The sequence below is a fragment of the Lactonifactor longoviformis DSM 17459 genome, assembly GCF_900129135.1.
GTDB lineage: Bacteria > Bacillota > Clostridia > Lachnospirales > Lachnospiraceae > Lactonifactor > Lactonifactor longoviformis.
The window spans coordinates 30776-125344 of the sequence record NZ_FQVI01000012.1; the positions used below are offsets into that span (position 1 = coordinate 30776).

Here is a 94569-nt window from a genome sequence, read left to right on the forward strand (position 1 = left end):
TCTGCAAGAACAAAGAAATTCATATCACTTCTTGCTAAATAACTATTAATATATTATACTAGATTTTATAAAAATGCAAGTATTTCAAAGTACACATTAAAATACTTGATTTTTTTCGTTTATTTGTTATAATAAACCTAGCTAATTTAGCAATATTTGTCGCATTTTGCAGAGTACAGAGAAGTGTACATATATAATCTTATATGTACTCTTTTTTTATTTTCTGCTTTTTTCGCCTGTTTATAGTTGAAGCTGCTTAACTTTCTTAAAGAAATAGCTTCTGCTTATGTCTAATTCTTCCAATGCCTCTTCGCAGGTTATTTCTTTTTTTCTCCATTTTTTTACAATATCGGCAAATCCTTCTGGTATTGGCTTTTCGGCTCTTCCGAACCGTACGCCCCGCCGCTTGGCCTCCGCGATGCCCTCGGCCTGGCGCTGCCGGATGTTTTCCCGCTCTGTCTGGGCCACATATGACAGGATCTGGAGGACCAGGTCTGCGATAAACACCCCGGTTAGATCATTTCCTCTTGTCCGGGTGTCCAGAAGGGGCATATCCAGCACCAATACATTGGCCCTCTTTTCTTTTGTGAGAATCCGCCACTGCTCCAGGATTTCATCGTAATTTCTTCCCAGACGGTCGATGCTTTTTACCAGCAGCAGATCTCCCGGCTTTATGCGGCGCATGAGCCTTCTGTAAGCCGGCCGGTTAAAGTCTTTGCCGCTTTGTTTGTCAATAAAGAGCTGATTCGGCGGGATGTGGTACTCCTTCAGGGACGCCAGCTGCCGCGCCTCGTTCTGATCCTTTGATGATACCCTGATATAGCCAAATACTGTTTCTGACATAAAAAACCTCCTTATTACCATGCAATTTATTCCTTATTATATTTCTTTCATAAATTCCTGAAAAATATGCGGATAAACAGGGAAGGCCATATAAGATTCTTTCGCAAATAGTTTACCATGTACAGATAACAATTTTTTTGTATTTATCAAAATATTTTTGCTAATTCTATTTGGAACTCTCTCTCCAGTATGGTATAATACCCCTAAGCAATGATTTATTTATAAGAAAGGAAGGGATGTATATGACCATCGGAACGAGTATCCCCCGTGTGGACGCCTATGAAAAAGTCACCGGCAGAGCACAGTTTACGGACGATATGATTTTGGATAAATGTCTGGTCGCCAAAGTGTACCACGCTTCTATTGCAAATGGCCGTGTAGTATCCATTGACACCAGCAAAGCGGAGGCCCTCGAAGGGGTAGTGAAGGTAGTTACCTTCCGGGATGTGCCTGACACGAAGTTCCCCACCCCAGGACATCCCTGGTCCGTGGAGCCGGCCCATCAGGATGTGGCTGACCGGAGTCTTCTCACAGACCGGGTCCGCTATTACGGGGACGATATTGCAGCCGTTATTGCGGAGGATGAGGTAGCTGCTTCCAGGGCCTTAAAGCTCATTGAAGTTGAATATGAAGAGTATCCTCCTGTCACGGACCCCCTCACTGCCATGAAAGGCACCACGCCTCCGGTGCACGAGGAAAAGCCGGATAATATTCTGGCACAGAGCAATTATGAGCTGGGAAAGGTGGACGAGGCGCTGGAAGCTTCTGATGTCATTGTACGCGGAACCTACGACACTCCCATCATACAGCACTGCCATATAGAGAATCCTGTTTCCTACGCATATATGGACAAGGGACGGATCGTGGTAGTGACCTCCACCCAGATTCCTCATATTGTAAAGCGGGTCATCGGCCAGGCTCTGGGGATTCCCTGGGGGAAGGTGCGGGTGATCAAGCCTTACATTGGCGGGGGCTTTGGAAATAAGCAGGATGTGCTCTACGAACCCCTGAATGCCTTTCTCACCACCCAGGTGGGGGGACGGACCGTAAAGCTGGAGCTTACCCGTGAGGAAACCTTCTGCAACACCAGAACCCGCCATTCCATCCACTATGACCTTGTTATGGGGGTTCGTAAGGACGGCCGGATTCTGGCCAAGGATATGACCGCCGTCTCCAACCAGGGGGCGTATGCCTCCCACGGCCATGCCATTGTAGCAAACGGAGCTACCGCCTGGAGGCATATGTATGAGGTAGAGAATGTGCGCGCTTCTGCCTATACGGTGTACACCAACTGCCCGGTGGGCGGCGCTATGCGCGCGTATGGAATTCCCCAGTTTGCCTTTGCAGGGGAATGCTTTATGGACGATGCAGCTTACAAGCTGCAGATGGACCCCCTGGAATTCCGTAAAATGAATGTGTACAAAGGGTTCTTTGCCGATCCCTTCCTCACCCCCATTGCAGCTAATACGAATCACGTAGTGGACTGTATGGAGAAAGGCGCAAACTATATTCACTGGAAAGAAAAGAGAGCGGCCTATGCCCGCCAGACCGGCCCTATCCGCCGGGGCGTGGGGATGGCAATCTTCAGCTATAAAACCGGCGTATGGCCGATTTCCCTGGAAATCTCCGGCGCCCGGCTGGTGCTGAACCAGGACGGCAGCGTGCAGCTGATGGTGGGCGCCACAGAGATCGGCCAGGGCGCGGATACTGTATTTACCCAGATGGCAGCGGAGACCCTGGGCCTTGACCCTGCCGATGTACATATCCAGACCAATCAGGATACGGACGTGACGCCCTTTGACACAGGGGCCTACGCTTCCCGCCAGTCCTATGTCACCGGGAATGCGGTAAAGCAGTGCGCCCTTCAGCTGAAGGAAAAGATTCTGGCCTATGCCAGAACACTCCTTAACGATACTGACAGGGAACTGACGCTGGACCGGAAGATGATTTATATGGATGGGGAAGAGGCTATTTCTCTGGAGGAAGTGGCTATGGAGAGCTATTACAGTCTTACGAACTCTTCCGCTATCACCGCAGAGGTATCTCTGCAGACAAAAGACAACGCCCTCTCCTTCGGCGCCTGCTTTGTGGAGGTGGAGGTGGATATGAAGCTGGGTAAGGTGAAGGTTCTGGATATTATCCAGGTTCACGACAGCGGCACGCTTTTAAATCCCCAGCTGGCCACGATGCAGGTCCACGGCGGAATATCCATGGGGCTGGGCTACGGACTGTCGGAGCAGATGCTCATAGATCCCAAGACCGGCCGGGTGTTAAACGGCACCCTTCTGGACTACAAGCTTCAGACGGCTCTGGACGCACCGGATCTGGCCGTGGAATTTGTAGAGGAGCCGGATCCCACCGGACCTTACGGGAATAAAGCCCTGGGCGAGCCTCCGGCTATTCCCACAGCTCCAGCCATCCGCAATGCGGTGCTCCACGCCACAGGGGTTGCTGTCAACGCGAATCCTCTGACACCCCAGAAACTCATTGATGCCTTTGACCAGGCAGGATTACTATAGAAGGAGGGAAAGGCCATGTATGATATTACAGGCTATTATGAAGCAAATACCATCGATGAAGCCGCTGCCCTTCTGGCAGAACACCCCGGCGCCAGGATTATCTGCGGGGGAAGTGATGTGCTGATCAAAACCAGGGAGGGAAAGATGGCCGGCTGTGAGCTGGTATCCATACGGAAGATACCCGAGCTGTACGGTGTGGTTCTCACAGAGGACAAAGATATCCGCATCGGCGCGGCCACTACCTTCAGCCATATTACCGGGGATCCTGTGATACAGAAATATATTCCCGTATTGGGGGAAGCTGTGGACCAGGTAGGCGGTCCCCAGGTGCGCAACATCGGAACCATCGGAGGGAATCTCTGCAACGGAGCGGTGAGCGCGGACAGCGCTCCCACGGCCTGTTCCCTTGAGGTGCTTCTGGAGATTGCCAGTCCCAGGGGGATGCGGACCGCTTCCATTCAGGACTTTTACTTAGGTCCCGGCCGTGTGGATCTGAAGCAGGATGAGATTCTGACCCATATTGTGGTTCCCAGATCCCATTACGAGGGTTACAGCGGATACTATATTAAGTATTCCATGCGAAATGCCATGGATATTGCCACCTTAAGCTGCTCTGTCCTCTGCAGGGTAGAGCCTATGACCCGGGTGCTGGAGGATGTGAAGATTACCTTCGGTGTGGCCGCACCGGTTCCCCTCCGGTGCAGAGCGGCTGAGGAAAAGCTGAAAGGGCGCGTTGTGGGAGAAGACCTGTATCAGCTGGCAGAAGACGCAGTGCGTGAGGAAATCAATCCCAGGGATTCCTGGAGGGCTTCGAAGAAGTTCCGCCTTCAGATCGGCGGGGAGATTGCCCGCCGGGCTCTGGAAAAAGCAGTCAAGAGACAGGAGGGCTAGATCATGGATAAACAGATGCAGCTGGTACGATGTACCGTGAACGGAAAAGAAATCGCTGAGTATGTAGATGTGAGGGAATCTCTGCTGGATATGCTGAGAAACCGGCTGGGGCTTACTTCTGTGAAGAAGGGCTGTGAAGTGGGGGAATGCGGCGCCTGTACCGTTATCATCGACGGGGAAACCATTGATTCCTGTATTTACCTGGCAGTGTGGGCCGACGGCAAAAACATACGAACCCTGGAGGGGCTTGTGGGACCGGACGGAGAGCTCACCCGAATCCAGGAGGCGTTTATCGAGGAAGGGGCTATCCAGTGCGGTTTCTGCACCCCGGGCTTTGTGATGTCTGCCACAGTTCTCCTGGAACGCGGGGAGAAGCTGACTCGGGAAGCCATCAAAAAGCACATGGCAGGAAATCTCTGCCGGTGCACTGGATACCAGAATATTGTGAATGCAGTGGAGAAGGTGATGGAGGAGAATCTGGACGGAACCTGCCCGTAAGTGTTCAAAATAAGGAGGAATCCCGCCGCATACAACGGCCGGATTCCTCCTTTTGTGATTCTCCCTGTTGATTTGGGGTACTTTACGGAATAAATAGTCAGTCCAATTTCATGTATAAAAGCGGATAAGGGTTTCCCTGCTCGTCATTCTCCGTTCTTTTATAGACCTGAAAGCCCATGTGTTCATAAAACCCTTTCGCCAGCGGATTTTGCTCATTTACGGCTAATTCATTGATGGAATAAGTTTTTATTCCGTATTGAACCAACCTTTTCCCAAATCCTTTTCCTCTTGCTTCACTGGAAATAAACAGCATTTCAAGTTTTTGTCCATCAATCCCCATAAAAGCAATAGGATATTCCGCTTCCAGAACAATCAAATGAGGAATCTCGTTCAATGCTTGCGGAACATAGTCTTTAATTTTCTCTATTTCGCGGTCTGATAAAAACAGATGTGTTGCCCGAACAGACCTTTCCCATATTTCTAAGAGCTGTTGTATCAGTAATGGGGTTCGTTCTGTGATTTCAATTATCTTCATATTGTCCTCCTGCAATGCCATGGTATAAGGTAAAACTCCCTCTTCCTCTTTTTTTAGTCTCATACAGCGCCGCATCGGCTTTCTGGTAAAGCGTGTCAAAATGAATACCGTCCCTGGGTGAGAAGGCAACGCCGATACTGGCGGACATATGCCACCGGTTGTTCCCGTCCACATAATCCCGGTCCAGCAGCACGTTCAGTTCCCGGGCTTTTTTTGCTGCCCACGCAACGTCCGAAACCGGAAGAAAAGCAGCAAATTCGTCCCCGCCGATGCGTCCAAGCAAATCCCCCCGGCGGAAGTTTTCCCGCAGAATGCCGGTAAAACTGCAGATCACCTTGTCCCCAAATGCGTGGCCGAAAAAGTCATTGGCATCCTTGAAATGATCGATGTCAAATATAAAGAAAGCCGACAGGCGCTCCGGAGCTTCCTCCAGCCTTTTCTCTACCAGTTTCTGGGTTGCGGCTTTGTTGAGAAGTCCTGTCATCTCATCCGTTCGCGCCAGCTCCAGCATACGCTGCTCCTGCTTTTTCTCGGCGTCGATGTTTTGACGGTAGACCAGCATATGAAGTGATCCGTCGCTCTCTGAAAGGATCAGCCGGGCAGTGATGCGCATCCAGTAATAGTTCACACTGTCATTGGAAATCATAAAGTCATAGCTTAAAGATTCTCTGCCCTGCCTGAAGCCTTCCAGTACATTTTGCGGGGAAAAGGTCTTCAGATAGCCCTGACGAAACTCCGGCATAATCTGTTTTTCTGCGATGATGGACAGCGCTTTGTCGTAGGGTGTTCCGGCAGGCGCACCCAGACTCTCGAAATACCGTTCCGTAACCTGATTGGCCGGGCGGTTGTGGGTGACATCCAGCTCATAAATATCTTCAAACAGCTGATTTGTGGCTTTTTCAAACATACTTTTCCGTTCCTGCTCACAGGCACGTTCCAGGACCACTATTTTTCTGTTGAAGCTTTGTATCACGCGGGTAATAATAAATAAAATTACAGCGATAATAACAATAATGACGACTACAGCAATGGTCATCTGCCGGTTCAGCGTACGTATCAGTTCACTGGTATCCCGTTCAACCACCAGATGCCAGCCGATTTCAGGCAGATAACGGGATACTATATAGTCCCGTTTCCGGCCCGCAGGGTTCAGATCCCAGAAGCTGATCGCTGAGTCATCATCCTTCCAGTTCAGAATATCTTCCTTTGCATCTTGCCGGCCAGACGTATCAAAAAGGTTGACAGGATCATACCCGGTGTGCTCTACGGAAAGTTCGATTACGCCCTCCTCGTCGATAAAGTAAGGGGTAAGCCTGAAGTTGTCCTGATATTTCTTCAAAATGCTCTGCAGCTGATCGATACGGACTCCCACGCCCACTACGCCTAAAAGCTTGCCGGCACCATCCTTGATTTTGCAGTTGACAAACAGCGTAATTGCATTTTCCGCGTTGGCCACCTCATCGTTATCCACATTCATGGCGTACTCTGCGTCTGAGGGCAGCAGTACGTCGTAATACCACTTATTTTCCGGGTCGTCCGGTTCCAATACCCGATCCAGACCGTTAAAATTATAATAGCGGGCAGTGGCTGCTGATACCAGGAATACAGAGTCATATCCGTATTTTTTTTGATAGGCCTGCAGATATTCCTGCAGCACCTCTATATAATCCGGATCCTCCAGACGCCCGGACTCCTGGAGAAGAATATCTTTCAGCAGACTGTCATTGGCCATAGTCTGAGAGACGTTCACAGGCTTGGATAAAATGTTGTTCATCTGGTGATAGATGCCCTCTGAGGTCAGCTTGGAAACCTGCTCAATGCTTTTCAGGGAAGCGCTGTAGTTTAATCGGTAGCTGAACACAGCGGTCAGTAGAAATCCTGCCGCTATGACCAGGCAGACCATCAGATTCGTTTTCAGTAAAATACGGTTTTTCATGATAGATCAAACCCTCTTTCTCTGTATCAGGGTGCAAAAGGGGACGTGTTCTTTCTGGAAAGAACACGTCCCCTTTTGCACCCTGCCCTGTCCCTTTTTGCTCTCTCACTATCATATCATTAATGAATATATTTATACAATAGCTTTTTGGGAAATGGAGCATGCCCGTTATTTACCGGGATATACGTACTGCCCATGTTTCTTTGATTTTTCTCCATACTGGATGGAAAACCTGGGACACCGGTGCAGGCACCCCAGACACATGACACACTTCTCCCTGGTCCACACAGGGGTTCCTTCTTTCAGGGTAATGGCATCTGCCGGACATTTCTTTTCGCACAGGCCGCAGCCGATGCAGCTGTCCTCCACCCGGAAGTTGGCTGTCCTGCGCTTTGTATCGTAAGTCTTATAGTAGATCTTGGATGCAAAATCTGGAATTCTGTGACGCATATAGTTCCCCGCGGCCCGCCGGCTGATCTTATCTGCCGCCTGCCGTATCTCTTCTTCTGCTTTTTCGTTGATTCTTCTCACCTTTTCAGGATCTGACAAATCAAAGACAGGCGTCCAGGAATCCGGCATTTTTACTGAATAGTATGCAGCAAAGGAATGGCCTTTTGCTTCCAGGTATTCATTTGCCCGCTTTCCCGACTGGCCTGTGGTGGTTCCGTAGGTGGTCACAAAGTAGAAATACGTATTGTCCCCCGCCTCCACCTTCCATTTTTCCAGGAATTCCATTACGATGACTGGCAGCCCCCAGCAATATGTGGGGGATATGATGCCAACCCGTTCTTCCCCGGATACCTGAAAGGCAAATTGGTTCTCTTTCACACATTCTATGATATCTTTCAGCGTTTCACCCGTTTTCGTTCCAATGACTTCTGCCGCATGCTTTGAATTACCAGTTGCCGAAAAATAAAAGATCAATTCTCACTCCTCCTTTTACCGGGGACACTGGTAGCGCACTTTATGCACGCTCTTTGTCCCATATTCAATGGCTTCTGCCGGACATTTACAGATGCAGGCCATGCAGTGAGTACAGGAATTCCCCCACACAGGTTTTTTATCTTTCAGGGAGATATTGTTGAGAGGGCACTCTCTGACACACCGGCCGCAGCCTGTGCAGGTATCCTCTGCCCTGAATTTTTTTGCCTTCACGATCAGAGGATAAAATGCATCATTTACAAGGGAACTGTCTATTCTGTCCTTTACTGTGATCGTCTTCCGGGGAAACAGCGCTCCTTTTCGGATGATATCTGCTGCCGCCAGGATGGAGGGCTCAGCCCGTTCTATGATGCGCTTTGCTTCCTCTTCTTTTGGGGCTTCATAGAGGGCAATATAGTTTTCCGGCATAACGATCTCCGCAGCTCCCAGATACCTCCATTTTTTCTGTTCACAAAGCCGGCGCAGATATTTGCCGGCATTTCCGATGCTGCCCCCGCAGCTCATAACGAAATAGGCACTAGGATTCCCGGTAAATGGGGTCCTGCGGATCCACTCCTCGGCCACCCTGGGGATTCTCCATGCATATGTGGGCACTACAAACACCAGGCTGTTCTCAGAGTGAATTTCGGAGATATCTTTCTTCCGGATGCGTTCGTTCATGGAGAGAATGCTGTCTCCTGTGATCCCGGCAATCTTTTTGGCAATGTATGCGCTGTTTCCTGTTCCTGAAAAATATAGTATCATATGGTACACGCCTCCTCTTATTCTTCCCCGCTTCTGTCGGGCACTGATTTCATAATTGCCCTAATATGGGCACACAGCTCCATGATCTTTCCGATTTCATTGTCACAGGGATCCAGATAGTAATAGATGCAGGTCCCTTCTTTTCTGGATTTTACCACGCCGGCATCTTTTAGTATCTGCATATGGTGGGAAACTGCCGGCCTGGACAGATTGGTCTTCTCCGCAATATCAATCACTCTGCTGCCGCTGCAGTCGCATTCCAGCATAATGCACAGCAGGTGCTGTCTGTTGCTGTCTCCCAAAGCTGTCAGAAGCTTTTGGCAGCTGATAAATTCCTGCTGCAGTGTCTTTATGTCGTCTGTCTTATGTTCCATATTCGGCCCCTTTCTGTTTAAGTGTTTAAACAGTCGTATTATAACACACTTTTTTTCTGTTGGATCATCGGTAAAGAATTTCGAGACGGAAGGGAAGCGCAGGGGCCGGTCTGTGCTATTCTTTCAGCTTTCCGTCCCGGACGGTAATAATTCTGCTGCTGCTTTTGGCTGCTTCCGGGGAATGGGTGACCATGATAATCGTCTGTCCCCTCTCCCGGTTAATCTCTTCCAGCAGGGACATGATCTCTGCCCCGGTCCGGCTATCCAGGTTTCCGGTGGGTTCGTCCGCAAAGAGGATCTCCGGTCTGCTCATTAGCGCCCGGGCGATGGCCACCCGCTGCTGCTGTCCTCCGGACAGTTCTCTGGGAGTGTGCTTCCGCCTCTGGGTAAGCCCCACAAGCTCCAGCATCTGGGCAAGCCGGCCGCTGTAATCCTGGGCCCGCTTCCCGTCCAGAAGCAGAGGCAGCATAATATTCTCCTCCGCGTTCAGGTTGGGAATCAGGTTGTAGAACTGGAATACAAATCCTATTTTCTGCCGGCGCATCCTGCTCATAGTTTCATCGGACAGGCCTGAGAGATCCGTGCCGTTTATGCTGACATTCCCCTCTGTCGGTCTGTCCAGCCCTCCCAGGATATAGAGGAGCGTACTCTTTCCGGAACCGGATTCCCCCATAATGGAGACAAATTCTCCCCGGCAGACCTTCAGGGTGATGCCGTCCAGCACTCTGACCCCCTCCCCGCCCACGGTGTATTCTTTTACAATATTTCTGCACGCAACGGCTGTCTTTTCTTCAGATACTCTCATCTTCTATTCCTCCTGACTGCTTATTCAAATGTAATTTCTTCCACGATTTTCATTTTTTTATTTTTAATCAGGGGCACCAGGCACCCTGCCATGTTAACTGCAATTCCCATCGCTCCGGCCGTCAGAAAAACAGACGCCTCAAGCCTTGGCTGCATGGCAATCTTTGGCCCTGCCACAAGAAAAATGGTCTGTATTTCCATATAGGAGACTGCCACTGCGGCAGCGGCTCCCAGAAGTCCGGCTGAGAAGCCTTCGATTAGTGTCATTTTTGTGTACTGGCGGCGGCTCTGGCCCACGGATCTATACATGGCTGCCGTGCGACGGTTCTGGATATAGTGAATCAGCAGGTTGTTGATTACCCCTGCGGCCGCCAGCAGCAGTATGAAATACGTCATGCTGTGCATAGGCTGAAGAAATGCCTCCACCGTAGACAGCGCGTCCTGGTTGAATTCTTCTGTCGTCCGGCTCCAGTTGGGGGTTTCTCCGAAGAGATCCCGGATCTGTACCATAATCCCATCCGGATCCCGGGCGGTATAGGCCAGCAGTCCATACCTCTCTTTGCCGAAATCAGATACGGCACAGGAGGCAGGCAGGATTGCCTCCACATCTGTGGCCCGGGACTTGAAGCTGCCGGCGACCGTATACGGATACGAAGCGCCTCCGTTGGACAGGGTAAGTGTATCCCCCAAAGACAGGTTCCTTTGCTTCAGCCACTCTTCGCTCAGGATCACTGCCCGTTTTTCCCGGAAGGCTGCTGCTGCCTCTGTCTCCATTCCTTTCTCTGTATAAGCCAGCCCGAACATGGAGCTGTAGACTTCCAGATTGTCTGTGGCCTCTGCCCGGGACAGAGGCGTCTGATCTGCTGTAATTTCATTGTTGTATACATAGACAGGAACCACACTGCGGATTCCCTCCATCTGTTCCACCTTCTGCACAAATTCCCGATCCATGGAACCGTCTGCAAATCCCTCCAGTTCCGCGTCCCGGAATACATCCGTGATATAGGCTGTCACAAAGTCTCCCACCACCTGGATGGCTATCACTGCGGATATACTGATAAACAGCAGTGTAATGTTCTGGGCAATACTTTTATTTCCCCTGATATTCCGGGCTGCAAGCCTGCCCTCGTTCCCAAACAGTAGGCCGTACAGGCGTTCCAGCCCCATGGCGCAGAGATCTGCAAAAAGAGAAATCACCAGGATGGCTGCTGCAATCAGTCCCAGAAGAGAAAAAACTCCCGCGGCATAGCCCATGGTACCCGAGACCAGCCGGGGCAGGGCGGCAGATACAAGAAACAGGGCTGTGCCGATTCCCACGGTAAGGCGGACGGGACGGGTCTTCTCTTCTGTTTTCCCCAGCACTACCTCTTTTACGGGCAGACGGCCGGCCCGGGATGCAGGGATCCAGGCGCTCAGGAGAGAGACTGTGACTGCCGCAGACAGGGACAGGAAAATGCCCAAAGGCGGGCAGACGGCGGGAATCTCAATGCCTCCTGAGAGGGAACTGCCCATCCCCCGGAGGATCAGCCTCAGCACAAGGATGCCGGCCGGTATCCCCAGCAGTCCCCCGATGCCGCCGTACAGAAGGCTCTCCAGCAGCAGTATGCCTGTCACTGTCCTCCTGGTCGCGCCGATGCTCCGGAAGGTTCCGATGACGGGCAGACGTTCCAGAGTGATCACCTTGTAGCTGCTGTAAATGATAAAAACACTCATGGTCATAGCAAAAAAGCTGATGAGAAAAAAGGGCATGGATTTCTGCCTGGCGCCGGCTTCGATTTGTGCTTCATCTGCCGCCTCGGACACCTCACAGATATCCTCCGGGAGGGCCTCTTTCAGATCTGCGATCAACGCTTCCCGGGTTACCCCTTCTGCGGGCTTTACAAGAATCTCGCTGTACCCTGTTGTCTTTCCCAGGATCCTGGCCAGATCCGGCAGGGATAAAAGTGCGGTAGCCCCTCTCGTCTGCCGCAGAAAAAGGGTATCATAGGCGGCAATTTCTGCCACCGTAAAGTGCTCAGGGTTCCCATTTACCCTTAGGGTAACGGTATCCCCTCTCTGAATCCTGTACTTTGAGGCAAAACGGTCCGGGAGAACAATCTGCCCGGGGGAGAGGTCTGACAGCTCTCCCCCGTCAGCCAGGCGGGGTTTGTTGATATTGTCCAGCTGATTCAGGTCTGCAGCGACAAGATCCACGGACTCGTAATACCCGTCCTCGTGATACAGGGAACTGCCTTTTAGAATTCCCGCTGTTGCCCCCACAGTGGGCAGATCCGGGATCAGAGTGCTGTCTGCACACTCTCCTTCCTCTGCGGGACGAACCACAGCGGCTGCATTCCCATAGATTCCCCGGGCCATTTTTCTCTGTGCACTTTCATAGGATGCACTGATGGAACACGAGACAAAGAGCAGGGCGGATGACAAAATGACGGATAACAGCATGACAGCTGTTCTCGTTCTGCGCTCTTTCACATTCGTTAGCATGTATTTCACAATAATTTTCAAATGAACACCTCCTGTGCGCTGCTCCTGCTTTTTTGTTTCTCCCGGAAGGATCGGATCAAAAAAGGCCGGCAGCTATCATATGATAATGATAAACTGTCAGCCTTAAACTGAGCTTCAGATAACCTTAATTAACCTTAAGAAAAGGGAAGACGGATGAGAAAGGTGGTTCCTGTACCCGGAATGCCGAACGCCTCAATGGTTCCCCTGTGAAGTTCCGCAATCTCTTTTGCGATGGCCAGACCCAGACCTGTGCCTTCTGGGCTTTGATCTCTATCCCTGCCCCGGACGTACCGGTCAAACACTCTGGCGGCCTCCTCGTCTGTCATTCCCCTGCCATTGTCAGACACTGCAATCTCAAGGCTATCCTCCCCGGCAGATACCTTGAGGGTCAGTTCCGTTTCCGGATCCCCGTGTACGAAAGCATTTACCATGAGGTTCAAAACGGCCCGTTCCAGAAGCTTTTGGTCAAAGGAAACGGGCAGTTCTTCTTCTGTGCTCACAAAATGAATCGTCCGGTCCTGGTATTTGGGATCGTTGAGCAGGCAGATGACCAGTTCTCTCAGAAACCGCACCAGGTTCTGTTCCCTAAAATCCATGGGCAGGATCCCGCTTTCCAGCTGATAGATGACTTTCAGGTCATCCATCAGGCTTTCCATACGGTCCACATTTTGAAGCATTACTTTTGCATAGCGCCTGCAGTCTTTCCCTGCCTTTTCTCCTTCCTCTGCTAACATCTCTGCATAGCCCCGAATGGGGGACAGAGGGGTTTTCAAATCGTGGGTGATGCCGGCGATCCATGCCCTCTGCCTGTCCGCGGTCTCCTCCCGGAGGCGGTCGCTTTCCAGAAGCTCCCCGTACATGGCATTCAGGCTCTCATACAGATCCCGGTATGTCCCCCGCTTCTGAACGGGATGGTAGCGGCGATCTGAGATATCACGGATGCATCCGGCCAGATGCCTCATGGAGCCGGCAGTCTTAAGCCCGTACAGAAGGCCGGCCACGAGGACTGCGGCGAAGAGTATTCCCGCGGAGGCCAGAATCATGACTTTTCCCCCGGAGAATCTGTCTTTATTTACATACATGGTGATTTTTTCTACTTTTAAGGGAAAATGCAGGAGGTACATGCAGGTTTTCTCCCCGCTTCCCGCGGTTCCCACATAGACAGCTGTGTCAGACTGTTCCAGAGCTCCGGCTCTGTCAATCTGCAGAAGCTCTGCCTGGGTGTAAGCTTCCTGTGCCTTTGCGGGCTTTCGGAAGCTTGCTGACTCCTTTCCCCCGGCATCCAGGATCTGCAGCCCAATCTGATTCTTTTGGAGCAGCTCCAGGCCGGATGACGTCACACGGAACCCCTCCCCTTCGGGGATGACCTGTTCCTTAAATGCTTCCCCAAAGGCGGCCGGCCAGTCACTTCTTACAGCCCCTCCCCCTGGTTTCTGCAGGGTAATCAGGGAGCAGGAGAGACCGATTGCCGCCGCAGCTGTCACCAGCAGGGCGGCAAGGAATATCAGATAGATATGGAACGTGGTGCGGTAGCCGGATTTTCTCATTTACTCAGTCCTTTTCTTTAATTTGTAGCCAAGGCCTTTGACTGTGACAAGCTGCCGGGGATCGGAGGGGGTATCTTCCAGCTTTTCCCGCAAATGACGGATGTGAACCATAATTGTATTATCGCAGATGCTGCTGTATTCTCCCCAGACCTGCTCGTAGAGGCGCTCTTTGCTGATAATACGATCCGCATTCTCCATCAGACACAGGAGAAGAAGATATTCCCGTCCGGTCAGGTTCATCTCTTCCCCGTTTTTATAGGCGCGGCAGCTCTCCCTGTCAAGGGTAAGAGGGCCGGCTTTTAAAAGGGCAGACCCCTGGACGGCTGTCTGGTACTGCTGGCGGCGCAGCTGTGCTTTGATCCGAAAGACCAGTTCTCTGGGACTGAAGGGCTTGGTAATATAATCATCTCCCCCGGCGGAAAGTCCCAAAATCTTGTCTATATCTTCATTTCTGGAGGAGAGAAACAGAATGGAGCAGATAGAAAATTCCCGTATTTTTCTGCATAATTCGATGCCGTCGGTGTCCGGAAGCATCACGTCCAGCACTGCGGCATCCGGGCGGAATTCCCGGCAGAGACGCAGGGCTTCCTCCCCGGTATACGCTTTTTGTATCTCCCAAAAGCCGTCCTTTCGAAGTACTTCTTCTATCAGGTCCAGCACATCCTTTTCGTCATCTATTAAAAGGATCCTGCTGTCATTCATGTCCATCACCCTTCCTTTTTCCCCATTTTCCCTGTTATTCATCCATGCTGCCGGATCGGAAGCCTTCCAGATCCAGGGTCACGTAAGAAAATCCCAGCTGTTTGATATGTTCTGCCGTCTCCCGGGCTTCCCCCATAAACCGCAGGAAATCTTCCCTGTCAATCTCTATTCTGGCTATGGTCCCGTGGACACGGATGCGCACATTGGCATAGCCTTTGTTCCGGAGATATGCCTCTCCCTTCTCAATCTGCCGCAGGACGCCTGCCTCGATTCTGGCGCCGTAGGGCAGGCGGGTAGCCAGGCAGGGGGTAGAAGGGCGCCTCGCCACAGAGATTCCCATCTCTTCCGCCCACTGACGGATCTCTTCCTTTGTGAGACCAGCCTGGGCCAGGGGGCTTTGGATGCCCAGCTCCCGGATGGCCTGAAGGCCGGGACGGTACGAAGACAGGTCATCGTGGTTGGTTCCTTCCAGTACGCAGGAGATACCGTTTTCCCGGGCGTAATCCAGGAGGTGCCCAAACAGTGCCTTTTTGCACAGGTAACACCTGTTTTTGGGATTATCCAGAATCTCCGGGTTGTCCAGTTCGTTGACTTCTATGATGTGGTGGATGGCGCCTGTCTCTTCTGCCACACGTTTGGCAATCTCCACGTCGCATCGCGGGTGCAGAACGGTGTCAAAGGTGACTGCGTGAACTTTTGTCCCGTACTTTGCCGCACATTCCGCAGCCAGGCAGAGAAGCAGGCTGCTGTCTATGCCCCCGGAAAACGCAATGCAGATATCTTCTTTTGCATAAGTGTCTGCAAGCTCTGTGAGCCGTTGTCTCTTCTCTTTCATCCTTCTGTCCTTTCCCCTGGTTCTGCCGCCTTTTGTATCTCATGATAGGCTGCCTGTAAGGAAATCCCTGCTTTTTTGCTGATTTCTTTTACGCTGGAGTATTCCGGATAATAGTAGCGCTCACCGTGATGGCTGCATACCTTTACTTTTGCGGTTCCCCATGGGGTGTCTGCGTCCGCGAACTCTCTCTCTAGTACTCTGCGGCTTTCCTGATACCGGCGCAGTCCGATGCTGGTGGTTTCCTTGAAAATGAGGTTTTCCAGGGATTCTCTCTGGTCCTCCCGGCAGATTACCTGCAGCATATAGGCGGGGCGGTTCTTTTTCATTCCTACGGGAAAGCAGCCCGCATCCAGAGCGCCTGCGTCCATCAGCTGTTCTATGGTATAGCCCAGCTGTTCCCCGGTACAGTCATCCACATTGGTCTCCAGCACCCAGACACTCTCCTTGGGTGGGTCTTCTTTCCTGCCTTCTTTTGCTCCTTTTTGACCGGAGAACTCTTTGGTTTCCAGAATCATAGCCCGTAATATATTAGCCTGGGCAAACTCCTTTTTTCCCGCCCCCATACCGATTTTTTTCACCACAAACCGCTCCGGCAGTGCAGTCTCCGTGCGCAGAGCCGCCGCAATGGCAGCACCGGTGGGGGTGATCATCTCACCTTCATTCTCGGTTATCTTTACCGGCAGCCCGTATCTTGCCATCATTTCCAGAACCGCGGGAGCCGGGACCGGAATTCGTCCGTGCTGGCACCAGATGGTTCCCGTACCTTCATGGAGCACAGAGACCGCCACCCGGGAGATTCCCAGATCGTGAAGGCACACTGCGGCAGCCACAATATCGACAATAGAGTCGACAGCCCCCACCTCATGGAAGTGAACCTCCTCCAAAGGCATACGGTGAACCTTGGCTTCCGCCTCTGCTACCACATGGAAAATCTTTTTGGCCGTCTCAAGAACCGGTTCTTCCAGACTGCTTTCCCGGAGCATCCTGCTGATATCGCCGTAGGTACGGTGCTCATGGGCATGGTGATCTTCATGAGTATGTTCGTGGGTGTGCATATGGGATTCTCCGTGGATGTGTTCCCCGTGATGGTGATGACCGTGGGGATGTTCCCCATGGGATGGTTCATCCCGGAGAATCACGTCAAAATCACAGGCGTCAATGCCGCACTTTTTTGTTCTTCCCACTCTGAGATCGTATCCTGTTACCGGAAGCTTTGCCAATTCCCGCCGGAGGACCTCCTCACTGGCCCCCAGATCCAGGAGTGCGCCTACCGTCATATCACCGCTGATGCCGGAATAGCATTCCAGGTATAGTAACTTGTCAAATTTGCTCATAGAATATTCTCTCCTTTGTATGTTGGGGACAGGGCAGGTGCAAAAAGGGGACGTGTTCTTTCTGGAAAGAACACGTCCCCTTTTTGCACCTGCCCTGTCCCTTTTTATTCTTGTACTATCTTATCATTAATGATACAATTTATACAATAGCATTTGCGAAATATCGCAATCTAATATATTAGGAGGTTTTTATGGAAATGTCAAAAGTGTATTATACCAATCTCCGGACTCGTATCGGGGATAACCTTCTTCAGAAACTGGAGCGGCTGATTAAGACAGCGGGAATCGGGGATATTGATTTCGAAGACAAGTATACCGCGATCAAGATGCACTTCGGAGAGCCGGGAAATCTGGCCTTCCTCCGCCCGAATTATGCGAAGACGGTGGCTGATGTTATCAAAGAGCTTGGCGGAAAGCCCTTTCTTACGGACTGCAACACCCTCTACATAGGCGGGCGCAAGAACGCACTGGATCATATTTCCAGCGCATATCTGAATGGATTTTCTCCTTTTTCTACAGGATGTCATGTGATAATCGCTGACGGTCTGAAGGGGACAGACGATGTCCTGGTTCCTGTGGAAGGCGGGGAATATGTAAAAGAGGCCAAGATTGGACGGGCCATTATGGATGCGGACGTATTTATTTCCCTGACACACTTTAAGGGACACGAGGCCACTGGATTCGGGGGCGCCCTTAAGAATATGGGAATGGGCTGCGGCTCCCGGGCCGGCAAGATGGAAATGCACAGTGCAGGCAAACCCCATGTGGCTCAGGAACTCTGTGTTGGCTGTAAGATGTGTACCAAAATGTGTGCCCATGACGCCATCACAGTAGCAGAAAAAAAGGCATCCATCGATCACAACAAATGTGTGGGCTGCGGCCGCTGTATCGGTGCCTGTCCAAAAGATGCGGTAAAGGCGGCAACGGACGAGTCCTACGATATTCTCAACCGGAAAATCGCGGAGTACACGAAGGCTGCCATTAACGGACGCCCGAACTTTCACATCAGCCTTGTGATGAACGTTTCTCCTTACTGTGATTGTCACGGCGAAAACGATGCGGCCATCGTGCCGGATGTAGGAATGTTTGCTTCCTTTGATCCGGTGGCTCTGGATGTAGCCTGTGCCGATGCCGTAAACGCACAGCCGGTGCTGGCAAATACATATCTGGCAGAGTGTGACCATGAAGGGCATGATCACTTCGGCACCATTTTCCCGGAGACAGACTGGAAAGCCGCCATTGACCATGCGGTGAAGCTGGGTATTGGACAGAAGGAATATGAGTTAGTGGAAGTAAAATAAGGGTATATATTGGGAGGGGAGAAGAGCTGTTAGCGTGCTCTTCTCCCCTCCTTTCAGGTCTGCTGGCTCACCGCATCTGTTCCCTCATCATTTGGAGCATCTTGTCCATTGTACGCAGGGAAGATTTTGTCAGTTTAATTCCACAGTATCGGCAGGTTTCCTTTAACGCCGCAGCTATCCATGGATTTCTGTACCTTACAGCCTTTGCCCGTCCGTTCTGATCTGTGAATGCGCAGAAAAACTGCAGTGCTTTTTCCGCCAGATCCTCTTCAGGTTTTATCAGCTCCATATGAATTATATAATCTGAAATCTCATCCATAATCACAAGCAGCAGAGTATTCACCGGTCTGTCATATGCTTCGTCACGTATAGCGGCATTCATATATACAAAATCCATAGAAAGCTCACAGTTGATTTTGGGCTTTTTTCTGAGCCGTGCTTTCTGAATCTCATCTGAAAGCTTATATTCCGGATATTTCCGCTTTGTTATTGGACGGGGAACCGCAAATGTATTCCATTCTTCCCTCTCCTTGTTATAGCGTCTGTACATTATCTCTCCGTTGTCCCAGTTAATATGTATCCGATCCTCCCTCACTGCACGGACCGACATGAACAAATTTTCAAACGTCTCCACCAAAACCTTTACTTCTCTTTCATCCGGGAGGTACGGCGAATACCGTTTTTTGAAAGACTCAAAGTAAATCCAGTTACCTCTGCCTCTGAATTTCAGTCCCAGGTTTTTAATAATCTCCTTCTGTTCCCTGGACACTTCCTCGCGGTCCCCAAAGTAACAAGTAAGACAGTTCTGATCACTCATAGCATATTCCGGGGAGAATCCATCTTTGTCAGAAGTTGCCAGCATATCAAAATCCTCTAACCCTCTAAATCCTTCATAGACACTGATTCCGCAGCAGACACCCCCTCTGCCCATAATACTGCAGAAAACAGGTTCCTCCCCCTCCGCAAGCTCAATCGCAACTATATCTGAGTCCCAAAAATAATTCCATGGTTCCAGGGCTCTCAGATTCTGGGTAACATCATATAACTGCTGCCATAGATCAAGGGATGCTTCTTTTCTCATAATAAACTCTCCTGCTTCTTTAAAATTTGTCTTTTTTCCATTGTAATCGTTATTCACAGGAATAGCAACAAGTATTAAAAGGGACAGGGCAGGGGGCAAAGTGGGACGTGTACTTTCTAGAAAGTACACGTCCCACTTTGCCCCCTGCCCTGTCCCTTTTTCACTATCTGCTGATCTCTATTGTCACTCTCCCGCCCTGATCTCTGTTCGCCAGCACCATCTCTCCTCCATGTGCCCTGGCTATCTGCTGGACGATTTTCAGCCCCAGCCCATGGCTGTTCCCTACCTCCATCTGCTGATCTCCCTGGCGGCGCAATATTTCTTCCGGGAACCCCGGCCCGTTGTCTGTGATCACAATCTGGCACTGTTGCTCCATGTCTTTTAACTGCACCTCTACCCTGCACACTCCGTTCTTTCCATTGTGCCGGATACTGTTCTGAATCACATTTCCCACGGCCCGCTCTAATAGCTTTCTGTCTCCCTGCACCTTTAGATTCTGGGCTTCCTCAGGGATCTCCACGAGGATCTCCAGCTCCCTGTCCTTGCTCTGGTTCATAAAATCTGCGGCAATTTTCCGCAAAAGCTCTGCCATACGTATGTTCTCCACTGACAGAGGCTGCATTTCGTACTCCAGTTTAGAGGCCAGATTCAGATCGTTCACCAGCTGCCTGATCTTCAGGCTCTGGGCGCGGATCACCCCGGCCTGCCGGTGCTCCTCTTCTGTCAGATGGGGGCTTTCCTCCAGCTGGCTGGCATACCCCAGAACCAGAGACAGGGGTGTGCGGATGTCATGAGATACCCCGGCAATCCATGTGGTTCTGGCCGTGTCTTTTTTCTCCAGGACAGCATGCTGTCTGGCAAGCTCCCGGGAGGTTCTGTTGATTCTGGCTGCCAGTTCCTCTAGCGGCCCTGTCTCCTCCAGATTTGTGGGTTCTTTTTCTTCCATTCGTTCTATCCCCTCAGCCAGAGGACGCAGGGACCGGAACAAACGGTATCCCAGCAGCACGGCCAGCCCCAAAGCCAGAATGATATTTGCCAGAAACAGCCCCAGGACCCCCTGCGGAAAATAGGCGATCACCCGTTCCGGAAGCTCAAGCCTGGTTTTCCAGGTACTTCCCTTCGCCTCCCCGTAGACAGCAATCCCGTCCGGATGGACATATGTTTTTACCGGATAGTCCTTAAGATACCATTTAGAAAATACTGCCACATCCTGAATAGAATATTTCTTCCTCAGTTCCTCCGGCAGCTCCCAGCTCCACACTATATTTCCCGCCTCGTCCAGCAGCATTGCCCAGACAAACTCTTTTTCAACGGTTGCCATAGATTCCTCCGGCATATAATACCCGTTCCCTTTTTTAGCAAGGCTGTCCGTAATCTCTCCCATTTTGTAATAGGAGTGTGTAATTCCACGCTCCCCGTACCGCAGCATATATCCCAGAAAAAAAGTAATATTTAACAGTACCAGCAGCAATGCAATCCCGGCTGCCATTACCCCGTAGCGCATCTGAATCTTTATTAGACTTTTCATACCAGTTTATACCCCAATCCCCGCACTGTAAGAAGATGTGCCGGCGCGGAGGGATTCTCCTCCACTTTTTCCCGCAGCCTTCTCATATGCACCATCAGTGTATTCTCAAACCCATAGCTGTCCTCCCCCCAGGCCGCCTGGCAGAGGCTGTCTATAGTAACAATATTTCCTCTATTCTCATAGAGCTTCTTTAGAAGCGCATACTCCTTGGCAGTCAGAGTCAGACTGACATCCCCAAAATCCACGGTGCCTTTATTCAAATCAACGCTGCGTTCCCCCACCGGGAATACCGGAAGCCTTCCCTCCCGTTCCATCACCGGAAAATAAACCCTTTTCAGAACAGCCCCCAGTCTCAGCAAAAGTTCCCTGGGCAAAAACGGTTTAGTAATATAATCATCCGCCCCCAGTCCTAGCCCCAGCAGACGATTCTCATCCTCGTCCCTGGCCGATAAAAAAAGCACCGGCACCTGGGACTCCATACGGAAATCACGCATCACCTGAAACCCGTCTCCATCCGGCAGCATCACATCCAGAATGACCCCGTCCGGCTTCACCTGCCAGAAGGCCTCCCTGGCCTCCCGGCAGCAGCCGGCCTTATATATTTTATAATATCCTTCCTGCCGGAGAATCTTTTCTGTCATCTCCAGAATCCCCCGCTCGTCATCCACAATCAAAATCTTGCACTCATAAATCGATTCCATATACTACCCTCACAGCATTTGCATTATTTTTTCTACATTATACCCCAGAACAGCAGAAAAAACTGCCCGTCCGGCAAAATGTAAGGTAAATGTAAGGCAGTCTTCAGCTTCCCGTAAGCGGGATCTGGTATTCTTTGATTCAGAGATATAAGAAAGGAGTCTGCAATATGCCATATATGATTAAAACCAACGGACTGTGTAAAAAATACGGAACGGTTATGACTGTAAAGGACCTGGATCTGGCAGTGCCGGAGGGCTCTGTCTACGGCTTTCTGGGCCCCAACGGTGCAGGCAAATCCACCACACTAAAGCTGATTCTGGGACTTGCCATCCCCACCCGCGGCACCATCACAGTCTTCGGAAAAGAAGTCAATTCCCGCAGCCGTCTGTCCATACTGAAAAATATAGGAAGTCTGATCGAATCCCCCAGCTACTACGGGCACCTCACAGGGGAGGAGAATCTGCGCCTGATACAGACCATCCGTCAGGTGCCGGACGCTAATGTAAAGGAGGTGCTCCAAACGGTACGCCTGACACAGCAAAAGGACAAAAAAGTGAGCCATTACTCCCTGGGCATGAAGCAGCGCCTGGGACTGGCAAGCGCCCTTCTGTCCCATCCCCGGCTTCTGATTCTGGATGAACCCACCAATGGCCTGGACCCTGCGGGTATCCAGGAGATGCGGGAGCTCATCCTCTCCCTTCCCTCCCGTTACCAGATGACAGTAGTAGTATCCAGCCATCTGCTCACGGAGATTGACCAATTGGCCAGTACGGTAGGCATCATTCATAAGGGGGAACTCGTATTTCAAAACAGCCTGGAAAGTCTTCATGCCAGAAGCAGCCGCCGTCTCCTGCTGGGCACACTGGACAACAGCCGCGCCGCTAATATCCTGCGGACCAACGGGATTGCCTTTCAGGAGTCAGAAGACAGGATCGCCCTTCCCTATGCAGAAGACGAAGAGGTAGCTTCCTATGTGCAGCTTTTAACTGCGGAACACGTGGGGATCTACCGCATCGAAGAAGACTGCAAAAGTCTGGAGGATATCTTCCTGGAATTAACCGGAAAGGCGGTGAGTCTCTGATGAACACATTCACACTGGAAGCCCGCAAATGCCGCCGCAGGAAGATCTGGGTGATGCCGCTTCTCATTCTGGGATTCCAGCTATTGTGGACCTTATGGACTACAGGCCGGATGGACGGGAAGGATTTGAGAGACGGCTGGGCCTTTGTCATCATCGGCACGCAGATGCTGAACTGTCTGACCATGCCTGTTCTGGCCGCTGTAACCGCTTCCAGAGTCTGGGACATGGAGCATAAAGGCCAGACTCTGAAGCTTCTAAAAACCCTGACTCCCTCTTCTGGAATCTTTCACGGCAAGCTTCTGTACGGCTATCTGTGGATGTTTCTCTGCGGATTTCTCCAGACTCTGGTGATTGCTGCCGCAGGAAAATTCCAGGGTTTTTACGGACCTGTGCCCGGCAGACAGCTGGCCTACGCCTTATTGGTTTGTTCCGGGGTGAATCTGATTATTTATCTCATTTACCAGATTCTCTCTATGATGTATGCCAACCAGCTAATCTCCCTGACCGCAGGACTTTTGGGCGCATTTATCGGGTTTTTAAGCAACCTTTTTCCGAAAAGTCTGGGACTTTTGATTCCCTGGGGCTATTATTCCCGTCTTTCCTCTGTGGCTGTCTCTTATGATTTGGAGGCAGTAACTGCTCACTATGCTTTTATCCCTATCCCCTGGAAGGATTGGATCCCGGCAGTCATTCTCCTTGTGATTCTTTATCCCGCAGGGCGCATTCTGCTGAGAAAGAAGGAGGTCTGACATGAACCGAATCTTAAAAACCGAACGCTGCAAATTAAAACGCTCCTGCATCTGGCTGGCAGTCCTTGGCATTCCGCTGATCCCGGCTTTTCTGGGGAGTGCCAATTATGCCGGGAACACCGGTATACTTACCAATCAGTGGTATAGTCTTTGGACCCAGGTCACTTTATTTTACTGCTACTTTTTCTTTCCGGCACTTATTGGGCTCTACTGCGCCTACCTCTTCCGTCTGGAGCATCTGAACCACAACTGGAATCTGCTGATGACGCTTCCGGTGAGAAGATCTTCCCTCTTTCTGGGGAAATGGATCACTGCAGGAGGCCTGATTTTCATCACACAGATGTTCCTGGTGCTGCTCTATTTTATAGCAGGAAACTTCCTGGGCCTCACAGTGCCTTTTCCCTGGAGAAAAGTTCTTCTGTGGGCGCTTCTGGGTATTCTGTCCGGAATGGCAATCGCCTCCTTCCAGCTGCTCTGTTCTCTGATTTTCAGAAGCTTTGCGGTCCCGGTAGCCATTGCTTTTGCCGGGGGACTTGCAGGAATGGGTCTGTATCTAAAAGGGTTTGGCCTTTTGTCCCCCTTTTCCCTTATGGCCCTGGGAATGAATGCCAACAATCCAAAGGGTGACCTGCCTTATCCCGCCCCTGTTCTCATTGCCGCATGTCTGGGATTCTCTGCTCTCTTCTGTTTCCTGGGAATCCTCTGGATGAGAATTCGGGATGTAAAGTCAGAATAGAGTGACTAGGCCGACTATTTTTTTTGGTACTTTGTCCGATTTACTTTCCCGTTCTTCTGTGTTACTCTTTCTATAGGGGGAAATTCAGAAAGGAGAAGATACATGGAAGATCAAACTATCTTACAGGAAATGCTGCAGATCCTGAAATCCTTAGAACGGCGTATGGGTTCCTTGGAAAACAGTATAGATTCCTTGGTAAAGCGCATGGATTCCTTGGAAAACCGTATGGATTCCTTGGAAAACCGTATGGGTTCCATGGAAAAGCGCATGGATTCCTTGGAAAACCGTATGGATTCCTTGGAAAACCGTATGGATTCCTTGGAAAACCGTATGGATTCCTTGGAAAGGCGCTTAGATTCCGTAGAGCATTCACTGGAAACTGTGCAGAAGGATATCCGTTCTATGAAACAGGACATCGAAACACTGGATACCAGGCAGCGGGCTATGAGCTCTACACTGGAAACCGTGACAAACCGCAATATTTCCATTATAGCTGAGAATCACATAGAGCTGAACAAAAAACTTTACCAAATTCTGGAGACAGAAAATGATGTGGTGCTTTACAAAATCACAACCAACCGCCATACCGATCTCCTGGACAACCTGGAACAGAGGGTAGCTGCTCTGGAAAGTGCTAAAGAGGAACGTTATCCTGCTTAACAGGCCAAAAGACAGATGGACATAGGGTTTTTAATAGAAAAAGAGAAGGCAAAGTAACCGTCCGTTGCTTTGCCTTCTCTTTTTCATTCTCATCTCATGAATCACATGTTACAGATTCGCACGGATAAGCTTCGGCCGGTAGCCTTCCTTTTCCAGTGCGGTTACAATCTGCTTTTTATGCTCTGTTCCAAATGCCTCCAGGGTAATCTTCAGCTCCACTGCCGCGCTTCTGTTCGTGCTTACAAACTGGTTGTGATCCAGCTTGATGACATTTCCCCGCTCTCCGGCAATGACACTTGCCACCCGGACCAGTTCCCCGGGCTTATCCGGAAGAAGAACAGATACGGTAAAGATACGGTCTCTCTGGATCAAACCGTGCTGTACCACAGACGACATGGTAATCACGTCCATATTGCCCCCGCTTAAGATAGATACTATCTTTTTCTTTTTCACAGGAAGATGCTTTAAAGCTGCTACGGTCAGCAGGCCTGAATTTTCAACGATCATTTTGTGGTTTTCCACCATGTCCAGGAAGGCAACGATGAGCTCATCGTCCTCTACGGTAATGATATCGTCCAGATTCTGCTGGATATAGGGGAAAATCACCTCTCCCGGGGTTTTTACCGCGGTGCCGTCTGCGATGGTATTCACATTGGGAAGAGTTACCACTTCCCCTTTTTCCAGAGATGCCTGCATACAGTTAGCTCCTGCAGGCTCCACGCCGATCACCTTTATATTTGGATTCAGAAGCTTTGCCAGAGTGGACACTCCAGTTGCCAGGCCCCCTCCCCCGATGGGCACCAGTATATAGTCTACCAGCGGAAGCTCCTTTACAATTTCCATGGCAATGGTTCCCTGTCCGGTGGCAACCGCCGGATCGTCAAAGGGATGAATAAAGGTATACCCATGTTCCTCTGCCAGCTCATACGCTTTGGCACAGGCCTCATCATACACATCTCCGGAAAGCACAACCTCGGCCCCGTAGCTTTTGGTGCGCTCCACTTTAATGAGAGGCGTGGTGGTGGGCATAACAATGACTGCCTTGGCGCCAAAGGCCTTGGCGGCATAAGCTACCCCCTGGGCGTGATTCCCCGCGGACGCGGTGATCAATCCCTTTTCTCTCTCCTCCTCAGACAGGGTGCTGATTTTGTAATAGGCTCCCCTGAGCTTGTAGGCCCCTGTAAGCTGCATATTCTCCGGCTTCAGGTATACCTTGTTTCCTGTCTGTCTGCTGAAGTAATCGCTGTAGACTAATTTTGTCTCCTGGGTTACCTGTTTTACAACTTCCGATGCTTCTTCGAACCTGTCTAATGTTAACATATCCTTATCCTTCTTCCTGTTTAATATCAAATAATGCATTTACAAATTCATCTGCATTAAATTTCTGCAGATCGTCGATGCTCTCTCCCACACCTATATACTTCACCGGGATATCAAGCTCAGCCTGAATTGCCACAGCAATTCCGCCCTTTGCGGTGCCGTCCAGCTTAGTAAGAATAATTCCTGTAATATCCGCCACTTCCTTAAACTGTCTGGCCTGCACCAGGGCGTTCTGCCCTGTGGTTCCGTCTAACACAACCAGCGTCTCCAGATGGGCGTCCGCATACTCTCTTTCGATGATACGGTAAATCTTTTTCAGCTCAGCCATAAGATTTTTCTTGTTATGGAGTCTTCCTGCCGTATCACACAGAAGAACATCTGCATTTCTTGCCTTTGCAGCCGCAATTGCATCATAGACAACAGCTGCCGGGTCCGCCCCGTTCTGGCCGGTGATAATCTCAACCCCCGCACGGTTCGCCCACTGGCTCAGCTGCTCCGTAGCCGCCGCACGGAAGGTATCTGCGGCTGCCAGGATTACTTTTTTTCCCTGATCCTTCAGCTTCCCGGCCAACTTTCCCACAGAAGTGGTTTTCCCCACCCCGTTGACGCCGATCACCAGTACGACAGACTTCTGGTTTTCGAATTCGTAGGCAGTCTCCCCCACATCCATCTGCGCTTTAATGCTGTCTATCAGGAGCTGTTTGCACTCTGAGGGCTCCTTGATCTTTTTCTCTGCCACCTGTTCCTTCAGGTTCTGTATAATCGCATTCGTGGTATTAATTCCAATATCGCCCATAACCAGTATCTCTTCGATCTCCTCATAGAAATCATCATCAATGCTGGAAAAACCACTGAAAATGGAGTCTATGCCGGATACAATATTGTCTCTGGTCTTGGATAAGCCTTCCACCAGTCTGCGAAAAAAGCCGCGCTTTTCCTTTTCCTCTGACATTCTTTCTCCTCCTACTTGTCTAAATCATTTTCTATTAAGTTGACAGACACCAGCGTGGAGATTCCTTTCTCCTGCATGGTGATACCATAGAGACGGTCCGCAGCCGTCATAGTACCTCTTCTATGTGTTATAATAATAAATTGTGTATTCTTTGTCAACTTATGTAAATATTGTGCATATCTCGTTACGTTGGAATCATCCAGAGCAGCCTCGATCTCGTCGAGAAGGCAGAAGGGAGAAGGCTTTAGATTCTGGATGGCAAAAAGCAGTGCAATAGCGGTGAGGGCCTTTTCCCCTCCGGATAGCTGCATCATATTCTGAAGCTTCTTTCCGGGCGGCTGAGAGATAATCCGTATCCCTGCTTCCAGTACATCGCCTTCCTCCTCTTCCATCAGTTCCAGGGTTCCCTTGCCGCCCCCGAACAGTTCTTTGAATGCTTTGTCGAATTCCACCTGTATCCGGGCGAATTTCTCGGTAAATTGTTTCCGCATTCCGCTGTCCAGCTCCTCAATAATTCCCAGAAGTGTTTCCTCTGCCTTTACCAGGTCTTCATGCTGGGCAGCGAGGAAGGTATGGCGCTCCAGAAGATTTTTATAGTCTTCAATGGCGTTTACATTCACATCTCCCAGCCTGCGGATCTCCTCCTTAATTCCGGCGATGTTCTTCTTGATTGCCCCCCGCTCTCCCAGCTCTTCGGGCCGGTTCTCCAAGGCCTGTCCCAGCGTAATTTCATACTCTTCCCACATGTAGTTGATCTGATTTTCCTGGAACTCTTCCAGCTTTTCCTTCTGGCCGTTCAGGCGGAAGCACTCCTTGTCCAGAAGATTCATGCGGCCTGAGAGCTCATCCCGTTTCTGAAAGAAAGACTTGTGGGAACGATTCATCTCTTCCTTTTTGGCCAGATATTCCTTCATCTGCCGCTCATCGTCTTCTTCTGTCTGCCGGGCTGCCTCTATGGTTTTCTGAATCTCAGAGATATCTCTCTCCTTTTTGGCAATATCCTTGGATCCCTCCTCCAGATTCACATCCATATCCGCCAGCTGCTGCTCCAGATTGTCTATTTCCTCTGTGATACGGTTCAGATTCTGCACCAGGAAGCCCTTTTTCGAGGACAAATTGGCAGCTTCCAGGTGAATCTTCTCCAGCTCCCTGGAAAGAAGGGCTTCTGCCTCCCGTTTTTCCTCCAGAAGCTTCTGGGTTTCCTCAATGATCCGGTTCTGTTCCGCCTCTCTCAGATCAAATGCATCGATCTCTCCCTGAATGGAACCGCTGCTGTCCGCAATCTCAGACATCTGCGTCTCGATCTCTTTGGCCTCCTGGCCCAGTCTGGTATATCGTTCCCGGATCCCCGCATACCGTTCCTCTGCGGAGGTCATGTTCATCCGGGCAGTATTTTCTGCCAGATACAGTTCCTGAAGCTTCTCCCCCAGGCTGCCCAGATGATCCCGGAGGGTATTTCTGCTGTTTCTGTAATCCTCCAGTGCTTTCTGCATCTGAACCATATCGGCCTTTAATGCCTTTACGCCGGCCTCCAGTTCTTCAATCTCTCTTCTTCTCCCCAAAAGGTTGCTGCTGTTCTTAAACGCGCCTCCGGTGAGGGATCCGCCCGGACTCAGGAGATCTCCTTCCACAGTTACCATCCGGATGGAATAATGATACTTTTTGGAGATGGCGATTCCGTGGTCCATATGGTCAACCACCAGTGTCCGCCCCAGAAGATGATGGATCATCCCCTGGTATTCCGGCTCTGCCCGCACAAGTTCGCTGGCCACGCCGATCACTCCCGGCTCCTTTCGGGCCTCCTGGTTCACCATAGCCTTTTTATTCTGAGCCATACTGGTCAGCGGAAGAAAGGTTGCCCTTCCGTACCGGTTCTTTTTCAGGAAGGAAATCATTGTCTTGGCCGTATTTTCATTGTCCGCTACAATATTCTGAATGCTTCCTCCCAGGGCAGTTTCTATGGCAGTTTCGTATCTCTTGTCTACCTTAATGAGATCCGCCACCACGCCTTTGATCCCAGGCTGATTCTTTTTCTGCTCCATCACCCTGCGGATACTGTTGCCGTAGCCGTCATACCGTTCTGTAAGATTTCTCAGGGATTCCAGTCTGGAAGCCTCTCTGTGATAGGCGGTCTGTCCGATCTCCATCTCCTTGCTGCCCTTGGCGATCAGAGCCTGGAGCTTCTGAATCTCTGCTTCCGTATTTTGGCTTTCCTTTGTATACTTCTGTATCTCTTTTCCCAGGCGGGCAAGTTCTTCCTCCTGTTCCTTCTGAATCTGTTCCTGCTCGTTTTCCTGACTCTTTAAGATTAGGATCTGCTTATTCAGCTCTGCCCTGCGGATAGAAATCTGTTCCCGCATAGCCTCAAAGCGCTGCAGTTTTCCCTTTATGGAAGATTTCTGATTCAGCAGTTCAATAATCTCACTTTTTGCCTCCTCTATCTTCTCCAGAAGCTCTGTGATATCACCGGTCAGGCTGTCGTATGCCTTCTGCTTCTCTGTCTGTCCGGCGCTTACCGCTGCGTTCTCTTGTTTCAGCTCTGCCTTCTGCCCTTCAAGCGCGGTGATATCTTCTTTTTTCTTTTCAATCTCACTTTTGATCTCCAGGGCGCGGTTCCGGAAATGCTCGTCATTCATCCTGGCCGTATTGATCTGCTCCCGGAGAACATTAATCTCTCCTTCCAGCTGCTGCTTCCTAAGGGCTTTCTGTCCGGCCTCTTCCCTGGCCTTCTCAATCCTGAGATCCAGCTGCTCCAGCTCAGCCTCTGCCTTCTCGTACTCAGCTTTTGTGGCAGCAAACGCCTCCTGGGTCTCTACAAGGTCGTCCCTGGCAATTTTGTATTTCTCTTCTATCTCCTGCAGCTGGCTCTTACTGTGCTCCATCTCCAGAAGAAACATATTAATATCCAGCTGTTTCAGCTCTTCTTTTTTCTTCAGGTAGATCCTGGCTGTCTCTGACTGCCGCTCCAGCGGCCCCAGCTGCCTGGACAGCTCAGATAAAATATCATTGACACGGGTCAGATTCTGCTGCTCCTCCTCCAGCTTTTTCAGAGCAGTAGCCTTACGTCTCTTGAACTTGACGATTCCGGCGGCCTCATCGAAGAGTTCCCTGCGCTCCTCGGGTTTTCCGCTTAAGATTTTATCAATCTGTCCCTGGCCGATGATGGAATAGCCTTCCTTTCCGATACCGGTATCGTAAAAAAGCTCATTCACATCTTTCAGCCTGCAGGATGTCCCGTTTAAAAGGTATTCGCTCTCACCGGATCGGTACAGACGCCTGGCCACCGTCACCTCCTCATAGTCGATGGGAAGCTGATGGTCAGAGTTGTCCAGGGTAATGGCCACATAGGCAAAGCCCAGAGGCTTCCTGGTCTCTGTTCCGGAAAAGATAACGTCCTGCATGTTCCCTCCGCGAAGCTGCTTGGCGCTCTGCTCCCCCAGAACCCAGCGCACCGCATCGGCCACATTGCTCTTTCCGCTGCCGTTGGGACCCACAATACCGGTGATGCCGTTGTGGAATTCAAAGGTTATTTTGTTGGCAAAGGACTTGAATCCCTGCACATCGATACTTTTAAGATACATACTTCACCTGCCTATTTTTTTAGTAAGCGGATGGCATTATAGGCAGCCTGTTGTTCTGCGGCCTTTTTCGTCCTTCCCTGTCCGTGCCCGATGACTCTTCCTTCCAGCTGCGCCTCCACGGTGAAGGTCTTATTGTGATCCGGGCCTTCTTCCTTTGTCAGTACATATACTACTTCTGATGTGTATTCCCCCTGGACAATTTCCTGCAGGGTAGTCTTGCTATCATAAAAGAGCTGTTTGTGCTCCACGTCATTCAGCACGTGGGTCAGAATAAACTCTTTTGCATTAGCAAAACCACCATCCAAATAGATAGCTCCAATGACAGCCTCCACAGCGTCTGAGATAATGGAGTCCCGCGTTCTTCCTCCTGTGGCATCTTCACCCTTTCCCAATCTGAGGTACCTGCCCAAAGTCAGCTCCCGGCCGCAAAAAGCAAGGGTGGGCTCACATACCAGACTTGCGCGCTTTTTCGTCAGTTCCCCCTCCGGCTGGTCCGGGTAATTCAGATATAAAAATTCGCTGGTAACCACCTCCAGCACCGCATCGCCCAAAAATTCCAGGCGTTCATTGTTATAAAGCTTATCCATTCTGTGTTCATTGGTAAAGGAGCTGTGTATCAGCGCCTGGTTCAGAAGCTCCATGTCCTGAAATGTGTATCCGATGATACGCTCCAGCTCCAGCAGTCCGTCGTAACGTCCCATAAATTCTCTCCTTTTTTCTGTTCTTCAGATATCCTTTATCAGAAAAGCTGCTGCACCAAGATAGTGCAACAGCCCTGTTCCTCTAAGCATTATCCGATTGCTTTTTTAATCTGCTCAACGGCATCGCCCACTGAGACAATCTGCTCAGCCTCCTCCGTTGGGATTTCAATATCGAATTCCTCTTCAATCCCCATAATAATCTGGAAAATGTCAAGGGAATCTGCCCCTAAATCATCTACAAATGTAGTTTCCGGTGTAATCTCCTCCGTATCAACATTTAATACCTCTGCAATAATCTTTTGTAACTTTTCCAATTCCATGTCATGTAATCCTCCCTTAATTTTCTTCTACATTACCAGAAATATGGTCTTTGATTTTGCCGTTGATCTCCTGGTTTTTAAATTGAATACATTGGATAATAGAATTCTTGAATTCTGCCGCTTTGGAACTCCCGTGGCACTTTACCACCAGTCCTTTCAGACCCAGAAGCGGCGCGCCGCCGTACTGGCTGGCATCAAAGCTTTTCAGCACCTTTTTCAGAGAAGGCTTCACCAGAAGTGCCCCCAGCTTGCCTCTGACGCTGGATACCATCGCCCCTTTTATCTTGGATATAAGGGTATTGCCCACGCCTTCGTATAATTTCAGTATAACATTTCCCACAAATGCCTCGCAGACAATAACATCGGCATCCCCGTTGGGAATGTCCCTGGCCTCAATATTCCCCACAAAATTAATATCGCTGCACGCTTTCAGCAGGGGAAAGGTTTCCTTCACCAGAGCGTTGCCCTTCTCCTCCTCCGCACCGATATTGACTATCGCTACCCGGGGATTCCTGATGCCTACGACATGTTCCATATAGATGGACCCCATACGGGCAAACTGCACCAGATGGGACGGCCGCGCGTCTACGTTGGCCCCGCAGTCGATCAGAAGAGAGACACCGTCTCTGGTGGGAATCAGCGGTGCTAAAGGGGGGCGTTCCACGCCTTTGATTCTCCCTACCAGAACCTGCCCGCCGACCAGCACAGCTCCTGTGCTTCCCGCGGACACAAAGGCATCGGCCTCCTGGTTTTTGACCATCTTCATCCCCACTACAATGGAAGAATCTTTCTTCCCTCTGATGGCTGTTACCGGAGGTTCCCCGGTCTCAATCACCTCTGCTGCCGGTATAATAGTTACTCTTTCCTTTGGGTAGGTGCAGCCCGCCAGTTCTTTCTCAATCAGCGGTGCCTGTCCTACCAGGAGTACCTGCAGATTCTCTTTTTCATTCACTGCTTCTATGGCACCTTTTACAGCCTCCGCCGGGGCATTGTCTCCGCCCATGACGTCCACTGCCACTTTTACTAACTCGTCCATGTGTTTCCTCCTAATAATACCTACCCACAATATTACTAAACATCGAAGGAAAATGCAACATTTCCGTTATTTTTCTTTATTCCATCTTTCCGTCGCTGCCCAGATGATAGCCTTCCACATCTTTATCTGCAGCCATAGACCCATCTTCGTTCAGATAATACCAGCTGTCGCCGTCCTGGAACCAGCCGGTTCTGATATAGCCGTTCTCATCAAATGCGTACCATTTGCCCTGAATCTCTTTCCACTGGCTCTTTATAAAGCTTCCGTCAGCATTTTCAAACCACCAGCCCTTGTCATCCTGCTTCCACTGACCGGCTTCCGCGTTCACTACATCGCCCTCTTCATCATTTACAATGACTTCCGCGGTCTCACTGGTGGTTCCCTCCGTAGAATTCTGAACCGTGTTGGTGGCTACTACATAATAATAGTAGGTCCCCGGCTGATCTGTGGGAGGGGTATACGTATCGTCCGTGGCACCCTCGATTATGGTTCCGCCCCCATTGGTATTGGTCATATTCCGGTACCACTGGTAGGTCAGCGTTCCTGAATCGCTGACAGAGGCTTCTACCTTCAGGGGCGTTGCTCCCTGGTGCAGGCCGTAGGTCATGCTTCCGCTTAAGTTGGCGGTGAATTCAGGCTTTGCCACAGGAACCTCCGGTTCCTCCTGAATCACTTCCTCCTGCACGGATTCCTCCTCGTCTGCCTTCTCTGTGCCCAGTATTTTGTCAATATATTTCTGCGGACTACAGGCTGTCAGAGACAGTACGCAGCATCCAAAGAGAATGCCCAGTAACCCCTTTTTTAATTGGTGCATTATAATTCCTCCTTTTCTCATAGTGAGGGGAGAATCTCCCGTGATAAATTTATTTCTCCACAAGTGTACTCATTCTCGAACAATTTGTCAACTGTACAGGGGAAAAAAAGAAGCCCCTGACATTATAAGGCTTCTTTCCTGCACACAGTAATACTATGCAAACTTTTCATGTTCTATATACCCGTTTACTTCCTTTCTCAACCGGATAAATGCCTCTGTATCCTTCAGTTCCAGCTCCCGGTGATAAGGAAGAAGGACCGGTACTTCTCTCTTAACCCTTCCCGGCCTGCTGGTGAGAACGTAGATTTTATTAGAGAGAAATACAGCCTCCTCAATGTCATGGGTTACAAAGAGCACCGTTGGCTTCTCCTCCTGCCAGATCTGCCGCATTAAAAGCTGCATATCTGCCTTTGTCTGAGGGTCCAGGGCGGAAAACGGCTCATCCATGAGCAGCACCCGGGGGCTGTTGGCCAGCGCCCGGGCTATGGCCACACGCTGCTTCATGCCTCCGGACAGTTCCCCTGGATAACGATTGCGGAACTTTTCCAGTTTAATGGTTTTCAGATATTTATCCGCGATTTTTTCCTGCTCCCCCTCCGGCATCTTTTTCAGCTTCAGCCCGAACTTAATATTCTCTTCCACAGTCATCCATGGGAATAAGGTGTAGGACTGGAACACCATCCCCCGATCCTCTCCGGGTCCTATAATATCATTATCCTCAATTACAATCCTGCCCCCGGAGGCTTCCTCAAGACCGGCGACCATCCGTAACAGTGTTGATTTTCCGCATCCCGAGGGACCCACGATGCAGACAAAATCATTTTCCAGTACATTGATTTCCACATCCTTCATGGCAGTTACGGCTCCCTTCTTGCCGGGATATTCTTTGTACAGCCCTTTCACATACACGGTACTATTGGCCAGATTGGCCTCGATATGCCGCTCCCGGGGCGGAAGCTCTTTTTCTTTTTTCTTAAACCATCTCATACCTGCCTACCTCCTTTTGCCCAGGGAAACAGTTTCTTATTCAGAAGTGCAAAGATGCGGTCTGTAACCAGTCCCAGAAGCCCAATCAGCAGAATTCCTCCAAAGATAGCATCTGTCTTAAGAAAACGCTGTGATTTCAGTATGGTATAGCCCAGGCCGGTATCCGCAGCTACCAGCTCCGCACTGACCAGATATGTCCAGGCCCATCCGATCATCATACGCAGGGTTTCCATTAGTCTTGGCATCATAGCCGGGATAAGAATTCTGAAAACAGCCTGTTTGGTATCTGCTCCCAGAGTATACCCGGCATTAATGAGATCCCCCGGAACGGATAAGGCGTCGTCCGCTACCATCAAAACCAGCTGGAAAAAGGTACCGATAAAGATTACCGCAACTTTAGCGCTCTCCCCTATCCCAATCCATACCATAATCAGGGGTACAAAAGCCGGAACCGGCATATAGCGGATGAATTCACAAAGCGGGCGTACGGCTGCCTCTGTCTTTGCAAAGGTTCCCACAAGAATACCCACGGGAATTCCAAGGACAACAGCCATCAGAAATCCCAGGCTGATGCGGATAATGCTGATCTTTGTATTCTCCCAGAGAGTGCCGTCGGAAACAGCAGTGAGATAGTACCTCAGCACACTGGATGGCCTGGGAAGGAAAATTTCCTTTACCATCCCCGCGCTGCTGACCGCAGACCAGACCAAAAAAACTGTCAGAAAAGCCGCTGCTGCCAGAAGAAGGTATTTTTTCCTTGATATTGGTTTTCGGATTTTAACTTTAATCATGGGTCCTCCCCCCTATTGAATCCATGTGTCATCCAGAATAGAAGCAGTATCCTTTGGCATTTTATCAATCATCTTTGTATCCAGGAGAAACTCTGCCGATTTCTGCAGCGTATAGTTCAGATGGGTGTAATCGCTGCCTGGTGTAAAGGTTTCCTGGTTTTTCTGCCTGTCAAACAGCGTAACGCCGTCCAGCATGGCAATATAGTCCTCCTTCTTAAGTTCTGCCCCCTGGCAGACAGCATCGATAAATGCGTCATCCCTCTCATTGAGCTTCTCCACGCCCTCAAACCAGGAATCTACAATCTTTTGTATTTGCTCTGGGTCTCTGTCCAGAACCTCCTGCCGTACAGCCAGTGTGTCGGGAATGAGGCCCGGCTCTTCCTTCGTACTATATAAAAGACTGCCTCCTGCCTCTATAGCGGTGGAGAGCGTTGGTTCCCAGAGTACAGCTGCATCCACGCTTCCCGCTATAAAGGCAGGCCCTGCATCATTGATTGTCATATTCGTAAAATTCACATCGTCAATGGTCATATTATTGTCTTCCAGGATCTTCAGCAGAAACATATGCTCCAGTGTTCCCACCTCGGTTGCCACCGTTTTTCCTTTCAGGTCTTGTACAGATGTAATTCCGTCCCGGACTACCAGGCCGTCGGCACCGTAAGAATTGTCATTGACCAACACGATTTTAAAGTCCACGCCCTCGTTCAGGGGTGCAATGGCGTCTGAACCGGCAATACAGATTCCATCCACCTGTCCTGAGTAGAACGCTGTCAGAGAATCACTGTACACAGGGAAGAATTCAAGTTTTACATCTGCCCCGTTTTTTTCAAAAATCCCTGTGCCCTTCACGCCGTACCAGCCATACCAGCCGGTCATAGGACTGATCCCCAGTACAAAAGGTTCTTCCTTATCTGTCCCGGCAGTCTCCTTTGTGCTGCCTGCGGCTTCCTGTCCGCATCCGGCAAGCATTCCGGCTGTAAGAACAGCCGTCAGTAATATTCCTGCTAATTTTTTCATAATCCTCGCATCCTCTCTCTTATTCCTTTACATAATCGCCTCTAATCCCTGTTCCCCGGTACGGATACGCATGGCATTGTCAACCGGCAGGACAAATATCTTCCCGTCCCCGGCATGGTTGGTTTTGTTGACCTCAACTACCGTATCGATCAAATGCTGCACGTCCTCATCCCTTACAAACATATCCACCATTTTTTTCGCGGCCAGACGGTGGCGGATCTCACCGTTCTCCTGGTCCAGTACATACTGAACCGGTTCCTTTCCCCGTCCGATGACTTCATGGACATTCAGGGAATGAAACCCAGCCCCATCCAGGGCTTCTTTTGTCTTAAAATACATTTTCGGCCGCAGTATAATCAATACTTCTTTCATAGCAGCTCTCCTTCCTACAGTTCATCTTTCCCGCTGCTGATAGTAACTGCCCGTTCCACACCGCTGACGAATATTTTTCCGTCCCCGTAGGTTCCGTTTTTTTCTGTCTTCGCAGCATCTGATATAATCCTGACCACGCACTCCTCATCCGAATCCTTCACCACCAGCATCAGCATTTCCTTGGGTATCTCGTCATAGTAAGTATCGCCCACTTTGAGTCCCTTTTGTTTTCCTCTGCCCAGAACACTTATCTTGGTAGTGGCCGCAAATCCCTGTTCCATCAGTGCATCCAGAACATCTTCCGCTTTTTCCGGTCTCACAATTGCTTTTATCATCTTCATGGCATCCGCCTCCTTTATATTTTTCTATAACTGGCTCCCCGGCTCTGCTTTCAGAAAGGCATCCGCCAGCCCCAGAACCAGGCTTTCTGCGTCTGCTGTACCGAAAAACGTAATTCCAAAGGGCAGTTCCTCATCGTTTTTCTTCTGAGGGATCGCTGCCCCGCACAGTTCCAGCAGGTTGCAGTGGTTGGTATACAGCCCCATCTGACTGTTTGTCATTACAGGATTATCTCTCACCTGCCTGCGGGTAAAGGTTCCTCCCGCAGTGGGAAGCGCCAAAACGGCATCCTTCAATACTTTTTTTGCCTCTCGTCTGAGTTCCTGCAGGCGGTGTATCGCCCCAAAAGTCTTCGCAGCGGTATATTCTACCCTGTCCCCGTTTCTCAGAATCTCCTCTGTCACAGGAAGCATAACTCCCGGATGCTGCTCTGCAAAAATTCCCAGATCACACCACCGTTCTGCCACCCAGGGACCCTCGTATAAAAGCTTTGCTGCTTCTGCAAAGATGCCATAGTCCATATACTGTATTTCCGGCCCGAGCCCTTTCAGCCTTGCGGTCCCCTCTTCCCATTTTTCCCGGTATATCCGGGCATAATCTCCGAAAAAGGTGGGTTCGTCTTTGGGAATGCATATCCTTTGGGGAAGCTTTGCTTTTGGCTCCGGGTACTCCCGGGACCAGCAGCAGTCTTCGTCATAGCCCCTGGCCAGACGGTTTATCTCAGCCGCATCCTCCAAATTGTTGGCAAATACGGTCACACAGTCCAGGCTGGCGCAGGCCGGGACTACCCCTCTAACGGACCAGGCCCCCAGAGGGGGTTTATATCCCACAAGCCCATTTAAGGCTGCCGGGACTCTTCCGGATCCTGCCGTATCTGTCCCCAGGGAAAAGGCCGCCATGCCAAGAGCCGCCGCCACCGCTGAGCCGGAGCTGGAACCTCCGCTGATAAGCTTTGGGTTGAGGGCATTTTTCACCTCCCCATAGGGACTCCTGGTTCCCACCAGCCCTGTGGCAAACTGATCCAGATTAGTCTTTCCCACCGGAAACGCTCCGGCATCTATGAGCTTTTGTACTACCGCAGCATTCTCTTTTGGTATATAGGCGTATTCCGGGCAGGCGGCAGTCGTGGGCACACCCGCCAGGTCAATGTTGTCCTTTACCGCAAAAGGGATTCCCCACAGGGGGAGTGAATTTCTTTCTTTGGGAAGGCGGTCTGTGTATGCCTTCATTTTCTCCCGGGAGGGCTTATCAATCCATATATGGTAGGATGCATATTGTTCCGCCCTTCGCGCGATTTCCTCTGCCAGTTCACAGGGGGTGAGTTCTCCTGCTGCATAGCTGTCCCTCAGCCATGCAAAGGTAAGTCTGTTGGGAAACCTTTTCATGTCAATCTCCTTTCTTCCCCGCCTGTCACTGTCTGATCCGTATACAGGCTGCCATCTGGCCCGCATTCACCTGCTCCCCGGGGGTCAGGTAAATCCGCTCAATGAGTCCGGCATGCTCTGCCTCCACAGGGAACTCCATTTTCATACTCTCCAGAACAATCAGGGTTTCCCCTTCTTTTACTTCCTGTCCTTCCTCTACCAATACCTTCCAGACGCTGCCCGGAATGCTGGTCCTGGCAGCCTCGCAGCCCCCGGGTATCTCTTCCTCGGCAATTGCCGGGGCGTCCTGCATCTGAGAGTCGAATTCATCCAGTCCTTCCCTCTTCCACATCTGCCGTTCTTCCTCAAATGCGGCTTCCTGCCTGGTTTTAAACCGGGAAATGGACTCCCTGTTCTCCTCCAGAAACTTTTGATATTCTCCCAGATGAAAGGTGGTTTCTTCTATTTTTATGGGGAATTTCCCTCTCAGGAAATCCTCCCTGTCTTTCAATATTTCTTCCGCACTTACCGGATAGAATTTTATCTGGTCAAAGAAGTCCAGAAGCCACGGTTTTCCTGGTTTAAACTGTTCGGTCTCGCAAAGAGAATTCCACATCTGGATGGTCCTGCCCACAAACTGATAACCTCCCGGGCCCTCCATCCCATAGACACACAGGTAGGCTCCTCCGATCCCAACCGCATTTTCAGGCGTCCAGGGCCGGGCCGGGTTATACTTGGTGGTAACCAGACGGTGCCGGGGATCAACCGGTGTGGCGACAGGAGCCCCCAGATACACATCTCCCAGTCCCAGCACCATATAATTGGCACCAAATACAATACGCTTTACTTCCTCCAGGCTATCAAGCCCGTTCACCCGCCTGATAAATTCCGGGTTGCTGGGACACCAGGGAGCATTCGGCCGCACCGTCTGCTGATACCTTTGTGCAGCAAGCTGTGTCTGGGGATCATCCCAGGACAGAGGCAGATGGACAATCCTGGAGGGAACCGTGATGTCCCACAATTCAGGAAGCCGGGTATTGGCGCCCACCACAGCTTCAGCCATCTCCTCTGCACTGATTTTATCTGCATCAAAGTGTACCTGCAGAGAGCGGATGCCCGGCGTAAGGTCTATGATGGGAAGCTTTGCCTTCTGAAGTTCCTGCATTAGAATATGTACCCGGAAGCGAAGTTCTATCTTCAGCTCCATCTCACCGTATTCCACAAGAATATTTTCTTCTCCGTCCAGTCTGACCACCATTCTGACTTGGTCTGCCTCTGTTTCCGCCAGAACCGCGTAAGAAGGATTGAGATTCTCATGCTCCGGCACAGGAAGTCCTTTGTAATCCTGCTTCAGATTTTCCTCCTGAACCCTCCGGATGTCTTCCGCCTGTTTCAGACTCATCAGGCGAAAATGTACTTTGTCTCCCGGATGCAGCTGCCCCAGCTTCCACCTTTCTCCCCTGGCGGTGGTAACCGGGCATACAAAGCCTCCCAGACTGGGGCCGTCCGGACCCAGCAGGATGGACTGATCTCCTGTCAAATCCAAAGTTCCCACCGCATAAGCATTGTCATGGATGTTCGACGGATGAAGCCCTGCTTCTCCTCCGTCCTCCCTGACCCACTCAGGGACAGGGCCGTTCAGCCGGATCCCCGTTCTGGCACTGTTAAAATTCACCTCATACTCTGAATTCACCAGGGTATGCAGATATTCTTCCCTCAGATATTCTCCGGTAGGCTGCGGACCTGGAATCACCCCGAGTACCCAGCGGTTGGTGAGTCTCGGCCTGGATTTCTCAGGAAATGACTCTATAGAGTCAATCAGGCAGTGTTTCTGCAGTCTCAGAACATCCCCAGCCCTTAAAACCCTGCCGTTATGCCCTCCGAATTTTCCGTCAATAAAGGTTGCACTGCTGTCCATAACTTTGGGCATATCCAGCCCTCCCGCCACCAGCAGATAGGTGCGCATCCCCTTTTTGCATTCCTTAAATCTCAGCACCTGGAGGGGGGCTGCATGGATTACCTGGTACATGCCCACAGTCTCCCCGTCCAGAGTCGCGCGCATATCTGCCCCTGTAATGCAGAAACTTACACTGGTCCGGAAACGGAACCTGCCGCCGCGCAGAGTCATCTCCAGTCCCGGGGCATCCTCCGGGTTTCCCAGAAGGCTGTTTCCTATCCGGAAACTATAATCGTCCATGGGACCGCAGGGGGGGACTCCCACAAACCAGTAACCGGTTCTTCCCGGATAATCCTGGACAGTGGTCTGTACACCCCCGTCCAGGACCTCCAGAGCTGCCTCCTGGGGAGAAAAGCGCTTCAGCATCCCTGTGGAGAGAAGTCCGTTTCTGTAATCCTCTGTCTGCAGAAGGGCCTCCAGGTACTGCAGATTGGTTGTCACACCATAGATCCTGGATTCTCCCAAAACTTTCTGCATTTTTTCCACTGCATCTGCCCTGTCTTTTCCGTGTACGATGAGCTTAGCCAGCATGGGATCGTAGAGGGCAGTAATCTCCGCTCCCTTCTGAATCCAGGTTTCAACCCTGGCTTCAGGGGCAAAAGAAACTTCATCAATCTTTCCTGTACCAGGTCTGAAGTCATTCAGACAGTCCTCTGCGTACACCCGTACTTCTATGGAATGTCCCTCACTGCAGCCTGTCAGGGTGTTCAAATCCCGAAGTTCCCCTGCCGCCTCCTTTACCATCCACTCTACCAGATCGATCCCATACACTTCCTCTGTGATGCCATGCTCTACCTGCAGCCTTGTGTTCACCTCCAGGAAATAAAAGGATTCTGTCTCCTCCTCATACAGAAATTCTACCGTTCCGGCACTCCGGTAGCCGACACTTTTAGCCAGGCGCCGGGCAGCCTCGTGCATCTGCCGGCGGACTTCGCCGCTGAGGTTCGGCGCGGGGCTTTCCTCCACCACCTTTTGGTTTCTCCTCTGTACCGAACAGTCACGCTCTCCCAGTGCCGCTGCTTCCCCATACTCGTTGCCGAAGATCTGTACCTCTACGTGCCTGGAACGGGGGATATATTTTTCCAGAAATACACCGTCATTTTTGAAGTTTGCCCCTGCCAGGTGACGGACACTTTCATATGCCATCTCCAATTCCTCCCGGGAATACAGAATCCGCATGCCGATTCCTCCGCCTCCCGCAGTACTTTTCAGGATTACAGGATAACCGATCCTCTCTGCCGCTCTCACTGCTTCCCGTATTCCGCGCAGCAGTCCTGTGCCCGGAAGGAGAGGCACCTGTGCCGTCTCAGCCAGCTCTCTGGCAGAATGCTTTAGTCCGAATCGCTCGATCTGCTCCGGTGCAGGACCGATAAATGTAATACCCTTTGCCCGGCACTGTCTGGCGAATTCCGTATTTTCACTGAGGAATCCATACCCCGGATGGATGGCTTCTGCGCCGGTCCGCAGGGCAGCCTCCAGAATCTTCTCCGTATCCAGATAAGTTTCTTTCGGTGAACCATCACCCAGGAAAACCGTCTCATCTGCGTTCTTTGTATGAAGGCTGTCCCGGTCTGCGGCTGCGTAAACTGCCACGCTGGCAATGCCCATCTTTTTCAGGGTTCTCTCAATGCGGACTGCAATTGCCCCGCGGTTTGCTATTAATATCTTCTGAAACATGATGATTCACTCCTTCCTATTGTCCGGCGTCCCAGATCAGCAGCCTTACGGGGGTTGGATGGTAGGCATTGCAGGGATTATTGAGCTGAGGGCAGTTGCTGATCAGCACCATAGTGTGTTCCAGAGCCTTCATCTCCACATATTTCCCCGGGGCCGACACTCCGTCGTCAAACTTCAGTCCCCCTTCTCTTGTTACCGGCACATTCATAAAAAAGTTAATATTGGGGGCCAAATCCCGCTTTCTGATGCCGTTAGTATCTTCGGAAAGCTGGAGCATAAAGCTGTCCCTGCAATTGTGCATATCTATCTTTTCCCTGGCATATCTGACCGTGTTGCTTTGGGCGGAACAGGCGCCCCCCAGAGTGTCATGCCTTCCGGTAAGGTCTCCGGTAATCTCCAGAAGGGGTTTTCCTGACTCCGTCCTCAGAATGCTTCCTGTGGTCAGATAAATATTTTTCTGTGCCACAATAGTGGCAATTGCTCCGTAGTGGTCCTCCGGATTTGTCATATCATAAAAGGTGGTATCCACAGCCTGGTTCCCTTCCAAATCCTGAATTCGGAAGTACTGCCCCGGAAGCAGTTCATGCATCCATCCTTTTCCGGCCTCCAGAGTTTCATCCCATACTGCATCCTCTGTCTTTAAACTGCTTTCTTTTCTGATAAAACCATACATTGCTCTTTTCCTCCTGTCTTTTGGTTCTCCATCATCTTTTCCTCTGTCAGTGCAGCAGATTCAGATAATCCCAGGTATTTTCATACGCTCTAAAGTTCTCTGGCCTGTGAGTAACACATTTATCTGTAAGTTCCGTCTGCGGGGCCCGGTAAACTTCCATAATTACCGGCACCGCGGGATATTCCCCGGAAGGATTCAGAGGATTGGGGGTATTGGATACTATCAGTATTACATCCATCTCTGTCCTCAGAGTTACCGATGCCCCTTCGGTGCAGTGACCCTTCTCATAATGCATGCTTCCGTCCTCCTCCACATAAACCTTGGAAAACAGGTTAACGCATGGAACCAGATCTCTGGCACTCATGTTGTTTCTTACCAGCTCAATCCTGAAATTCTCCTCCCCGCAGCGAAGCCATTCGTTCTGTTTTTCCTGGTACGTGGTTTTTCCATACTTCTCGTCTGTCATAGCTCTTGTAGTATATCCAGTTATGGTATCGTGCCATCCCAGACTATCCTCCACAATGCCGGCCAGCACTCTCCCATTGTCGCTCATCAGCACGTTGCCCCTGGTCAGACGGGAGGTATACTGTGCCTTCAGGGTATCCGGCATGTTATATCTCTCCGAGGTATCATACATGTTATACAGCAGCAGGGATACGTTGGCATCTTCCCCAAGAGCTTTAAAACGGATATATTTTCCCCTGCCTATATTTCCCGACCACTTTTCACCAGGTTTTAATTGTTTGCTCCAAATTTTTTTCATTCTGCTTTCCTCCTTTTTCCACAAAATAAAAAATGCAGGGGTACCATATGCACCCTTGCATTCGTCTCACATCATCTGTTTTCTATTTTTCTTTGGATGTCATGTATTGTATCACTTTCATTTTTCCTGTGCAATTCTACAAAGTAAGGATTTTGCAGAAAAAAATTAGAACTTTCTTACCGAAAGTTCTATAAAAGTTCTATTCTTTTTTCTTACATTTTATCCAGGGCAGCCAGAAGCTGTGTTCTTGTATTCACTTCCGTTTTCAGGAATACATTATACACATGCTTTTTTACCGTGGATTCGCTGATGGACAGCTTTTCACTGATTGCCGCATTTGAACAGCCTTTTACAATACACCGAACCACCTCTTTTTCTCTCCGGGAAAATCCATATACTCCTGCAGCCCGTTCCAGGCTTTTCCCTGAACCGGAACCCGAAGCCTCCCCCAGATAATGCACATGATTGGCCAGATGATCTTTCATAATCTCCAGTATGTACAAATCCTTATCTGAAAAATCCCCCAGTTCCCTGCTGCGGAACAGGTTTGCAATTCCCAGAAGTCTGCCCTCCCGCCTGAGAACAATTCCCAGACCATATGGGATATTGTTTGGACTGAGAAATTCCCGGTAGAACTCTGTTTTCTTCCGCATAGTTTCATCCATAATATCGGTGTCCCGGTAGGTCACCGTCGCGTCTGCCAGCTCAAATACATATTTTAGATAATCTTTTTCATAATATTGGTTCACATATACCTCAAAAGCCTTGGGCGCCATCTCCAGGAAGGAAGAATCCGAGGTATTTATCTCTCCTTCACTGTCATAGATCAGAAAATATCCCTGGGAATAGGGAATCAGCATCCGGAAGATCCTCAGTACCTTCTCTGTCAGCCTGGGAAGATCCTTAATCTCGTAGAGTTCCATCAAAACCCGACTGATGGTGTTCCATTCCGTTTCCTTTAATACAGACATATATCCATCCCTCTTTCCGCTATATATTTGCAGTGCATTCCCGGCGGATGCCTGAAACATAATAAGGGAGCACAGCCGAAGCTGCACTCCCTTGTGCACTTTGATATTCAAATCGGGATTATCTTATCACATTAACCATAAGATTGCAAGTGTTATCCCGCTGACCGCAGTCCTACAGCAAACGCCAGATGTGTTCGCTGATCTCATAGAGCAGCTTCACCTGCTGCTGCCTGTCCCCCACTGTCACCAGGCACTGAAACACAATGGTATCCGTCCACTCAGACTGGCAGGAAAGCACACGGTCAATGCGGACATCAAATTTCTCTTCCTCTGTCTCGAACCGGAGTGCTACCGGCTCCATCCTTCCCAGCTTGTTAAAGGTAGCAATCACACAGACAGAGCGGTACATATGAGCTTTGGGATTCCTGACCTGGTGGAGGGTCATAGCATCCATATTAAAATTCTTGGACATTGCAAGTCATCTCCTTCCCGTTTTCGAACATTTGTTCTTTTCTCAGTTTTATTATACGGAATCTCCCCCTATACTGCAAGAGGAAAAAATATCCACACATCGGCTGAGATACAAACACATGCCTAAGCCCCGGAATCCGATAAATATTGATCCAGCAGCTGATTCAGCACCTCTGTGTCAATGGGCTTGGAGACATGGGCATTCATCCCCATATGAAGAGCCATCCGCACATCCTCCTCAAATGCATTGGCTGTCATGGCCACAATGGGAATGGTTCTCACATCCCTGCGGTTCATGTTTCGAATCACTCTAGTAGCCTCATAGCCGTCCATATTAGGCATCTTTATATCCATGATTATCATGTCATAATAGCCTTCTTCTGAGGCCTCCACCTTTTTCACCGCTTCCTCTCCGTCGCAGGCTTCTTCTATCTGCACGCCTGTACTGCCAATAAGCTCCACAGCAATCTCCCTGTTGAGTTCGTTATCCTCCGCCAGCAGAAGGCGCTTCCCGGAATAATCCGGGACTCTCTCTTCTTGCTGCTCAGGCAGTCTTTTGCCGCTGTCCAGTTCTTTCAGGAGATGGTAAACCTTAGACCGATAAAAGGGCAGAGATAAAAATGCTGCGGCATCCGTCTCTTTTCCCTCATATTGTATCTCTGCCCATTCTCCTGCAGCGAGTACCAGCGCAGGCCCCTTAGGACCACATTTTTTTCGGATAAGCCGGACAGCTTCTGCACCCTGGCCGTCTCCGGAAGAACAGTTAATAAATACCAGGCCGCATGGGTTCCCGGAGTCCCGGGCTTCCATAATAAAGGAGACTGCCTCCTCTCCTTCCCCCACAGCCTCTGCCGGAAGTCCCATATCCGCCAGAAGCCGGGCAGTGCTCTCCCGGGAACAGATATCCCCATCTACAATCAGGGTGCGTATTCCCATCCAATGGGCAGGGACTTTCTCTTCAGGAGCATCCTGCACCTTCAGAGGAATCCTTACGGTAAACACAGATCCTATGCCCGGCCTGCTTTCAACCTGGATCTCCCCATTCATCAGATCTACAAGATTCTTCGTGATTGCCATACCCAGTCCGGTCCCCGCAATCTTACTGCTGGTAGAATCCTTGGCACGCTCAAACGGCTGAAAAATCACCTTTAAAAACTCTTCCTCCATGCCGATTCCTGTGTCCGCACAGCGGAAAACATAACATTGATAGCCAAACCCTGCACTATCCTCCTGACTGACCTCAATGCTTATCCTTCCCCCTGAGGGCGTATACTTAACCGCATTGCTCAGAATATTCAGGCACACCTGCTGAAGACGCAGGGGGTCCCCTGTTACATTCTCATTTTTCAGCGCAGTCAGGCAGACATCAGTCTGCAGCTGCTTCCCATAGGCCTGCGGCCGTATTAATTCTGCGGTCTCTGTCACTAATTCGGCAAAATTAAATGACTCCTCCCGGAGTGTCAGTTTTCCGCTCTCAATTTTTGACATATCCAGGACGTCGTTGATCAGTCCGAGAAGATGCCTGCTGGAAAGCGCAATTTTCTTCAGACATTCCTCCACCCGCCTGGTATCGTCCAGATGGGCAGCGGCAATGGAAGTCATGCCTGCTATGGCGTTGATGGGAGTTCGGATATCATGGCTCATATTAGACAAAAACTGGCTTTTCCCCCTGTTTGCGGCATTTGCATTGTCCAAAGCGCTCTGAAGGGCCTGACGCCTCTGCTCCTCCTCGTAACGCTGTTCATCGCTTCGTCTGGATATGAGGATTGCCAGCTCATCCCCGGAATAGGGATTATCCACATAAATAATCTGCGTAGAGATCCAGTGATACCGGCCGTCTGCAAGTATTTGCTTTGCCTCTATGAAAACTTCATTTTTCCTGTGCCCGAGAGTAGCATATAGATTTTCAGGGGCAAAATGAAGCCGGAACTTAGTCACATAATCCGGATGAACGGTAGCTGCCATATCTTCATAGAGCTCACTGTACACTTTTTGTCTGCCAAGATCCAGCATCAGACCGGGCTGTACATAGATAAAACTGAGCTTTTCATTGGTGAGATTCACCTGGATAATAACCGGGTAAGCATTGGCAAGTGCTCCTACCAGCGTAATACGCTCCTGGAGCTGTTCTTTTTCTTTTGCCTCTTCTGCCGCTTTTTCCTCCGTGATATCATGAAAAGCCGCAATCAGGACAGGTTCACCATTTTCGTCCTGTGTCTTTTCCACAATGCATCCGGCCCAAAAATAGATGTCCCCTGCGCGTTTTAATCTGGCTGTAAATACATGCTTCCGGCCGTCCTCGGAGATTTCCTGAAAAAGCTGTGCGGCCTCCCCATAGTCCTCCGGATGAATCATATGTCTGAGCGAAGCCTCCTCTGGCACATCCCTTTGAGAACTCTCCTGGTATCCCAGCAGGCGCAGGCCTTCTTCGTTGATCTGATGAAAACGATACGGCGGATCCGCAGTAATCAGTGCAATCCCCTCAGGAATAACATTGTACAGATGCACAATATACTCCGCCTGGTGATCCAGCTTTCTTTTCGCCTTAGCTGCAGACTGGAGGTAAAATAATACCAGAAGAATGATTCCCAGAATTATGCTGGCGATAAGGACCATCGAGCGCCTTAGAATATCCCTGCTCTGTTCACTTACCACTTTTTCCGGAATAATGGAAATCAGATACCAGTCTGACTCCAGCTTCAGAGGTGTATAGCAGAAAACCGTATCTTCTCCCTGGTAGCGGAATACTGCCCAGCCCGTACGGAACTCCTGGAGGGAGGCGGCAAATGCCTCCAGGCTATCCGGCTGATTCTGTGATTCCGGCAGCATATCAAACAGATTTTTAACCGTTTTATTACTGTTCGGATGAGGAGAGCGGATAAGAACATCCCCCTTGGTATTGATAATATAGGAGAATCCGGCATCCTTGTAGAAGGACAAGCTGAAGCTGTCCGCGATGCTGACTACCTCATACTCTTTCACAAGACAGCCCTCTGTACCGTCAGCCATAATTACTTTTACGTACAAATCAAATACATTCATTCCGGTTGCACTGCTGATATGGGGATTCAGAATTCCTTCCTGCCTCTCCCCCTCCCACAGCTCCGCCTCTGCCCGGCTGTCCTTCTGCAGCCCCTCCGGATAGCTGCTTCCATCTCTCAGATACAGACTGACATTGCTTTCTATGCGGCTATACTGTTCCATCATCCCGGCCGCCTGCTCCATCTGATCCCCGGAAAATTCACTGAGTTTTTCAGCGGCGGCTTCCATAGCCGCAAAGTCGTGCTGGAGCTGCATTTGCAGCCCATTGCATCCCTGACTGGTGCTCTCCATGATAGCATTGACCGATTGTTCCCAGAGCTGCTTTTTGACATACTGTATAAAAGAAAAAGTAAAGAGCATAAGAACAGCTCCCATGAGGACAGCTGCCAGAGCAATTTTCCTCTTTGAGCTTCTGCTTTCTTCCCTGGTCATGGCACGCTCCTTTCTTCCTCCGCTCTTTGATCCATCCAGTCCAAAACCGAATCCAATGCCTCCCCTGCAAGCAGCTTCTCCGATGCCTGGGCTGTCAGATCCCAGATAGGAAGATTCAGCATTCCGTCTGCGCCAATCACCGTCCTGCCTGACTGGTAACAGGCAATCAGAGGCTGAATTTCTTCCCTGGAGGACGGGCTTCCCTCCTTTAAAGGACTGAAGGAGGATTGCTGATCCGCAAATTTTTGAATATTCTCTCTCTGCGTAAAATACTCCACAAACTTTTTGGCCGCAGCTTCATTTTTGCTGTGCGCATTTACACTCAGACGTGTATCCGCATTGATTACCATAAGCGCACCGTTCTCCAGTACCGGAATGGGAACTACCTGAAATTCAAATCCCGGTTCCATATCCCTGGTCCGTCCGGCAGCCCATGCCCCTGTGAGCATAAACGGAGCCTCTCCCTTCACAAACTCTTCCAGATCATCCGAGGTCTTTTTTGTATGCACTGCCCTCTCTCCGTCAATATACCCCTTGCGGATAAAGCGATCCGCCAGTGAAAACCCCTCAGTCAGATACTGGCTTAAGCTGTCTTCTCCCCGGTTCAGCCGGGAAAACACCTCTTGCTGGCGCCCCTCCTGATACACAGGATAAAATCCGGCGCCAATTGCCAGTGTTTTTAAGGAGATATCATTGTTGGCGATAATAGGCGTGATTCCCTGCCCCTTAAAATACCCGCAGACCTCTTCCCACTGAGAAAGATTTTCCGGGATCTTTTGCTTATGCTTCTCCAGCAGATCCAGATTACAGTAAAGACCGAAGGCCGACACCGTGGTGGGGACCCAGAAAATCTTTCCTTCACGGTCCATCTGACTGAGCATCCGGTCCGTATACTCAGAGATAGCGGTAAGCTCCGAGAGATCCGCCAGCTGTCCCTCTGCCCCCAGTCTCAGCACAGCATCATGATTTACCATAAAAACATCGTCTCCCTTTCCGGCAGACATCCTTTTCTCCAGGGCCTCATAATATTCTGTCCCCTTCAGACTTTCATAGGAAACCCTTATTTCAGGATTTTCACTCATAAAATCCGATATAATCTCTTCAATAACCGTAACATTCTCCGGTTCATACTTATTCCCGAAAAATGTAATGGATGCAGCCTCTTCTTTTGCATCCCCATAGTTTACCACCTGGTTTTTGCTTCCACATCCCGGAAGCACCAGGGAGAACATGAGCAGCACCGAACACATACCCGCAATCTTTTTCCTTTTCATCTGCAGCCTCTCTTCTTATTTCAGACATGCCGGACTCCCTTCCTGAACAATATTCCCTTCCATCAGGTGTACGGCACTCATTATACAGTAAAGTATAACATACTTAACTATAGTAATCCATTATTTCCAGCCGGGTATGACGCTTTCCCATGCAAAAGAAGACCGGGAAAAAGCAATTAGCCTTTTCCCGGTCTTCTTTTGCATTCCCAGAATTAATCCATGGAAATGATTTCTTTTTTGTTGTAAGAGCCGCATGCCTTGCATACTCTGTGAGGCATCATTAATTCTCCGCATTTGCTGCATTTAACTAAATTCGGAGCGCTCATTTTCCAGTTTGCTCTTCTTTTATCTCTTCTAGCTTTAGAAGTTTTATTCTTTGGACAGATGGACATTGTTTACACCTCCTTAAACTTGCTGAATATATCACTGATTACCGCCATTCTGGGATCCAGGTTCTCGACCCTGCAGTCACAGGGACCCTGATTCAAATTCTTTCCACAATGGCTACAGATTCCTTTGCAGTCATCTTTGCACAGTACCCGTAAGGGCCAATTGATTAAAATCTCATTATAAACTAACTGCTCTACATCCAGGTTTCCGCCTGTGATATAGTTGCTTTCATCCAAATCTTTTATCCGTTCTTCTTCTGACTGCTTCATATCTACTTCCCGTTCAAAATCAAACACAAACTCTACAGGCACGTCCGAAAGACAGCGCCCACAGGGAATCAACAGAGTCAGACTTCCTTCTCCATTAATCTGCAGTACTTTTTTTCCTTTGTTTTTAATGGTAAAATGTACCGGTGTTTTCTTTTGTACAGGGAACGTTCCCAGCCTGGAGGTGAAGTTTTCCATGTCCACCATGGCTTCCACACGTTGTGTTTCTCCCTCTTTGGATAAAATATCTGATAAATTAATTAGCATAACAGTCTCCTAATCACACCTTATTGATTATACCTGGGGCATGGCCATTTGTCAACTATTTTTTCCAGAATAGAACAATTCCGGTTTTGGATGTAGAAGCGGCAAAAGGGAGATACACTGGTATTGTGCATTCTCCCTTGTCTTTTTTATCAAAACATACGGATTCTTATTTTACCAGCCCAACAGTCTCCCTGCAAATTGCAAGTTCTTCGTTGGTAGGAATGGACACTACTGTAACCTTGGAGGATTCTTTGGTGAGAACTCTCTCAACGCCTCTGCAGTTGTTTGCCTCTTTGTCGAATTCCACACCCAGATATTCCAGACCTTCGCATACACCTTCGCGGATGGCTGCTGCGTTCTCTCCCAGTCCTGCTGTGAAAGCAATGACATCCACCCCGTTCATGGCTGCAGCATATGCACCGATGTATTTTTTAACGCGGTAGCAGTAAGCTTCCAGGGTGCTGATGGCAGCTTTATTGCCTGCATCTGCAGCTTCCTGGATGTCGCGGCAGTCGCTGGAGATTCCGCCGGATAAGCCTAACATACCGGATTCTTTATTTAATACATTCATGACCTCTGACAGTGTCAGATTTTCTTTTTTGCTGATAAACTCAAGGATCGCCGGATCCAGATCACCGGAACGTGTACCCATAATCAATCCTTCCAGAGGAGTAAGCCCCATGGAAGTGTCTACGCATTTGCCGTGGTCTACTGCGGATACAGAAGCGCCGTTGCCTAAATGGCATACGATAATCTTCAGATCTTCTGCCTTTTTGCCCAGGAACTCTGCTGCTCTCTTGGATACAAAGCTGTGGGAAGTTCCGTGGAATCCATATCTTCTCACCCCGTACTGCTCATAATATTTGCGGGGAAGTCCGTACAGGTATGCTTTCTCAGGCATTGTCTGATGGAAGGCTGTGTCAAATACACCTACCATTGGCGTGTTCGGCATAAGTTCCTGGCATGCGCGGATACCGATTAAGTTTGCAGGGTTGTGAAGAGGAGCCAGATCGTTGCACTCTTCCACTGCTTTTAAAACCTCGCCGTCGATAACAACGGAGGAAGCAAACTTCTCGCCGCCGTGTACGATACGGTGGCCTACAGCATCTACCTCTGTCAGGCTCTTGATTACACCTGTCTTCTCATTCATCAGCGCGTCCAGAACCATCTGAATGGCTTGTTTGTGTGTAGGCATGGCAGCTTCTGTCACTTCTTTTTCACCGTCTGCCGGCTGGTACACCAGGCGGCCGTCGATACCGATTCTTTCGCAGAGGCCTTTGGCAAGCACTGCCTCTGTATCGGAATTGATTAACTGGAATTTCAGGGAAGAGCTTCCGCAGTTGATTACTAATACATTCATTTTCTAATTTCCTCCGTAGATTTATTATTCCTTACTCGGCCTGGCACTGTACAGCAGTAATGGCAACAACACCAACGATATCCTCAGCAGAGCATCCTCTGGATAAGTCGTTTACCGGTTTTGCGATCCCCTGTGTCACAGGTCCGTAAGCTTCTGCTTTTGCAAGTCTCTGTACTAATTTGTATCCTATGTTTCCTGCATCCAGATCCGGGAAAATCAGCACGTTAGCTTTTCCGGCTACCGGGCTGTTGGGAGCTTTTGACTGTCCCACGCTTGGAACAATGGCAGCATCCAGCTGGAATTCGCCGTCTAACTTCAGTTCCGGATTCTGTTCTTTTGCAATCTTGGTAGCTTCCACTACTTTATCTACGTCAGCATGCTTTGCACTGCCCATGGTGGAGTGGGATAACATAGCAACCACTGGTTCTTCCTGAACTAATAGCTGGAAGGATTCTGCGGAAGATGCTGCGATAGCTGCCAGTTCTTCCGGATTGGGATTCTGGTTCAGACCGGAATCTGCAAATACGAAAGTACCATTTGCACCATATTCGCAGTCTGGTACTGCCATTAAGAAGAATGCGGACACTAATTTGGTTCCGGGTTTTGTCTTCAGGATCTGGAGACAAGGTCTTAAAGTATCTGCTGTTGAGTGGCAGGCGCCGGATACCATTCCGTCAGCGTCGCCCATTTTTACCATCATAACACCGTAGTATAAATACTGATTTAACAGGATTTCCTTAGCCTGCTCTGGTGTCATTCCTTTTTTCTGTCTTAATTCTACCAGCTTGTCTATGTAACCGGCTGTTTTATCGGAAGCTGCCGGGTCAACGATAACAGCCCCGCTGATATCCAGTCCTTCGCTTCCTTTTTTTACTTCTTCTTCACTTCCTACAAGAACTACATTGGCAATTCCTTCTTTTAAAATCTGTGCGGCTGCCTCATATGTTCTGCGGTCTTCGGTCTCCGGAAGTACAATTGTTTTCTTATTTGATTTTGCTCTTTCTTTAATTACGTCAATAAATCCCATGATTTTTTTGACTCCTTTCTTCTGCTGGTTTTCACCGTTTCTTCCTGATATCGGAAGCTACCAATTCCCTGGAAAGCCTCACTTATCACAATTATACAACCTTTTATTTGCAGGCACAAGGCTTTCAGCCCCCTTAATCCTCCACAAAATTGTATTTAATTCAATACATGGATTATTTCCTGGGTTTTCCAAATTTATACACCCCAAAGGCGGCAGACTTCTTACTTTCTCTTGATTTTTATTCCGGTTCTGCGTATAATGCAGTCAAATAAAAGATACCATAATTTTAGAGGGGAGCCTGCACGCCTATGAAAACAGTAGCTCTGATTACAGAATATAATCCATTTCACAACGGACATGCCTATCATATGAACCAGGCCAAAGCTCTGACCGGGGCCGACTATGTGCTTGTAGTAATGAGCGGCGATTATGTACAGCGGGGCGTACCTGCAATATTCGACAAATATACCCGCACCCGTATGGCACTGGACTGCGGGGCGGATCTGGTTCTGGAGCTTCCCGTCTGCTACGCTTCCGGAAGCGCTGAGTACTTTTCGAGAGGAGCGGTTTCCCTTCTGGACAGTCTGGGGGTGGTAGACGCCCTTTGCTTTGGAAGCGAGGCCGGAGACCTCCGTCCGTTTAACACTGCGGCGTCCATCCTTCAGGAGAATCCGGCCACTTACTCTGAGTGTTTAAAATCCGCCTTAAGAGAAGGGAAGTCCTTTCCCGCCGCCCGCCAGGCAGGTCTGGAGGCATACCTCGCCGAACAGGGAGAGGATTCCGGCTGGATCAGGGATTTCATCACTGCCCCGAATAACATCCTGGGGATTGAATACTGCCGGGCTTTAAAGGCGCTGAATTCTTCTATTAGCCCCTGCACCATACAGCGCAGAGGAAACGGATATCACGATGAGGCCCTTCAGGAGACCATGAGTTCTGCCAGCGCCATCCGAAAGGCCATGGATACCGGGAAGGGGCTCTCTTTGCTGGAGGGGCAGATGCCTTCAGCTGCTTACCGGATTTTTGCCGATGCCCTGGGGGTACACGGCCCTGTAAATGAGGATGACTTTTCACTTCTGCTCCGGTATAAGCTTCTTCTGGAAACATCCGCCTGCCCCCGGGAGGATGCCGGACGGCAGCTTCTTCGCTACTGCGATGTGTCTCCGGATCTGGGACAACGGATCCTCCGTCAGATCAACCAGTGCGACAGTGTTTCCTATTTTACGGAGATTCTGAAAACCAGGGATATGACGTATACCCGCATCAGCAGGGCCCTGCTCCATATCCTTCTGGAGATCACGGCAGGTGATATTCCTCCCCGGGCTCCCTATGCCCGCATCCTGGGATTTCGAAAAGAGGCCTCCTGCCTTTTGTCAGCCATAAAAAAAGCAGGGGGGATTCCGGTGATTTCCCGCCCTGCTGCGGCAAAAGACATTCTCTCAGATACAGCGTATCGGGTATTTGAAAAAGAGATTTTTGCCTCTAACCTATATGAAAGTATTCTGGCCGCCAAATATCGCAGGCCATTCTGCCATGAGCTTACCCGGGGGATCCTTATCTCCTGATCCCGGTTTAGGCCGACACTTCGTTGCCGTTTTGGATTCCCTTTTGGAAAGCCACAGCATTGTCCAGGGTTGTTCCTGAGATTGCCGCCAGTGCCTCCTGGGTGAAGAATCCCTGGTGTGAGGTAATCATCACATTGGGGAAGGATAACAGTCTGGCAGTAGTGGAATGTTCCAGGATTTCATCGGAGCGGTCTTCAAACACATTGTTGGTCTCCTCCTCGTACACATCCAGGCCTACTCCAAAGAACTTCCGGGCGCGGATGCCCTCGATGAGGTCCGCTGTCTTCACCAGCCCTCCTCTGGAGGTATTGACCAGGATTACCCCGTCCTTCATCTTGGCAATGGTGTCCCTGTTGATTAGGTGATAGGTGCTGTCCATCAATGGGCAGTGAAGTGAGATAAGGTCACTTCTTGACAGCAGTTCATCCAGGCTCACATACTCCGCAAAATCCAGCTCCGGATTCCGGTGTACATCATAGGCAATTACCTTCATACCGAATCCACGGCAAATCTTTGCCATAGCCGCCCCAATCTTACCAGTTCCCACAATCCCTGCCGTCTTCTCATAGAAATTAAATCCCATCAGGCCGCTTAAACTAAAGTCATTTTCCCTTACCTTAACATAAGCCTTGTGAATCCTGCGGTTAGCCGTAAGAGCCAGGGCCATGGCATGCTCTGCCACCGCCTCCGGGGAATATCCCGGCACACGCATCACCTTGATGCCATACTCCTCAGCCTTTTCCAGATCCACATTGTTGTATCCGGCACAGCGCATCAAAATAAGCTTAATTCCGGCTTCCCGGAGCGCATCCATAGTCTCAGAGCCCACATCAGAGCTTACAAACCCGCAGACCGCGTCATATCCCTTAGCCAGAGGCGCCGTTCTGGGGGCCAGATCCGCCTTCAGGTACTCAATCTCAATCTCCGGGTAATGCTCCAATTGTTTATTAAACGATTCTTTGTCGTAAGTTTTGGTATCAAAAAATAATATTTTCATATGAATTCCTCCTCGTGTCCTTGCTGACATACTTTATAGTTTAGTCTTTCCAGTTATAGGTTAGATCATTCTAACCATTTTTGTCAAGTTAAACTTTTAACGAAATTTGGGACGTGTACTTTCTAGAAAGTACACGTCCCAAAATAGGCAAGGGGTGTCCCAAACTCAGACAGCCCTGTCCCCTTTCATTAATTTTTAAAGCTGTGAATCGGCGCAGGAATTCTTCCTCCCCTGTTGACAAATGCCTCACAGGAGTACGGATTCACCGGCATAACCGGCGCATATCCCAAAAGTCCGCCGAATTCCACGGTATCTCCCACGGTTTTCCCTATCACGGGGATCAGCCTTACCGCGGTGGTCTTCTGGTTTACCATACCGATAGCGCACTCATCAGCAATGATTCCGGATATGGTGGACGCCTTGGTATCTCCCGGAACGGCAATCATATCCAGTCCTACGGAGCAGACGCAGGTCATGGCTTCCAATTTTTCCAGAGTGAGGGCATTGGCCAGCACTGCATCGATCATGCCCTGATCCTCACTTACAGGGATAAATGCCCCGCTTAAGCCCCCTACATAGGAGGATGCCATTACCCCGCCTTTTTTCACCTGGTCATTGAGAAGGGCCAGGGCGGCTGTGGTTCCCGGTGCCCCGGCATATTCCAGGCCGATTTCCTGGAGAATTTCCGCCACGCTGTCACCGATCGCCGGAGTCGGTGCCAGGGACAGATCAATGATACCAAAGGGTATCCCCATCTTTCTGGATGCTTCCTGAGCTACCAGCTGTCCAACTCTCGTAACTTTAAAGGCTGTTTTCTTAATTGTCTCACACAGAACCTCAAAGTCTTTCCCCCGGACAGCTTCCAGTGCGGTCTTCACAACACCTGGTCCGCTGACCCCCACATTGATGATGGCATCTGCCTCTGTGACGCCGTGGAATGCCCCTGCCATAAAGGGATTGTCGTCCGGCGCATTGCAGAACACCACCAGCTTGGCACATCCTAAGGAATCCTGCTCTTTGGTATACTCTGCAGTTTCCAGGATAATCTCACCCATAAGCTTTACCGCATCCATATTGATTCCTGTCTTGGTGGATCCCAGGTTCACGGAACTGCACACCCGCTCTGTCACAGAAAGAGCCTTGGGAATTGACCGGATGAGCATCTCGTCCGCAGGGGTCATCCCTTTGGACACCAGCGCAGAGTATCCCCCGATGAAATTCACTCCCACCTCTTTTGCCACTTGATCCAGCGTACGAGCAAGGGTCACAAAATCCTCCGGTGTTTTGCAGGCGGCAGCTCCCACAAGGGAGATCGGAGTAATAGAAATTCTTTTATTTACAATGGGAATCCCGTATTCTTTTTCAATCTCATCCCCTGTGCTTACCAGATTTCTGGCCAGACGGGAGATCTTCTCATACACCTTCCGGTTTACCTCCTCCAGACTGGAGTCAATACAGTCCAAAAGGCTGATTCCAAGGGTTATGGTACGTACATCCAGATTCTCCTGTTCGATCATCTTGTTGGTTTCATGTACTTCAAATATATTAATCATGTACTTATCCTTCCTTTGTTCATCCTGTATCTTCCGTCTCAGATCCGGTGCATTTTGTTAAAAATATCCTCATGCTGGCAGCGAATCATAACACCAATCTCTTCTCCCACCTTTTCCAGCTCTTTTCCCATCTCCCCGATTTCTTTGGGAGATTTGGTCGCGTCTGTAATCATCATCATATTAAAAAATCCATCCAGAATCGTCTGGGAGATATCCAGGATATTTACCTGATTCTCCGCAAGGTACGTACATACTTTTGCAATAATTCCAACAGTATCTTTTCCTACAACAGTAATAATGGTTTTTTTCATTTTCTCACATCCTCCTATGTATGAAAGCTTAAAAGCAGATCATTTCTGATGCCTGTTCTCTGTGCGCCACCTGTATGGGAAAATCTTTGGAGTGGTAGGGATTATCTCCCATGGTCACCTCCGCACATACGGTTTCATAGGCCAGTTTCTCGTAGTTGTTTTCTTTGCTCAGATGCCCCAGCATCACAGACTTCAGGTTGTCGTGGAGCAGTTCACACAGAAGCCGCCCGGCCAGCTCGTTGGACAGATGGCCCCGCTCTCCCAGTATCCTCCGTTTCAGATAGTAGGGATACGGCCCCACCTGAAGCATGTTCACATCATGATTTGCCTCCAAAAGCAGCACATCCGATCCGGCCAGCTTTTCCACAATATAATCCGTGTATTTTCCCAGGTCAGTGGCAATCCCCACTGACTTGTCCTGATGGCGGATCCTATATCCCACAGGCTGGGCTGCGTCATGTGAAATAGTAAACGGCTCTACCTTCAAATCCTCTATCTCAAAATTCTCATCCGCCTCAATGGGACGGAAAATGCCTTCCGGCAGTTTTCCCAGGGAACTGCATCTTTTGATCTCTTCAATGGTTCCCGGCGTAGCGTACACAGGCACCTCGTACTTCCGTACAAATACTCCAAGTCCTTTGATATGGTCCGAGTGCTCATGGGTAATCAGAATCCCGTTCACATCCCGCCCCGTCATATCAATGGTATTGAGCCCTTCCTCTACTTTTTTCTTGCTGATGCCTACATCTACCAGCAGGGTAGTTTTGTCACTGCCTACACAGATACAGTTCCCGCTGCTGCCGCTGGCTATACTACATAGTTTCATATTTTCTCATCCTTCGGTCGATTTGTAAATGGGTATGCTCCACATCCTCGCTGTTGTAAAGTACAAAGTCTGCGGCAGCTTCATATTCATCATCGCTGAGCTGATTGGACAGAATCTCATCGATTCTCTGATCCGTATACCCCCGGTCATTCCGGAGGCGCTCCCTGCGCACCTGGGGCTCACAGTATACCACCCAGAGCTCATCGTAGATTTCATCGTATTTTTCCTCTATCAAAAGAGCGGCCTCTATAAAGAAGTAAGGAACATCTTCCTTTCCTGCCCTGGCCACTTCCTTTTTTATGTATTCCTTCACCGCCGGGTGGATAATACCGTCCAGCCGGTCCAGCATCTCTCTTTTCTGAAATACAATCTCTGCAATCTTCATTCTGTCCAGAGTGCCGTCTTCCATCACAATCCACTCACCGAACAGCTCTATTACCTCCTGATAGCAGTCACCGCCGGGAAGCATCAGCAGATATCCCACTTCATCTGCCTGCACCACACGGGCATCATAATTCTCTTCTATATAGTTCAGCACGGAACTTTTTCCGGAGCCCACACCTCCGGAGATTCCAATCACTCTCATACTCTTCCTCCTCCTGCCGGGGTGCCCCGCCCTTCCCGGCTTCGGACACCCACGAAAGCATTTTATCATAAGTTACAGCGGAATTCTACCTTTATTTCACGGCCTATTTGGCCTCATACCAGTTTCTTCCGGTATGCATATCAATCTCCAGAGACACTGCAAGGTCCGCAGCCTGCTTCATTTCCTTTTCCAGGATACGGGACACCTCCTCCAATTCTTCTTCATACACCTCCAGGAGAAGCTCATCGTGAACCTGGAGAATCAGCTTTGTCTCAAGTTTTCTCTCCTTAAGCGCCTCATTGACCCGGATCATAGCAATCTTAATAATATCTGCCGCAGTTCCCTGAATAGGCGCATTCATCGCCACCCGCTCCCCAAAGGATCTCTGCATAAAGTTGCTGGACTTTAGCTCCGGAACCGGACGCCTTCTTCCGAACAGTGTGGTCACATACCCCTGTTCCTTTCCCTGCTTCACCAGACCGTCCAGAAACCCTTTGATTTTGGGATACGTTTCAAAATAATTCTCTATATACTGGGCAGCCTCTTTTCTCGTAATACTCAGGTCCTGACTCAGGCCAAAGGAACTGATGCCGTATACGATTCCAAAGTTTACTGCCTTCGCATTCCGCCGCTGAAGATCCGTCACCTGGTCAAAAGGCACGTGAAAGACCTGAGAGGCCGTCATACGGTGAATGTCCTGGGCCTCGCTGTATGCCTGTATGAGTTTTTCATCCCCGGACATATGCGCCAGAACCCGCAGTTCGATCTGGGAATAATCTGCATCCAGAAAGATGCAGCCCTCTCTGGGCACAAATACCTTTCGAATCAGACGCCCAAGCTCCATGCGCACCGGAATATTCTGAAGATTAGGCTCTGTGCTGCTGATACGCCCCGTTGCCGTTATCGTCTGGTTAAAATTCGAGTGAATCCTTCCGTCCTCACCAATATAATTTGCCAGCCCGTCCGCATAGGTGGACTTTAGCTTGGTCAGCTGGCGGTATTCCAGAATATCCGCAACCACAGAGTGATCCGGCGCCAGTTTGTCCAGGACATCCGCAGCCGTGGAATAGCCGGTCTTCGTCTTCTTCCCCCCGGGAAGCTGCATCTTCTCAAATAGGATGACCCCCAGCTGCTTGGGAGAATTGATATTGAATTCCTCTCCTGCTTTCTGGTAAATAATGCTCTCCAGCTCTTTGATCCTGACCTCCAGACGGCTTCCGTACTCCTTCAGTTCCTCCCCTTCCACCTGGATCCCCGCAGCCTCCATGTCATGCAGGGTGAACAGCAGAGGCATCTCCATCTCGCGGAAAAGGGAAAGCATCCCCGTCTCCTCCAGAGCCTTTGTCAAAGGCTCTATACCGGCCAGTGCCACATACGCCATGTAGCAGCAGCTCACCGTCACTTCCTCTTCTTTTTCCTCCAGCCCCTTTTTATAGGAAACTTTTCCCAGCAAATCTTCCCGGGCAGGCACCATAAGCCCGAGGTACTCCTTGGCAATGTCGTCGTAGGTATAGGCAGATTTCAGAGGATTCAGAAGGTAAGCGGCGATCCCTCCGTCGAACATCCTTGAGTGTTCCTCAATCTGTATCCTACTGAGCATCTCCTTCACGTTCAGTGAAGCGGTCTGTCCCGCCCCTCTGCAGATCCCTTCCAGCTGTTCCAGAAGATATCTTTCTGTGAGAAATCCCTCCACAGGGAAAAATGCTGCTTCTATTTTCTCTTTTTCCCCCAGGGCCACCCCAAGCCCCAGAACCTCTCCCTTCTCCAGAAGAAGGTGCACTCCGGCCCGGTCAGCCTTTTTTGCCTTAGACAGAAAGGCATCTGCCTGTGAAAGATCAGTAACTCTCTGAAAATGCTCCTCTGCCTTGTTTTTTGATGAAGTATTCTCAAAACGGTTTAAAAGGTTTTTGAATTCCAGTTCTTTAAACCATTCATAGGCCTCCTGGGTAAACAAATCCTTCAGTCTGGCCTCCTCAAAGCTGTAGTCCAGCGGACAGTCTGTACAGATGGTTGCCAGCTCCTTGCTCAGCTTAGCCAGATCATAGTGTTCTTTTAAGGATTCCTTTGCCTTGTTGGGTTTGATCTCCTCCACATGGGCATAGGCATTTTCAATAGTGCCGTACTCCAGCAGAATCTTAGTGGCTGTTTTCTCTCCTACCCCCGGTATTCCCGGTATATTATCAGAAGAATCCCCCATGAGGGCCTTTAGCTCAATAATCTGGGGCGGTGTCAGCTGATAGGCCTCCAACACCCCCCTGCCGTCATAGTCCTCTACGGTTGTCTTACCCCCTCTGGTCTTGGGAATCCGTATTTTTACGTGCTCCGTGGCCAGCTGCAGCAGATCCCGGTCCCCCGAAAGCACGGTGACTTCCATACCTGCCGCCTCTCCTTTTCTGGCCAGGGTGCCCAGGATGTCATCTGCCTCGTACCCCTCCCTGGAAACAATCGTTACGCCCATAGCCTCCAGGACATCCCTGATAATAGGAACCTGCTCCCGCAGTTCCTGGGGCATAGGTTTTCTCGTCCCCTTGTAGGCCTCATACATATTGTGCCGGAAGGTGGGTGCGTGTTCATCAAAGGCAACCGTGAGATACTGGGCGTTCTCCTCCTCCAGCGTCTTAAATAATATAGTTAAAAAGCCGTAGATGGCGTTGGTGTGCAGACCCTCCGCGTTGGTAAGGTCCGGCAGACCGTAAAAAGCCCTGTTCAGTATACTGTGTCCGTCAATTAGTACAATTTTTTCACTCATAAGTTCTCCTATATCTGTCTGGTTTTATTTTCTGATACTCTCTTTTCTTCTACACAATTTTATTCATAGCCAAAATACTTTCCGTAATCAGCTTTTTAAACATGGGGGCAGCCTTGTCGGCAATTTCCTGGACCTCCAGATGGCTGAGAGGCTGATCCGTCATCCCGCATCCCAGATTGGTAATGCAGGAAATTCCGCAGATTTTCATGCCCATATGGTTTGCGGCCATAGCCTCGCAGGCAGTGCTCATTCCCACAGCATCCGCTCCCAGAATCCGGCACATTTTCACCTCGTGAGGGGTCTCAAAATTAGGACCTGTAAGCTGGATGTACACGCCTTTCTGCAGTGGGATCTTCTGTTCTGCCGCCGTACGTTCTATGATTTCCTGAAGCTCTCTGTCATATACCTGGCTCATATCACTGAACCGCTCCCCAAGCTCGGGAATACTTTCCCCTATCAGCGGGGAAGGAACAAAGTTTGAAATATGATCCGTGATCATCATAAAGTCTCCTGCCTGAAACTCAGTATTCACACCCCCTGCCGCATTGGTGAGAAACAGAATCTCTGCCCCCATAAGCTTCATCAGACGGACCGGCAGCACCACATCCTCAATAGAGTATCCCTCATAATAATGGACTCTTCCCTGCATAATCACTACAGGTACCTCCCCCACATATCCAAAGACGAACCTGCCTCTGTGTCCCGGAATTGTGGAAACCGGAAATCCCTCGATCTCTTTGTAGTCCAGTGTATCTGCAATTTGAATCGTTTCTGCGTAATCTCCCAGCCCAGAGCCCAGAACCAATGCTGCCCGGGGCTTAAAATTTATCTTTTTCTGAAAACAGTCATAACATTTCATAAGCTTTTTATATGCTGGATTCATTCTGACACTCTCCTTTTGGCACTCTTTTCCCTTAAGTATACCCTGTAATAGAAAAAAGTTCCACCTGTCCTTTGCTGTTTTTTAGGATAAAGCCCAAAAAACTGCATAAAGTATCAGGTAGAACCTTTTATAGTTTGCTTCGTTCTGTTTTACTTTGAAGAAAAGAGGAGAAACCTATGCACCGGAAAATCAAGTATCTTCACTGGGCCGGCTTTCTGTTTGCCGCCGCAGCGGGAAGCCTCCTGCACTTTTTATACGAATATTCAGGCCAGAATCCCCTGGCTGCCTTTATCTCACCAGTCAATGAATCCACCTGGGAGCATCTGAAGCTGTTATTTTTCCCCTATCTCGTCTTTCTTTTTATAGAAAGACTTCTGCTCAGAGGCACATATCCGCGCTTTTTCACCGCTCATCTGTTAAGCCTCCTTGCCGGACTGTGCGCCATCCCTGTTCTTTTTTATACCTATACAGGTATCCTGGGCAAAAACTATCTGGCAGCCGACATTGCCGTATTTCTCATCTCCACAGGTCTTTCCTGTTTTCTCAGTCAGCGCCTGCTTACGCATTCGCCGTTCCAGAGAAAAGGAACAGAGGCAGGAGCGTGGATTTCATGTGCCGTCCTGGCCGCCCTGTTTCTCTTCTTTGTATATGCTTCCTTCTTTCCTCCGGATCTTGCCCTCTTTCAGCCTCCGGCATAAATTCAGGCTAATATCCTTCTTTTCTTCTCTGCTTTCTGAGTGCGTAACGCTTCATACCGCTCTCCCACTCGGCTTTTTGGGACTCTGTCTCAATTGCAAGGCCGGGGACCGGTATGGGGTTATTGTTCTCGTCCACAGACACCATAACAAGATATGCCCGGTTAATCATCTTCCGGAGTCCGTTTAGATCCTCCACATAGGTATCCACCCGGACCTCCATAGAGGTTGTCCCCACATATGTCATCTTTCCCCGAAGCACCAGCATATCCCCCGTCTTGGCGCTGGCCTTAAAGTTCAGATTATCAATACAGGCTGTAGTGGTCTCTGTCTGGCAGTGGCGGCGGGATACAATCCCCGCCATCTCATCAATCCACTCTACCAGCTTTCCTCCAAACAGCCTTCCATATCCATTGCTGTGCTTAGGCATCAGCAGATACGTCTGCTCTGTCAAAGAATCCTCCACACGTTTTACTTCCATACATCTTCCATCCTTTAGTATCAATTATAATCACATCACACGGGATCTATTATATCATAAATTGGATGGAATAAAACCTATTCCTTATTTTTCTTCTGGCTGTTAATTCCGGCAAAGGATATTATCATTCCGGCAGAAAAAGCGAGCAAAAGAATCCAGAGGCCCATATTGGAAGTATCACCTGTTTTTGCAGCGGTCGCGTTGTCTTTCTTCGTATCTGTTTTCTTTTCATCTGTTTTTTGGGATTCTGTCTTCTCTTTGGTTGTTACTTTCAAGGCTTCACTGTTTTTACTTGCATAATGGGTATCTGTTTCCTTGATTCGAGTTATGATTTCATATTCTCCAGCCGGCTTAAGTCCGGAGAATTCCCCGCTGTCCTGCCATTTTTTGCCGCCGTCAATGGAATATTCCTGCCCTTTAACAGCCTCAACTGTAATGGTATCGGAGGTTACTTTTTTAAGTGCCGGTTTCCCGGGAGCAGCCATAGCCGATTTATCAGTAGTGACTTTTAAAGGTTCGCTGGCAGCACTCATGCTCCTTGTACTGGTCTCCGGTACGCGGGTGATGATCTGGTATTCAGCAGCGGGATTCAGATTGGTAAACACACCATCCGATATCCAGGAATTTCCGTTGTCAATAGAGTACTCTTGTCCTGCTACTGCTTTTACAGAAATAGATGTGTCCGTTTTCGCCAGCAATTCAGGTACAGCCGGTGTTGCCGCCGGAATTTTCTTAAGACCGTCAATCGCATTTTTCAGTGTCTCTGTAAGAGCATCCACCTCATCCTGTCTGCGAATATCCCAATTCTCATCCGATGGTTTCTGCGCCGCTTCTGCAGCATCGTATAATGCCTCAAGGGAATCCGGCGTATAGATTTCGAGAAGTTCAGGTATTCTTTCCATCTGCTCGTCTAATCCGCTCAAATCGGCATCTCTATACTTCATTGAAGTAACTGCTTTTCTTAACTTGTCAATATAACCATCAATATGTACCCCCATAGCAGTATCATAACCATTAAGAATCTTCTTATCAAGGTCCGACCCCGACAAAGTGCGAATCTCAGGCAGCTGTGCAAGAAGTGGCGCGATTTTTAATATAGACGGGTCATCAAGAACCATTAGATCGTTCGTTGGTATTTGTGAGAGCAGCTTATCCAGTTCCGTAAAGTCCGCTGTTACTAGGCTAAGCTCCGCAGTAATAATGATATTGCCTGTGATTTCAAATGTCAGTGTATCACCTGTGCTTGATGCTACTTCCTGTCCGGTAGTTTTGTCTGTTGCAGTGGCTTTATTAACTGTATATTTCCCGCTTTCTACCAGCGTTATTTTTGATGTAACCGTGGAACCGTCCTTATAATATGTAACACCATTGCTTCCAAAACTATCATTGGGGGCAGCTGGTGTATTTGTAATATTTACAGTTGATTTCATCGTATCATCCAGTTCTGCCGTATACCATATTCCGGTTTTATACTTGATGTCGTAAAGCGTGATATCATATCCCCGCATTTTAAAAGAAAGACTATATTTATATTTTCCATTTCCATCCGGAGTGATTAAGCACCGGACAGATTCATCTGTGGACGAATACCCGCCAGTTTGCTGACAGGTAATGGCTGTAATGAATAGAGCATTGGTTGGAAGGGTCGCACTGAGGGTTACGAGAGACCCTTCGGTTGCCGTGCTTGGATAACTGATATTTGTAGCTCCGACCGTGTTGGTCAGATAATTGCCCAGCCACGTTCCCATGGCAATAGCATGGGGAGTACCTGCCGGAACGGTTACTTTTACTGAGTTAAGCCCGGCCAGCATAGAGTCTGTTTCACCGTATCGTATCTCATATACTCCCGAACTCAGTCCGGTTACTTCTGCCGCATTTTCTGGTACAGGTGTCCAGGTTGATGCACCTGCTTTTTTGTAATCATATGTAAGTCCCGGTTCAAACCCTGTAATACCCCCATCTGCTGCAGTATCTGTAGAGGCTGCAATGGGATAGAATTGGTTTACTGAAGGAGCATTGTTTTGGGGTGATTTGGTGCGTTCAATCGTGAGCCGATAATAAGTAACGCTTACCTGATCCCTTGCAACTACTTTTAAGTTAATGGTGTTTGCCCCATAATTCAGTGCCTGTTCAAAGCGTTCGCCCCCTCCGTTAATCGAGGCCTCAGAATCAATTGCCTGTACTATAAATGTATCCTTGCTGGCTCTTCCCGACTGTACTTTTGGATCTTGCTCGGTACCACTTCCCGGCCAAGACATAGAATCATCGCCCAAGCTGAAATTTGTTAGAATTCTTGTCTGTGATGACGGTACCGCGGCTCTGTCCTGGAGTAAAGGTGAAGCCGCTGAAACTTGAGACTCAAGCTTTGGCTCACTCGTCCGGTCCTTTTTGTCGTCAGCTTTCTGGTCACTCGCTGCTGGTGCAATTTCAGGAGCTTTACTTTCTGATTTTTTATCCTCAGCATTGTCTGTGCTTTTTTCCGCTTTTTTATCATCCCCTGTCACTGGCTGCTTCCCCTGGGCATTTTCCTCAGGTTTTCCAGAACCATTGTCTGTAATATTGTCTTTCGGAGCTGTCTGTGTATCTCCAGCGTCTTCAGTCTTGTTAACTTTTTCTGGTGCCTGAGTGTCTGTATTACTGTTTGCATTGGGGACGTCCTTATCATTTGACAAAATATCTGTATTATTTTCCGGAACGATATCACTTTTTTCTTTCGTCTGTGCCTTTGTCTCTGTCTGGGCAGGCAGCTGCGCGGCAAGAACTGCGCTATTTCCTGACAGACAGAAGACTATTGTAAGTAATAATGCCGCAATTTTTCTTTTTCCTTTTTTCATCCTCATACCGTTTTCTCCTTTGCTTGTAAAAGAAATTATTCTTTTACCAAGATCATATCATCTCACGGTTTAGGATTCGACTGCCTTTGGGTATCTTTCCATGCTTTTCGGTTATCCGCAAAATAAAAGCCAAAAGCTTTCCAGGCAGCTTTTGGCTTTCATTTTCCATGGGATTTCCCAGTAAATTAAATAATTTCTCCGCACGCAATCTTCCTCCCGGAATCTCCCGAGGGCTGACTTCGGAAATCATCCGGCATATCATGTATCACAACGGTTTTGCCCACAACCTCCTCCGGGTAAAACCGATCGGTATAGAACATCATCCAGGCAAATCCCCGGTTCCCAAACAGCGAGGGCATATCCCCCGCATGCTCCGGATGTTCACACCCCTCCGGATTCCAGTGGTTTTTCGTATCTGCAAAGGGATCCTCAGGGGTTCCCGTACAGGTATTGCCTTCATGAATGTGAAAGCCAAAGATTCCATTGGGACATTTCTGATCTTCATAGGGCAGACCCTCGATCTCGGCCAGCACCAGGGAGCCGCCGGCACTTCCGTAAAAATACACATATCCCACCAGGCCTCTGTGGTTTTCATCCCCCTTCACCTTGGCTACCGCATCCGGAGTGCCTAGAAGAACATCGCTGAACATATAATTTCTGGATTGGCGCATACTCGTTTCCTTTTGATTCACATACAGTCCTTTCATACTATGCAGAAATCAGGATATTGTGAATCTGTACGGCCCTCCTACAATGCTTCTATAAACCGCATAAACGCTTCCCGGCCTTTTGGAGTGCACTTGTAAACCCCTGCATCCTCCAGCACCTTTACAAAAACCTGTCCGATTTCTTCCTGAAGGATCTCCGTCACATTATCTTCCGTTACTGCCTCATATCGGGGAAGGAAATCCTTTACCCACGCAGCATGCTTCTCTAAGGCCTCATGCTCCGCGGGATCTCTACCCTCCAGTATATATTCCGCCAGAAGCTCCATCTCCCCTTTCAGCCTTGCCGGGAGAACTGCCAGTCCCATCACTTCGATAAGGCCGATGTTCTCCTTCTTGATGTGATGGTACTGGGCATGGGGATGATATACCCCAAGGGGATGCTCTTCTGTCGTGATATTATTTCTAAGGGTCAGATCCAATTCAAACAGATTTCCCGCCTTCCTTGCTATAGGCGTGATGGTGTTGTGGGGGACTCCCCCTGTCTCGGCATAGACAAATGCCGCCTCATCCGTATAGCCTCTCCAGATCTCCAACACATGGGAAGCCAGATCAATCAGCCGTTTTTCATCCTCACACCGGATCCGAAGCACCGACAGGGGCCATTTTACAATGCCGGCCTCCACATCCTCATAGCCCGGAATCGTCACCTGCCGTTCCACAGGGGCTTTTGCCATAGCAAAGGTATAGTTTCCTCCCTGGAAATGGTCGTGGCTCAGGATAGACCCCCCTACAATGGGCAGATCCGCATTGGAACCCAGAAAATAGTGGGGGAAGAGCTTCACAAAGTCAAACAGCTTCACAAAGGCAGATCTGTCTATCTTCATAGGTATATGCTCAAAGTTAAATGCGATACAGTGTTCGTTGTAATACACGTAAGGGGAATACTGAAGCCCCCACCGGCTGCCGTTTATGGTGATCGGTATGATTCTGTGGTTCTCTCTTGCCGGGTGGTTCAGCCTCCCCGCATACCCTTCGTTTTCCGCACACAGCTGGCATCTGGGATAAGCGCTCTGTCTGGCATTCAGCGCAGCAGCAATGGCCTTGGGGTCTTTTTCCGGTTTTGAGAGATTGATGGTAATATCGATCTCGCCGTATGGACTCTCCACCTTCCATTTCTTGTCCTTTTTAATTCGGTATCTCCGGATATAATCGCTGTCCTGGCTGAATTTGTAAAAATACTCTGTAGCAGCCGCCGGAGACTCCTTATATTTTTCAAAAAACTCTGCCTGTACCTGCGCCGGCCGGGGCAGCAGACAGTTCATAATTTTCGTGTCAAAGAGATCCCGGTATCCGATGCTGTCCTCAATAATCCCCCGCTTTACCGCCTCATCCAGAAGGGCTCCCAGGATCTCTTCCAGATCTGCCCCGCCGCAGTCTTCCTCCGGCTCCTGGTATTCGTCCTCATGGAACAGATCCAAAAGAAGATTTGTTGCATATATCTGCTCGCAGGCCGGAAGAATTCCTGTCTCAATACCGTACTGTACTAACTTTTTTATATTCTGATTCAGACTCATTCTCTCACCTTTCCCCGTTAGGATAATCTGCGGGCACCCTCACCGATCTCTACCACATAAAAATCAGCCGCATAGCCTATCTTTTCTTTATAGATGCTGCCCACATTTTCGATAAACGCATCCACTGCCTCATTTTTCACGATGCTTACAGTACAGCCGCCGAACCCTGCCCCTGTCATACGGGATCCGATGACTCCTGGCTGCTGCCAGGCAGCTTCCACCAAAGCATCCAGCTCCGGACCGGTGACCTCGTAATCATCTCTCAGGGATATATGGGACTCATTCATCAGTTCCCCAAAGGTCTCCAAATCATTGGCCTTTAAGGCTTTCACAGCCTTCACCGTCCGCTGATTCTCAAAGACCGCATGCTTCGCCCTCTTTGCCTTCACCGGATCAAAGACCGCGCCCTTTACCTTTTCGAACTGCATCTCATCCAGTTCTCCCAGGGATCGGATATCTGCCACCTCCTGAATCTGGGCCAGGGCAGTTTCACACTCGCTTCGGCGCTCATTGTATTTGGAATCTGTAAGCCTTCTCTTTTTATTGCTTGCCGCAATTACAATCTTGGCATCCTCCAGCCTGATTGGGGCATACTCATAGTGCAGTGTGCTGGTATCCAGAAAAATAGCATGGTCCTTCTTACCCATAGCTATGGCAAACTGATCCATGATCCCGCAGTTCATCCCGTTAAATTTATTCTCCCCATACTGTCCGTACAGGGCAATGTCAACCATGCTCACATCCTGAAAGCCAAACATATCTTTTAAAATCACACCCGTAAGTACCTCCACAGACGCTGAGGAAGAAAGGCCGGAACCATTGGGAATATTGCCGAAAAGGAGCAGGTCCATTCCCTTTGGAGTCTCATACCCGTGTTCCCGGAAGGCCCAGATCACTCCCTTGGGAAAATTGGTCCAGTTTGCCTCCTCATGATACACCAGATCCTCCAGGCTGCTTTCCACAACGCCCAGAGCTTCAAAGTTCATAGAGTAGAAGCGCAGCTTCCTGTCCTCACGCATTCTGGCAATCCCATAGGTCCCAATGGTAAGCGCGCAGGGAAATACATGGCCTCCGTTATAGTCCGTATGTTCACCGATAAGATTCACTCTCCCCGGTGAAAAATAGGTGCGGATGTCCCCTCCGTCCTGGTATAGCTCCTTGAATTTCTCCATCAGTTTTTCCTGCATAGTCCCATTCCTTTCTCTCATTACGGAATAATTATATTGTTTTAAAACACTTTTCTTGTTCTTTTCAACCCAATTATACCATATGAGATTGAAAAGTAAAGCAAAACCGTGCCGTGAAAATAACGAAATTTCCTGTATTTAGTAGTGCAGTTTTAAGCGGATATCCTGTGGGTGATCTCCGAAATGGCTGCCGAAAATATTGACCCCTCCGATATGCTCTGCCTCTTTTTTTATACCTATCCTCACTGAGATATAAGGCGTCTCTGTCATCCTGTACTCCTCAATTCTGCAGTCACTGACCTTTACATCATCCAGATAGGTTCCCGTCTCATCGATCCTCCAGGTTTTCAGAACTCCGAACTGAGTATTTTTGTCCTCCCACCAATCCGGATTCAGCTTTCCTCTTCTCCCTCCGAAGTCGCTGGGACAATAATAAGTTCCCGCATCAATGCCGTTCAGCCACAGGGTAATATCGGAAGGACAGTCCAGATCATAATCCGCAGTCTCTGAACACAGCTCCGCTGACAGCTCTGCCATCTTCAGAACCTTTTTCTGCACTCCCGCATTGGAAAAACGGTACTCTACGTATCCTGCTCCAAACCAGATCAGCTGGGCTGTAGTGCGCAGAGGATTATAGAAACACCGGGGCTCATCCTCCCCGTCAATATAGTCCGTGTCATTTACCATCCCGCAGGTAGGGGATACTTCGTAGTCCACATAGTTGCCCACAGGCATGTTAATCACCTCTACCTGTGCATCCGTACCGGTCTCTTTCAGCAGGATTTCCACTTCCCCGCACTGCTTGCTGCAGATTTTCATGGAGCCTCTTACCCCCGGCTTAAGCTCTGTACGGATTAACCCGGCATCCTCCAGAACTCTTACGTTCATCGCCGCAGAGGAGGCGGGAATCTCCAGCCTTTCAGCAATCTCATTTACATTGAGAGACTGCTGTTCCAGCAGCTTCAGAATCTCTATCCTCACCTCCGAGGACAGAGCTTTTCCCAGACTGCATAATTCCTTTTTTTTGTCAAAATCCAGATACAATTTCACTTTGCTTACACTCCGTACTCTATTATATTATAAAATCCAATGCCCCCGACTTCCTGTGCTCCTCTGCCAGATCCTGCAGCGTCACAGAATCCACATACTCGTTGATTACCCGGTACAGTCCCTCCCAGAATTTAAGAGTTGCACATGCTTCCTGTCTGAGGCATTGGTTTGTCTCATCTTCCAGACAGGCAACCGGTGCCAGTTTTCCCTCAATAAGCCGCAGGATATCTCCCGCCGTATATTGTCCGGGATCCTTTGCCAGCATATATCCCCCCTGAGGTCCTCTGGTACTTCGCAGATAACCGGCCTTGCCAAGGATCACAACAATCTGCTCCAGATATTTGACAGAAATCTCCTGACGCCTGGAGATCTCCTTCAGTGGAATATACTCTCCGCTGTTATGCTCTGCCAGATCAATCATCAGGCGCAGGGCATATCTTCCTTTTGCTGATATCTTCATTCGTTACCTCCCCCGGCTGTAATTGCCTGTAAGGCCGGGATTCTTTTCCTACTATTTTGCTATGATAAATTCTACTCTACCTGGCAGGAGCTTGTCAAGTAGATACCGTATTTTTGATTTGCTGTGGCTGCCTTGCGTCTGACCGAAAAAAACACCCCGGGGTCTGTAACCGCCGGGGTATTATTACGCTTCTTCAATTGCTTTCATAAATACTGTATGGAATGTGGGCCTGCTCTTCTTCAGAGACACCAGGTTTCCTCCCTCTTTTTCCATGAAACAGTGTCTGCTGCTCCCTCTGCACCGAAGCTCACGGGTGGTATGATCCGTAATTTCATAAGAGAGCTCCAGACGGATTCCGTCGTACTTTGTAATCTCCGTATGAATATCCACGGTATCACCGAATCTGGTCATGGATTTGTATTCACAGGCAACCGCAAGCACAGGGCTCATAATTCCCTCCGCCTCCATGCGATCATATCCTACTCCTATCTGCTCCATCAGGGATACCCTGGCTTCCTCAAACCACCGGATATAGTTGGAGTGGTGAATAATCCCCATCTGATCCGTCTCGTAATACTGCGCTGTGTGCTCATATGCAGGTAACTTCATATGTTTACTCCTGTACTTCCTCTGAGGTGCCGGCAGAAGTCATCTCCGCAAGTTCCAGCATCTGTTTATTTTTATTCGCTCCTATCAGATACAAGACGGGCAGAATCAGATTTATAATAGTACCCAGAATTCCGAAGCTGCCGTTCATGGCCTGATAAATAGCCTGTGCAAGAACTACCACAATCATGACAATTGCCATGATAAAGCATATTTGGGCTTTGTGCGGTTTGTTGCAGTTGGCCACACCAATAATACCGCCTGCTAAGAATACAGCTCCGGTCACCAGTGCTATAATGGCCGCAACCATCAGTCCCTGTGCCGTGTAGGTATAATTGATCCCCTGGGATTGTGCTATGGCGTTCATGCTCTCAATCAGAGCTCCCCCGTCCGATGCGGCCATTCTTGCTGTAAAGACGGAAATTGCACCGCTCACCAGCGTAAATGCCCCCAATATAATCAGAATAATCCCCGGTACCTGCAGCAGTCCCTTACCCTTCGCTTTTTTGTTCATCACTTTCTCCTCCTGTTCCCATAAAAGGGATTCCCCTTTTATATTTCATTAGCTATTCAGGTTGTCACTTATAATTGTAAATACAGTGCGTGTATTTGTCAAGATTTTTAATGTTTCAGTATTAGTACAATAGTACAATTGTATTTTTGCAGAAACAAGGTTGCTGTAAAATTTGCCGGCATGTATAATAATTTTAAGAAATAAAAATAGAGGTGAAAGTATGCACGCGCCGAAACGACAGATAAAAACAGAAAAAAGGGCAATGAACATCTCCCTCACCGGAGGGATTCTTTTCGTGTCCCTGGAGATCCTAATGTCCTTTGTGACCCGCTCGCAGGCAGTACTGCTGGATGCTGTTTATGACGGGGTTGAGCTTTTTATGATCCTGATCTCCATCAGTCTGATCCCTCTGCTCTACCGCCCTTCCAACGAAAAGCACCCTTTTGGGTACCTCCAGATCGAGTCCCTTTTTGTGGTCATCAAGGGCTTTATGATGGTGGCTGTAACCATCGGGCTCATTATGAACAATGTAGAGATCGCCCTTCACGGAGGACGCCATGTGGCATTCGGGCAAATCGCTTATTTTGAACTGTTTGCCACAGTGCTGAGCGTAATCATCATCCTCCTGCTCAATAAAAGAAACCGTTCCCTCACTTCGCGCCTGGTAGACATGGAAATCCAGGAGTGGAAAATTGATGCCTGCGCCTCCCTGGGGATGTCCCTGGCCTTTTTCCTACCCGCATTTCTGACTGCGGACTGGTTTGAAGCCTTCACCCCTTATCTGGATCAGGTGATTGCTATTGTACTGTCAATTTTCATGCTGCCCACTCCCATCCGGGCCATTATCACCGGCCTCAGAGACCTCTTTTTGCTGGCGCCGGAGGAAGAAACGGTTGAGTCTGTGAAGCAGATCGTCACCCCCATTCTGGAACAGCATGGCTATCATCAGCTCTATTATGATATTGTCCGCACCGGAAGAAAGCTTTGGATCAGCGTGTACATCACATTTGAAAAAGACCTGGTCTCCATCCGGAGATTCCAGGCCCTTCAGTCATTGATTATCCGGGAGCTGGCCAAAGAATATCAGGACTTTTACTTTGAACTCCTCCCGGATATTGAATTTGAAGAATAAAACTTGGCTATTCAAAAGCCCGGATCACGCACTCAGGTATCTTTCCTTCTGTAAAGTAGTAGACTCCGTTTGATCTGGCCCCGTCGATATTCCAGGTTACATCCACTTCTACGGAATAATCTGTACTCTCTTTGACCGGACCATATTCCCCTCCCCAGTTTATTGCACCCAAAATCTCAGCGATGTCCCCTTTCTCTGTGAAAGAAGCCGTGGGCGGAGTATTGGTTCCCGACTCATAGTAATTGGTGATCTGAATGCTCTCCGCATATTCAGGATTCCACTGTTCGTCCATTTCGTTTCCAAGCTCCCGCAGTAGGGCAATGGTCTGAGTGAACCCGGGACTGATGCTGTACTGGTACATAGAGGTGCTGTACTCATCTTCGTTTACCTCTATCGACAGCACTCCTGCAATTGGCCCTTGTGTCATTGTCTCATAGGAAGCATTATTTTGTTCCTCCCGAAACGTACGGATCAGTCTGATTTTCTGCTCATCCGTCAGTTTCAGAATGGTCTCCCTCTGATACCGATCTGTCAGTGTACACTTGGCTACATTTTCTTCCTTTACATAATTGATGGGGAAAAGACTTTCTTTATATTCCTTATTACTGCACAGCTGCTCAATGCACTTCTCTGAGCTTTCATAGTTCACAAAATACCTGCGGTAAACATCCCTGCCGCTTTTCAGATGATATTTAATAAACACATTATCGTACTGTTCCTCGCTGCTCGTCTCCCCAATTTTTGCCCGTGACACGGCAATGCGGGACTCCTCCATGGCATATACTTCTTTTCTCAGATTTTTATTCTTTACCCCTTCCTCTGCCAGGTCATAGATCATCTGGAAGTCCTTTACATTTACCTGATCCAGCGTTCTCTGCTCACTTCCTGTATTGTAGCTGAGCTCTGAATCATAGGGATAGCTGAAGCGTCCGTTGAAGTTGCTGGTAAAGACGGACATACCGTCAATCTTGTCCTCCCTGGGAAGGTAGCTGTCATAGCCTGTCAGGTCAAAGAAGAATACTGCCGAACACCCAAAGGCCAGCACTGCCGCTGCCAGCAGAGACCATTTTCTTCTCAGGATCTCCCTGAAATCCATATGGTAGATGAATTCCACGATGGTGTGCAGGAGGATCAGGGAAATCAGGACACCGAAGATAAACCATCCTATGTTCACACTGCTGTCATAGGTGTTGAAGCTCCCCATCAAAAGCCCTGCCCAGAGAGATGCCGGCACAATCATACATACTTTGACGATCCCTTCTGTCCTGGGGAATGCCATAGCAGACTCTGCCGCCTCTGAAGCCCTCCTTTTATACAGCCAGAGATCCAGCACCAGCAAAAGAATGGTGATCACCAGTGCGGCCAGTAAAAATACTCCCGGAAACTTTCCCTTAGTTCCCAGGCGTCCCGCGGCATAGAAATAGCCTTTTATGGGAGACAGGGCTGACCGTATGGCTGTCCCCGTTTCGCTGACCGTGGTGAAATACGTATCGTAAAAGCTTTGAAAGAGCCTGGTTTGCAGCATACTCACTGCCGTACCTGCCCCGCATAATACAGCAGTCCCAAGAATCCCCACCAACAGCTTGCCGGTGAGCATCATGGCCAGTATGGCCACATGGTAAATCATGAGGAAATACAGTGTCCCCAGTCCTATGCTTCCGGTACAGTACAGCACATGTCTGGCAGTTACCACCCCCTGAAAAGCCCCGATAAGGAGGCACAGCACCATGCAGAGAACATACGGAATCAGAAAAAACAGAATGCCTGAGACGTACTGTACCAGGAAAAACTTTTCTCTCTTTACCGGTATGCTGTGAAACAAATCCACTTTCGTTCTGGAATGCAGGTACTGATATCCGGTAACAGCGCAAAGCACAGCGCAGATGCAGACAGCAGCCATCAGCAGCCCATTGTTAAATCCCACAAATCCCAGAAACCACTCTTTCACATCTTTCAGCGTGTATTGTCCCATATTCAGCCGCACTCTTCTAAACTGGCTTTCCAGGTTCATCAGACAGATCACCGGCCCCAGCAGAAAGAACACTACTGTGCACAGAGCCAGCAGCCAGCTTCTGCGCTTCATATCTTCTCTTAATAATTTAGCAAATGAGATTTTTGATGTCATATCCTGCTACCTCCGTTTCACTGATAAAAATCTCCTCCAGAGAAAGAGGAAGCACTTCACCGAACACCGGATATTTACTTTCTACTCTTTCCATAATCTCCTCCTTGGTCCCCCTGGCGATGATGGTCAGAAGAGACCCTCTCTTTTCATGCTGCATAACGTCCAGCTCCCGCAGAAGTTCTTCTTCCAGGACCGGATTCTGGATCACGCACTGAATCTTCTGGATGTGGAATTTCATATCCTCCAGATCCCTGGAAAGTAGAATTCCTCCCTGGTGCAGCAGCCCCACATGATCACAGATGTCTTCCAGCTCTCTTAGATTGTGGGAGGCAATCACAGGGGTAAAATTCCGGTTCAGAATCTCAGAGGCGAAGATGCTTTTCACCGCCTGGCGCATCACCGGGTCTAACCCGTCAAAGGTCTCATCACAGAAAAGGTACTGGGTATTGGTGCATATCCCCAGAAGCACGGAAACCTGCTTTTTCATTCCTTTGGAGAAGGTATTGATCTTGGCATCCTGTTCCATGCCGAATTTGTTCAGCAGTTCATCAAATCTTTTCTTATCAAATTCCGGATAGACAATCCCGTAATAATGTGCCATGGTTTTGGGTGTTGCCCCCGGAAAAAAGTAGGCGGTATCTGACAGAAAGCAAATCTTTGCCTTGGCCTTCTCATTTTCGAATACCGGCAGTTCATCAATGGTGACAGTACCCGCCTCCGGTTTTAGTACACCGCTCAGGATGCGCAGGAAGGTACTTTTGCCCGCTCCGTTAGTGCCCACCAGTCCAAAAATATTTCCTTCCTGAATGGTCACCGTAATATTGTTAATGGCTTTTCTGCAGCCGAATGTTTTCCGAATTCCCTCTGCCCGTATCACAATATCCCCTCCTCGTATATATGATCCACCTCATTTACGCACTCGTCTCTGGACACTCCCATATCCATCCCTTCTCTCAACAGATTGCGCAAATCCAGGAAAAACGTCGTCTTTCTCCGTTCGATAAGCAACTTCTTATCTCCGGAAACAAAATTCCCTTTTCCTTTCACAGCGTAAATAAACCCCTCCTGCTCCAGGACAGCATAGGCCTTCTGAATGGTATTCGGGTTGATTGACAATTCCATGGCCAGAGAACGCACCGAAGGTATCTGCGAATCAGGCTCCAGGATTCCCCTTACAATCAACAGCTCAAACCGCTCTACAATCTGTTCATAGATTGGCTTTCGATTCTGGTAATCAATCACTATCATAGAGGCTCCTTCTTTCTTTTCAAGTAAGTGTATCAGGTGTACTATTGTAATTAGTACACCTGAAATATAGCACGGGGACAAGGGGGCTGTCAATGGAACCCCCGAATCTTAAGGATATATTCAGAAATGCAGCTTCTGTCTTGGCTCTGAAAAAGGAGCGGCTGTCAAGCAGCCCCTCCTCATTGCTATTTTCCATTAGATTCCTGCAGATATTCTGTAATATCCTTGTCAATCTCGCAAATTTTTTTCAGAGCACTCTGTGCATCTCTCAGTTCTCCCTCCCGGATGGCCTCCACCAGCTTTCGGTGATACGGCAGGGTGGAGATCCATTGTGCGTCCTCTCCTTTCAGGTTCTTCCAATAGGAGTGCAGCGACTGTATCAGTTCGTCAATCAGCTGAATCAGCGTCTGGTTCTTGGAATAGCTCCTCATGGTTTGGTGAAATGCAATATCTGTTTCATGGAGAAATGTCCCTGTCTTCTCTGCGTTTTGCTCCATCTCCTGCAGGTATTCCTCCAGAGGGCGAAGCTCCTCCGGGGAGAGTTTTCCGCAGATTTTTTTGACCATATTTCCTTCCAGAATCTCTAAAATTTCCAGGATCTCAATGTAATTCACCTTCCACAGCTTCAGATAAAAGGAATCTGACTCTTCATGTGCCCGTACAAAGGCTCCGCTGCCGGCCCGCACTTCAATGATGTTGTCCCTCTCCAGCACCCGGAGAGCCTCTCTCACGGAGTTCCGGCTAGTGACAAACTGCTCCGCCAGAATGCGCTCGGAGGGCAGTTTGTCACCCTCCGATAGCTGATTTCCCTTTATATATTCCATGATTGCATCTGCGATTTTCGCGTGCAGCAACTCTTTATGCACTGGTTTAACTGCCGTTTGCTGTTGTTTCATGATACCTTCTCCCTAACGTTCAAATAAATTTTACTCTAATGTTTTTATTATAGCATATCAGGAGCCTGTTTGCACAGCTTCCAATTTATTTCGCGCAGGAACAGTCACGGCAATACTGCCGTTCCCGGGCTGTATAAAAGCATTCCGGAAACGGCAGTCCATTAGTTCTCCTCCAGCCAGGAGGGATCATAGGTTTTCATCTGAGTTATAAGATCCACCCCTCTCTTTTTCAGCAAGCTTACCCTGATGAAAAAGTATACGATTCCTCCTCCGTAAAACAGAAGGATCCCCAGAATCGTTTTCAGATCCAACGTAGCAAACAGACTGAAGCTGAGCACAAGGGTCAGCGCGATATTCCCCAGCACCAGTGTCCAGATGATCCATTTCGGCATCCTGAACCACGCGTGTGCAAACTTGCCCTCTAATTTTCTCGGGGCAATCAGCACCGGCACGGTGGCAAGAAGGCCCAGCATCATGCCCGGAGCGTTCATCACGGCAAACACATAGTCCAGGGGCAGATCCAGCACAACCGGCAGAAGGCCTATGGCTCCCATAATCAGTATGATTTTATAGGGAATTCCAAAACGGTTGGTTGACTGAAGCCATTTGGGAAAAAGGCCGTCGTCTGCCGCCGCCCAGATTGCACGGCTGTAGGACATAATCATAGAAAGTAGTGTTGTGAGGATGGCAAACAGTGCGCCTCCGATTACAAAGAAGCTGAAGATCCACAGAGGCATATAACTTTTTGCCGCGTAAGACAGAGGTTGTTGGATCATCTCCTCCCAGGGCACTACGCCTACCGCAATAAAGGCAACCACTGCATACAGAACCGAAACGCCTATGGTAGACGTAGCAATGGCGCTGGGCACCGTTTTCTTCGGATTTTCCACTTCCCCGGCAAGATCCACCACTCCTACGGCGCCGTACGCTGAACTTCTCACGTAGCTGACTGCCAGTATAATTCCCGAAAGACTGGAACCGGCAACCATTTTCGGCAGTGAGATATGCTTGATGTGGGGTATTCCAAGAACAATAAACAATCCCAGGGCAATAAGCACCAAAATCACCATAAAGTTCTGTATCTTAGCCGAAGTGCGGATATTAAACAAACAGGCGGTTACAATCCCCAATACTACGATGGTTCCTGCCAGCCTCGGGGAAAGACCTGGTATAATGTTAGGCAGATACTGTCCCGCGGAAATTCCCAGCACACTAACATAAAATATTTCAAATACCAGATTCCAGACCAGCAGGAATCCCAGAACCGGGGAGAGGAAACGGGCCACATACAGATACTGCCCTCCTCTCACCGGGATAGCAGAAGAGATAACCATGAAGGGAAGACACACCATCATCGCCGCAGCTCCTGCAATCAAAAACGCTATAGGCACCCCCGGCCCTGCCGCGCCAACGGCTACGCCGGTCATACTGAACACACCAGCACCGATAATGGCTCCTACGGCCATTAACGTAACGTCCAGAGCACTCATCTTTTTCCCTTTATTCTCCATCTATTTATCTCCTTTCAGCATCAGGGGCTTTCTCCATTTACATTTCCGGCTTAAACAGAATCCATGCCGCGTCTCTGGCATATATCCCATGCTCTGACGCATAGGCAAAGGTCTTCTGCACATCTCTTCTTATCACATCCTCCAGCCGGTCCATGACACCCTGAGGGGTAGGCTCACATTTGCAGCTCTCTACGGAATTAAAGAAGCACACAGAACCCAGGTTGGCAATAAAGTCAGGAACCAGATGAATCCCCCTCTGTTTGATTACTTCATCCGCCTCTGGGGTAGTGGGAATATTGGCGCCCTCCACAATCAGGCCTGCTTTTATCGTCTCAGCCGCCTCCCTGGTGATTACATCCTCTACCGCGGCCGGGATAAGAATATCCACATCCAAATCCAGCCATGCATCACGGTCTCTCACCTGGCACCTGCTCTTCATTTTATCCAAATCCACTTCTCCCAGCTTATTTCTGGCATCCAGCAAGTCCCGGATATCCAGTCCTTCTTCATTATAGTACATCCCTTTGATGTCCGCTATGGCAACCACTTTGTATCCCAGCTTTTCCAGCCACAGGGCAGCGCTTCCTCCCACGCTTCCGAATCCCTGAATGGCCACAGCGGCACCCGGGGTCCCGCCGGTCAGCTTCCATCCCTCATCAGCCGCCACTGCCACTCCGTATCCGGTTACGAAACGGTCCATATCCAGACCCTCAACGGTCTCCTTTAATATCTTTGGAATGACTTCCTGGGATCTGGCCGCCAGTTCCGGATTCTCCCGGATAGTTTTTGGTTCCTTTTCCTCGATCCCCAGCTTCTGCTTTATCCGTCTTACATCTTCCGCCCTGGTTCCCAGATCTGCTCCCACGGTAATGCCGTTTTCCAGGTAGGGTTTCATCGCTTCCAGATAGCGTTCCATAACTTCCAGCGCATCCTCTTTGTGATAGTCATAGATAATACCGCCCTTTGCGCCGCCAATCTCTGCTTCCGCTGCCACATACTTGTAAGACATTACCTGAGCCAGACGCTCCACCTCTTCCCGGTTTACCGTTACATTCATCCGCAGCCCCCCGGCAGCAAACTCATCCCTTATACTGTCAATCACCAGCCAGCCCTTTGCCTCGCTTTTCCTGTCAGACCATTCAATTACTACATATGGATCTCTCATAATACAAAACCTCCCAAATTGTTTTTTACCCTTTCACAATTAATGCGTCAGCGGCATACACGCCCTTTTCATAGAGAAATACCGGATTCATATCCAACTCCTTCAGATCGCCGCAGTGTTCCACGGCCAAATCCCCTAATTTTACAATCATATCCGCCAATGCCTCTGTGTCCAGCGGATTGCTTCCCCGGTACCCCTTCAGAATGGCATAGGATTTCAGAGACTGTATCATCTCCATTGCCTCCTTCCGGTTCAGCGGCGCGGGATAGAGAGCAGCATCCTGAAATACCTCTGTATAGATTCCACCCAGACCTGCCAGTACCATTGGCCCAAACTGAGGATCCCGGTTAATTCCCAGAATCATCTCCGTTCCTTTAGGAAGCATCTGCTGCATAAGCACTCCCCGGATTCGTGCCTGGGGTTTATGGGTTTGTGCGTTGTTCATAATTTCTTCAAAGGCGGCAATGGCCTCCTTCTCATCTGCAATTCCCAGTTTTACTCCTCCCATATCGGTTTTATGGGGAATATCCGGAGAATCAATTTTCATAACCAGAGGATATCCCAGTTTTTCTGCCGCCCGGGGGATCTCATCGGCAGCTGTCACAACAATCTCCTCCGGTACCGGAATCCCGCTGTCCTTCAAGATCAGTTTACTTTCATGCTCTGAGAGGATGCAGCTCTTTGTCTCTCTGTCCTGAGGAGGCACAGCCGGGATAAGCGTCCGGTCATCCGGGGAATACATACAAAATTCTCCATAACGGCGCAGGGCGCTGAGTCCGTACTTCGGGCTGTCCAGAATCGGAATATGATGTTCTCCGTAAAACTCTCTCAATTCCGGATCTCTTTTTCTGGACATGCCCGGCAGGATCACAATAGGCTTTTCAGTCTCCCGGTTAATTTCTGCCAGAGCCTCTGCGAAGCCAAAGTCAACCTCCCGGTCTCTCTCGGGTATCTTTTCCGGCGGATTATGACCCATGGCTATCCCCCCGACATTCTCATCTTCCATCATGATTTTCACTGCGGATTTGTACTTATTCAGCTCAAATACAAGGGTTGCTGTCATATCCAGAGGATTGTTGGGTGTTGCGTACCCCGGAAGCATTTCCTTAATCTGTCTCAGGGTATCTGCCGACAGATTCGCCAGACTTGCCCCCTGCATCTGTGACACATCCGCTGATATAGCGGCCTCTCCTCCTGAGACATTCATGATCGCCAGATTCTTGTTCCTCAGGGGCTTTTCCAGCGTGCTAAACACCAGGCAGGTATTTACCAAATCCTCCATATCGTCCACACGGATGACCCCATACTTTTTGAAGAGAGCATTAAATGTGCCGTCGGAACCGGCCAGGCTTCCTGTGTGGGCAGTAGTTGTCTGCCTCGCCTTCTCCGATGCGCCTACTTTTAAGGCAATAATAGGTTTTCTCTTCCTGGCCGCATTCCCCAGAATTCTAACAAACCTCTCCGGTTGTCTGACTCCCTCCAGGTACACAGCAATAACCTTCGTAGCATCGTCCTCCACCAGGAATTCCAGATAATCCTCCGCCCCTGCCACTGCATTGTTGCCGCTGGATATGGCATAGGAAAAGTTCAGATACGGGACACTTGCCAGAAGTGAACATACCTGTCCGCTCTGGGAAACCAGCCCGATATTCCCCGCCTTACGCCTTTCCGGCATTAAAAGTCCAAAGGCAAAGACTCCGTCCCGGTTATTGATGAATCCTCCGCAGTTCGGTCCGCACACTGCCAGCTCACAGGCCTTCGCCACCTCTGCCAGTTCCTTTTGCGCCGCCTTTCCTTCTTCTCCTGCCTCGCTGTAGCCGCTGGCATAGACCACCGCTGCCTTTGTTCCGCAGGCAGCCGCCTCTCTCAGCAGCCCATTGACCGCGGCCATAGGCGTGCAGATCACTGCCAGTTCCACCGGTTTTCCAATCTCCGCAATGCTTTTATAGCATTTTCTTCCCAAAACCTCCTCTCTTTTGGGGTTTACCAGATAGAGCTGATCTCCCAGATCCCCCTTCATAAGATTCTCTGCGGCATCTCTCCCAAACCCCAGTTTTTCACTGGCCCCGATGACCGCTACTGAACCGGGGCGGAGAAGACTTTTCAGATTCATACGTCTACCTCCCCTTTCTCCTTCTGTTTATATCCCTCCAGAAGCGCCTTTTTATTAAAGGCGATCATCTTTTCCCCCTTAGGCTTAAAGTATTCTTCCAGGGACAGGCAGGCGGCCTCTGCAGACACCAGAGGGATCCGGGATAAAAGTACCCCCGTCATAAAGACGTTGGCGGCCCTGGCATTTCCCAGTCCGGCGGCCAGTTCTGTGACAGGTGACTTTACCACAGTTACATCGTCCCGTTCCACTTCCCGGTGAATCAGAGAGCTGTTTACGAAGATGGTTCCCCCAGGTTTCACCTGGGACTCAAATTTCTTCAGGGACGGTTCGTTAAAAACCACCAGAATATCCGGCTCATCAATATAGGGACTGGCAATTTCCTCCTCTGCTATTTTTACAGAGCAGTTGGCTGTGCCTCCCCGCATGGTTCCCCCGTAGGCCGGCAGCCAGGTCGTGTTCAGGTCTGCCCGCAGCGCCGCATTGGCCAATATGACTCCGGCTGCAAGAACGCCCTGTCCCCCAAAACCGGCAAATAAAATCTCATGCATATCAGACTCCCTCCTTTTTGACCAGTTCCCCCGGTGTGTAGTAGGGGATTACTTCCTGTTCGATTCTTTCCATGGATGCCAGAGGACTCAGGTGCCAGTTGGTGGGGCAGGGAGCCAGAACCTCCACCATAGAGAATCCCTCTTTGTCCACCTGTGCCTGGATTGCCTTTTTGATATAGCTCTTCGTCTTTTTGATGGATGCCGGATTATGTACGGAGCCCCTGGCTACATAGGCAACCGGCAGCACGGCAATCATCTCCGACAGCTTTACAGGCATTCCTGTAAGACTGGTATCTCTCCCTCTGGGTGAGGTGGCCGTCACTTGATGGGGAAGGGTGGTAGGCGCCATCTGCCCCCCTGTCATTCCGTATACACCGTTATTGACAAATATCGTTGTAATCTTCTCATTCCGGGCGGCTGCATGGATGATTTCGGCACAGCCGATGGAAGCGATATCTCCGTCCCCCTGGTACGTCAGAACCAGATTATCCGGCCGCATCCTCTTGATCCCTGTTGCTGTGGCGGGCGCTCTCCCGTGGGGAGCCTGAATCTTATCTACCTCTACGTAATCTCCCATGATACAGGAGCACCCTACTGCCAGAGATATGATTGTCTTTTTCTCCAGACCCATCTCTTCCAGCACCTCGGCGATGAGACGGTTGATAATGCCGTGCCCGCAGCCTGCACAGTATCCGGATGTTCCCTTGATACAGTCCGGCCCTTTATATTCCTTTCCCATCAGAACACCTCCTCTAATTTTCCGTCCAGAATCTCTCTGGCCATAGTCAGAATCCTCTGTTCCTTCGGCGGAACCATTCCGGCCGTATAAACATGTACCGGCGCTTTGCCCTTCACGGCAAGAGCCACGTCTTCTACCATCTGGCCGATGGCGCTCATCTCCACCGAGAGGAATGCCTGTGCGGTATCTCTCACCGGCCGGAATGCCTGGAAGGGGAACGGCCACAGAGTCACCGGCCGGATCAGGCCCAGACGGATCCCCTGTGCCCTTCCCATTTTAACCGCACGCTTACAGATTCTGGCTGATGTGCCGTAGGCAACCAGTATGATGTCTGCATCCTCCGTCTCTATAGATTCCCACCTTTGTTCTCTGTCTTCGATCTGTTTATATTTTTTCCTCAGCCCCTCGTCATAGGCCGGCCCGCCGTAGGCATCTGTAATCAGGAACCGGTATTCACCTTCTCCTTTTCCTTTCAGTGCCCAGGGCTTATCCGGATCCACCGGCTGCATTTCGGGCAGCTCTACGCCTTCCATCATCTGTCCCAGGGCTCCGTCTGTGAGAAGAATCACCGGAGTTAAATACTCTTCTGCCTTCTCAAATGCCAGTGTCACCAGATCCACACATTCCTGAAGGGTGTGCGGCGCATACACAGGCAGGCGGTAATCTCCGTGACCTCCCCCTTTGGTGGCCTGAAAGTAATCTCCCTGTCCCGGACAGATAAGGCCCAGGCCGCTTCCATAACGGCACACATCCACAATCACTCCCGGCAGATTCTGGGACGCCATATAGGAAATCCCTTCCTGCTTCAGACTGAAGCCCGGCCCGGACGAAGCCGTAATCACGCGATAGCCGGTGCTTGCCGCCCCATACAGCATAGAGATCGCCGAGACCTCTGATTCTGCCTGCACAAACTGTCCCCCAACTTCCGGCAGGCGCCCCGACAGATATTCCATTAGCTCTGTCTGGGGTGTTATCGGATACCCGCAGTATAATCTGCATCCGGCTCTCACGGCAGCCTCTGCCAGAGCCTCATTTCCTTTCATCAATACCTTTCCCAATACTTTTAACCTCCTCCGTTAACTGATCGTAAATACCAAATCCGGACAAACCGTATAGCAGGTTCCGCATCCGACACATTTCTCCAGGTCTACACTTATGTACTCGATCCCCTGGCTGTTTCTTTCGCCGGACAGGGAAACTGCATCCTTGGGACATGCCTTGATACAGTACTGGCATCCCTTGCACCTTTCCTTCTCCACCTTGACTGCCAACCCCATATTCCTCCTTTCCTTTAACTGGTTTAATTGGTTTACTGGTCCAACCAGTTTTGATTTGCCTTCACTATATCACCAGTCCTTGAACCTGTCAATTTTATTTTGATACTTTTCAGGATTTTATTAGATTTTAATGAATTTAGCAGAATATTTTTGTTTATATTTTTATAGCTTTTCATTATTGATTATTTTTTCACATATTTTAGGTTTTTTCTCCTTTTTGTTAAATAAATATCTCTCCTATGCATTAAAACAGCCAATGGAAGAACTTTTTTGTTCTTTCATTGGCTGTCCCGGAGATTTAGAATATATTCTCCACATAATGTCTCATTTCATTTCTGCTTTTTATCTGTTTTGCCCCGTCTATAATATTTTCCTGCTCTTCCTTGTTCATAGCAGAGAAACGCACAAGAGCGTCTGAATGCATAGCCAGTTCCATGGTAAAGCCGATGGGCAGTTCTTCATTATCTATCATACTATCACCTCACATGGATAGTATTTGTGCAATCGGGCCGGTTTATTCTCCCGTTATCTTTCCAATTTTTCTATGTTCATTGACAAAGATTTAACTTTATCTTATGCTGAACAAATAAAAAAGAAGGAGGATATTCTATGTTCAAAGATTTAGTAAAACAAAACAGGAGCTTCCGCGGGTACGATCCCACCAGAAAAATAACAGAGGAAGAGCTGCTGGATCTGGTGGACTGCGCCCGATACACCCCGGCCAGTGTAAACATTCAGCCTCTGAAATATTATCTGGCATACCAGGAAGACACCGCAGCCCGGATCCATCCCCTTGTAAAATGGGCCGCCGCACTCCCTCACCTCACGCTCCCCCATCCCGGCAAAGAGCCTGCCGCCTACCTAGTCATCTGCCAGGATACCAGGATTCACGCCTCTCTGACCTTGTTCCAGAAAGACGTGGGGATCGCTGCACAGACAATACTTCTCGCTGCAGCTGAAAAAGGCCTGGGCGGATGCATGATCGGCAACTTCAGCCCCGAAAAACTGTCCGCCGCCCTGAATCTCCCGGAATCCCTCATTCCTATGCTTGTAGTTGCCCTTGGCAAACCTGACGAAAAAATCATCCTTACCGAGGTAACCGATGAGAATACAAAGTATTATAGGGATGATAATGATGTGCATTATGTGCCGAAGAGGAAGTTAGAGGATATTGTTTTGTGATTTGGAGTTTGACTGTTAAAATCGGGATTGTCGCAGACGGACGATGAGAGGGAGATTGTGTGGGGCTGGCCGTTGGAGGGAGGACTGTGTTCCGGGGACACCTCCGTCGCGAAGAGAGTCTAAGACAAAACCAGAATCCCCTCCGGAGCACCGTTCGTATGGTCAAAGAATGCTTTAGATGCATTCTCTGCCCATTCTCACTTTTTTTCGGCCTGGACTGCCGAAAAAATCTCCTGCGGGGATTCTGGTTTTGCCTAAGACTCTCTAATCACTCCTGCGGAATCGTCCTCGGAACACAGTCCTCCCTCCAACGGCCAGCCCCACACAATCTCCTTCTCATCTGTTTGCTCAGAAAAAATCTCAGATTTTGCATTCACAAAATGGAGATAGGATAAGTGATGAAAAAAGTTGCAGATTTTAACATACGACTTTACCCTCCCACTTTCTATGGATATAAAGTGAGCCTATGTCAGGATATGGAAGGGGGCCGGAGGGGAGGGCACTGGCACAGGGGGACCCAGGGGATGAGGCAGGTCAGCTCGAGGCTTTGCTCCCCTCAGCTCAGTCCTGCCAGCTGCTAGGTTCGTCAGGAGAGCCTTCCTCACCAATCAGCTGGCGGCCTGGATCTTCGGCTCGCTCCGCTTAACCTCCCTGACCTGCCTCATCCCCTGGGTCCCCCTGTGCCAGTGCCCTCCCCTCCGGCCCCCTTCCATATCCGTCCGTCTGATACTGTTCCTTCTATAACCAGCGCGCTTTATAATCTTAAACCAATCACTTAAACATCTCTTTATACGTCAGGCTCTTTTCCATGGCCTGTGTTACCTGTGCCATCTTTGAGGTGTCTCCAATTAGGATTGCCCCTGCCAGCCGGTTATTTACAAAGTAGTATTTCTCGTAGGTATTCTTCCACTCATCCGCCAGCTCTGCCTTTTTATATTTTGTCTCCGGTTTCTTGCCCGGATCGCCGATGGCATACAGGGAAGTATTCATTCCGTGAAAACTCAAAGCCGCAGGAACAGGCTCATATGCCAGGCTGTCACCGGCAGCATTTGCGCCTGCTACCTTGCCCATCTCCAGGGCCTGGGGCCAGATGGCATAATTGATTCCCTGGTACTGGGCGCAGTCGCCGCAGGCATAGATATCCTCTTCACTTGTCTCCATTTTCTCGTTTACCACCACAGAGCGGTCGATTTTGATTCCGGCTTTATCCGCAACCGCGGTATTTGCCCGGACTCCTGCGGAGATAATCACAAGTTCTGCGGGAATCACCTCCCCGTCGTCCATGCGTACCCCTGCTGCGCTGGTCTCCCCCTCAACCGCACTGATTTTGGCATTCAGGCGGATCTGGATGCCCTGTTCTTCCGCTATTTTTTTCAGAAGGGCGCTGGCTCCGTCATCCAGCTGACGGCCCATAAGCTGGCTTCCTGCTTCTAAAACGGTGACCTGGCATTTGGATTTGCTGATCTCCCAGGCAGCTTCCAGTCCCAGAACACCCCCTCCGATGACAACTGCATGCTTTATCTTAGGCAGAAGGCTTCCTACCTCCACCGCATCGGTAAGCCTGCGGATGGCGATTACCCCTTCTTTTTCTGTGCCCGGTATTGGCGGTACAAAGCATTCAGACCCCAGGGCATAGATGCATTTATCATATTGCAGGCGCATGCCGTCGGTAAATTCCACTTCTTTTTCCTTTGTGTTAATCTTTGAGACGGTTCTTCCCAGCACATTTATTATATTCTTCTCCTGATACCAGCTCTCCTCATGGATCGCAAGCTGGGAGGGCTGAAAAGCGGCCAGGATGGATTTTGTAAGCATAGGGCGGTTATAGCTGAGAACTTCCTCATTGGAAACCATAACAATGGAGCATGTGGCGTTTCGCTCCCGGATCGCAGCCGCGGCGCTGACGCCTGCGGCGCCGTTGCCCAGGATCAGGAATTTTTCGCTCGTATCCCTGCGGAAATTGTTCTCCTCCTCCTCAACCGGCACAAAGTTTTCCTTTCCCACGCCGCATACCGGGCAAATCTGCAGACTCTCGTCAAAAATTTCCCCGCATACCAGACATTTTACCAGACCGCGTTTTGCCGATTTCGTTCTGGGATTCTCTTTGTTTTGAAGGATACAGCCAAAATTGTATCCATATTCATAGGCTTCAATCAAGTCATTTTTGCCGGATTTAAAGCGTACCTTCAGTCCGTCAACTACTTTCATCCGCAGCTGGCGAAGCCGCTCCAGAATATGTTCCACGCCTTCTCCGCTCCACCCGTAGCTGCCAAAGGCGCTGGCCAGCTTTTTGCCGTGGATTCTGGGGAACATAGAGGTGGTGAGATCCCAGATAGGCTTCAGGGCCTCCCCCACAATCGTAGGCGTTCCGAACAGTACGCCGTCCGCATACCCCAGTTCCTCCATAACCTTCGCCGGATCTGCTTCTACCATGTCATACATGCGCACAGCAACCTCCCCGCTGTCCTGTATGCCCCGGGCTATCTCTTCTGCCATCTCTTTGGTGTATCCGTAAGCACTTACATAAGGAATAATGACGGTTTTTTCCGTGTTCGGATTTGTCTCTTTGCTCCACTCGTCACTCCAACCGATGATTTCTTTGACTCTGCAGTCAATCACCGGGCCGTGGCCTGTACAGATCATACTCACCGGAAGATCTTCAATCCTTTTCAGTGCTTTTCTCATATATGGCTTAAAGGGTCCTATAATGTTGTCAAAGTAATACTTTGCCGCTCTTTTATACCCTTCCTCATCTGTCACTTCACTGAGAAGGATTCCGTCAAAGCTGTAGTGGCTGCCGAAGGAGTCACAGGTAAAAAGCACCTGCTCTTCTTCCAGATAGGTATACATGGTATCCGGCCAGTGGAGATTGGGAAGGATCATAAACCGCAGGTTTTTGTCTCCCAGAGACAGTACATCATTTTCCTTCACCGCAATACTGTAAAAGTCCCGGTTTACAATATTCTTCAGGAATCCCAGCGCCGCCGCGGTTCCCACAATTTTAATATTGGGGTTCAGTTCTATCAGCTTCTCCACACTCCCCGCATGGTCAGGTTCTGTATGGTTGACAATAATATAATCAATTTTGCGCAGATCAATAAGGCTTTCCAGCTTCTTTACGTAAGAATCAAAAAATTTATATTTGGCTGTCTCAATAAGGGCTGTCTTTTTGCTGCCTTTTATCAGGTAAGAATTGTAAGTAGTGCCGAATTCGGTCTCCATGATAATGTCAAATACCCTCAGCTCAGTGTCGCAAATCCCTGTCCAGTACAGGTTCTTTTTAAGTTCTGTCGGTTTCATAGCAAATCCTCTCTTTCTAATTTTTACGGAAGAAAACAAGCCTCATCAATTACAAATCATCCACCAATGCGCTGCTTTTTGCATAGGCTGTGCTCCGTGCCTCAAAAAAGTCAGTCTTTATCATATTGGCATTGCTGTATTGGCTTACCCATCCCATACTGGAGGGTTCTTCTTCTCTACCCTCATATAATACTGCGAATCCCAGGCTTTGGCAACGGAGGTTTCCCAGATACTGGATATATTCCGTTATCATTTCCCGGGTAAGTCCCGGCACGTCATCTCCTATGGCATAATGGCCCCAGCGGATCTCCTGTTCACAGCCCTGACGGATCATATCCCGGTAGACCGCGTTTTTTTCCTCTGTAAAAAGCTCCGGTTCTTCCTCCTTCAGTTCCAGGAGGATACTGCGGAAAAGCCACAGATGTGTGTTCTCATCCCGGTTGATGTACCGGATCTCCTGGGCAGAGCCCGGCATCTTATGGTTCCGCCCCAGATTATAGAAAAACATAAATCCGCTGTAGAAATAGATGCCTTCCAGGATATAGTTTGCCACCAGTGTCTTTACAAAGGTAAAGGGACTTTTATCTCTCTGAAATTCATTATACAAGTTTCCGATAAAAGTATTCCTCTCTAACAGATATTCGTCATTCTTCCATTGGTACAGAACTTCATTTCTGGTCTGGGGCTCGCAGATACTGTCCAGCATATAGCTATAGCTCTGACTGTGGACTGCCTCCTGGAAGGTCTGGATAGAGAGGCACAGGTTGATTTCATTGGCCGTAATATATTCCCCTACCGCAGGAAGATTTGCTGTCTGTATGCTGTCCAGGAATACGAGAAACGATAAGATCTTATCATAGGCTCTTCTCTCTCCCTCCGCCAGCTGCACGTAGTCCTTCACATCCGTCCCCAGGTTAATCTCTTCCGGGATCCAAAAATTATTCATAGCCTGGCGGTACCAGTCACTGACCCATGTATATTTCATATTATTAAAATCATTCAGGTTTGTTGTATTTCCGTTAATCATGCGGCGTTTTCTTACATCAATGTCTCCCTGAGGGTTAAACAGGGGTTTCTTTTTCAGCTGTTCCATACTATTCTCCTCTTCCATTGCTTCCTGATTCACCTGCTCCTTCAGCTGGAGCATACCTCACACTCTTCTATCTCCAGGCTTTTTGAGCGGATATAATACAGCGTTTTCACCTTGCACTCCCAGGCCAGAATATACAGACGCAGCACCTGGCTGTAAGTATAATCATTAGTAATGTATAGATTCATGCTCTGGGCCTGGTCAATGTGCCGCTGGCGCACGCCCCCCGCCCTCACAGACCACTCCTGGTTAATATGATGGGCATTTTTATAAAACCAGAAGGTGGAGAGATCCAGCTCCGGTGCTACCCGGGGCATAAGGCCATTCTTCTTCTCCTCAAGAAAATAGCGGTTCATCACCGGATCTACCCCCGCAGTTGTACCCGCAATGACACTTGTACTGCTGGTGGGCGCCACTGCCAGAAGATAGCCATTGCGCAGTCCGTCCGCCTTTACGCGGTTTTTCAGGGTCTCCCAGCGGCTGCTGTCATATCCCCGCTTTTCAAAATAAGCACCTGTCTGCCAGTCACTTCCCTCAAAATATTCGTAACAGCCTTTTTCTGCCGCATTTTCCCAGCTGGCTGTGACAGCCGCATAATTGATCTCTTCAAATACCTGATCCGCCAGCTCCAGATGTTCTTTTGACTCCCACAGAACCCCCTGTTTGGCCAGCATATGATGATAGCCGCTGACGCCAAGGCCAATGGGACGGTATCTTTTGTTGTTTACCTCTGCATAGGGGACAGGAAAGAAATTCAGATCGATTACATTATCCAATGCCCGCACCGCACTTCTTGTGATCTCCATAATCTCTTTTGGGTTCTTCACATCGATCTTTCCAAGAGAAAGGCTTGCCAGGTTACAGACCACAAAATCTCCGGGTTTTGTCACTGTCACAACAACGGTTTCTCCGTCTATGGTCTCCACCCTCTGATCCACCTGAGAAATCCCGCTCATATTCTGAGCGATTTCTGTGCAGAGATTGCTGCAGTAAATAACTCCTTTGTGGCCGTTTGGATTTGCCCGGTTCACCAGATCCCTGTTAAACGTAAAAGGAGTGCCTGTCTCCACCCCGCTCTTTATAATCAGCCGGACAATATCCTTGATGGGGATAATCCGCTTATGAATTCTGTGATCCTCCACACAGTCCAGGTATTTTTCCGTCCATTCTTCCCCCCACGTATCTTCCAGGGCATACCCTTTGACTGTCTGTACTTCGTGGGGACACATAAGATACCAGTCTCCCTCCAGATTATCCCTGGCCTGCTCCCAGAAATAGTCGGGATAGCATACCGCCGGGAAGACATCATGGGCCTTCATTCTGTCATCCCCGTTGTTTGTCCGAAGTGCCAGAAATTCAGGGAGATCTTTGTGCCACACATCCAGATATACAGCCACCGCTCCCTGGCGGACCCCCAGCTGATCTACCGCCACCGCCGTGTCGTTGGCCAGCTTGATCCATCGGATAACACCTCCTGCCGCACCTTTAAACCCGCGGATGCTGCTTCCCGCTGCCCGCACCTTTCCAAAGTACAGCCCCATACCGCCCCCAAACTTACTCACCTGGGCGAAATTATCTATGCTTCTGTATATTCCGGTAAGGCTGTCCGGCACCGTATCTATAAAACAGGAAGAGAGCTGATGGTATGGCTTTCTGGCATTGGAAAGAGTGGGTGTTGCCATAGTGACCTTCAGGGTACTCAGCATATCGTAGAAGCGCTTCACCCATCCATCCCTGTCTTTTGTTTCCAGCATAGCCAGATGCATGGCAATCCCCAAAAACATCTCCTGGGGCGTTTCCAGCAGAATCTGCTGCCGGTTCCGAATCACATACCTGCCCAGCAGCAGCTCAAGGCCGGAATAGTTCAGCAGATAATTCCGTTCTTCCTGCAGATAGGTTTCATAGAAAAGCAGCTCTTCCCTGGAGTAATGCTCCAGTATATAACTCCCATATAATTCCTCTTCTGTCAGATACTTCACTTTTTCATAAAAATTCGTAATTTGGTACTGCTTCATATTCTTTTTTAACTGCTTATCAAACTGCAGCATATAGAGTCTTCCGGCGATAAACTCCCATTTTGGAGCTTCCTGGGTAGTCAGCTCCACTGCCGCCTGGGTGAGAATTCTAAGCCTTTCCTTCCCATTCATGCTCTGTTTAAAAAAAGAGGTAAATTTAATCAGCAGATGCTCCAGATCATAGGGTGTGTCCGGATATTCTGACTGAACAGCCTTCAGGGTTCTGTCTATCTCCTCCCTTTCCGTCTCTGTCTCTGCAAAATAGGCGGCGATATTCTGTCTGGCTTTTCTCTTTCTGCTTCTCTCCTCCCGATAAAGGATGTAGCTTTTCAGTACTTCATAATAATTTCTCTCAGTCAGTGTCTTCTCCACCTGATCCTGGACCAGTTCTACATGAAGGGTTTCCCCCTCCCGGACCAGCTTCTGGATCCTGGCCTCCACAGCCTCTGTGAGATCCCGCAGTGTATCCTTATCCGGCTCCTGTCCCACGCTTCGGAATGCCAGACGTACTGCGTGTTCTATCTTTTCCCACTGATAGGGTTCTGCCTGCCCGTTTCGTTTCAAAATTTCCATAGTATGTGACCCTTTCTTTCTCACTATCAGTTTTTCCTGAATTCCCTGTATTATCCTGGATCATTCTTGATTATTATAGTCCACTTTACTATGGTTTGACAAGAGGTATCTTCTGTCTTACCAGTAGATTTTTGTTCCGCAGATTGGTATAATAGACAAAACACACTGAGGGAGGAAAACTATGTCCAGAATACCTAACATCCACGGAGGCGGGGCCAGAACCAATGCTAACGGCCTTCTCTTTGAACAGACAACTTCACTGAATGAGGCCCTGGAAAACAGAGGCTATCAAGTGATCGACTGCAGCATTTATCGAAAAGACGGCTTTATGCTCCAGCAGCCCATCGGCATGTCCGTGGCTAAAACCAAGCTTTATACCCACTTTCTGGAACCCAGAGGGATCGACTACAGATACTGTAATTCTAAACGGTGGCTTCCAGACGAAGCATTCATTAATTATAACAACGCAACCGTCTATATTATAGAGAAAAAATTTCAGAGTTCCCCGGGGTCTGTGGATGAAAAGCTGCCCAACTGCCATTTTAAGAAATGGGAATATCAAAAGCTTTTCAAGCCTCTGAATATGTGGGTGGAGTATGTCTATCTGCTGAATAACTGGTTTCGGGCGGATCAGTATAAAGACACTTTGGATTATATAGAACTGATGGGATGTCATTACTTTTTTAATGAGATTCCCCTGAATGTTTTAGGATTGAATTAGAGAAAGGGTAAAAACGGCGCCCGGACCTGCGGTCCGAACACCGTTTTTTATGTGCGCCCGGCGGCGCACGTTTCTAACCGGTGAAAGTCCGGAATCCGCCCGGTGGTGGGAAGGATATAGCCGAAGGCAAGGGTGTCCATTGTGAGGTGGAATCCGAAGGAAGCCGGATATGGGGAACATACGAACCCATGGGCAAATCTCTGGTCTGACGAACAGAAACCACATAAGAGGCTATGCATGAGGATAAGGCTGCATGACAAGTCGAAGTCCAATAACTACCCGGAATCATGTATGGTAGATGTGGCAGATGGATGGAGAGAAAGAAACGTGTGGTACCCGGGGAGGTCTGCACGACACGCCCTGAAAGGGGTAACCATTATGGAGAGA

Annotated in this window: 83 protein-coding genes; 13 read left to right on the forward strand and 70 right to left on the reverse strand. The window is 49.4% G+C overall.

From position 1 onward, the window contains the following. Positions 1-240 precede the first annotated feature (240 nt). Positions 241-843 carry a recombinase family protein gene (locus BUA56_RS12200; RefSeq protein ID WP_072852102.1) on the reverse strand — a complete coding sequence of 201 codons (603 nt, stop codon included), beginning with the start codon at positions 841-843 and terminating at the stop codon, positions 241-243. Between the two features lie 242 nt (positions 844-1085). On the opposite strand from BUA56_RS12200, the gene xdhA reads away from it, so the two are divergent. Genes xdhA through xdhC form a run of 3 tightly spaced genes read left to right on the forward strand, consistent with a single transcriptional unit; the run spans position 1086 to position 4751 of the window. Beyond that, positions 1086-3362, forward strand: coding sequence for a xanthine dehydrogenase subunit XdhA (gene xdhA, locus BUA56_RS12205; RefSeq protein WP_072852104.1), 2277 nt, complete (start codon positions 1086-1088; stop codon positions 3360-3362). Between the two features lie 15 nt (positions 3363-3377). Further along, the gene (gene xdhB, locus BUA56_RS12210; protein WP_072852106.1) at positions 3378-4253 is read left to right on the forward strand and encodes a xanthine dehydrogenase subunit XdhB; all 876 of its coding nucleotides are present in this window, start codon (positions 3378-3380) and stop codon (positions 4251-4253) included. 3 nt (positions 4254-4256) lie between these two features. After that, on the forward strand, positions 4257-4751 hold the full coding sequence (gene xdhC / locus BUA56_RS12215) for a xanthine dehydrogenase subunit XdhC (RefSeq protein WP_072852108.1): 495 nt from the start codon (positions 4257-4259) through the stop codon (positions 4749-4751). Between the two features lie 97 nt (positions 4752-4848). On the opposite strand, the gene BUA56_RS12220 is transcribed toward xdhC, so the two are convergent. The 11 genes from BUA56_RS12220 to larC all read right to left on the reverse strand — a co-directional run bounded on the left by BUA56_RS12220 (position 4849) and on the right by larC (position 17006). After that, on the reverse strand, positions 4849-5286 hold the full coding sequence (locus BUA56_RS12220) for a GNAT family N-acetyltransferase (RefSeq protein ID WP_072852110.1): 438 nt from the start codon (positions 5284-5286) through the stop codon (positions 4849-4851). Beyond that, on the reverse strand, positions 5273-7222 hold the full coding sequence (locus BUA56_RS12225; protein WP_072852112.1) for a sensor domain-containing diguanylate cyclase: 1950 nt from the start codon (positions 7220-7222) through the stop codon (positions 5273-5275). The genes BUA56_RS12220 and BUA56_RS12225 overlap by 14 nt, the downstream gene beginning before the upstream one ends. A gap of 168 nt (positions 7223-7390) precedes the next feature. Continuing rightward, positions 7391-8146, reverse strand: a complete 756-nt coding sequence (locus BUA56_RS12230) for an EFR1 family ferrodoxin (RefSeq protein ID WP_072852113.1) — start codon at positions 8144-8146, stop codon at positions 7391-7393. 15 nt (positions 8147-8161) lie between these two features. Further along, positions 8162-8908, reverse strand: coding sequence for an EFR1 family ferrodoxin (locus BUA56_RS12235; protein WP_072852115.1), 747 nt, complete (start codon positions 8906-8908; stop codon positions 8162-8164). Positions 8909-8925: 17 nt separating this feature from the next. Further along, positions 8926-9282, reverse strand: coding sequence for an ArsR/SmtB family transcription factor (locus BUA56_RS12240; protein WP_072852117.1), 357 nt, complete (start codon positions 9280-9282; stop codon positions 8926-8928). Positions 9283-9397: 115 nt separating this feature from the next. Continuing rightward, complete coding sequence (locus BUA56_RS12245) at positions 9398-10087, reverse strand: ABC transporter ATP-binding protein (RefSeq protein WP_072852119.1); 690 nt, start codon at positions 10085-10087, stop codon at positions 9398-9400. A gap of 20 nt (positions 10088-10107) precedes the next feature. Next, the gene (locus tag BUA56_RS12250) at positions 10108-12588 is read right to left on the reverse strand and encodes an ABC transporter permease (protein WP_207650936.1); all 2481 of its coding nucleotides are present in this window, start codon (positions 12586-12588) and stop codon (positions 10108-10110) included. Between the two features lie 134 nt (positions 12589-12722). Beyond that, entirely contained in the window at positions 12723-14135 is a 1413-nt protein-coding gene (locus BUA56_RS12255) for a sensor histidine kinase (RefSeq protein WP_072852121.1), read from the reverse strand. Beyond that, entirely contained in the window at positions 14136-14879 is a 744-nt protein-coding gene (locus tag BUA56_RS12260; RefSeq protein WP_341443424.1) for a response regulator transcription factor, read from the reverse strand. Then, on the reverse strand, positions 14872-15672 hold the full coding sequence (gene larE, locus BUA56_RS12265; RefSeq protein ID WP_072852123.1) for an ATP-dependent sacrificial sulfur transferase LarE: 801 nt from the start codon (positions 15670-15672) through the stop codon (positions 14872-14874). The genes BUA56_RS12260 and larE overlap by 8 nt, the downstream gene beginning before the upstream one ends. Further along, entirely contained in the window at positions 15669-17006 is a 1338-nt protein-coding gene (gene larC / locus BUA56_RS12270; protein ID WP_072852125.1) for a nickel pincer cofactor biosynthesis protein LarC, read from the reverse strand. The genes larE and larC overlap by 4 nt, the downstream gene beginning before the upstream one ends. A 191-nt stretch (positions 17007-17197) precedes the next feature. On the opposite strand from larC, the gene BUA56_RS12275 reads away from it, so the two are divergent. After that, positions 17198-18307, forward strand: a complete 1110-nt coding sequence (locus tag BUA56_RS12275; RefSeq protein WP_072852127.1) for a DUF362 domain-containing protein — start codon at positions 17198-17200, stop codon at positions 18305-18307. A 67-nt stretch (positions 18308-18374) separates the two neighbouring features. Here the strand turns inward: BUA56_RS12275 and BUA56_RS12280 are convergent, their stop codons facing one another. From BUA56_RS12280 to BUA56_RS12290, 3 genes are all read right to left on the reverse strand, one after another. Continuing rightward, positions 18375-19388 (reverse strand): DUF7309 domain-containing protein, encoded by a 1014-nt coding sequence (locus BUA56_RS12280; protein WP_072852260.1) that lies wholly within the window; start codon positions 19386-19388, stop codon positions 18375-18377. 163 nt (positions 19389-19551) lie between these two features. Continuing rightward, a complete protein-coding gene (locus BUA56_RS12285; protein ID WP_072852129.1) occupies positions 19552-20916 on the reverse strand; it encodes a sensor histidine kinase in 1365 nt (454 codons plus the stop codon). Beyond that, positions 20913-21617: a response regulator transcription factor gene (locus BUA56_RS12290; protein WP_072852130.1), complete on the reverse strand. Its 705-nt coding sequence runs from the start codon at positions 21615-21617 to the stop codon at positions 20913-20915. Before BUA56_RS12290 ends, BUA56_RS12285 begins: the two co-directional genes overlap by 4 nt. A gap of 167 nt (positions 21618-21784) precedes the next feature. Here BUA56_RS12290 and BUA56_RS12295 point away from each other — a divergent pair, with 167 nt between their 5' ends. From BUA56_RS12295 to BUA56_RS12310, 4 genes are all read left to right on the forward strand, one after another. Continuing rightward, the gene (locus BUA56_RS12295; RefSeq protein ID WP_072852132.1) at positions 21785-22699 is read left to right on the forward strand and encodes an ABC transporter ATP-binding protein; all 915 of its coding nucleotides are present in this window, start codon (positions 21785-21787) and stop codon (positions 22697-22699) included. Then, on the forward strand, positions 22699-23448 hold the full coding sequence (locus BUA56_RS12300) for an ABC transporter permease (protein WP_072852134.1): 750 nt from the start codon (positions 22699-22701) through the stop codon (positions 23446-23448). The genes BUA56_RS12295 and BUA56_RS12300 overlap by 1 nt, the downstream gene beginning before the upstream one ends. A 1-nt stretch (position 23449) precedes the next feature. Further along, positions 23450-24184, forward strand: coding sequence for an ABC transporter permease (locus BUA56_RS12305; protein ID WP_072852136.1), 735 nt, complete (start codon positions 23450-23452; stop codon positions 24182-24184). A gap of 102 nt (positions 24185-24286) precedes the next feature. Further along, on the forward strand, positions 24287-24844 hold the full coding sequence (locus BUA56_RS12310; protein WP_072852138.1) for a hypothetical protein: 558 nt from the start codon (positions 24287-24289) through the stop codon (positions 24842-24844). 108 nt (positions 24845-24952) lie between these two features. Here BUA56_RS12310 and ilvA read toward each other — a convergent pair whose 3' ends face one another. The 24 genes from ilvA to pta form a co-directional block, all read right to left on the reverse strand. After that, complete coding sequence (gene ilvA, locus BUA56_RS12315; protein ID WP_072852140.1) at positions 24953-26164, reverse strand: threonine ammonia-lyase; 1212 nt, start codon at positions 26162-26164, stop codon at positions 24953-24955. 4 nt (positions 26165-26168) lie between these two features. Beyond that, positions 26169-27116, reverse strand: coding sequence for a signal recognition particle-docking protein FtsY (gene ftsY, locus BUA56_RS12320; protein ID WP_072852142.1), 948 nt, complete (start codon positions 27114-27116; stop codon positions 26169-26171). An 11-nt stretch (positions 27117-27127) separates the two neighbouring features. Then, positions 27128-30697, reverse strand: coding sequence for a chromosome segregation protein SMC (gene smc, locus BUA56_RS12325; protein WP_072852145.1), 3570 nt, complete (start codon positions 30695-30697; stop codon positions 27128-27130). 11 nt (positions 30698-30708) lie between these two features. Further along, complete coding sequence (gene rnc / locus BUA56_RS12330; protein WP_072852147.1) at positions 30709-31398, reverse strand: ribonuclease III; 690 nt, start codon at positions 31396-31398, stop codon at positions 30709-30711. Positions 31399-31487: 89 nt separating this feature from the next. Further along, the gene (gene acpP, locus BUA56_RS12335) at positions 31488-31718 is read right to left on the reverse strand and encodes an acyl carrier protein (RefSeq protein WP_072852149.1); all 231 of its coding nucleotides are present in this window, start codon (positions 31716-31718) and stop codon (positions 31488-31490) included. Positions 31719-31734: 16 nt separating this feature from the next. Further along, complete coding sequence (gene plsX / locus BUA56_RS12340; RefSeq protein ID WP_072852151.1) at positions 31735-32754, reverse strand: phosphate acyltransferase PlsX; 1020 nt, start codon at positions 32752-32754, stop codon at positions 31735-31737. Between the two features lie 76 nt (positions 32755-32830). Then, positions 32831-33568 carry a hypothetical protein gene (locus tag BUA56_RS12345; protein ID WP_072852153.1) on the reverse strand — a complete coding sequence of 246 codons (738 nt, stop codon included), beginning with the start codon at positions 33566-33568 and terminating at the stop codon, positions 32831-32833. Positions 33569-33721: 153 nt separating this feature from the next. After that, positions 33722-34555 carry an ABC transporter ATP-binding protein gene (locus BUA56_RS12350; protein WP_072852155.1) on the reverse strand — a complete coding sequence of 278 codons (834 nt, stop codon included), beginning with the start codon at positions 34553-34555 and terminating at the stop codon, positions 33722-33724. Beyond that, positions 34552-35346, reverse strand: coding sequence for an ABC transporter permease (locus BUA56_RS12355; protein WP_072852157.1), 795 nt, complete (start codon positions 35344-35346; stop codon positions 34552-34554). Before BUA56_RS12355 ends, BUA56_RS12350 begins: the two co-directional genes overlap by 4 nt. 12 nt (positions 35347-35358) lie before the next feature. Beyond that, complete coding sequence (locus BUA56_RS12360) at positions 35359-36363, reverse strand: ABC transporter substrate-binding protein (RefSeq protein WP_072852159.1); 1005 nt, start codon at positions 36361-36363, stop codon at positions 35359-35361. A 27-nt stretch (positions 36364-36390) separates the two neighbouring features. Further along, a complete protein-coding gene (locus BUA56_RS12365; RefSeq protein WP_072852161.1) occupies positions 36391-36735 on the reverse strand; it encodes a P-II family nitrogen regulator in 345 nt (114 codons plus the stop codon). 14 nt (positions 36736-36749) lie between these two features. Next, positions 36750-37076: a P-II family nitrogen regulator gene (locus BUA56_RS12370; protein WP_072852163.1), complete on the reverse strand. Its 327-nt coding sequence runs from the start codon at positions 37074-37076 to the stop codon at positions 36750-36752. 24 nt (positions 37077-37100) lie between these two features. After that, a complete protein-coding gene (locus BUA56_RS12375) occupies positions 37101-38525 on the reverse strand; it encodes an allophanate hydrolase (RefSeq protein WP_072852164.1) in 1425 nt (474 codons plus the stop codon). Continuing rightward, a complete protein-coding gene (uca, locus tag BUA56_RS12380; protein WP_072852166.1) occupies positions 38485-42072 on the reverse strand; it encodes an urea carboxylase in 3588 nt (1195 codons plus the stop codon). Before uca ends, BUA56_RS12375 begins: the two co-directional genes overlap by 41 nt. 16 nt (positions 42073-42088) lie before the next feature. Further along, positions 42089-42745 (reverse strand): urea amidolyase associated protein UAAP2, encoded by a 657-nt coding sequence (locus tag BUA56_RS12385; protein WP_072852168.1) that lies wholly within the window; start codon positions 42743-42745, stop codon positions 42089-42091. Between the two features lie 46 nt (positions 42746-42791). Beyond that, entirely contained in the window at positions 42792-43508 is a 717-nt protein-coding gene (locus BUA56_RS12390; RefSeq protein ID WP_072852170.1) for an urea amidolyase associated protein UAAP1, read from the reverse strand. 212 nt (positions 43509-43720) lie between these two features. Continuing rightward, positions 43721-44479, reverse strand: a complete 759-nt coding sequence (locus BUA56_RS12395) for a helix-turn-helix transcriptional regulator (protein WP_072852262.1) — start codon at positions 44477-44479, stop codon at positions 43721-43723. A 172-nt stretch (positions 44480-44651) separates the two neighbouring features. Next, positions 44652-44951 (reverse strand): hypothetical protein, encoded by a 300-nt coding sequence (locus tag BUA56_RS12400; protein WP_072852172.1) that lies wholly within the window; start codon positions 44949-44951, stop codon positions 44652-44654. Between the two features lie 122 nt (positions 44952-45073). Continuing rightward, complete coding sequence (locus BUA56_RS12405) at positions 45074-48424, reverse strand: response regulator (RefSeq protein ID WP_072852174.1); 3351 nt, start codon at positions 48422-48424, stop codon at positions 45074-45076. Next, positions 48421-49698: an ABC transporter substrate-binding protein gene (locus BUA56_RS12410; protein WP_072852176.1), complete on the reverse strand. Its 1278-nt coding sequence runs from the start codon at positions 49696-49698 to the stop codon at positions 48421-48423. The genes BUA56_RS12405 and BUA56_RS12410 overlap by 4 nt, the downstream gene beginning before the upstream one ends. Positions 49699-49910: 212 nt before the next feature. Beyond that, positions 49911-50090: a 50S ribosomal protein L32 gene (gene rpmF / locus BUA56_RS12415; protein WP_072852178.1), complete on the reverse strand. Its 180-nt coding sequence runs from the start codon at positions 50088-50090 to the stop codon at positions 49911-49913. A gap of 3 nt (positions 50091-50093) precedes the next feature. After that, positions 50094-50621 (reverse strand): YceD family protein, encoded by a 528-nt coding sequence (locus BUA56_RS12420; RefSeq protein ID WP_072852180.1) that lies wholly within the window; start codon positions 50619-50621, stop codon positions 50094-50096. Positions 50622-50787: 166 nt separating this feature from the next. Continuing rightward, positions 50788-51981, reverse strand: a complete 1194-nt coding sequence (locus tag BUA56_RS12425; protein WP_072852182.1) for an acetate kinase — start codon at positions 51979-51981, stop codon at positions 50788-50790. Positions 51982-52012: 31 nt separating this feature from the next. Further along, positions 52013-53008 carry a phosphate acetyltransferase gene (pta, locus tag BUA56_RS12430; RefSeq protein ID WP_072852184.1) on the reverse strand — a complete coding sequence of 332 codons (996 nt, stop codon included), beginning with the start codon at positions 53006-53008 and terminating at the stop codon, positions 52013-52015. Between the two features lie 308 nt (positions 53009-53316). Here pta and BUA56_RS12435 point away from each other — a divergent pair, with 308 nt between their 5' ends. After that, positions 53317-54573: a nucleotidyltransferase gene (locus BUA56_RS12435; RefSeq protein WP_072852186.1), complete on the forward strand. Its 1257-nt coding sequence runs from the start codon at positions 53317-53319 to the stop codon at positions 54571-54573. A 7-nt stretch (positions 54574-54580) separates the two neighbouring features. Here the strand turns inward: BUA56_RS12435 and BUA56_RS12440 are convergent, their stop codons facing one another. From BUA56_RS12440 to BUA56_RS12470, 7 genes are all read right to left on the reverse strand, one after another. Continuing rightward, positions 54581-55570, reverse strand: a complete 990-nt coding sequence (locus BUA56_RS12440) for a 2-hydroxyacid dehydrogenase (protein WP_072852188.1) — start codon at positions 55568-55570, stop codon at positions 54581-54583. A 188-nt stretch (positions 55571-55758) separates the two neighbouring features. Next, entirely contained in the window at positions 55759-57123 is a 1365-nt protein-coding gene (locus BUA56_RS12445) for a PFL family protein (RefSeq protein ID WP_072852190.1), read from the reverse strand. 38 nt (positions 57124-57161) lie between these two features. Continuing rightward, a complete protein-coding gene (locus BUA56_RS12450; RefSeq protein ID WP_072852192.1) occupies positions 57162-57434 on the reverse strand; it encodes an ACT domain-containing protein in 273 nt (90 codons plus the stop codon). 28 nt (positions 57435-57462) lie between these two features. Beyond that, the gene (locus BUA56_RS12455) at positions 57463-58260 is read right to left on the reverse strand and encodes an MBL fold metallo-hydrolase (RefSeq protein WP_072852194.1); all 798 of its coding nucleotides are present in this window, start codon (positions 58258-58260) and stop codon (positions 57463-57465) included. Further along, positions 58247-58846 (reverse strand): dephospho-CoA kinase, encoded by a 600-nt coding sequence (gene coaE, locus BUA56_RS12460; RefSeq protein ID WP_072852197.1) that lies wholly within the window; start codon positions 58844-58846, stop codon positions 58247-58249. Before coaE ends, BUA56_RS12455 begins: the two co-directional genes overlap by 14 nt. A 103-nt stretch (positions 58847-58949) precedes the next feature. Further along, entirely contained in the window at positions 58950-61595 is a 2646-nt protein-coding gene (gene polA / locus BUA56_RS12465; RefSeq protein WP_072852199.1) for a DNA polymerase I, read from the reverse strand. Positions 61596-61644: 49 nt separating this feature from the next. Then, the gene (locus BUA56_RS12470; RefSeq protein WP_072852201.1) at positions 61645-62478 is read right to left on the reverse strand and encodes a purine-nucleoside phosphorylase; all 834 of its coding nucleotides are present in this window, start codon (positions 62476-62478) and stop codon (positions 61645-61647) included. 176 nt (positions 62479-62654) lie between these two features. Here BUA56_RS12470 and BUA56_RS12475 point away from each other — a divergent pair, with 176 nt between their 5' ends. Beyond that, positions 62655-63176, forward strand: a complete 522-nt coding sequence (locus BUA56_RS12475) for a DUF6512 family protein (protein WP_072852204.1) — start codon at positions 62655-62657, stop codon at positions 63174-63176. 7 nt (positions 63177-63183) lie between these two features. On the opposite strand, the gene BUA56_RS12480 is transcribed toward BUA56_RS12475, so the two are convergent. From BUA56_RS12480 to BUA56_RS12520, 9 genes are all read right to left on the reverse strand, one after another. Continuing rightward, on the reverse strand, positions 63184-63654 hold the full coding sequence (locus tag BUA56_RS12480; protein ID WP_072852206.1) for an acyl-CoA thioesterase: 471 nt from the start codon (positions 63652-63654) through the stop codon (positions 63184-63186). Positions 63655-63731: 77 nt separating this feature from the next. Then, on the reverse strand, positions 63732-66494 hold the full coding sequence (locus tag BUA56_RS12485; RefSeq protein WP_072852208.1) for a hypothetical protein: 2763 nt from the start codon (positions 66492-66494) through the stop codon (positions 63732-63734). A gap of 179 nt (positions 66495-66673) precedes the next feature. Beyond that, positions 66674-67195 carry a superoxide dismutase family protein gene (locus BUA56_RS12490; protein ID WP_341443425.1) on the reverse strand — a complete coding sequence of 174 codons (522 nt, stop codon included), beginning with the start codon at positions 67193-67195 and terminating at the stop codon, positions 66674-66676. 41 nt (positions 67196-67236) lie between these two features. Continuing rightward, positions 67237-68730 (reverse strand): UDP-glucose--hexose-1-phosphate uridylyltransferase, encoded by a 1494-nt coding sequence (locus tag BUA56_RS12495; protein ID WP_072852210.1) that lies wholly within the window; start codon positions 68728-68730, stop codon positions 67237-67239. Positions 68731-68747: 17 nt separating this feature from the next. Then, on the reverse strand, positions 68748-69917 hold the full coding sequence (locus BUA56_RS12500; RefSeq protein ID WP_072852211.1) for a galactokinase: 1170 nt from the start codon (positions 69915-69917) through the stop codon (positions 68748-68750). 138 nt (positions 69918-70055) lie between these two features. After that, positions 70056-70967 (reverse strand): ArsR/SmtB family transcription factor, encoded by a 912-nt coding sequence (locus tag BUA56_RS12505; protein WP_072852213.1) that lies wholly within the window; start codon positions 70965-70967, stop codon positions 70056-70058. 22 nt (positions 70968-70989) lie between these two features. Continuing rightward, positions 70990-71427, reverse strand: coding sequence for an RrF2 family transcriptional regulator (locus tag BUA56_RS12510; RefSeq protein WP_072852215.1), 438 nt, complete (start codon positions 71425-71427; stop codon positions 70990-70992). Positions 71428-71610: 183 nt separating this feature from the next. Next, on the reverse strand, positions 71611-72036 hold the full coding sequence (locus BUA56_RS12515; RefSeq protein ID WP_072852217.1) for an acyl-CoA thioesterase: 426 nt from the start codon (positions 72034-72036) through the stop codon (positions 71611-71613). A gap of 4 nt (positions 72037-72040) precedes the next feature. Then, a complete protein-coding gene (locus BUA56_RS12520; RefSeq protein ID WP_072852219.1) occupies positions 72041-72547 on the reverse strand; it encodes a hypothetical protein in 507 nt (168 codons plus the stop codon). 220 nt (positions 72548-72767) lie between these two features. On the opposite strand from BUA56_RS12520, the gene BUA56_RS12525 reads away from it, so the two are divergent. Then, positions 72768-73679, forward strand: coding sequence for a cation diffusion facilitator family transporter (locus tag BUA56_RS12525; protein ID WP_072852222.1), 912 nt, complete (start codon positions 72768-72770; stop codon positions 73677-73679). A gap of 7 nt (positions 73680-73686) precedes the next feature. Here the strand turns inward: BUA56_RS12525 and BUA56_RS12530 are convergent, their stop codons facing one another. The 12 genes from BUA56_RS12530 to BUA56_RS23200 form a co-directional block, all read right to left on the reverse strand. Next, positions 73687-75804 carry a DUF6449 domain-containing protein gene (locus BUA56_RS12530; RefSeq protein ID WP_072852224.1) on the reverse strand — a complete coding sequence of 706 codons (2118 nt, stop codon included), beginning with the start codon at positions 75802-75804 and terminating at the stop codon, positions 73687-73689. Further along, positions 75779-76681 carry an ABC transporter ATP-binding protein gene (locus BUA56_RS12535; protein ID WP_072852226.1) on the reverse strand — a complete coding sequence of 301 codons (903 nt, stop codon included), beginning with the start codon at positions 76679-76681 and terminating at the stop codon, positions 75779-75781. Before BUA56_RS12535 ends, BUA56_RS12530 begins: the two co-directional genes overlap by 26 nt. Beyond that, entirely contained in the window at positions 76678-77052 is a 375-nt protein-coding gene (locus tag BUA56_RS12540) for a GntR family transcriptional regulator (RefSeq protein ID WP_072852227.1), read from the reverse strand. The genes BUA56_RS12535 and BUA56_RS12540 overlap by 4 nt, the downstream gene beginning before the upstream one ends. A 185-nt stretch (positions 77053-77237) precedes the next feature. Beyond that, on the reverse strand, positions 77238-77948 hold the full coding sequence (locus BUA56_RS12545; RefSeq protein ID WP_072852229.1) for a FadR/GntR family transcriptional regulator: 711 nt from the start codon (positions 77946-77948) through the stop codon (positions 77238-77240). A gap of 161 nt (positions 77949-78109) precedes the next feature. Continuing rightward, positions 78110-79459, reverse strand: coding sequence for an APC family permease (locus BUA56_RS12550; protein WP_072852231.1), 1350 nt, complete (start codon positions 79457-79459; stop codon positions 78110-78112). Positions 79460-79496: 37 nt separating this feature from the next. Beyond that, the gene (locus BUA56_RS12555; protein WP_072852233.1) at positions 79497-80624 is read right to left on the reverse strand and encodes a Glu/Leu/Phe/Val family dehydrogenase; all 1128 of its coding nucleotides are present in this window, start codon (positions 80622-80624) and stop codon (positions 79497-79499) included. Positions 80625-80649: 25 nt separating this feature from the next. After that, positions 80650-82737: an acetate--CoA ligase family protein gene (locus BUA56_RS12560; RefSeq protein ID WP_072852235.1), complete on the reverse strand. Its 2088-nt coding sequence runs from the start codon at positions 82735-82737 to the stop codon at positions 80650-80652. Then, entirely contained in the window at positions 82734-83285 is a 552-nt protein-coding gene (locus BUA56_RS12565) for a 2-oxoacid:acceptor oxidoreductase family protein (protein WP_072852237.1), read from the reverse strand. The genes BUA56_RS12560 and BUA56_RS12565 overlap by 4 nt, the downstream gene beginning before the upstream one ends. A gap of 1 nt (position 83286) precedes the next feature. Further along, positions 83287-84024 carry a thiamine pyrophosphate-dependent enzyme gene (locus tag BUA56_RS12570; RefSeq protein ID WP_072852238.1) on the reverse strand — a complete coding sequence of 246 codons (738 nt, stop codon included), beginning with the start codon at positions 84022-84024 and terminating at the stop codon, positions 83287-83289. Next, positions 84024-85082 (reverse strand): 3-methyl-2-oxobutanoate dehydrogenase subunit VorB, encoded by a 1059-nt coding sequence (gene vorB, locus BUA56_RS12575; protein WP_072852240.1) that lies wholly within the window; start codon positions 85080-85082, stop codon positions 84024-84026. The genes BUA56_RS12570 and vorB overlap by 1 nt, the downstream gene beginning before the upstream one ends. Positions 85083-85100: 18 nt before the next feature. Then, positions 85101-85295 (reverse strand): 4Fe-4S binding protein, encoded by a 195-nt coding sequence (locus BUA56_RS12580; RefSeq protein ID WP_242946768.1) that lies wholly within the window; start codon positions 85293-85295, stop codon positions 85101-85103. Between the two features lie 304 nt (positions 85296-85599). Then, entirely contained in the window at positions 85600-85773 is a 174-nt protein-coding gene (locus BUA56_RS23200) for a hypothetical protein (RefSeq protein ID WP_167594275.1), read from the reverse strand. Positions 85774-85910: 137 nt separating this feature from the next. Between BUA56_RS23200 and BUA56_RS12585 the strand changes: the two genes are divergently transcribed. Then, entirely contained in the window at positions 85911-86483 is a 573-nt protein-coding gene (locus BUA56_RS12585) for a nitroreductase family protein (RefSeq protein WP_072852244.1), read from the forward strand. Between the two features lie 771 nt (positions 86484-87254). Here the strand turns inward: BUA56_RS12585 and BUA56_RS12590 are convergent. Genes BUA56_RS12590 through BUA56_RS12600 form a run of 3 tightly spaced genes read right to left on the reverse strand, consistent with a single transcriptional unit; the run spans position 87255 to position 93461 of the window. After that, a complete protein-coding gene (locus BUA56_RS12590; RefSeq protein ID WP_072852246.1) occupies positions 87255-89783 on the reverse strand; it encodes an FAD-dependent oxidoreductase in 2529 nt (842 codons plus the stop codon). A 49-nt stretch (positions 89784-89832) separates the two neighbouring features. Next, entirely contained in the window at positions 89833-90876 is a 1044-nt protein-coding gene (locus BUA56_RS12595; RefSeq protein WP_072852268.1) for a ribonucleotide-diphosphate reductase subunit beta, read from the reverse strand. A 41-nt stretch (positions 90877-90917) separates the two neighbouring features. Further along, positions 90918-93461, reverse strand: a complete 2544-nt coding sequence (locus BUA56_RS12600; protein ID WP_072852266.1) for a ribonucleoside-diphosphate reductase subunit alpha — start codon at positions 93459-93461, stop codon at positions 90918-90920. A gap of 181 nt (positions 93462-93642) precedes the next feature. On the opposite strand from BUA56_RS12600, the gene BUA56_RS12605 reads away from it, so the two are divergent. Further along, positions 93643-94182, forward strand: coding sequence for a hypothetical protein (locus BUA56_RS12605; protein WP_072852248.1), 540 nt, complete (start codon positions 93643-93645; stop codon positions 94180-94182). Positions 94183-94569: the final 387 nt, after the last annotated feature.

Bases quoted from the DNA above. Each gene is read 5' to 3' on its own strand.
- BUA56_RS12605 (WP_072852248.1), top strand. From the start codon at position 93,643: ATGTCCAGAATACCTAACATCCACGGAGGCGGGGCCAGAACCAATGCT.
- BUA56_RS12245 (WP_072852119.1), bottom strand. From the start codon at position 10,087: ATGAGAGTATCTGAAGAAAAGACAGCCGTTGCGTGCAGAAATATTGTA.
- BUA56_RS12570 (WP_072852238.1), bottom strand. From the start codon at position 84,024: ATGGGAAAGGAATATAAAGGGCCGGACTGTATCAAGGGAACATCCGGA.
- BUA56_RS12400 (WP_072852172.1), bottom strand. From the start codon at position 44,951: ATGTCCAAGAATTTTAATATGGATGCTATGACCCTCCACCAGGTCAGG.
- BUA56_RS12565 (WP_072852237.1), bottom strand. From the start codon at position 83,285: ATGCATGAGATTTTATTTGCCGGTTTTGGGGGACAGGGCGTTCTTGCA.
- larC (WP_072852125.1), bottom strand. From the start codon at position 17,006: ATGAGCAAATTTGACAAGTTACTATACCTGGAATGCTATTCCGGCATC.
- xdhA (WP_072852104.1), top strand. From the start codon at position 1,086: ATGACCATCGGAACGAGTATCCCCCGTGTGGACGCCTATGAAAAAGTC.
- BUA56_RS12260 (WP_341443424.1), bottom strand. From the start codon at position 14,879: ATGAATAACAGGGAAAATGGGGAAAAAGGAAGGGTGATGGACATGAAT.
- BUA56_RS12455 (WP_072852194.1), bottom strand. From the start codon at position 58,260: ATGAAACTATGTAGTATAGCCAGCGGCAGCAGCGGGAACTGTATCTGT.
- rpmF (WP_072852178.1), bottom strand. From the start codon at position 50,090: ATGTCCATCTGTCCAAAGAATAAAACTTCTAAAGCTAGAAGAGATAAA.
- BUA56_RS12560 (WP_072852235.1), bottom strand. From the start codon at position 82,737: ATGAATCTGAAAAGTCTTCTCCGCCCCGGTTCAGTAGCGGTCATCGGG.
- BUA56_RS12365 (WP_072852161.1), bottom strand. From the start codon at position 36,735: ATGAAAGAAGTATTGATTATACTGCGGCCGAAAATGTATTTTAAGACA.
- BUA56_RS12385 (WP_072852168.1), bottom strand. From the start codon at position 42,745: ATGTATGGTTTTATCAGAAAAGAAAGCAGTTTAAAGACAGAGGATGCA.
- BUA56_RS12515 (WP_072852217.1), bottom strand. From the start codon at position 72,036: ATGAAGTTACCTGCATATGAGCACACAGCGCAGTATTACGAGACGGAT.
- BUA56_RS12290 (WP_072852130.1), bottom strand. From the start codon at position 21,617: ATGGAATCGATTTATGAGTGCAAGATTTTGATTGTGGATGACGAGCGG.
- BUA56_RS12520 (WP_072852219.1), bottom strand. From the start codon at position 72,547: ATGAACAAAAAAGCGAAGGGTAAGGGACTGCTGCAGGTACCGGGGATT.
- BUA56_RS12510 (WP_072852215.1), bottom strand. From the start codon at position 71,427: ATGAAGATATCAGCAAAAGGAAGATATGCCCTGCGCCTGATGATTGAT.
- ftsY (WP_072852142.1), bottom strand. From the start codon at position 27,116: ATGTCAGAGGAAAAGGAAAAGCGCGGCTTTTTTCGCAGACTGGTGGAA.
- BUA56_RS12405 (WP_072852174.1), bottom strand. From the start codon at position 48,424: ATGACCAGGGAAGAAAGCAGAAGCTCAAAGAGGAAAATTGCTCTGGCA.
- xdhC (WP_072852108.1), top strand. From the start codon at position 4,257: ATGGATAAACAGATGCAGCTGGTACGATGTACCGTGAACGGAAAAGAA.
- BUA56_RS12545 (WP_072852229.1), bottom strand. From the start codon at position 77,948: ATGAAACAACAGCAAACGGCAGTTAAACCAGTGCATAAAGAGTTGCTG.
- BUA56_RS12375 (WP_072852164.1), bottom strand. From the start codon at position 38,525: ATGCGGGCCAGATGGCAGCCTGTATACGGATCAGACAGTGACAGGCGG.
- BUA56_RS12480 (WP_072852206.1), bottom strand. From the start codon at position 63,654: ATGGAAGTAAAACGTGTGGAGGATTCTTTGACAGAGCAGACGTATCTG.
- BUA56_RS12495 (WP_072852210.1), bottom strand. From the start codon at position 68,730: ATGAGTCTGAATCAGAATATAAAAAAGTTAGTACAGTACGGTATTGAG.
- BUA56_RS12540 (WP_072852227.1), bottom strand. From the start codon at position 77,052: ATGATAGTGATTGATTACCAGAATCGAAAGCCAATCTATGAACAGATT.
- plsX (WP_072852151.1), bottom strand. From the start codon at position 32,754: ATGGACGAGTTAGTAAAAGTGGCAGTGGACGTCATGGGCGGAGACAAT.
- BUA56_RS12550 (WP_072852231.1), bottom strand. From the start codon at position 79,459: ATGGAGAATAAAGGGAAAAAGATGAGTGCTCTGGACGTTACGTTAATG.
- BUA56_RS12425 (WP_072852182.1), bottom strand. From the start codon at position 51,981: ATGAATGTATTAGTAATCAACTGCGGAAGCTCTTCCCTGAAATTCCAG.
- BUA56_RS12355 (WP_072852157.1), bottom strand. From the start codon at position 35,346: ATGATTAAAGTTAAAATCCGAAAACCAATATCAAGGAAAAAATACCTT.
- rnc (WP_072852147.1), bottom strand. From the start codon at position 31,398: ATGGGACGTTACGACGGACTGCTGGAGCTGGAGCGTATCATCGGATAC.
- BUA56_RS12485 (WP_072852208.1), bottom strand. From the start codon at position 66,494: ATGAGGATGAAAAAAGGAAAAAGAAAAATTGCGGCATTATTACTTACA.
- BUA56_RS12395 (WP_072852262.1), bottom strand. From the start codon at position 44,479: ATGTCTGTATTAAAGGAAACGGAATGGAACACCATCAGTCGGGTTTTG.
- BUA56_RS12490 (WP_341443425.1), bottom strand. From the start codon at position 67,195: ATGAAAGGACTGTATGTGAATCAAAAGGAAACGAGTATGCGCCAATCC.
- coaE (WP_072852197.1), bottom strand. From the start codon at position 58,846: ATGAGAGTGATTGGAATCTCCGGAGGTGTGGGCTCCGGAAAAAGTTCC.
- xdhB (WP_072852106.1), top strand. From the start codon at position 3,378: ATGTATGATATTACAGGCTATTATGAAGCAAATACCATCGATGAAGCC.
- BUA56_RS12235 (WP_072852115.1), bottom strand. From the start codon at position 8,908: ATGATACTATATTTTTCAGGAACAGGAAACAGCGCATACATTGCCAAA.
- BUA56_RS12500 (WP_072852211.1), bottom strand. From the start codon at position 69,917: ATGCAGGAAAAACTGATGGAGAAATTCAAGGAGCTATACCAGGACGGA.
- BUA56_RS12600 (WP_072852266.1), bottom strand. From the start codon at position 93,461: ATGGAAATTTTGAAACGAAACGGGCAGGCAGAACCCTATCAGTGGGAA.
- BUA56_RS12530 (WP_072852224.1), bottom strand. From the start codon at position 75,804: ATGACATCAAAAATCTCATTTGCTAAATTATTAAGAGAAGATATGAAG.
- BUA56_RS12450 (WP_072852192.1), bottom strand. From the start codon at position 57,434: ATGAAAAAAACCATTATTACTGTTGTAGGAAAAGATACTGTTGGAATT.
- BUA56_RS12525 (WP_072852222.1), top strand. From the start codon at position 72,768: ATGCACGCGCCGAAACGACAGATAAAAACAGAAAAAAGGGCAATGAAC.
- pta (WP_072852184.1), bottom strand. From the start codon at position 53,008: ATGGGATTTATTGACGTAATTAAAGAAAGAGCAAAATCAAATAAGAAA.
- acpP (WP_072852149.1), bottom strand. From the start codon at position 31,718: ATGGAATTGGAAAAGTTACAAAAGATTATTGCAGAGGTATTAAATGTT.
- BUA56_RS12225 (WP_072852112.1), bottom strand. From the start codon at position 7,222: ATGAAAAACCGTATTTTACTGAAAACGAATCTGATGGTCTGCCTGGTC.
- larE (WP_072852123.1), bottom strand. From the start codon at position 15,672: ATGAAAGAGAAGAGACAACGGCTCACAGAGCTTGCAGACACTTATGCA.
- BUA56_RS12240 (WP_072852117.1), bottom strand. From the start codon at position 9,282: ATGGAACATAAGACAGACGACATAAAGACACTGCAGCAGGAATTTATC.
- BUA56_RS12350 (WP_072852155.1), bottom strand. From the start codon at position 34,555: ATGAGATGGTTTAAGAAAAAAGAAAAAGAGCTTCCGCCCCGGGAGCGG.
- BUA56_RS12590 (WP_072852246.1), bottom strand. From the start codon at position 89,783: ATGAAACCGACAGAACTTAAAAAGAACCTGTACTGGACAGGGATTTGC.
- BUA56_RS12275 (WP_072852127.1), top strand. From the start codon at position 17,198: ATGGAAATGTCAAAAGTGTATTATACCAATCTCCGGACTCGTATCGGG.
- BUA56_RS12475 (WP_072852204.1), top strand. From the start codon at position 62,655: ATGCACCGGAAAATCAAGTATCTTCACTGGGCCGGCTTTCTGTTTGCC.
- BUA56_RS12435 (WP_072852186.1), top strand. From the start codon at position 53,317: ATGAAAACAGTAGCTCTGATTACAGAATATAATCCATTTCACAACGGA.
- BUA56_RS12390 (WP_072852170.1), bottom strand. From the start codon at position 43,508: ATGAAAAAAATTTGGAGCAAACAATTAAAACCTGGTGAAAAGTGGTCG.
- BUA56_RS12295 (WP_072852132.1), top strand. From the start codon at position 21,785: ATGCCATATATGATTAAAACCAACGGACTGTGTAAAAAATACGGAACG.
- ilvA (WP_072852140.1), bottom strand. From the start codon at position 26,164: ATGTTAACATTAGACAGGTTCGAAGAAGCATCGGAAGTTGTAAAACAG.
- BUA56_RS12420 (WP_072852180.1), bottom strand. From the start codon at position 50,621: ATGCTAATTAATTTATCAGATATTTTATCCAAAGAGGGAGAAACACAA.
- BUA56_RS12305 (WP_072852136.1), top strand. From the start codon at position 23,450: ATGAACCGAATCTTAAAAACCGAACGCTGCAAATTAAAACGCTCCTGC.
- BUA56_RS23200 (WP_167594275.1), bottom strand. From the start codon at position 85,773: ATGATAGATAATGAAGAACTGCCCATCGGCTTTACCATGGAACTGGCT.
- BUA56_RS12360 (WP_072852159.1), bottom strand. From the start codon at position 36,363: ATGAAAAAATTAGCAGGAATATTACTGACGGCTGTTCTTACAGCCGGA.
- BUA56_RS12370 (WP_072852163.1), bottom strand. From the start codon at position 37,076: ATGAAGATGATAAAAGCAATTGTGAGACCGGAAAAAGCGGAAGATGTT.
- BUA56_RS12410 (WP_072852176.1), bottom strand. From the start codon at position 49,698: ATGAAAAGGAAAAAGATTGCGGGTATGTGTTCGGTGCTGCTCATGTTC.
- BUA56_RS12555 (WP_072852233.1), bottom strand. From the start codon at position 80,624: ATGAGAGATCCATATGTAGTAATTGAATGGTCTGACAGGAAAAGCGAG.
- BUA56_RS12470 (WP_072852201.1), bottom strand. From the start codon at position 62,478: ATGAATCCAGCATATAAAAAGCTTATGAAATGTTATGACTGTTTTCAG.
- BUA56_RS12345 (WP_072852153.1), bottom strand. From the start codon at position 33,568: ATGCACCAATTAAAAAAGGGGTTACTGGGCATTCTCTTTGGATGCTGC.
- polA (WP_072852199.1), bottom strand. From the start codon at position 61,595: ATGAGTGAAAAAATTGTACTAATTGACGGACACAGTATACTGAACAGG.
- BUA56_RS12595 (WP_072852268.1), bottom strand. From the start codon at position 90,876: ATGGAACAGCTGAAAAAGAAACCCCTGTTTAACCCTCAGGGAGACATT.
- BUA56_RS12445 (WP_072852190.1), bottom strand. From the start codon at position 57,123: ATGATTAATATATTTGAAGTACATGAAACCAACAAGATGATCGAACAG.
- BUA56_RS12255 (WP_072852121.1), bottom strand. From the start codon at position 14,135: ATGAGAAAATCCGGCTACCGCACCACGTTCCATATCTATCTGATATTC.
- BUA56_RS12285 (WP_072852129.1), bottom strand. From the start codon at position 20,916: ATGAAAAGTCTAATAAAGATTCAGATGCGCTACGGGGTAATGGCAGCC.
- uca (WP_072852166.1), bottom strand. From the start codon at position 42,072: ATGTTTCAGAAGATATTAATAGCAAACCGCGGGGCAATTGCAGTCCGC.
- smc (WP_072852145.1), bottom strand. From the start codon at position 30,697: ATGTATCTTAAAAGTATCGATGTGCAGGGATTCAAGTCCTTTGCCAAC.
- BUA56_RS12300 (WP_072852134.1), top strand. From the start codon at position 22,699: ATGAACACATTCACACTGGAAGCCCGCAAATGCCGCCGCAGGAAGATC.
- BUA56_RS12220 (WP_072852110.1), bottom strand. From the start codon at position 5,286: ATGAAGATAATTGAAATCACAGAACGAACCCCATTACTGATACAACAG.
- BUA56_RS12440 (WP_072852188.1), bottom strand. From the start codon at position 55,570: ATGAAAATATTATTTTTTGATACCAAAACTTACGACAAAGAATCGTTT.
- BUA56_RS12585 (WP_072852244.1), top strand. From the start codon at position 85,911: ATGTTCAAAGATTTAGTAAAACAAAACAGGAGCTTCCGCGGGTACGAT.
- BUA56_RS12280 (WP_072852260.1), bottom strand. From the start codon at position 19,388: ATGAGAAAAGAAGCATCCCTTGATCTATGGCAGCAGTTATATGATGTT.
- BUA56_RS12200 (WP_072852102.1), bottom strand. From the start codon at position 843: ATGTCAGAAACAGTATTTGGCTATATCAGGGTATCATCAAAGGATCAG.
- BUA56_RS12310 (WP_072852138.1), top strand. From the start codon at position 24,287: ATGGAAGATCAAACTATCTTACAGGAAATGCTGCAGATCCTGAAATCC.